The following is a 115,343-nucleotide window of genomic DNA, read 5'->3' as shown; positions in this document are numbered from 1 at the left end:
GCAATAATTACTCTTGTAGAACTCTGAATCAGAATATCTCGAAGACAACTTACTGATAAGAAACGAGGATCTTTTACAGCAATACCTAATATTAATACTACTAAAACTATGTAAATTGCATTCTGTTTAATAAAACCAAATACCTTTTTTCTATCTAAATCAGCCATTTATAGAAACCTCCCCATTTTACACCATATACTTACTTGCAAGGGTCATTATTTTTTCTTCTGTAGCAGTTTTTCCATCGATTATCCCTGCAAGTTTTCCTTCGCACATAACCATTATTCTATCAGACATACCTAAAAGTTCAGGCATTTCCGAAGATATCATCACAATACTTTTACCTTGCTTTGCTAACTCTACTATTATTGTATATATTTCATATTTTGCACCTACATCAATACCACGAGTAGGTTCATCAAGAATCAATATATCTGGTTCTGTAAGAAGCCATCTAGCAAGAAGTACTTTTTGCTGATTTCCCCCTGATAAGTCTTTAATTAATGTTTTAAAAGAAGGAGTTTTAGTCCTAAACTTTTTTATCCCCTCCTCTGTATCTTCTCTTCTTTTTTTGTCATTAAGTAATCCAATCTTATTTCTATAGTTATCTACATTTGCTACTACTGTATTTTCAAGAACGGACAACACAGGAAATATACCTGTTGCTCTACGTTCTTCAGTAAGTAATGCGATTTTATATTTTTTTGCATCAATGGGAGACTTTATATTAACTTCCTTACCATTTATAAAAATCTTCCCAGATTCTATGCTTCTAAGTCCAAAAACTGCCTCCCAAAACTCTGTACGTTGAGCTCCAACAAGCCCCCCTACCCCCAATATCTCTCCTTTTTTAAGCTCAACAGATACATTTTTAAAGGATTTGGGGAATATGGATGTAACTCCTTCTATTTTTAATACTACTTCACCAGGTTTATTATCCTTCTCCGGAAATCTATTTGTAAGGTCTCTGCCAACCATTTTAGATATTATAATATCTGTGGTAAGTTCTGATGCGTTCCAAGACCCAACCTTTTTTCCATCTCTCATTATGGTTACTTCATCTGATATTTTAAGTATCTCTTCAATTTTGTGAGATATATAAATTATCGCAACACCCTTTTTCTTTAAATCATTTATAATTTTAAAAAGGTGCTCTACCTCATTCTCCGTTAATGATGAGGTTGGCTCGTCCATAATTATAACTTTTGCCTTATAAGAAACAGCCTTTGCTATTTCCATTTGTTGTACCACAGATACTGATAAGTTGCCAACTACGGTGTTAGGATTAATATCCATATCTAAGCTTTTAAAAAGCTCTTCAGTATCCTTATACATTTGTTTTTCATCTACCAATTTAAATAATCCATAGTTTTTCATAGGAAATCTTCCAAGCCACATATTCTCCATTACATTTCTAAATTTAACAGGGTGAAGTTCTTGGTGAATCATTGCAATTCCTAAGTCCAGTGCATCCTTTGAACTATTTGTCAATACCTTTTCACCATTTAACAATATATCACCGGAATCCTGTTTATATATTCCGAAAAGACATTTCATAAGTGTAGACTTTCCAGCACCATTTTCTCCCATCAATGCATGTACAGAGCCTGCACGAACCTTAAGGGTTACATTATCTAATGCCTTTACACCAGGAAACTCCTTTGAGATGTTATTCATTTCCAGTAGATATTTATCTTCATTCACTCTACCGCCTCCTGTAGTTCTTTAATTTGCCAAAGAAAAGAAGTGATAACTTTTTCACCTACTAAAACATAAACTTTTCTATATAGACCAGAATAAATCTACTTGCTTATAATCAGAAAACAAGGTAGTAGCAGAAAATCACACTACACCTTGTTTTTATCTTCACAATATTTTAGCTTGTAATATTAATCCTTATTTAGCGTCATTCATATTGTCTTTAGTTATTGGTTTATAGTTTATCCAAATATATTTTCCATCAGTTATATCATAACCTATATTTTCCTTGCTTGGAGTTTGTCCTTTTGCAAGTACTTCTGAAACTTTAAATGTAGCAATACCTTGATTTTTAGCATCATTAAGTACTGTTCCTAGCATAGTTCCGTCTCCAATTGCTTGTAATCCTGGTGCAGTAGCATCAACTCCAACTACTGGAACATATTTATCTCCTTTAAAATATCCACCAGCTTTTAAAGCTTCTATTGCTCCAAGAGCCATATCGTCATTATTAGCAAATACTGCTTCTATTTTGTCTCCATTTGAAGCTAAGAATGCAGCCATTTTTTCCTGTCCTTTTACACGATCCCACATAGCTGTATCTTCAGCAAGCTTTTGTGTCTTTAATCCTGCATCTTCTACTGCTTTTATTGAATATTTTGTACGTAATTCAGCATCTTGATGTCCTGGTTCACCCTTTAACATTACATATTGGATAACTCCATCCTTGTTTTTATCTGCTTCTGGATGAGCCTTCCAGTACTTAGCTATAAGTTCTCCTTGCATTGTTCCAGATTGCTCTGCCTTTGCACCTACATAGTAAACCTTATCCCATTTTTTCATGTCTTCTGGTAAAGGCTCACGGTTAAAAAATACTACTGGTATATTAGCTTTCTGTGCTTTATCAATAATTACACCTGCAGCAGTACGATCAACAGGGTTTATTTCTAAGCTTTTAACCTTCTTTGTTATAAAGAGGTCAACCTTATCATTTTGTGTAGTCTGTGAATTTTGGCTATCTACTATTTCTACATTAGCCTTGTCCTTTGCAGCCTCAGAAATGGCATTACGAACTCCAGTCATAAAAGTGTCATCGAATTTATAGATAGCGCATCCTATGGATGGCTTCTCACTTTTATTTTCTGTGGAACTGCTTGTTTGTTGAGATGAACTACATCCTGTAAATCCGGTAGCTAATGCTGCTGCCAATACTACCATTGAAATTACTTTTTTCATAAAAAGTACCCCCTAAGTATTTAAAATTTTAATATATTAATATTACAAGCCAAGCTAGTATCATAAAATATTTTTACGAAATTAACCTAGCTGGTAATATTTAACCTTAAAGCATTAATATTTATTAACAATAATTATGTAAACCTAATTAACTAGGGTCTTTTCCATATACTTTAATTTATTTTAGTTCTTAAAAATTTATTACATATATTGAAATATTTTATTATTTTGCGCTATTTACACTTTTCTGAAAAGAGACTAAATATATTATTCTATAAAATTCCTTAAATTCCTTCATGTTACATGATAATAATCCCAATAAACAGAAATTTTTATAACAAGTTCTGTTAACTCTAAGCCGTAACATAATAAAAACTATTGTAAAGTCTAGGATTTTACTACCTAAACTTTACAATAGTTTACCTAATTAAAAGATCTCCAAAAGTCACCGTTAGTGTCGATAATATTCATGATATCCTTAAAATCTATTTTAAAGGTTGGCGTGCCTGCAACATATGGTGCGATTTCATAAACATTAAAATAAATATAAAGAGCATCGTCCTTTATATAAAAAGGTTGGTCCTCCTTAATTCCCTTGTAACTGTCTAACCAAACGTATTCATACTGTTTATCATTTTTTATTTTATATTCTATAATATCACTTAACACTTTCACATAGTTACTATTCTTTTTGAACAAATCTTTAAGCTGATAAAATACTCCTGTTACTAAATCAACATTAGCATAAACTCTAGTTGGCATTCCATGAGCTGCACCAAAGTAATATTGGTATCCCACAAGCTCTAAAACTAATAAATTCTTTCTGAAAAATTCAACGGAAAAGTCCCCAGTGTAACTATATTCAAGTTGTATGTCACCATCAATAGGTTTAACCTGCGATAACTCTTTTAACTTGATATTCACCTTTTTTTGTCTTTGTTTATTTTTCATACCTTCAACTTGTGGATAGTACACCAGGTAATCCTTATTTGGTTTATATTTTTCTTCCTTTACAGCATACTGATTATTCAATGGAATTACAGTATTTTGCTTAAATATAACTTTTCCCATTTTGCTATAGTAGGATAACCTCTGGTCAACCTCTGCTCTAATCAAGTCTCCTTCAAAGGATAGTACTCCACTTCCCTCTACTTTAGGAAGGCCTTTAGCTGCCATTCCTGTTCTATCAATAAAAAATGTATATTTACTATCATAGGCGGAGGCAAATCCACTGCTATAATTTGATACACCGTAGTAAATAAAATCAGTAAGAAGTTTACCATCAGCATTTGCAATAGCATATTTTGAACCTATACGTGGATTTTCTTTACTAATAGCTATTCCCAGAGAGATCATACTTTCTCCTAGCAAATTCACATCGTTATACCTAGGCATAATTATAAAATTGCCTCTTCTGTCAATGACACCATAACTGTTACCATAATCTTCAGCAACATTAACCACTGCTCTACCTTCATTAAAAGGCTGTACACTGGTGTATCTAGTTGGTATGACCACATTTCCACTTTCATCTATATAACCATACTTACCTTCTTCATTTTCCTTGAATGCTAAAAGGCCTTCATTTAATTGTCCTACAAAGGCATATTTATAAGTATTTAGCTTTTGTCCTTTAGTATTTATAAGTGCATATTCTCCTTCATCTATTTTAACAACAGCCTTACCATTTTTAAAATCACCTGCATCTTTATAATTTAAGGATATTGCTTCATTACCTTCTTTATCTAGGTATCCATATAGCCATTGTCCCTCTGTATTAGTTCTTACTGCTATTATCATTCCTTCGCTGTAGCTTCCTATAAATGAGTAGGATTTTTTAGTTAACTCAATTCCTTTTTCATCAATTACCTTAAAGCCGCTACTGTCTACCACTGATGCCCTACCTTCTGAAAATTGATTTATAGTATCATACTTAGGCTGGATAACATACTTTCCTGTCTCATCAATAACCCCATAAAGGTTGTTTTCTTGAACAATTGCAAGATTATTATCCTGGAAACTATATGCATTAGTATAAATAGGCTTAATTATAAAATCACCATTATTGCTTATAAATCCCCATTTTACACCACCTATAGTTTTTACAGATGCTGGGTATAACTTTATACTTCTATTTTGTAACTTTTCTAATATTTTTCTTTCTAGTTTAATTAGATCATCCTCAGAAGGGTATTCATATTTAAATTTCATAACTAACTTCATAGCCATATGGACAGATCTTAAAGCTTTTTCCGGCATTTCAGCCTTTAACTGAGCATCTGCAAGATAGTACCAGTAAAAGGCAGCCTCCGGTAATTCCTTTACCCTATTTTCATAGTATGAGACCACTTTTTTAAAATAATAAGGATATACATCTAAAGCTTGAACTAATTTTTTACCATCCCATCTAAGAACTTCAACTTTATATGCCTTTCCCGTATCCTTCTTCCACAATGCTATTTCTGCTTTTCCATCTTTGACATTGTCTCCCACCATGTCTTTAACCTGGATTTTACTATAAGGTATATCTTCATTGAGTATGTTTTTAAGCCCCTTTTCTGTCCATTGAAAAATGTCAAGCTCAGCCCAGATGGCCCCCACTTGCCATCCTATTATTAGATTATTAGTTTGTTTATCTTCAACCTTGTTAGCATTTAGATAGTTTATATCGTAGCCCTTACCTTTAATGCTAGCAGCTACACACCATACATCTTTGTAGTTTTTTATTATAACAACATAACATTCACCCTTTAACTTATAGGCTGCAATTATTTCTGACTTTTTATCTCCATCTAAGTCTGCTGTGATTATTGCCAATCTTTTATAGGGTTTTTTAAACCATAAAAGCTCTGCCATAGGTGGCAAAAAATTTTTGACAAAATTACTTAAACAAGTTTCGCAGTACATTATTATGATTCTCCTATTTATTACTCTTAGGGATATTATATGAATGCTGTCTATATATGTGTGACAAATTGATAAATAAATTAATTGTTTTTCAATTTTTGCTCTTAAACAATTTTCCCTAGAAACTCCGAAGTTTATCTCTTAGTGATGAGTAAACATTCGGTTTCTGTCGTTTTTTCATTAATGAAAAATATAGAAAAAAAGTATATAGTATACTATAATATTAGAATAGGTGACAAATATTGTATTATTAACAAAATAATATAATAAACTGTATAATTTAGGTTTATTGTGTTGCAGGAGGAATGCTATATGGAGCAACAAATTGTCTCTAAATTCAACAAGTGTAATTTATTAAATACAAAGTCAAATATAGTTACATACTTATTCGGAATTATTTTATGTATTACAGCTTCCCTCTTTATAGCACCAAAGAACTACTCATTATTTCATAGTACAATGATGTTTACTGGTATAATAGTACGATTTTCAGTGCTTTTATTTGCACTTAATACCTACGATATTTTGAAAAATGATTTTCTACTGGTACTAGGTATAGGCTACGGTTTCGTAGGCAGCCTTGATATCCTCTATACCATTGCTTACTGCCAAGCTAAAGCCTTAGGCTTCTCTCATACAAACCTAACTTCTCAGTTATGGGCCTCTGCTAGATTTTTAGGATCTGTTGCAACTTTAATAGCTAGCATAATTTTATATAAAGATTTTAAGAAGTTAAAAATAAATCTATTCTTTTATGGATACTTTATTGTAACCTTTTTCATATTAATATCTATATACTATTTGAGAATATTTCCTAATGTATACATTACGAATAAGGGCTTCACCGCTTTTAATACCTATACAAGGAACATAACCTGCTTCATTTTTCTATGCAGTATGGTACTATTTTTTAAAGCAAGACACAAATCAAATAGAGAAATGATTGTATTTATGGAACTTTCAGTTGGCCTTAGAATTTTAAGCGAACTTATGTTTTCTATTTTCACTAATCCTTATGGTATTGTTCATATAACTGCCTTTGTTCTAAGGGCACTTTCCTTCTACTTACTTTATAAAGCGGTTATACAAATAGGCTTAAAGAAACCATATAGAAAATTATACAGTGATTTCATAGAAACTCGCGAAAAATTGTTTAACGAAAACAATCAAAAAAGGCTATTGGAAGAGGCATTTTTAAAGAATGACGAATGCTACCAGCTTCTAATTGAACATTCTCATGATGCTATCATGATATATGCAGAAAATAGAATTATTTTTGCAAACGACACTGCCTCCAGACTTGTAGGCTTTGAAAATAGTAATGATCTTATTGGACTGGCTGTTACAAATTTCTTACATGAAGATGAAAAGATGAATTTTAAAAATTCCATTAATAAAATAATCTCAGAAAAAAATATCTCTTATTCTTATGAATCTAAAATTTTAACTAAAGAAGGGACTTCTATTGACATTGAAGGCCGCGCAACTTACATTATCTATGGTGGCAAAACTGCCATATTGGACATTATGAGAGATATTAGCTCTGATAAACAAGTTGAAATACTAAAAAAGGATATAGTGGAAAATCAACGTATACTAAAGGAAACTCTAGAATTTAATAAAGTACTTACTGAACACTTCGCTAACATATCTCATGAACTTAGAACACCCTTAAATGTAATACTAGGTGCTGTACAAATACTTCCTATATATACCAAGGATGTATCTTCTGCTAACTTAGTTAAGGTGAGAAATTATTTGAAGACTATGAAGCAGAACTGCTATAGGCTTTTAAGACTAGTAAATAATTTTATAGACTTATCTAGAATAGATTCTGGTTTTTTTACCTTGAATTTAAAAAATCATAATATAATTAGTGTAATTGAAGATATTACTATATCCGTAGCAGAATATGTAGAAAGTAAAGGTATAACCCTTATATTTGACACAGATATAGAAGAAAAATTTATGAGCTTTGATGCTGACAAAATAGAGCGGATAATGTTAAATCTATTATCCAATGCTATAAAATTTACAACCTCTGGAGATGAAATAAACGTAATAATATCCGATAATGGTGAGAGTATAAGTATATCTGTGAAAGATACCGGTCCTGGTATCCCCGAGGATAAGCTAGAAATCATCTTTGAAAGGTTTAGACAGGTTGATAAATCTCTTTCTAGACGAAGTGAGGGCAGTGGGATTGGTCTTTCTCTTGTAAAAGCACTTGTTGAGCTTCACGGAGGAGAGGTATCCGTAAGGAGTTCTATAGGAGTGGGTACTGAGTTTATAGTAGAGCTTCCTGTAAAAATAGTAGAAGGTCAAGCTAAAAACATAAAGGAGATACATACCAAATCCAAAATCGAGAGAATTGACATTGAATTCTCCGATATATATTCTTTAAATAGCTAATTAAAAGCAAATTATATTTTAGGAGGTCTCAGAGTATGTTGAAATTATTAAAGAAGAGAAGAAGCATTAGAAAGTATGAAGATAAGAGAATTGAAAAGGAAAAGATTGTTCAAATAGTCCAAGGCGCTCTTTTATCTCCTTCTTCTAGAGGTTTAAATCCTTGGGAATTTGTTATAGTAGAGGATAGGACTCTACTAGAAAGACTTTCCCATTCAAAACCAGGGTCATCCTTTTTAAAAAATGCACAACTTGGCATAGTTGTACTTGGAAATTCTTCCCGAAGCGATGTTTGGATTGAAGACACATCTATTGCTTCAGCCATAATTCAGCTTACTGTAGAATCTATGGGGCTAGGCTCCTGTTGGATACAAATAAGAAAACGAAATCATACAGAAGGAAAAACTGCTGAGAATTATGTTAGGGAGACTTTAAATATCCCAGATAGCATAAATGTTTTATCTATAATTTCAATAGGATATCCAGATGAAATAAAAGAGGCCCATAAAGAAGAAGATTTGGATTACGAAAAGGTACATAGTAATAGTTATGGAAAAAAATATGATATTAAATAACTTGTAACTTACCTTTTTTATAATGTAAAAACTTATAGGAGATGGGTGATTTAGTATTAATATCACTCATCTCCTATCATCTACAATTAGCCTAAATCTATGGTAAATGATTTAAACCATTATTTTATTTCCATTCCTCTAAAGTGAAGGATACATTCTTTTCTTTGCCACTAGTATCCTTTACTCTGAGTTTTATATTTTTTCCTGGCCCTACTGCATATAACTCTTCTTTTAATTGGCATGCAGTATTTATTGCTTTTCCGTTAACAGCTAAAATAGTATCTCCCTTTTTAATTCCAGCTTTTTGAGCACATCCGCCATCCTTACAATCATATACATGCACTCCTTCGGTAGCCTTAAACCCATATGCTTTAGAAAGCTCTTTATCTAATCCTTGAATTCCCATAGTAGGAGTTGCAAATTTACCATCCCTGACTATTTTGCTTATTACAGGCTTAGCAATATTAATTGGAACAGCAAAACCCATAGCCTCTGCCGTAAGCACTTTTACAGTGTTAACGCCTACTACTTGACCATTTGCATTAATTAGTGGTCCTCCGCTATTTCCTGGATTTATAGATGCGTCTGTTTGAATTAACCCCTCCATGAAATTTCCTCCTTGAACTTCTATAGTCCTGTTTACCGCACTAATAATTCCTGCAGTCACTGTTCTTTGGAATGTTAGTCCTAATGGGTTTCCAATGGCAATAGCCTGTTCTCCCACTCTTATTCCCTGTGAATCACCTAGTTCCGCTGCCGTTAACCTATCTGTGTCAATTTTAACAACTGCAAGATCCTGAACAGGATCAGCCCAAAGATTTGTTCCACCTACTTCTCTGCCGTCATATAAATATACAACTATATTTTCTACATTCCTTCCTGCTACATGGTTGTTAGTTAAAATATATCCCCTTTCATCCACTATAATCCCCGACCCGACTCCCTGTACCTTTTTCCCACCTTCTCCAATAACCGTTGCTGTAATTCCAACTACTGATGGAGATACCTTTGAGGCCACTTCTGAGGCACTTGTACTGTTACCTATAGTTGTTTTTCCCTGCTGGATATTAACTCCCTGAGGTGCTGCTGGCTGCAGTGAATTTGAAGATAAATTAGTGCATCCACTATTTGTAATTAAAATGCTTATTAATACTCCAATAGATGTTATGTATTTACCAAACGGACATGAAGAAAAACCTTTTTTATATCCAAAATACATAATTACTCCTCCATTTCCTTTCTAAATGTTTTCTTATTCATCAAAAAAGATATCTGCTTGTTATTTTAGGCAGATATCTTTTGGTTTATTTTGTAAAATATATTTAACTAAACTGTGTCTTTAGATTTATCATAAGCCTCAGCTAACTGCTGTACAGGTGAATTATAAGGTTTTTCCCAATCACGATTTACAGTTAATTCTACAAGAGCTGAGTGACCAGCAATTATTTGATTTAAACTTGATGCATACATAGCTCTTAGCTCTGGAGTTGCACTAAGCATAGTAGCATTAAGATAGGCATCTGCAGCAGCTTTTGCAGACCCCATCATGCTGTTAGCTATAACTGCATCATCCATATCTGTTCCGTTTTTAACCATATTGCTTATGAAATTTGCCATACTATTGCACCTCCCCAGTTATTTCATTTTCATTTATAAATTGCTGTATACCTTTTATCCTGCCTTCCATAGCTAATACGCTAGCCTCTGCCTGTTTTTTTAATTCGTCATCTGTTATTAGATTTTGCATGGCCTTTGCTAATATTAAGCCATCCTTTTCCATTGTTAATAATCCTGTTAAAGATAATAATTCACCTTCTGAAAGTTTTCTCACTATAACACCTCCAAATTTAGTTTATAACTTTTTATATTCAATGTGGTTAGCTCCTGGATCGCTAACTACTACATCATCAACGACACCATCTTCAACTTCCTTTTTAAACAACGCTCCATCTTCTGGATGTCTGCTAAGTGGCAAATCCTCTTTAACTATATCCCTATACTCAAAGGACTGCCCGCTATCTATTCTATTGAGCTTTTCTAAATCCACATTACTTTTTATATCCATTTTTCTCCTCCAAATAGTTAATAGTGAAAGCCTGATATTATATTAACCATATTTAAGTTATATAAACTGGAAATTTACATCTATAAATTTAATAAAAACCTTATTATGAATTAATTACTAAAGCTGTATTTATATTATCATTGTGCTTATAAAGGAACTATGTTAACTTCGAAATATGAACTATTGGAATAAAAGGAGACTATTATGTTTAAAAAAAGATTTAGAATCCTTCTAGGAATTTGTATGCTTTTACTATTTGCTTTTTTTAGTATGGTTTACTATGATAAGACAGAGGAGGTGTGGTACAAGCTTTCTGGAAGCAAAATCAATAGTGGAGATTTAAAGGTAGTCACTAATTATGATCAATACTATGCTGCTGTAAAGGATGCAATGCTTAATTATGATAGCACCTTAACTTTAAGAACATTAAATTATAGTGAAAAGACTTATAATTTAGATGTAGTTGGTAAAATATTACAGGAAACTCCTCAATTATTAGGTATTATTGAAGGTACAACTATAACAGTGGTAAATTCTATTCCAGCAAAGTTAACACTTAACTTTAAGTATTATGATAGTAAAGAAAATCTGATAAACAAAGAAAAATTTGTGCAACAAAAGGTTGATGAGATAGTAAATAAAGTTATAAAACCAGAAATGAAGGATTATGAAAAGGAAGCTGCTCTTCATGATTATATAGTAAATAATGCTCAGTACGATGAAAGACTATTTACTAAAAATATGCCAAAGGAATCCTATACTGCTTATGGTTTACTAGCAAATAAGACAGGAGTTTGTCAAGGATATGCAGAGCTTATGGACAGGCTGCTAAAAGCTGTTGGCATTGAGTCAAAAATAATAATTGGTGAAGCTAAAGACGAAACTGGCTGGATTAGTCATGCTTGGAATATAGTTAAAATAGGTGGTGAATATTATCACCTAGATCCAACTTGGAATGATCCAGTTACGGAAAATAACTCTAATGAACCTAGATATTCTTACTTTAATATTACCGATGAACAAATAGTAAAAAATCATAGATGGAATAAAAACAATTATCCAAAATGCACTAGTACAACCTACAGTTTTAATAATTTAAACTTAGTAGAGAAGGACAGAAGAGGCAACGCTATTAAAGTAGTGAAAAACTATAACGAGTTTTATAGTTCTATAAAAGAAACTGTTAGACAAAATAACTCAGAGTTAACCTTTAGGATTTCAAATTACAGTGAAAATATTTATGATGTAGAAAAGGCAGTAACTAAAATATACAATGAGCTTTGGAAAGACGGAGCTTACAGTTGGAGCCATTATACAGATGAAATTACAAATTCAGAATATCTAACTGTGACTTTTGAGTAGAAATGATAACACTTAAAATATGATGGGACACAAAAGTTTTGGTGCACTGAACACCGGTGTGACCGATAGAGGTATACTGCTTGAAAGCCCTCATTTCAGGAAGAAGGTCTAATGCTGGCTCAACTTCGAAAATGAACTCAAACTCAATGCTTTCTGCGAAAGCTGAGTTTTCGTTAACATTTTGGAAATCGCTAGCATAAGACCTTCTAACCCTTATTCGAAGCTTTCTACTCAGTATACCTCTACCTACACACCTGTTTTTAGTGCAGCCAAAAGTTTTATTATATCCGTCATCACATATAAAATCTATGCGGTAGCATAGCTAATAAACCAAAGTGCTAGTAGTATTATTGGTCAGATTAATTGTTAAAACTTATAAATAAAAATGCGGAGCGTAGATATAACTACTCTATGTACTTAAAGTTTGTAATTCTGGTAAATGAAAGGTTCTTAATCAAGCTATGACACTTATTCTTTTATGCTTAAATACTTTGTAGAGTCCCTCCGGACAGATAAAATAACTGTTTATTTAGTAAAAACTCTTCTGCAATTCTATTAAAAATCTTATAACACAAGGGCTTGTCGCCCTATAATCTAAGGGTAATTTTATTTAGACAAAAGGAAACTTGTAATAAGAATTAAAACTTTGTAGCCTGTGTGTGGGTAGATATATAGTGCGGCAGTTAGCTTCGAACAAGACTACAGCCTCTTATGTTGGTGAGTTCAAAAAGGATTCAGATTTTTCAGCTCTCGAAGAGATGCATTGAAAAATTTGACCTTTTTGAAAATCGAGCCAACATTAGAGGCTGTTGTCGATGAGAGGGCTAACAGAGCACTATATATCTGCCCATATGCACAGGCTGCCAAGTCTAATTGCTAAGCCACCTTTGTGTCTCAATAATCTGCTAGGCTACTTCCTCATTCTTTAATCCACTTGGAAGTGTAAAAGATAACAGTAAACTAATTGCAGTAATACATATTAATACTATGAACACTAAGTGAAGTCCTGAGTTTAAGGAAGCTTTTATCTGTTCAAGAGATACCCCTGTGCTAGCACTTGATGCAGAGTAAAGATTACTCGGATCTATGCCCATGATACCTAACTTGCTAAAGTATTTAATAATACTTAAATTAAACATACTTCCAAAAACACTTACACCTATAGTCTGTCCCAATGTACGTACAAGAGAGTTAGAAGCCGTTGCCGCCCCTCTTTTACTATAATCTACAGATGATTGTACTACTATTGTTAAGGTTGTAAAACATCCTCCAAAACCAAATCCCATTATAGAAACATAGATTATAACTAACAATAGAGATGAGTTAACATCTAAGGTTGGTAGGAATATACAGCTTATTAATATAATAAGAGAAGATACTCCAATTACTATTTTTTCTCCATACTTAGGTATAGCTTTACCAAGAACCACTGAAGATAAAAGCCAGGTTACAGACATAGGTGCCATTGATAACCCAGAAATAGTTGCTCCAAACCCTAAAACATTTTGCATGTATAAAGGCATATAAACATCTGCTGCAATCAATACCGCTGAAGCTAAAAAGCTAATAATATTTACAATTATATTAGTCTTTGTGAAAATTTCAAAGGGAATGATAGGTTCCTCTGCTCTTTTTTCTATAAAGTAGAAGGCTGCTAGGGCTAAAGCCGTTGCCATTAAAGATATCATTATAGAAAAAGAACCTTTCCCTCCTGCCATTGTACCATATAAAAGGAATATAATAGCACTGGATAAAGCTACAGTACCTGCATAATCAATCTTGCATTTTTTCTTTGTAAAATTTTCATTTAGATTTCTTTGAAGCAGCCATATAGACAGTATTCCAAAAGGTATATTTATAAAGAAAATCCAATGCCATGAAAGATAATCTATTAAAAAACCACCTAAAAACGGTCCTGCAAGACTAGCTATTCCCCAGGTGCTGCTTATCCAGCCTTGTACCTTTGCTCTCTCTGAAAGATCGAAAACATCACCTACTATAGTATAAGTTACAGTAAAAATCGCCCCTGCACCTAGTCCCTGTAGTGCACGAAAGGCTATCAGCTGATGCATGCTTCTTGATAAGCCACATAGTGAACTACCTATTAGAAAAATTATTATTCCTATGGAAAGAACATTCTTTCTTCCATATAAGTCAGCTAGCTTTCCATATATAGGTGTAGAAATAGCTGATGTTAGCAAGTATAAAGAGAAAACCCAGCTTATTAACTCAAAACCATTTAATTCTCTTACTATTGTTGGCACAGCAGTAGTAACAACGGTTCCTTCTACAGCACCAAGAAACATTGCTACCATTATAGCTATAACTATGCTTCTTTTTTTCGAATCCATGTGGACATCACTTCCTTTATGTTATAATTCTGTTTTCAAAACAACAAATAACATTCTATCATTAATATAAAAAATTGCCAACCTTATTTATATGTAAATTTAACTACTCTAATGTTAACCTACATCAAAAACCACATCAAGAGTTTTTCCTAATGTGGCTAAATATATTATATCTGAACTAATTCATATTCCATACTTCCTAGTCCTATTTTTTCTGCATACTCAAGAGTGTTTCTTCCTCTTTTAAATACTGTCTTACCTGATGCCTTATCTAGAGCATCTAAGCAAGCTTTATCTATAGCCACTGGGTCTGTTGAAGCAAATACTCCTATATCCTTTGCTATTGGCTTCATACTATGTCCTTCACAATCACAGCCTCTCGTGATATTAAAAGCAAAAGTTATATATACATTCCTTTTATCCTTTGCAGCGGCATAAGCATATTCTGCTAACCTTTCATTGAAGGATTTTGACAGAGATTGAACCCAGCTATTTGAAATAGCACCGTAAGGACATCTAGCCTGACAGGCTGCACAGCCTACACATTTGTTTTTATCTATTTTTGCCTTTGTTCCTATAATTATTGCATTTTCTGGACAGTTAGCGGCACAGATTTTACATGCTTTACACTTAAAATAATTAACTTTAGGTTTTGAATTAGCATGTTGGTCAAGCTTTCCTCCTCTAGAGGCACAGCCCATAGCAAGCTGCTTTATAGCACCACCAAACCCTGCAAGACCGTGTCCTTTAAAATGACTGAGAACAATAAGCTGCCTCTGTATTGCAATCTCCCTGCCTATCTTACATTTTTCAAAATGTTTTTTATTTATCTCTACAGCTTCATAGGCTTCTCCATTTTCACCATCTGCTATTATTACAGGCAGCTGAGTGAATCCATGTTCCTCTGCTAGTTTCATATGCTTTGCTTTAGTTGTCCTTTCTCCCATATATAATACATTGGTCTCGATAAAGGCACTTTCTATTTCTTTTTCTTTTAAGTACTCTATTATTCCGTTAAAGTTTTCTGATTTTATGAAGGTCTTGTTTCCCTTTTCACCAAAATGAACCTTTAAAGGTATAAACTTCTCTAAACTTATCCCTTCCCTTTCAACAAGTTCCCTTATAAGCTCTGCAGCTGCCTTGCTTATTTCAGCAGTTTTCGAGTAAGACTCTATCTCTTTAAAATATACCTTTGCCATAAAATGTACCCCCTAATTAGACAATATAAAAGCCCTTACAGTTAGGTTATAAGGACTTTTATATTAATTCTATAATTCTTTAACAAAATCCTCTCCGAATTTCTTACATCTATCCTCTTCTTCCTCACCAGGATACCATAATTCCTTTATACCATCGTTAACTACCTCAAAGCCTGCCTTTTTCAAATCTTCAGTAATCATCTTTATATTCTCTCCACTCCAACCATAGCTTCCAAAGGCTGCTGCTTTTTTATTTTTAAAACCTAAACCTCGTATCATTTCTAATATTCCTGAAGTTGATGAAAGAATGCCTTTATTTATTGTAGATGATCCAACAAGTATAGCCTTTGATTTGAAAATCTCTGTTATCACATCATTTTTATCAGTCTTTGCTGAATTAAATATCTTCAAATTTATAGTACTATCAGATTTCTTTATTCCTTCTCCAATTAGTTCTGCCATTCTCCTTGTGGCATTCCACATACTATCATATATAATAGTAATCTGATTTTCTTGATAATTTTTTGCCCATTCTAAATATTTGTTTACTATTTTTAATGGATTATCTCTCCATATGACACCATGGCTGGTGCATATCATATCTACTGGTAAATTCAACGCCAGTACCTCATTAATTTTCTTTTCCACAAAAACACTAAAAGGAGTTAATATATTTGCATAGTATTTTATTGCCTGCTGGTACAGTTCGCAGGTATCTGCTAGGTCATTATACATATACTCCGATGCATAGTGCTGTCCAAAGGCATCGTTACTAAACAGTATATTTTCTTCTGACATATATGTGAACATTGTATCTGGCCAGTGAAGCATTTTTGCCTCAACAAAGGTTAACTTGCTGTCTCCAATGTCTAAGGTATCCCCTGTCTTCACCTCAACAAAATTCCAATCCTGATGGTAATGTCCTTTTAGCAATTTAGCACCATTTTTAGTACAGTATATAGGAACATCTGGTATCTCCTTCATAAGCTCTGGAAGAGCTCCACTATGATCTGGCTCTGAATGGTTCATAATTATGTAGTCTATTTCTTTTAGGTTTATTTCCTTTTTCAGATTGATAATGAACTCTTTAGCAAAGGGGAGCCATACTGTATCCATTAATACTGTTTTTTTGTCTCTTATTAAATATGAATTATAAGAGGAACCCTTGTGAGTAGAATACTCCTCTCCATGAAACTTTCTAAGTTCCCAATCTATTTTACCTACCCATGTTACTTTATCATTAATTTTAAAACTCACGAGCAACACACTCCCTTTATAATATTGATGTTTCCTTTATTTTGCCACAAATTCCATCTTTTATTTATTACAAAGAAGTATTTTTCTTCCTTACTTATTTCATCATAAAAAAAAGCCGCTGACAACGGCTTTTCATAGAAATTATTTACTTTAACACATAATCAGCAAGCACACTCTGTACTTCATAAATATTTAAACTCTTGTTAAACTGCTTTTGTATAGGAAGCTGACTTCCTGATACCCATATCTTAAGCTCTGCATCTAAATCAAAGTTACCTGCAGTTTCAATACTAAAATGAATAATACTTTTATAAGGAATTGAATGGTATTCAACCTTTTTTCCAGTAACACCTTGTTTATCAACTAAAATCAATCTTTTGTTAGTAAAAATAAACATATCACGAATCAATCTATATGCTTTTTCTACATTCTCTGAAGGTGCTAACACATTTTCAAACTCTCTTTGTACTTCTTCAATTTTTACCTCTGAAGCATTTCCCATTAAACCATCAAATAAACCCATGAATAATTCCTCCTATATTAAACAATGCTACTTGTTTAGTATATTCGACAAATTAAAGATAAACCCTTTATTATTTATAAAAGTTAAGTTTTCACTTTATTTCACTTATTTGACTATCAATTTGTCTTAAAGCATAGTCTCTTATAAAACAAAAACTTTTTTAAAAAATAACCTTGTTCTTTAAATCGAACAAGGTCATCAAATATAGGGATAACATGTATTTGAATATTCATTGACTAAATTATAGTCAATGATAGAGTTTGGCTAATAAAATAATATTTATCTAAGCAGCCTTTTCAAAGGTTTCTAAGTACTTCTGACCCTTTATCTTATTATACTGACCTTCCCACTTAGATATAACAACTACAGCTAGGGAATTACCAACTACGTTAACAGCAGTTCTTGCCATATCTAAAATACGGTCTATTCCAGCAATAAATGCCAGCCCCTCTAAAGGAATTCCAACAGAACCTAAGGTAGCCAGTAATACTACGAAGGATACCCCTGGTACTCCTGCTATTCCCTTTGAAGTTACCATAAGTACTAGCACTAATTTAATTTGCTCTGAAATGGGCAAGTGAATTCCATACATTTGGGCTATAAATATAGCGGCAATTGCTTGATATAATGTAGATCCATCTAGATTAAAGGAATATCCAGTTGGCACAACAAAGGTTGCAATAGATTTTGGACATCCGAATTTCTCCATCTTCTCCATGATTTTAGGAAGAACTGTTTCTGAACTTGAAGTACTATAAGCAAGAATAAGCTCTTCTTTTAGTATTTTTATAATGCTTATTATACTTGTTCCAATAATCTTTCCTACTAATCCAAGGACAACAAGTACAAAGAAAATCATTGCTCCATAGGTAGTTATGGCGAGTTTTCCTAATGGAATTAAAGACTTTAATCCAAATTTAGAAACGGTAACTCCTATTAATGAAAATACACCGATTGGAGCAGTTTTCATAATTAAGTTTGTTACCCAGAACATTGCATCTGCAGTTCCCTGACAGAATTGGAGAACAGGTTTTCCTTTTTCTCCAATTGCTGCAACTCCTAATCCAAAGATAACTGAAAAGAATATTACAGCAAGCATGTCCCCTTTAGTTAATGCTTGAAAAATATTTGTTGGAACAATGTTTATAAAGGTATCCGCAAAGCTATGATGTCCTACTTGTTCAGCTGTATCTACATAAGTAGATATATTGGTTTTTGTAAGAGAACTCATATCTATTCCTGTTCCTGGATGGAATAGATTACCTATTAATAAACCTACTACGATAGCCACGGTAGTTACTATTTCAAAGTATAAAATAGTCTTCCCACCTAATTTACCAACCTGCTTAATATCTCCTGCTCCTGCAATACCTACAACTAATGATGAAAATACGATTGGTACAACTATCATCTTTATTAAGCGAAGAAAAATATCTCCAAAAGGTTTTAAATAAGTTTCTACCGCTGGATTACCATAAAAAACAGCACCGACTGTAATACCTAATATAAGTCCTACAACAATTTGTGCTGCTAAACCAAACTTAAACTTTTTCATATAGTACCACCTTTCCTTTTACTTTCTATATACAATTAAATTTATGATCTGTTATCATGAATAAATTTTATAACCCAAACTATGAAATCCAACAAAAAACTACAAATAATCTTATAAAAATTTTTCAAAAAATGAATAATTCATTGTGGAAACTAGCATTTAATAGACTATTGACTTAAATCTCATTTTTTATTTTAAATACTTAAAGAATAAAACCAACTTTTCACTTAATCTTAAAATTATTCAGAAATAAATAAAATATCTAATTCTCTTATTTAGCCTTGGTAGATATACCCGGCACTCAACTTATAGATTAGTATTTAATTATATTTAGCACTAGTATATTGTTGAATTTTCTGTTATTCTGATTTATGGATATTTCCCAATTACTTTTTACATAATACATGCAAAGGAGTGCTGACCTATTGAAAGAAGACTTAATCATTCTTGCTTTAATGATAATTACTGTACCTTTAACTGGTGAATTAAAGTTCTACCCTTTTAATGATACCTTCAGAGTTAGTTTTGGCACTACAGCCTTTTTCTTTTTTTTGCTGTGGATTCGAAAGAGATATTGGCTAGTTTTATCTGGATTCATTGTTGGAATCTCTGTTATCTCTTTCCGTATAGCTTTAGATTGGATAGTAAACAAAGGATTTCAATTTGAATATGATTTCATTATTCACTTTTCTTCAGCTTTTTATTATGCTACATACTCTAGTCTCTTTTACCTTGTAAGAGTGAATAACTTTCATAGTAAACCTTTAATTATTGGTTTTATGTCTATATTTATTGAAATAACCTCTGCTATAGTTGAGTTATCTGTTAGACACTTTGTTTTAGGAAATTTGATCACTATACCTATGCTTAGTAAGATTATTATTATAGCAATTATACGAAGCTTTTTTGCTCTAAGCTTTTTTACTGTATTAAAACTACATGAAGCAAAGTTAGAATCTAAACAGCACCAAGAACGTAACATTCATATGCTGTCTCTTATTTCTAACTTATATGAAGAATCTATTCAATTGAAGAAAACCCTCAGAGATTCAGAGGATATAACAAGAAAATGTTATAATTTATATAGAAAGCTAGAAAAGAGCAGCTCACCTTTAGTTGTAGAAGAGATATCTAAAGAAATATTACAATTGGCTGGTGAAATTCATGAAATCAAAAAAGACAACCAAAGAATTTATGCAGGTCTTAATAAATTAATTTCTGCAGAAAGTTCTAGTGATTATATGGATATATTAAAAATATACAATATTATCCTTAAAACAAATAAAAATTATGCTATGTTACTTAATAAAAACATTACATTTATTTCTAATATTCAAGGGCAGCTGCCTCCGTTACATATTTACACTGTTTTATCTATTATCAATAATTTAGTCTCTAATGCAGTAGAATCTATTGTGGATTCAGGTTTAATTAAAATTTCCATTGACACAACTGACCACTTAGTTCAATTTACAGTATGGGACAATGGTGTAGGTATACCCCAAAAGAAAAAGGAATTAATTTTCAAACCAGGATACACTACCAAGTATGACGTATCTGGAAATCCATCAACAGGCATGGGACTGCCTTATGTGAAAGAATTAGTTGCAAATCTTAATGGCACATTAACAGTTGAATCTATCACTGAAAAAAATGAAACAATTTTTACTATAAAGATACCAATTAATAGTTTAATTAAGAAAGGATGATACCATGCGTTTTTTTATTGCCGATGATGACGAGGCTATTCGCTCTATGTTAGCTGAAATTATTGAAGATTATGATTTAGGTGAAGTTGTAGGAGAAGCAGATAACGGTTCAGTAATAGATCATCATTTACTAGAATTAAAGAATGTAGATATCCTAATTATTGACTTACTAATGCCCATTAGAGATGGTATCGAAACTGTCCGTAATTTAAATTACTCTTTTAATGGAAAAATCATTATGCTTTCTCAGGTAGAAGATAAAGGAATTATTGGAGAAGCCTACTCTCTTGGAGTGGAATACTATATTACAAAACCAATTAATCGTCTAGAAGTAGTAGGTGTTATCCGAAAATTATTAGAACATATACATTTAGAAAAATCTATATTAGATATTCAAAAAGCACTAAGTATTCTTGAAGTTGGAAAATCTAAAGAAAAGAAATTCCCTATTCTTAATAATGAAAGCATAGTCAGTTCAGGTCAGTTTCTTCTAATGGAACTAGGAATGATAGGTGAAAGTGGCAGTAAAGATTTGTTAGATATGCTAAAATATCTAGTAAACTACGAAAAAGATAAAGCTTCTGAACATGACTTTCCTCCTTTAAAAGACATTTTTACTACAATAGCCTTGAATAAGCTTGGAACCTCAGCAGATTCCTCAGATTTAAAAAAAGAAATTAAAGCATCTGAACAACGGATAAGAAGATCAATATTTCAAGCTCTAAACCATCTAGCTTCACTAGGTTTAACAGATTATTCAAATCCTAAGTTTGAAGAATACGCCTCTAAATTTTTTGATTTTACAGAGGTTAGAAAAATAATGATGGAATTAAAAAACGGAACTAAGCCTTCTATATCTAATACTCGAATTAACATAAAAAAATTTGTAAAAGTTTTATACCTAGAGTGTAAAAAAAGGCTTTAAACAACCTAATATTTATATGCATAAATTAAGGACAGCTTACTGCTTGTAGATAAGTTAATAAGCTGTCCTTTTGGATTTAAGTTTTTCTGAACAATGCATTCTTCTTCCCTATTATCTTACCATACAGTTAACCTTTCCTGCTTAAGATAATTCAGCTCTCTTTAGTACATCGTTTTTAAATTTTTCTACTCCTATTCTATCTATAAAGAATCCTAATTTTTCCCCTGCTTCTGCATTTTCTTTATAGTAATCAAAAATACTATCTACTAACTTTATTGCCTGTTCCTCCGTTAGTTCTGCTGCTATAATATCTGCTAGTCTTGGATTATACCCTGCCGATCCGCCTGCAATTACCATCATTCCTGGAATATCTGCTATTACCCCTATATCCTTACTGTACACACTACCGCAGGCATTTCTACATCCTGCAACACCTATCTTTGTCCTACAAGGCATATCCATCCACTGATATTTTTTAGCTAGTTTCATTCCTATACCAATGGTATTATGTTTTGATCTTTTGCAAAAACCTGCAGGACACATTTCTACATTCTTAACTGAATTTTGTGTCTTTACCGCTGGTTCCATACCTAACTCTTCCCAAATAGCTGGCAGATCACTTTCCTCTAAATTTGTTATCAATATTCTCTGTCCTGATGTAATTTTTAGTACTCCATTATACTTTTTTGTAACTCTTGCTATCTTTTCAAGAGTTTCTGGAAGAATAAACCCACCTGGAATATATGGTGTTATTGCAAATTTTCTTTTCCCATCTATTATTTTTTGTAAGTTACCAAAATTGTTACCCATAATCTCTCTCCTGTTCATTAAACTTCTTGTTTACTGTTGAATTTTTTAAATGTTACCTATAACTTATAGTACGAATATGATTATAACATTAAAGATTTTTACTGTCTGTAATATTTGTTACAAATATAATGAATATATCCATAATTTATCTAAATTTCAGAAAAAAATTAACTGCTTTTAGATATACTAATATATCTAAAAACAGTTAACTAATAACTTTATTTCTTCTCTAGTAACTTAGTAATGTAGTTATAAGATACCTTAAAAGGATTTAGGAATTGAAGTCTGTCCACCAATCAATATAATAACAGTATTCGATTTAACTTTATCTTTCATATAATTTAATGTTTCCTTAGAAACTGAATTATTTGTTAAAATCATCGGTGCATCACCCTCTGCTGCTAAAGCCGCGCCAGAAAGAGCATCTGCAAATTCATCTCCCTTAGGTCCGTCTCCAAGTGCTAAGTACAGTTTATCAAAACTCATGTCCTTTTCAAAATACTTTAATATACTTATGTTAGTTTCATACCTATCTCTGCCGCCTAATCTTAAAGTAGTTTTAGAAACTACCTTATTTACCTCTGCTTCAACATTTTTATCTACAGATCCTTCTAAACCAACTATATAAGAATCTGTTAGTTTCTTTTCTGATAAATATGCACTTACCTTTTCAGGAAGTTTATTTTTATCTGTTAAAAGTATAGGAATTCCCTTCGCTGCAGCTATTGATGATATTGACAAGGAATCTGCATATTCGTATCCATTTGCTATGACAGCACTAGTAGAATTTTCAATAGCTTTAGCAACATTTACAGAAGTTTCGAATCTATCTGAACCTCCTATTCGCATTACTTTAGGCATTATCTTTAATACCCCTACATTTTCTAAAGCTACTTTATTAAGCTCTGTCTCTATCTCCTTAGATACTACGCCTTCTCCGCCTACTATAATAATAAATCTTGATTTCAATCTTCTTAATTCAGCCTTTGTAGTTTCTGGCAGCTTATTTGACTGAGTTAAAAGTATTGGCGCATTATTTTGTTTAGCTAGTGGTGCTGCTGTAAGTGCATCAGCGAAAGTCCCTCCATTTACTATTATTGCAGTATTAGATTCCTTCTCCCATCCAGCCTGTGAAATCTTAGCGGCAGTTTCATATCTGTCTTCTCCCTTTATTGTAACTGTCTGACCTACAGTTGATTCTGCAGCAACAGCAAGTCTATTATTCATAGTAGTAACTATTCCCTTGTTAGCCCTTACATCTTCTATTAACACATCTCTTACAAGTATATGTGGGTTATTAAAAGTGGCCTTAACCTCCGATTCAGTAAATGCCGGAAATCCGTCTCCACCAGAAGCTAGAAAATCATTAGTTGCTACTTTTAATACTTCACTTTCAGAAATAGCTTTTCCATCTTCTCTAGTTAAGCTTATCACCCTATTTCCCTCTGCCTTACTAGTATCATAGGTAACCTTTAGTCCAGATACCTGAATTCCCTTTCCTTTATCCGCTACAGCTTGTTCAAACACTTTAGTCAGCTGGATCTTATTCATATTAACAGTAACCACTTCATTATCAAAAGGTATTAGGCTAAATATTGTACCTACAGTAATATCTCCTGCAGTCACATCTACTCTTATACCTCCATTGTTTTGAAAAGCTACGTCTGCCTTTCCCGCTTTTCTAATAATATCCGTTGTCCAATTTCCAAGATAGGATTCTCCAAAAGGAGTACTACTTTGCTTTCTAGTTAAATCCATATTTGTATGTCCTATTACTTCATTAAAGGTAGGTCCAACAGCTTTCTTAGCTTCTTCTACAATAGCCGCTACTCCTGATTCTATAACTGGCTTTGCTGCTTTATATCCATTTAAATTATTATTATCAATAGCTATGTAGCTTTGCTCTACATTATTAAAGGATATTTTTCCTGTTTCATCTATAGTCATCTTTAAATCTATAAATCCTTTTCCCTGTGCTTTTCCTATTACAACAGGTATTCCATTTTTGCTTTTAGCTTGTACAACAGTATGTGAATGTCCGCCTAACACTGCGTCTACATTAGATAACTTATCTGCTATATCAAATACTGGGCCTGTCTTGCTATCTGCATTACTTCCTTCATGTAGTAAAGCTAAGACTACATCTGCTTTTTTACTATTTTTAATTTCCTTTGCTACAGCATTTAGTTCTGTTGTTGGGTCAGTAAATTTATAATTTTGCACATTTGCAGGTAAAACTATTCCTGGAGTTTCTGTAGATATAGCTCCAATAACAGCTATTTTAACCCCATCTTTTGTTATTATTTTATAAGGCTCAAAGACCCTTTTTCCTTTATTCTTATCATAAAGGTTTGCACAAATTATTGAATATTTAGCATCCTTCATTGTAGTATTTATAATCTTGTCCAGTCCCCAGTCAAATTCATGATTACCAAGTGTGGTTACTTCCATTCCTATGCTGCTCATTAACTTTTGAACTGGAACTCCAAATAATACATTGGACATAGGTGTTCCTTGATAAAGATCTCCCCCACCCATAATCAAAGTTCTATCTGGATTTGAGTTTTTTATATCTTTAATGTTATTTGCAAGAACTGCTCCTGCTGGAAGTGCTGGTGTGCTTGAATCTTCCAATGCCCCATGAAAGTCTGTAATTTCTATTAAGTCAAATACCTTAACTAGCTCCTCGGCTTTAACTTCTGTAAAAGCGCCAGGTGTTAAAAGGGAAAAGAGCATAAACACTGTGATCAACGCAGCTGTCCACTTTTTGTTTTTAAAACACTTAAACAAAATTTTCACCCCTTAAAAATATTTTAATATAAGTTGTACCCATATACTTCCATTGTACAATATGCCTAACTCTGTGTAAACTTTAAGTCCTTATTATATTTTAACAATTATATATTTACTGATAATTCCGGGAATAATAATCATATATTTTAATTTAAGAGGTAAAATAATGGAAGAAAAAGTTTGTGAAATCTATAATTTAATTATAGATGCAAATAGTAAAATGGCTTATCTTTGGAAGGCAGAAATGCTATTTAAATGGCGGTGGTGGTTACTAGTAATTTTAACTATTACTCCATGGCTTTTATGGATAAAATTCAAAAGAAAGGAAAGCACTTATAGATTATTACTAGTAGGAGTTATAATTATGCTTATCACCTCTTATCTAGACTTTATTGGAGTTATACTTGGAGCATGGCACTATAATTGGAAGGTAGTTCCTATCATTCCTGGATATATTCCTTGGGATTTTTCTCTTTTTCCTGTTTTTATAATGTTTTTACTGCAATATAAGGCCAAAATAAGTCCATTTATAAAAGCACTTATTTTCTCTAGCCTTTCTACTTTTGTTTTTGAACCTTTTTTTCGGTACTTAAAAATATATTGTGCAGATAATTGGAAATCCATTTATTCATTTCCTATTTATATAATAATATATCTATTTGCAGATTTTCTTGTTAAAAGAGATGAATTTGAAAAAATATAACTAGTATATTTAATACTAGTTATATTTTTTTATCTTATTATATTATTCTCCCACTAAGCCACTCTCTTTAAATTTCTCTATAAATTTTGTAATTATTCCACTTAATAACTCTTTCCAAGCTATTCCTATAATAATAAAAATAAAAAAGTAAACTCCTAGAATAGCTGCATTATAACCTAACAAATCCCAAAGAACTCCACCAACAGCTTCTCTCATTCCACCTACTGCATATGTGAAGGGAATAAAGGGATTTAAATGTTGAAAGAATGCTGGTGTAACCTCTATAGGAAACGTTCCACCAGAGGAAGATATTTGAAGTACTAATAATATCATTGCTAAAGCCTTCCCTACATTGCCAAATACAGATACCAAAGTGTAAACAATCATGCTAAATACTATACTTATATATACAGCATATATTATAAAAATTGTCGGATTTGCAACATAGGTTTTAAGCAAGTATATATCTCCTATAGTTACAACTAGCGCTTGGAAGATAGCTATGGTTAAAAAAGTCAAATATCTTCCCAAATATATTTCCTGTGGTTTTAATCTTTTGCCTTCCTCTAGATCAGGTACTTCAACAGAAAGTATGGAAACTAGTATGAGACACCCAACCCATAGTGATAAGGAAGTGAAAAATGGTGACATAGCAGAACCGTAATTAGGAATAGGAAACATCCTGTCCTGTATTAAATTTATAGGACTAGCAATAAATTCACTTTCCTTTCGAGCATCCAATCTCAATATTCTTATAATCTCATTTAATTTATCATCATCATTTAAGGCTCTTAACCTTTCTGCTGTGGTATGTATAGCATCCATAGTAGCTGGAAGTCTTCCTTTCAATTCAGTGATATCCTGTAATCCCAATTCTGTCCCTGTATTGACTTTTTTCAACAATTCACTTACAACAGGCAAATCATTTTTAGCATCTGCCAGTAACTTCAAAGTATTATCTGCTACTGTAATAGAGTTCTCCATTGCACTATTTACTGCCGGTGCTGTTACAGTATCAAAATTGCTAACTTCACTATCTAAAAACTTGGTTATTGCTGCAGAATCCTTTTTAAGGGTACTTAAAATATCTGCTGTCACCTGCTCTCCTCTATCAATAGAACTAATTAAAAAATTTATATTATTTACATGACCTTGTATTCTATCTCTCAAGTTTGTTAATGAATTTATAGAACCTTTTATAACTTTATTGTCTGAAGCATTTCCAAGGGACTTAAGAAAATCCAAAAGAACATTAGTATCCTTTATTATTCTATTATATCTATCTCTCACCACTGATAACAGCTCTTTTGCTCTGCTTGGATTTGAAGCTGCTAAATCTGCTGCATCATTTATCTCATCCTCTGCTATATGTGAAGCATTATCTAGGGTAACTAAATTTTCTTTGATTAATGGGGCTGCATTCTTTAGACTATCTCTAACTTTAACCAAAAAGCTTTCACCTGTATTCACTACATTAGATGCCTTATCTATCGTATCTTCAACTATTGGCAAATCTGATTGAACTCTTCTTACAAATCCCTGTAAAGTTACTACTCCATTATATAGATCATCTACAGCTTTATTTATCTGGGGTATTCTATTATCAATTTCGAAAATTATATTTATAAAACTTTGCAGTACAGGTTTGCCCTCCTCTAGTTCGATACCTAATCTATTAAAAATATCAAATATTATGCCATTTACTGTTTTAACAAAAGTACTATTTAGTTGTTCTTGAAGACTTGTTGCACCTTTTTGAGTAATCTTTGGAGCTACTGCATTTCTTTTTTCATTTACTTTATAGATTAAATCTGCCTTTTGTGGTTCACTTTCTACAACTGTTAACAGCCTCTTTGAAAAGTTTTCAGGTATTGTAATACTAGCATAGTATTTTCCATATTTAACACCTTCCTCTGCAGTTTTCTCGTCTACAAATCTCCAACCTATACTAGTATTGGTTTTTAGCTTTTCTAGTACCTGTTTTCCTACATCTAGCTTTTGACCACTAAACTGTGCTCCCTTATCTTTATTGACTACAGCAACTAAAATACCAGCAGTATTTCCATAAGGGTCCCAGGCAGACTTTATATTAAACCAAGCATAGAGTGCCGGTAATATCATTAAAGCAATTACAACTACTAGGGCAACCCAGTTTGTTATTATATTTTTAAAGTCTCTTCTATATATTTTAAGTATATTTTTCATGAATTGTCACAACCTCCCCTCTATATGTCATTAGTTTACTAAAAATCAAAAAAACCATACATTTTTTAAAACAATAATGTAGCTAAAAATAAAAAAAGTCTCTAGTTTCAACTTATTAAAACTAGAGACTTTCTTATTATTAAATATATAACATGTATTTAAACATAAGCCAGTAATGACAAAAGCTTCCTAATAATACGAAGATGTGAAAAATTTCGTGGAATCCAAAATGCTTAAAATTAATTCTAGGTCTTTTAGTAGCATAAATCACTCCGCCAATAGTATAAGAAATTCCTCCAGCGAAAAGCCAAGCCATTCCAGCCCCTGGAAGCACCTTTCCTAAAGGATATATAGCAATAATAACAAGCCATCCCATACCAATATAAAAAGCTGTTGAAATCCATCTAGGAGCATTAAACCAAAAATTTTTTACTAGTATTCCCACAATAGTTAATCCCCATATTGTTCCAAAAATACTCCATCCCCAAGCACCTCTAAGTGCAATCAGACAAATAGGAGTATAGCTTCCTGCAATTAAAACGTATATCATAGAATGATCTATCCTTCTAAGTATTGCAATTGCCTTTTCGGATATGGAAACTAAATGATATACTGAACTAGCAGTATAAAGCAATATTAAACTTATTCCAAAAACCGAAAAGGTAACAATATGCCAAGTACTTTGCTGTATAACCGAATAAACCACTAGAACAATTAGACCTATAACAGATGCAAAAGCACCAAATAAATGAGTTAGACCACTAACAGGTTCTCTGAAATTGTGAAACATAGAATCATTACCTCCAATATCTTATATTGTTACGATACCATGTAGTTTTGAAAGCTACATGTCATTATATACTTATACTAAACTTATACTAATAATATTTCAAAGGCTTAATTTAGCTAATTTAGTACATTATATCTAAATTTCACAGTATATCACCTAATATCTTTTTATTTCTTATATTTTATAATAATTTTATAGATTTTTATTTACCTATATCAACTATACTTTCTTGAACTTATCTACATCAATGACAAATACAGTTGCTCCACCAACCTTGACCTCTTTCTTATCAGAGTAAGAATCATATGTCTTTATTGACTTGGCCAAAGAATCCTCTGTCTCTACAGACTTAGTTTCGCCTTTGCATTTTTCTTTTATCCTAGAGATAACGTTATCAACCTCCTGCTGTTCTACTCCTACTAGAAGAGTAGTGTTTCCGGACTTAAGGAATCCTCCCGTGGATGCTATCTTTGTTACCTTGAATCCACCTTCTGTCAAGGAGTCTATCAAAGGATTTGCATCCTTTCGCTGGACAATAGCTATAATTAGTTTCACTTAAATCATCCCCTTTTATTAGTTTATACCCAAATTAAGGCTAATGTATTTTAAGTTTTAAATACAACCTAAATAATAATGATCAGCAAATATTACTGATCATCTTTTCTAGCTAAAGTATAGAACTACTTTTTTACATCTAACTCTTCTATTATAAATTTATCAAAGTCTATCTCCTCAATAAAATTATGCTCAGTAAAACTAGTTTTACTTCTATTATTATATTCTTCTAAATTGATAGGGAGCCAGTAAGGTTTTGAAATGTCAAGTTTATAACACATTTCAGTAATGCAAGCCTTTAGATTATCTTGGTAGCTTCCTTCAAGATTAGACGTAACTACTTCATCTTTAATTATTTTATCATTTTTAACTATTCTTCCCCAGATTTTTAGCATAGTTTCCTCCTTAGTAAAATATCAGTTTATTTTTTAATATTTTTCAACCATCTATAAAAATATAAACTAATACGGAAATTTAATAGCTTATTAATAATTATATACAATTGTTAATAAAAAAACTACAGTAAATCCAAACTATCTCAACTATGCACCTAAAGATTACTAAATTAATTTTTAAAAGCTGAAGGAGCTTCTGCCTTCAGCTTTTAAGATACTATTATTCATTACTCTATTATACTTCTTATTTTATCATTATTATACATAGTATCAGAATATTGTTCCACTATAATAGAAGCATACTTCTTAGCTTCTTTTATATTGTTGCTCTTGTAATCAATGATTGCTAAATCATAAAGGGATTCTTGTATATAACAGCCTTTTGGATACTTATTTATGTATTCCCTATAGTATTCTGATCCTCCCTTTCCACTGGCTTTGGCTGATTTAGCCAAATAAAAAATAATATGTTCATCTAAATAGCTGCCCTTCTTGTTTTCATAAGCAATAGACATATACTCAAAGGCTTTTTTATAATTTTCACTTCTATAAAGTTCTAGTCCATTGTTATAAAAATATGATTCTGCCTTATCTTTAAATGTGTTTTTCAACTGATTATATAAGCTTCTGCTATTTTCATCTAACTTAGATGAATCCAGTTCTTTATCCTTCGCCCAAAAATCATATAGATTTTCTTTCATCATATCATTACTTAGATTAGCCAGTATTTTATAATCTGTTTCTGCATTTGTTTTCTTTACGCTGACAGTTGGTTTAGAAATAGCTTCCTTTTCAGTATTATTGGATTTTTTATTAAATCCCGATATGGCAATAGATGAAAAAATAATTGCTACTGCAGCAACGGAAGCAGCGTATAGCTTAAACTTTGAATATTTTTTCTTATCTATATAATCCTTCATTTCATAGTAAAAAACTTCTTCTTTGTTTATTAGGTGCATTTCTTCCAGTATTTCTTTACACTTCACATAATCCCTTTTTATAGCATATATAGAACATGTCAAAATGTCATCGTTTAGAGTTCTAAAGCCCAATGTTCTTAAAGAAAGCAGGTGAAATAAAGCCTCTTCATATTTATCCTGCTTAATTAAGCTTACTGCTAAATTGTGTTTCTCTATACAATTATTAATTTGCTCAATACTTGATAAATATCTTTCACTAATTCCGTCTCTATAGTTTTTATTATTAAGAGCAAAAATCTTATATGCTTCTTCGAAGTTCCCTTTATATATAAGCATTAATGCGATAGCATTATTAAGTTTCTCCTCTTCTATCCCCGCAGAAGCTACTAAAGTTAGATAACTAAAAGCTTTATCTAAGCTTCCTTCAACAAAGTACTTCATTCCTTGTTTATAATACTGTATTAATTCCCCCATAACAAACCACCCATTAACTTATTCTGCTAGTTCAGTACTGTTATTACTCTAGCAGTTCTTATAAACCTTATGTTTCTATCATTATAATAAAATCCCTTCTTTAAAACTTGAGTTATAGTATCATTAGATAAAGTTATATTTCTTTCTGTCCCTGCAATTTCATGCTTGCTTTTATCAAATTTATCTATATCAACATTTGGAGCATATACCGTAAGACCTACCTCTAAGTACTCTTTTTCTAAAAATCTAAGTAATGAATTAACTGTATTGATTAAAGTCATATCGTTATTAAAACTTGACTTTTGAATAGCTTGTCTTATGCCATCTATAAAGTCATAAATGTTTACATAAGCATTAATTATACTTTTTATCCTTTCTATACATCTCTTTTTCTCCTCATGGTCTTTATCTAAAACATTCTTCAGCAAGTTTTTGTTATTTACAACATCATTATTAATAACTTCCATGGATTGCAGTAAACTATATATACTGTTTAAACTACTTTCAAATTCCGCAGAATCCTCAAGTTTAGATAAGTGTCCACTACTTAACCTATTTCCAGTATTACTGCCATTCTTCTCATAATCTTTTTTTAAACTTTGAATATCTTTAAATATATCTACTAACATATTCTTTCAATTACTCCTCCTTTACCTTTTGAAGTTCATTTTTAAATTTTTCAACTATAGAATCTAGTACTTCCTTTAGCTCCTGGCTATCTGACTCCAAAGTTCTTGCCTTTAAATCATTACAATGGTTCAATATGTTTTTAGATACCTGCTTCATACTTTCTATTTTTATTTTTAGAAGTAAGTTATCCTGCATCAGCTGCTTGTTAACATTATTTATGATGGGAACGGTGCTTTTTATACTTTCCTCAGAGTTACTCAAAATATTTTTAATCTTAAGTTCAATTTCATTCTTCATTTCCTGCAATTTTTTTCTTTTTCCCTCATCATTGTCACCACTGAGCTTAGAGTAGTTAATTTCCGGTTCGCTAGACAGCTTGTCTTTGTCTATCCCATTAAAAAAAATTCCCTTAGATTTAAGTGTTTCTATATTTAAACTATTCAATACGCTCTCCCTCACTCTCTATATCCTTCGTAAGTATTAATATTACTAAATAGATATATTTGTGCTATTATCTTATATATATTATAGTACATATTTATAACTTTTTCAAAATTTTGTAATTTACCTTATTTGTTACCAAATCATGTTATTTTTCCCTAAATCTCATTATATTTTTAATTTCCTTATTATATAAAAAAACATCATAATTAGTAACTTAACTAATTATGATGTTATAAATCTACTAAAAAATTAACTTTATGATAGATTTATTTTTCTAGATAAAATCTCTTCAATTTTTAAATTTATTCTCTCCTGTCTGGTAGTTAGTTTCTTTACATTATATTTATATATTAAACTTTTATTATTGGCCATCTCTTCTAAAGCTTTTTTTAGTACTTTTATTTCCTTGCTGCTTGTCAATGATGCCGTTATTCCTCCATCCCAATGTAAGTCATACCTTAACTCTTTTGCATAGTCAGTAAACTGAAAAAACATTTTACAGCTATCTCCACTAATATTTTCATCACTTATTACTACCCTGCTTTTGTCCACTGTAAAATACAGTATAAGATTTTCTGAAGCATAGCTATCTCCAAAGTATAAGTTAAAACCCTCCACAAAACTAGCATTGTAAATATCACTGCCAGCTATATAATTTAGTAACTCCTTAACATTATTCTTGTAGCTTATATTAGTTTTTAGCTTGTCTATCTTTACTGCTAGAGTTTTTGGAACCTTTTCACTGCCGTTAAACATACCACAACTCCCCTTTGTAGTAATATTCATACTCTATATCTATTCTATTTACTTAAAATAATTACAAAAATAGAGTTCCTTAATGACAGTGTTATTAGTTTAAGTTAATGGGTAAAGAGTTAATATTCTCTCTATACAAATAAAAAAATCCCCAGAGGATACCCTCTTAAGGATTTTTCTTTTAGATAAACAATCTATGTTAGAAAGCACTTCTACCTATTTCACTTGGATTATTAGTTCTTTTTAATCTTAATATAATCTGTTTAGGCATCCATTTAAGAGAAAGAAGAGCAGCAGCTACAGCTATACTCTTATCTAAAATATCTGTAAAAATTTGAACTGTGAAAACACTTTTAAAAAGATTTACTCCGCTACTTCTAAGTATTGCAACTACGTAGGAAGATCCAGAGGAAGTGATTCCTCCAAATGCAAAAGCTGCTATTATTGAAGCAACTAATGACCCTGAAACAGTAATTGCTAATATCCCTACAGGAATCCAGATTCCTTTCAATATATTTTTGCTATATAGTACTCCTGATACTATTGCTATAACTATTTGAACTGGGGTGAAAAAAAATGAAACGGGGTCAAAAGCAATAGTTGCCACTAAGCTACTTATGATTCCTACCATAACTCCATAAGTTGTTCCCATTAAAAAAGAGGCTAAAATAGTTCCTATGGTATCAAGATAAACAGGAAGTTTTAAGTTAAGTGCAATAAAGGAACCTGCTATATTTATATTTGCACATAGTGCAATGATTACAATGTGAAAAGGTGATATTTTTTTCATATTCTCTCCTCCTTAATAACTATATTTGTTATCCTTCAATACTAAAGCTATATCCTCTGTAAATTCAGGAAATAATCTGTTCAGAAAAATCTCCATAAATTTATGGCTTTGGACTTTGTCTAATACAAAACAATTAGATTTATGTTTATAAAAGTTGCCACAATCTACCACTGTCTGACCTATAGCAATTCCTTCTGTAACTACATCCACATAGGAATCAAATCCACTACATAATGTTCTATCCATAAAGTAAGCTACAGCTAAAGGATCATTTATGACACATCCAAGTGTTCTCTCCTGTTTCCAGTGAAAGTCCACGTAAAATCTAGTAATATCTACAATAAACCTTGAAAGTTCAGTATTCATCTGTCTTAAAAGTTCTATATAGTTTGGAGTTAACACTATCTCTCTTGTAACATCTAAGCCTACCATAGCCATAGGTATAGTTAAGTGGTCAAAGACATATTTTACTGCATGTGGATCAACCCAGTAATTAAATTCAGCCACTGGGGAACAGTTGCCATGACTCTTGAAAGTTCCGCCCATAGAAACTATTTCCTGAGCCTTACTAAAAGTCTGTAAATCTTTCTCCATAGCTCTGGCAATATTGGTAAGAGGGCCTAAAGCTATTATACTTATAGATTCTTCCTTTTCTATGGTACTTAAAATAAAATCTACAGCTCCATTTTTTATGATAGCTTCTGAAACCTCTGACATAAAGGTTGCTCCTAGTCCATCATCACCGTGAGTATCTTCTGCAGTAACTAGTTCTCTTACAAGAGGAACTTCTTCTCCTACATAAACTGGTACATCCAGTCTATTTAATAACTTCAGAACCTTTAAAGCATTCTTAGCTCCCTGAAGTGCTGGAACATTCCCTGACACAGTAGTAATTCCTAAAACCTCTAGTTCTGGACTTTTTAAAGCAAGTATTAGGGCCAGTGAATCATCAATACCAGGATCACAATCAATAATTACCTTTTTCCTCATTTTATCTGTCTCCTTTAATATTTTTTGCGAAAGTACGGCAAAACAAAAAAAGCCGTACCTAAGGATACAGCATTCCAATCCTTAGTTTTTTATAGAGGGAGTTCGCGAACCTCTCTCACCGTAAGGTGAAATTTTATTTACAACCTAATAAAGTTTATCATATAAATAAAGTTAAGTAAATATGTATAGGGTTGTAATTACAGAATTTAAATTAAAGGTAGCCATTGCTACCTCTAATTTATACTTTAACATAATATTTATCCAAGATTATTATATATATATATATTCTTACACCACTTTTGGTTCAGCATTTCCTAAACGCTTAAGTTCTTTAAACAAAAATACTCCTGTTAAAATAGAAGAAAGAGCATCAGCTGCTGGACCAGAAATCCATACTCCGTTTAACTTTAAAAAGTTAGGCAAAATAAGCAGCAGTGGCAGCAGCATTATAACTTGCCTGGACAAACTTAAAAATACAGAAACTTTTGCTTTTCCTACTGCTTGAAAATAATTTGAACTTACAATTTGAAATCCTATAATTGGAAGCATCGCTAGAAATATTCTAATTCCTGTTGAACCTATATTTATTAGTTCTACATCTGTGCTGCTAAAAATGCTTATGATTGCTCTCGGAAACAACTCTACAATAATAAAACCTATAGAAGATACTGCCGTAGCCGCCAGTACTGCTAGCTTTAATGCCTTCTTTACCCTTGTGAAATTTCTAGCACCATAATTATAGCCTATAATAGGCTGTGATCCTTGATTTATACCGAAAATAGGCATCAATATTAACATAGTAACACTGTTTATAATACCCATAGCAGCAATAGCAATATCTCCTCCATAGGTCTGCAGACTTTTATTAAAGGTTATATTAATTACTCCAGCAGCCAGTTGCATTAAAAAAGGAGATAACCCTATGGCAAATATTTGTTTTACAATATTAATATTTAGCTTTAAATTTTCAGTCTTAAGTTTCAGTGAACTTTTTTTACCCATAAAATATGAAAGTACCCATATAGAACAAACCGCCTGTGACACTATAGTGGCCAAAGCTGATCCTCTTATGCCTAGATTAAAAACAAAAATAAATAGAGGATTGAAGATAGTATTTAGTATAGCTCCAATTAGCATAGTAATCATTGCCATTCTAGGATTTCCCTCTGAACGTATAATATTATTAAGTCCAAAACCTATATTTTGTAGTACAGCTCCTAGTAAAATTACTGTAATAAACTCTTTTGCTAGAGGTAAAACCTCTTCACTTGCTCCAAACATTATTAACAGAGGTTCCTCAAAAATGAGCCCCAAAACAGTTACAAATATGGACACTAAAATAAGCAACGTAAAGGAATTGCCTAATATTTGTTCTGCCTCTTCTTTCTTTTTTTGACCAAGCTTTAAGGATACAGTAGCAGCAGCACCAATTCCTACCAGCATTCCAAAGGCCATAATAACAATTGCTATAGGAAAGGCTACTGTTGTGGCAGAAATACCTAAAAGCCCTACGCCTCTTCCTACGAATATTCTGTCTATAATATTATAAAGTGCATTTACTACCATACCAACAATAGCAGGAATAGAAAACTTAAGTAATAAACTTCCAACACTTCCTTCACCTAGTTGTTTAGATCTATCCATTTATTCTCCTCCTTTAATCCGCTAATATTATTATACCTTGAATCCTAATTGTTAATCTTAACATATACTCATATTAATTTAAAGTTATAATAATTGTTTTGCGAGTAAACATTATTTATAGTAAACTGAAATTATTTACTAAATATAAAGTAGGATATGAAAGGAAGGATTGTTATATATGATTATAACCTCTGAAAGAGATTTAGAAGCTTTAAAAAAAATAGGAAGAATAGTGGCATTAGCCCGTGAAGAAATGATTAAAAATATTAAACCAGGTATCACCACCGCTGAACTTGATCGCATTGGTGAAGAGGTCCTCTCTAAATATGGTGCAAGATCCGCTCCAAGATATGAGTATAATTTTCCTGGTGCCACCTGTATAAGCATAAATGAAGTGGCAGCCCACGGAATACCAGATGAAAGAATTGTTAAGAAAGGAGATTTAGTTAATATTGATATATCTGCAGAGTTAGATGGTTATTTCGCTGACACTGGTGTTACTATAACCGTTGAACCTTCATCCTCATTAGCCAAAAAACTTTGTGAATGTTCAAAATCAGCATTTTACAAGGCTATGGAAAAGGTACGTCCTGGTGTTAAGCTTAATCAAATAGGAAGAGCAATCCACAATGAAGCTAGGAATAATGGTTTTACTGTAATTAAGGATTTAACAGGTCATGGTATTGGAAAAAGGCTTCACGAAGAACCGGAGTATGTTCCAAACTTTTTTGATAAATCACAAGATTATCTGCTAAAAGAAGGACTTGTACTAGCAATAGAACCATTTATCTCCGCTGGCTCTGAATTTACTGTAGAAGAAAAGGATGGCTGGACATTAAGAACTGAAGATAAAAGCTTAGTTGCCCAATATGAGCATACAATAGTAGTTACCAAAGGAGAACCTATTATTATAACTGAACTATAAAAGTATAATACGACACAAAGGGAACTTAGCAATTAGACTTGGCAGCCTGTGTATGTAGGCAGTTATGTAGTGCTCTGTTAGCCCTCACATCGACAACAGCCTCTAATGCTGGCTCGATTTTTAAAAAGGTCAAATTTTTCAATGCGTCTCTTCGAGAGCTGAAAAACTTGAATCCTTTTTAAACTCGCCAACGTAAGAGGCTGTAGTCTTGTTCGAAGCTAACTGTCGCACTACATATCTACCAACACACAGGCTACAAAGTTTTAATTCTTATTCTAAGTTTTCTTATTTTGTTGCAATAATATAAAAATAAACTTATAATATAGGGCGACAAGCCCTTACGGTATAACACTTACAAAGAGTTCTGATGATATTTTTAACTAATATAAACAGTCAAATTATAATGTCTGTAAGGACTCTTTAAAGTGTGATAGAGTATTTAGTTTAGAAAATTTCATAATTACATAAATATCATTTACTCATGCTCTGCATTCTTATCTAGAATTTTTAATAATTAATGTACAACATACCTTATATATATTTCGCTCTGCTAATTACGCTGCCGCATATTTTTATTGGCTGTATTATTCACATAACAAAAATTTTGATGGTACTAAAAACAGGTGTGTAAGTAGAGGTGTACTGCGTAGAAGGCTTTGAATGAGGGTTAGAAGGTCTTATGCTGGCGATTTTGAAAATGTTAACGGAAACTCAGCTTTCGAAGAAAGCATTGAGTTGTAGTTCATTTTCAAAGTTGAGCCAGCATTAGACCTTCTTGCCGAAATGAGGGCCTTCAAGTAGTATACCTCTGCCTGCACACCGGTATTCAGTGCTCCAAACTTTTGTTACGTATAAAACTGCTACTTAGTAATCTCCCCATGCTGTACTAAATTACAGTTATCTCCTATACAAAACACCCTATTTCTTCCCATTTCCTTTGCTTTGTAAAGTGCCTGGTCAGCTTTACTGATTAACCTATTGGCATCTGTAACAGTATCTGGATATGTAGCAACTCCGATTGATACAGTACAGCTTACTTCTAACCCATTCTGCAATAAAAATTTATGTCTTTTTATTGCCATTCTAATCCGTTCCGCTACCCATGAGGCCTTCATATAGTTGCTATCTGGCAAGAGGATAGCAAACTCTTCTCCACCAATACGTGATATAACATCATCAGGACTGCATACATTGCTTAAAACTACTGCTAATTGTTTAAGAACAGCATCTCCTGCAGGGTGACCATAACTGTCATTAATCCTTTTAAAATAATCTATATCAATTATTAGTATTGAAAATCTATCAATATCTTTGCCCACCCTATCAGTTAAGTTATCAAACAATAAATTAAATTCTCTCGAATTACTTAAACCTGTTAAAAAGTCTTTTGTTGACTGTTCCTTAAACTTGGTGAAGATAACATAGGTCTCTTCAGCATATTTTATCACATGATATATAGCTAAAGATGCTAGGATAGAGGTAATCCAAAACTCTAAAACTGTATTGTATAATTGATCAGATCCCTTTAAAGTAATCCCTAGCTTAATTGTAAATAACATAACGCTGAATAAGCACATGGCTGACCATTTTTCCCAAAGCCTTGCAGTTAACTTTGATATAGCTCCATTCCCAACAGCGCTTAGCATAATAGCTGTTACAGCTAGTATTGTTGAGAAATTCACCTTAAATAAAAGTATCCTAAACAAAGCTATTATAACTGCAGTAACTATAGCTGGGAAGGTTCCTGCATAAATGGCCACTATGATTACTGGAATAAACCTCAAGTCTACTAAAGAATTTACACTAGGCTGAATGTTTAATGTCATTAGAATCACTCCTAAGACTCCTCCTATTATTCCTGCTGTATATCTTATTTTCACCGAAGACTTATGATTTACTGGAGTATCCTTAAAAAATATAAAGCCTAAAAATATAAAAGAAATTAATATACTTATGTTAACAAATAAATCTCGCAGCATTTTCCCACCTTCTCAATTATCATGTTATAATTTATTCTTCGTCATTATTTCAAATTAATTAAGGTGTTTTTATTATATTGATCTATTTTGTCCCTATAATAAATATTCCAACAGCTAATGCTACCAAGATTAATACTAGGATAACAATAATTATGCTGCTAAATTTTTTTCCTTTTTTCCATGATATCCTTGCAAATCTAAGAGTAAACCACGCAATAATTATATAAATTAAAAGAAATATCCAAGTCATATTTATAAACCATCCTATAGTTACTGTTTTGTATCCTGTTTCTCAGGTGGGTTAAGTTGTTTACCAAAGCTTTTCAAGTTTACTTTATAATGAATTGTAATCTCAGCTTTAGGAAACTTTTTCATCCAATCGTAGCCTTTATAATCGTCATAGGTTAAAAATTTTTTCCTAGCTGCAAGCTCCCATAGGAAGGGATCTCCATTTAAGTCACGCTGTGACTTTTGTACTACCTTCATGGACTCCTTTTCTAAATAACTTTCTATTGAGTTTTTTAATATAGCTTGCTTATTCATATCTTCAGGATAACTCTCAAAGCTAGGGATAGACAGTATATCAATTGAGATTGGTACAGTTACATCTATAACTGGAGCCCCTTCGGTAATATCAACATGAATCTTAGTTTTCTGTTGTTTTATAACCCTCCCTACAGTACGATACTTTTCATTTAATGGATCAGGAAAAGTAAACACCATACTCCTTACCTCTGGTTTAGGTCTTAAAATTGCAACTAATCTGGTTTCATCTCCAGTTAAACTCCCAATCATCCTTCCCTCTTTGAACACAGCAGAGCCTATTATTTCAGTAGGATTCCCTCCCTTCTTATTTACCTGACCTGGTAGAAAATCCGCCTCATTTTTTCCATCTTTATCAGAAAAATTTTTTGCAGTACCATAGGTAGTTAAAAAAAGACTTCCTCCTTCTTCAGTACGCTGCATAAATCTGTTTAAGTTTGAGTTAGGTGGAACCAATCCTGTATCCCTCCATCTTCTTGCCATAAACTGAAAGAACTTTTCAGGTCTATCCTCTAGGATAGGCTTATTTTGTCTAATAAAATCTTCAGCCTTTTCTCTAGATATCATTAAACTCATAGCACGTCTAATTTCCTTGTCCCGCAGCGATGACTCCAGGGCACGAAAAAACTCCTTAGTTTTTGCTAAATCTTCACCTACAACTAAAATCTTTGCATGGGAAAGGGATATTCTTCTTGTTACAGATACACTTACTAACTCCCTGGCAGTAAGAAGTCCTGGTGCTTCTACTGTTATAATATCTGATGGCTGACTGTTGCCACCACCACCCTGAGGTGTATTTCCACTACCTCCCCCAGCTTTAGGATTTGTAATTTGAAAGGTTATTCTCATCATTTTTTCACTACCCTTATCTATTCCAATGGCAGCAACATAACCCTGTTCCTCTATTTCAACCTTATCCCAACAGCCGCTAAATAGAGTTACCACCAATATTAAGATCATAAAAAAACTAACCTTTCTAAACTTCATTTTTACAATCTCCTTTCAATTTAGAAATGATTAAAAGGATAAAAGGTAGTGAATAAATAAAGACTAAAGCTATTTTTAACAAAAAGGTTTTTGCAACCTCAATTATATGGAAAAAGTTTTCTGGTATCATTCCAATAGCCATAGTCAACGCAGCACAAAGTGGAATTAGCGGTTCAAACTCTTCTAACCTTAATGTTTTCCCTAAAAAGGCTGCATCCATATAAATGTATACAGAAAAACGAATAATTGATCCTATGACCCAAAAGGCTAAAAAAAATGCCTCTAAATTCCCAAGAAATCTTCCCACATATATAAGTCTGGCAAGAGTCTGGTAAGGAAAATTTATAATTACTGCTGGGGGATAATCGAAAGCCATCATATATATTGCACAAAATGAAGAAATTACAATGGTTACAAAACCTAATCCTATAATGTTTGCAGTCTTATAGGAATTATAATTTCTCACATAGGGAAAGAAGATAGTAAAAAAAATCACTTCACCAAAGAGAGTACTATTAGTTATCCCACCCTTTATAATATTTTTAATACCACAACCGAAAATAGGAAATAAAAAACCAAAATTAAGATTCTTAATAACTAGTATTACATATATTGTCAACGCCAGTGAAACATAAGGAAAACTAATCCATGCAAATCTTCCTATAGCTTCTAGGCCATGGTAGGCAATTAAAGAACTGCCTACCATCAATATAAAATATAATACTATTACCGGTGTATTTAAGAAGAACACATTTGATAATATATCAATATAGCTTCTAGTATTAATTGCAGAAAATAGTATTATTAAAATAGTTAATGTACTACTTAGTACGAAACCTATATATTTTCCTGTTAGCTGATATATAATTTCTACTAAGCCTTTATTCTCATATTTTTTTAATATCTTTAGAAGAATAAGAAGGCAAACGAAAGGGATAACTGATGATATTAACACCATCATCCAGGCAGCACTTTTAGCTTCCTTAAAAAGCAATGTTGGCGTTGTGTCTGCAGCCTGCATACCTATAGTAAAAGCAATCATTGCAAAAAACTCTCTAGTTCCAGTTTTATTATTAGGTTGCTTAAACAGAATAATCACTCTCCCTTCGGCTTCTTACTTCTGACCTTATCTATAGGCCTAAGGAATGAAGGCCTTAGTAATTGCTTCCATGCTGGCGGTCTAGTAATTGTATCTTTAGAAGATTTATAATAGGGAGCTATAGGTGAATTGAAGGGAACTCCAAAGGACTTTATGGTACTTAAATAGGTTATTAATACAGCAAAGCATACTGCCATTCCATAAAACCCCATTGCTGCTCCAGCAAACAAAAAAATAAATCTTCCTATTCTAATCATAAAATTTAAACTTGTTTCTGGAATCGCAAAGGATGACAAACCTGTTAATGATACAACGATTACTAGTATGGGACTTACTATATTTGCTTGAACTGCTGCCTGACCTAAAATAAGAGCTCCAACTATTCCAATAGTAGGTCCTATAGGAGTTGGCACCCTTACTCCTGCCTCCCTAATTAAATCAAAGGCTAGTTCCATCAATAGCACTTCAATTATAGCTGGAAAGGGAAGTTTCTCTCTGCTTGCTGCTATAGCAAGAACTAAATCTGTAGGTATCATATCAATATGGTAGCTGCTTACAGCTATATATAAGCCTGGTGTAAGCAGTGCAATATAACAGGCTATCATTCTTAATAATCTTGTAAAATTACCATAGGCCCATCTTTGATATTGATCTTCAGAAGTATGAAAAAATGACCAAATGGTTACAGGCACTATTAAACTGTAAGGGGCTCCTTCCATAAGCATTGCCACATATCCTTCTTCGAGAAAGGCTACTACCCTGTCTGGCCTTTCTGTAAGTAGAACTGTAGGCACTAGAGAGTAGGTCTTATCTTCTATATATTGTTCCAATATTGAAAGATTTTTTACATTCTCCATACTAATTTTTGAAAGTCTTGTTCTTACTTCTTCTAGTAATTGAGGATTTGCAATATCCTTTATGTACATAATAAAAATCTCATTAAAAACTGTGGTATCGAGAATAATACTTTCCGAAATAAGCTTAGAATCCTTCAAGTGTTTTCTAATTAGGGATCGATTAACTGAACAGGATTCTGTGAAGGATTCCTTTGGACCCTTTAGTGCATTCTCTGTAGTAGGCTTTTCTACAGATCTATGTTGATACTCTGTAGTGGATACAGAAATAGCCTCATTGTGTCCCTTAATAAGCAGTATTGTATTTCCATTTATGATTTCATTTGAAATCTCTTTAAAGCTACTGACCTTTTTAACATTTTTTCCAGTTATAATATTTTTCATTAAAAAAGTACAAATATTTTCATTACCTTCATTAGGTTCAGATTTTTCTAGAAGAGGCATAATAATGTGTTTTTGTATTACGTCTTCATTTACGATGCCATTCAGATATAATATCTTTCCATCTGTATTTATAGCTTTTATATGAATATCTCTGATAATAAAATCCTTATTTTCTGGATAAACAAAAATGACTTTTAATTTATTAAGATTATCTTCTAAGTCACTTCCTATAGGATCATTTTTCGCTCTCTCACTAACAACATTATTAGCAGATTCCACTACAAATCACCACCTTTTATAAAGCCTAGTTACATTCTAGTATTTACAAATAACTTAAATTAAATTATTAAATTGCGTCTAGTTTTTAACAAGTTATTAATTATTATCTATGAAATATTAACCAAGTTGTAACGGAATTGTGACAATTAAAGGATATTATATACTCATAACAAATAATAAGTTATAAAAATAAAAGCACTTAAAGGAGAGATAAAATGAAGAGTAAAAAATTAATGAGTAAAGTTATAACTGCAGTAGTAGCTGGAAGTGTTCTTCTATCAACAGGAAGCTTTGTTTTCGCAAAGAGTAGTGCAGATGGAACAACTGGAGATAATACAAAAAGACAAGAAACTAGAATTAATAAGAAAGTCTCAGCAGAAAATATGAAAACTGAGCTTGATAAGTTAGTTACTGCCGGAACTATTACAGCTGATCAAGAAACTAAAGTTTTAGATTATTTTAAGCAAAAAGACACTGAAAGACAAGCAGAGATGGATAAAATTAAAAATATGACAGAAGCTGAACGCAAAACTTATTTTGAAAATAATAAGCCAGCAGAAAAAACTAATTTTTTAAGTGAATTAGTTACATCTGGAACTCTAACACAGGAACAAGCAGATGCTATAGCCAAAGTAACCCATAGAGGTCCTGGGGGCGGAAAAGGACATGGAATGGGTACAGAAGGATTTAAAAACCAGCTTGATAAACTAGTTACTGCTGGAACTATTACACAGGATGAAGAAAATAAAATTTTGGATTTTATGAACCAAAAGCAAACCGAGAAAAAAGCTGAAATGGATAAAGTTAAGAATATGACAGAAGCTGAACGTAAAACTTATTTTGAAAACAATAAAAAAGAGAAAACTGATCTAACTGCTGAGCTTGTAACTGCTGGTATTATATCACAGGAAAAAGCTGACGCTATTAAAGCAGCTATGCCAGCAGCAAAGGACCATGGCCCTATGCAACAAAAACAAAGCAAGTAAAATAGGGACTTCTACAAAATTCATAAAAGTCCTATACAAAAACAAAAACCATGCATAAATAGGAAAACAAATTTCCTTATATGCATGGTTTTTATTCATGAAAATTTATCCGATGACTACCTGCTTTCAGCAGTCCCTAGTTTATTCTAGATTTTAAACTTTTCTATACTTTCAGCTAATCTTTTAGACATATCAGTTAAGCTATTTACCGTTCTATTTAACTCCTCTGCTGATGCCGTTTCCTCTTCTATAGCTGCTGTTACCGATTCAGTGGCTGCAGATATTTCCTGTGCATCGTTAGCAAAGCCCTGAATGTTGGATATTATTCCATCCTTAGATTCTACAGTACTGTTTAAAGTTTCATTAACAGATTTTACCTGAGGAACTATTTTCTCTGTTTCTAGCAGTATTTCTTTTAATGCATCTATAGTATTTTCTACTATTTCACCTTGTCCTACAATAAAATTAGAGGCAACTTCTGAAGTTTTAGAAAGCTCCTTTGTATTACTAGTAATAGTGCTAACTATTGTATTAATACTCTTTGAAGAGTCTAAAACCTGTTCAGCCAGTTTTCTTATTTCATCAGCTACTACTGAAAATCCTCTTCCGGATTCTCCTGCTCTGGCAGCTTCAATTGATGCATTTAATGCTAATAGATTTGTTTGTTCTGCAACACTGGTTATAACCTCTGTAACAGTGTTAATTTTATTAACATTATCGTTTAAAACTTTAACCTTATCAGTAACATATAAAAATGTTTTCTGCAGCTGTTCCACTGCCTTATTAAGTTCTTCAATCTTTACTGTACCATTATCCGCCGAAAGCTTTATTCTATTACTGCTATTTGTAACTATATGAAGCTCATCAACTACCTTAACTAGATTTTCGGAAAACTCTTCTAAAAGTTGCAGCGTCTCAACAGTCTTATCTGATTGTCTTGTTGTACTCTCCGTAACCTCTGTCATTGAAGCAGCTATTTCTTCACTAGAAGATGCTACTCCATTACTAGAAAGGGCCAGGTTTCCAGAAACTCCCTCAAGCTCTGAGGCTGCTTCTTTAATTTTTTCAATCATAGTTCTTATAACCTTTATTGTATAATTCATACTATCAGACACAAGAGAAGTTTCATCTTTTCCTGTAGATTTAAACTGAACTGTTAAGTCTCCTTCACTTACCTTTTTCAAATCTGCTACCATAGCCATTATAGGTTTCGCAAACCTTCTTGAAACTATATAGGATACAAGTACTGCAAGCGCTATTATAATTATTATAAATAAACTTACCTTCTTTAGTATGGTAATAGGCAGTTCTTCAACTTCTTTTAAAGAAGTTTGAATTATTAGGGCGCCTTTATCTCCAGACTTATCTTTAAATGGAACTATAGTTTCATGAACAAGTTCCTTGGTTTCACCGCCTTTTTCATCATGATGAACGGCTTGTCCACTCTTAATAACTGATAAAGCCTTTTCTGTTGCAGTATTCCCAATGTCGTTTTTGCTTGTACTTACTATAATTTTATTTTCTTGGTTAACTATTGCCATATAGGATACATTTTTGGCATCTTCCTTGCTATGCTCTATATATTCTTGTATGTCTTGTAAGTTGTCTGTTTCATAGCTTTCTATACCATTCTCTATAGATAAAGCTAGGTTTAACGCATCATTTGCCACCTGTGTGGTAAATAATTTTCCAAACTGTACACTCATTAAAGTTACTGTATAAGCAATGCATACTAATGAAAGTGTAATAAATCCAATACTCATTTTTCGTCTAAAGGAACTAAACATTGATTCCCCTCCTGTCTTAGCTATTTATAAATTCAACTGTTAAAACCTATAAGCTTTAATATAGTTAATATAGTTAATATAGTTAACTATATTAACTATATTAATTATAATCTTACCTAAAATAGAAAGCAATAGATTTAATAGTTAATTATTAAAAATGAGGGAAAATTCCAGCATTATTAGCTACAACTTCCCCCCTCTATAAATAACTTACAATTTAATAATTCTCAACAAATACTTCAAAATATCCCTGTGGATGTATGCAAGCAGGACATACTTCTGGAGCGCTCTCTCCCTCATATATATATCCGCAGTTATTACATTTCCATAGAACTGAACTGTCCTTTTTAAACATAGTATCATTTTCTATATTGCTAAGTAACTTTCTATATCTAGCTTCATGGTGTTTTTCAACTTCAGCTATTTTTCTAAAGGATACCGCTACTGATGTAAATCCTTCTTCTTCAGCTACTTTTGCAAACTCTGGATAAAGTTCTGCCCATTCTTCATTTTCACCATTTGCTGCAGCTAGTAGATTTGATTTAGTATCTCCTAGTGCTACTGGATATGATGCAGTTATCTCCACCATTTCTCCATCTAAACTTCCTTTTAGATGTTTAAAAAATACCTTTGCATGCTCTTTTTCATTTTCAGCAGTTTCCATAAATAGATTATAAATCTGTACATAACCTTCCTTTTTAGCTGCAGATGCATAATATGTATACCTAGTTCTTGCCTGTGATTCTCCAGCAAAGGCCTTCATCAAGTTTTCAGCAGTTTTTGTTCCTTTTAATGACTTCATCCTATCTCCTCCATTTTAAATAATCTAGTATTTGTTTATATTCAACAATGTACTTGAAAATCCTTCTTATTTAATAATACTTATATGTGAATATAATGTTAACTTTATTATTTGTTAATGGAATAACTGTTAATATCCTTTTAGTTTTCTATCTAAAGAACTACTTTCTCGATAAACAATGATAAGTTTTCCATCAAATTATATATAACAGGCTTTCCATTTTCCATAACTCCTATCATTGGTCTTGTTGGGAAGTTTTTGTTTTGTAGTACAACCACTCCTTCTACACCGTTATTTAGCTTTACAAATAATCCGTTTGGATAACAATACACAGAATTAATAAACTCTTTAAATATTTCATCATTAAATTTTTTACCAGCTTGACTAGTAATATATTCTATTGCCATACTAGGTAATGTAAAACTTCCAGATTGCAATAAATTGTTATATTCATTACATATAGCAACTATTTTTGCAAATTCATGAATCTTATCTCCTTTAATCTTCTCCGGATAACCTGTCCCATCTTCACATTCATGGTGATGTAAAATGCACATGTAAGAAGTTACTGGTATGTGAGTTTGGCTTTTTATAAATTCATATCCTAATAGGCAATGCTTTTCCCCTTCATCAAATAATTTTCCCACATCGTGAAGCATAGCACCTACAGCTAATTTCTCAAGCTTGTCTCTGCTATAGTTTTTATTCATTGCTATTAATAGGGAAAGTATAGCTACATTAATAGAATGAATTACTAATTTTAATTCTTCATCTCTCTGTCCTATGTTACTAAGCAAAAATGAGTTTTCCGATACATCTAGGTTGTCAATAATCTTATTGGCAATGCTCATAATCTTTTTTTCATCAATAGTTTTATCCTTTTTTATATTATCGTATATAATCTTTAACTCTCTAATTACCTCAAGTCTAACAGGAGTATTTAATATTTCCTTTAAATTTATATCATCATTTTCATCTTTAATATAAACCGTATCTATTCCTACTTTTTGTAATATTTTTATATTGCTTTCAGTTATTTTTATACCTTCACTTGCATAAATCATACCGCTAGATAGGTATACTGACACTGCTAATTCTTTTCCTACTATACTCTCATTTAATAAAGTAAGCCTCATAGTAATTTTACATCTCCTTACATAAACAGAATTCTTGGCTTCAAATAAGGTATTGCCCCCACTGAAGGTTAGAAGTGATTATCCACCGTCGCATCCGCTCTTTATTCCTGCCTTAAAGGGTATGATGGTATTAGGGCAGATAGTGATTGTATAAACACTTTAATAACTTTATTATAATAACTTTTGTGACAATTTTCTACAGCTATTTATTTATATTAATGCTTTACATAAAAAACATCTTATTTCTCTTCTATTTTTAAACTAGTTAAATTTATTGCACAATCAACTTGGATTAGGTTGATAAATTGGATTATTTTTATAATAACTATTAGATTTTTTGACATAAAGTGATATAATAATATTTAACTATATTGTATAAATATAATAACGGTGGATATAAAAACACCTAGGTTCTTAACCTTGTTTTATATATATTTGACTAAATTGATATTGCAGAAAAGAGGGATACAAATGAAAAGTTTAAAGGTTAAACTTCCTATTGTGGTAAGTGCATTATGTCTAATTTGCCTTCTACTTTCACTTACTATTAGCTATTATATTTCTTATAACACAGTTATCAAACAAGCTCAGCAGCATTCTATTATAACTGCTGAAAAGTATTCTGAACAGCTTAATGGCTGGCTTACACAGCAGGGTGAGATAGTTGAGGAAATGGCAAATGATCTTCAGTACTATGATTCTTACGACAGTGATAGGTTATTAAACTACTTTATAGCAAAGCAAAAATCAAATCCAAATGTATTGTGTTTCTACATAGCCTTTAAAGATAAAAGTATGATATCCGGTGATGGTTGGATACCTCCTGCTGACTATAATCCAGCTGAAAAAGACTGGTATAAACTAGCTTTAAATAGTGATAAGATAACTTATACCAAACCTTATTTAGATTCAACTACTAAGAAAATGGTTATCTCTATTTCAAAATCTATTAAAAAGGATGGCTCTGTAATAGCAGTAGCTGCTGCAGATATTTATGTAGATTATTTAACTACAGTAGTTGAACAAGTTAAAGATGTAGAAAATAGTTATGGTTTTTTACTTGACGCTAGTTATGATTTTATAGTTCACCCAAATAAAGACTTTCAATGGACAGAGGGTAACTCCAAGAATATGTCACAGGTTGTAAATGGATTATATAAAACAATGGTTAGCAACATCCGTAGTGGATCAACTAAAGTGTTTTTACAGGAGGACTATGATGGAAAGGAAAAATGCTTTGTTTATGAACCTTTAAAGTCCACTGGTTGGATTATTGGAATTTCAACGCCTGTAGAAGAATATAAGAAACCACTGAATTCATTGATTAAAGGGTTTATTGCAGCATTGATTATATCGCTTTTAATATCTATTGCTGTTACTATATTTGCTACAAATAGATTCTTAAAAGGAATTTTAATATTAAATAAAAATACGAAAAAGCTTGCAAAGGGAAATTTGACAGAAGAAACTACTTTTTATAGCAAGGATGAAATAGGAGACCTTAGCAGAAGCTTTAATTCTATGATATTAGATTTAAAAAAGATCATAGAAAACATTATTTCTACCTACACTTCAGTAAATACTGCATCTGTAGAACTTAAAGACCAAGCCAAATTTGTAGCCAATATGTCTACAGAAATTTCTGGAGCTGTAAACGGAATTGCTGCAGAATCAACTAATCTTTCCGTAAATGTCAATAGCGGAAAGGAGTTTTTAGACAATTTTGCTAATAAGTTAAACGTAATAAATAATAACATTACAGAAATAAAGGAAAAATCTGATCATACAAATGAAGTTGTACACGGTGGTCTATATAACTTAAACTATTTAAAGGAACTAGAAAACAAAAATATTGAACAGTCTGAAAAGATCTATGAAATAATAGGCGTATTTAATGAAAATGTAAAGGAAATCGAAAGTATGACTGCGTCTATTTCTGGCATTGCCACTCAGACAAATTTACTTGCTCTTAATGCTTCTATAGAAGCTGCAAGGGCTGGCGAGCATGGAAAGGGCTTTGCTGTAGTTGCGGAACAGATAAGGAAACTAGCTGAAGAATCTTCCAGGGCAGTTAAGAATATAGATGAGTTGCTAAATAAAGTAAAATCTGAATCTAAACTATCTGAAGAGATTAAAAATCAATCTATAGAGCTAGATAAGAATAGACAAGCTATTAATGATAGTATATTTAAGGACTATAATAATATAGAACTCAATATAAACTCAACAATTAATAGTATTGAGCACGCATATTCGCAGATTAACAGCATAGATAACGACAGTAATCAATTAAAACTTCTTATGCAAAATATCCTAGACACTTCCTCAGAATTTAATGCTGCAACAGAAGAAGTTTCTGCTTCTACAGAAGAACAAGTAAGTGTTATACAGTCAATAGTTGATAAGCTAGAAAATTTGGTTATATCTATAGAGTATCTAAATGAATCTGTAAAAAAATTCAAGATCAAAAAATAGAGTTAGGTTTTTACCTGACTCTATTTTTCTTATAACTTAATTACTGTTAAAACCCACAACCTTATCTCCTTCATCTCCCCCTGTAATCATTAAGAATCCTCTCTCAGTGCCATAATTTGATTATTGATAACTTTTACTATCCTAATTTATAATAACATCATAGATTTATATTAAGGATTAAAAGGAGGTCTTCAATGAAAAAAATCAGTTCTCTAATAATTGGTATTCTATTTGGAATAACTACAGTAGTTGCTCCTATTAAATCTGTCAGTGCCAATACAGTGCAAAATCCAATAACAAGAAGTGAAGCTGAGGAAAGAGCTTTAAAGATAATAAACTTAACATGGACATATGATAAGAATAAAAATGGAAACTTAAACCCAAAGTACACCTCTTATGTGACTGCTCCAAGCCAATTTGATAATGTAACAACTGCTCAATTTACTGGTATACCTTATAACTGGGGTGGACAAGACTCCCTAGACTCAAAATCCATCAATGCTCCTTGGACAAACTTTTTAGACGGGGTTAATAAAGGTGCTTATACAGGAAATGTGAATACAGAAGCTGGAATGGGATATATATCAGGAACTGCCGGTATTGACTGTTCTGGATTTGTACAAGCAGTCTTTAATATACAGGATTATAAAATATCAACTTCAACTATGTTTGACAAATATTTTAAAAAAATAAGTTTAAATGAGCTTAAGCATATGGATATATTAAATAGAGCTGGAGATCATGTTTTAATTTTTGATAAATGGGGTACGTTAAACGGAATTTCTGGTGCTTATACCTATGAATCTACCTGGGAACAAATTTTTGGTGGAATTCAAGGAACAAAAAAATATTTTGTTACTATGGATGATATAAACAACGGCTATGTACCTGGCAGATATATAAATATTGTAGATGATAGTAACAGTTCAAATTCTTCACAGCAATCTTCTCAAAGTCCTGTTAAAGCTGGTCAGTTTGCTCAGGTGACAAAGGTCACTTATTCAGCATATTTTAAAGCGGCACCTTCTGATGATGCTGCCTTACTAGGTACTGTTCCAAAGGGAACTATACTTTATCTAATTGACCAGGCCAATGGATGGTACCTGGTGAATTACAACGGAAAAACTGGATGGGTATGGGGTGAGCTTTTTACCTCTATACCAAGTGGTAAATATGTGACAATTAATAATGTGTACCAACTAAATATAAGAAGTAATCCATCAAGTACTGCTTCCATACTTGGAGTATTAGGTAAAAATCAATATGCAGAAGTACTAGACTACTCAAAGGATGGTAACTGGGTAAAGATTAAGATAAATGGAATAGAAGGTTTTTCATCTAGAAAGTATTTAAATTATATATACTAAATTGCTAAATAACCTTATTGCAAATTATAAATTTAATGGAAAAGAGCCAAGTACTAGTTATACTTGACTCTTTTCTATTAATCGTATACTATTTTAAGCCTTGTTCGTAAGCTTCAACCATCTTTTTAACCATGTTTCCACCTACAGATCCAGCTTCTCTAGCTGTTAAATCTCCATTATAACCTTCTTTTAAATCTACTCCTACCTCTCTAGCTGATTCCATTTTAAATTGATTTAATCCTGCCTTTGCCTCTGGTACTAATACTCTATTACTATTTCTATTTGCCATAATATGTTCCTCCTTATAATTTTGTTATTTTATGATGTTTCCTTGTTGTAATATAAGTTTGTGCAAATTTAGGCTTATTAAACTATTAAATTATTTGTAAAAATAGCAATAACTCCAATGAATAAATTTTATAAGTCTGGTTATACTTAATACTGTTGCTATAATAAAATTCCTTTAATTATATCCATAATTTAATCTAAAAAACAACTCAGTTCACGCTGAGTTGTTTTTTAGATTATCCTCCCTAGTTAAATATATAAAATGGCAATCTCTAAGGGCCACTAAGTTATTAAATAATTTTATAAGCATCCACTATGGTTTCATATAATAACACTAATATACTATCAATTAATTCATCCTTTTTATCCTCAATACTTTTTTCCGAGTAGCAAATCTCTTCAACCTTTTTTAATAGTTTGTTTCTTTTTGACTGATGAATTTTAAAAAACTTTTCAACACATTCCTTACAAATCTTTTCGCTTTCAAATTCCTGCTCCATTTCTCTAAACCCTAGTTCTATTAAAGATAATACTTTGTAATATAACCTTTCCTTATTAGAATCATTTCCACTAATATCCTTGTCTATCTGTTCAGATATAAGTTTCCATGTCCTAAATTTTATATCTAGTAACATCCTAATATTCTTTTCCTTGAAATTTGGCAATTGATATTTTATAATATCATCAATTTCTATAATATCTTTTTCATTACTTCTTCTTGCCTCTAACACTTTATCGAAGCCTGCAATCTTTAAATTACTAACGATGATTGAAATGAAGTTTGATGGAATAGGCACTCCTAATATAGTCAGGTTCTCCAGTATACTTATGGTTTCTGATACAATAAGGAAGGCTAACATTAATTGGGATAACAGTGTAGTAGTAATAAAGGCAAGCATTCCAACCTCTAGCAATCTTACGCTTATTATAGCTGTTGTATATAGTACTACCTTTTTAACAAACTTCAAAAAACCTCTGCTACCTACACGATTGTACTTTATTGCTACCTTTAATCCTAACATTGTATCTACAATAATTAAAATAAGTAATATTAAACTAGAAACCTGAAATGTACTTAAATCCTTTAATTTATCTAAAACTAGCAAAGAATTGAAGGTTTCTTGAAAAACTAAGCTCATTATAAACACCTGACTTCCCTACCTACAAATTTTAGTTTGTCCAACTATTTCAATTTATTATATGTTAGACATGAACATTTGACATACAATAAATAAAATAACTCCCCTAAATTTTAGGGGAGCTTCAACGTTATCTTTCTTTTATTCCTTCCTTTAGAGTATGCCATGGCAACACAGCACATTTTACTCTGGCAGGCATAGTTGAAATATTTCTTAAAGCTATAGCGTCTTCCAATTTTTCTAGTTGTTCCTCTTCTGTAATTTCCTTTTTAATCATACCTATGAAGGTGTTTACATATTCTAGAGCCTCTTTCTTAGATTTACCTTTAATAATATCTATCATTATAGAAGTAGATGCCTGAGAAATTGCACAACCACTTCCCTGAAAAGCTGCATCTTTAATAATATCACCTTCAAATTTAAGAGAAAGGGTTATATCATCTCCACAGCTGGGATTATGCCCTCTTTCCCTGCAGTCAGCATGCTCTAAATGCCTTTTATTATGATTACTTTGGTTGTGCTCCATAATTATTTCAGAATATATAGAACTAAGATTCTCCATACCCTAACCACTTCCTTACATTCTCTATACTTTCAATAAACATATCTACTTCTTCAATAGTATTATAAAAGTAGAAGCTTGCTCTGGAGGAAGACCCAATACCTAAGTACTTCATAAGAGGTTGTGCACAATGGTGACCAGCTCTTACCGCTACCCCATAGCTATCTACAATACTAGACACATCATGAGGGTGGACTCCTTCTATATTAAAGGATATAAGACCACCTCTATTATTTATATTCTTAGGTCCATACACAGTTATATAAGGTATTTCTTTTATCTTACTTAGTGCATATTCTGTAAGCTCTTTTTCATATTCTGCAATGTTATCCATGCCCACTGATTCTAAATAATCTATAGCTGCAGATAGTGCCACTGCACCCTCAACATTTTGTGTTCCTGCTTCAAATTTAAAAGGTAACTCAGCAAAGGTTGAATTCTGCTCTGTAACATATTCTATCATATCTCCACCTCTTAAAAATGGCGGCATACTTAATAATAACTCTTCTTTTCCGTATAGAACTCCAATCCCCATAGGCGCCAATGCCTTGTGTCCTGAGAAAACAAAGAAATCAGCATCAATATCTCTTACATTAACTTTCATATGAGGTACACTCTGTGCTCCATCAACTACTACAATAGCTCCCTTTTTATGGGCATATTTAGTAATTTCCCTTATAGGATAAATTGTTCCAAGGACATTAGACATTTGTGCTACTGCTACCAACTTTGTTTTATCGGTAATCTTGCTTTTATATTCTTCTTCTAAAAGTCTTCCTTCCTTATCAGTATACATATATTTTAGTGTAGCATTTTTGGCCTTAGCCACCATCTGCCAAGGCAGAATATTACTGTGATGTTCGGATATAGTAACTACAATTTCATCTCCTGGTTCTATAAAAGTCATCCCATAGGTATAAGCAATTAGATTTAAGGATTCAGTAGTATTTTTAGTAAATATTATTTCTTTAGTTTTTTCCGCTCCTATAAAATTTTTAACCTTCTCCCTAGCTTCTTCATAAGCCTCCGTTGCTGCTACACTTAGATAATGAGCTCCTCTGTGGGGATTTCCGTTAAGCCTTTCGTTATAATTGGTTATTGCCTTAATAACAGATTTAGGTTTATGAGTGGTAGCCCCATTATCTAGATAAACTAAATTTTTATTATTTACCTGTAGTGAAAGGATAGGAAAATCTGCCCTTATCTTATTTACATCAATTTTGCTCATATTATTCCTCCAATTATAATTAGTTAACAAGTAACATCATCTATAAGCCTCTTTTTTAACTCTTCTTCTAAAAACTCTCTTAGTTCTAACACTGGTACTTTCTCAAAAATCGGACTAAATCTGGCTTCTATCACTAGCTTCTCAGCTTCCTTTTCACTAAAACCCCTGCTCATTAGATAGAACAATTTAGCCTCGTCTATTTGTCCAACTGTTGCTGCATGTGCCCCTTCCACATCATCCTCTTCACATAATAGCATTGGAATTGAGTCTGTTTTTACTTTAGGACTTAGTAAAAGTACATCTTCTTCCTGTGATCCTTTAGATCTTGAAGATCCTTTTTTAAAATCTATATTACCTCTGAATACTTTTCTTCCCTCGTCCTTTACTACACCTTTAATCTCCATATTACTTTCACTTCTCATTCCTCTATGATTTGCTGTGTAGTAAATATCTTGCTTTCCAGTTCCATCCACAAGATATGCAGAGTATAACTGTGAGACGCTGTTGTTACCTTCAAGATTTGATATGTAGTTAGTTACGTTAATTTTACTTCCTAATTCAATTATTACCCAATTAACCTTAGCGTCCCTTTCCACAAAGGCAACATTGGAATCAAAATGCATTGATTTATCATTCATTCTCTGAACTTTGACTATTGTAACTTCTGAATTTTCCTTTGCAAACACCTTTGTAACTCCATTGTGAAACCCGTCATAGTAATCTTTTGTACTATAATCTATAACAACAGTTACCTTACTGCCCCTTTCTGCCACCACTATGTTATGATCTACAGTTGTAGGATTTTTTTCATCCATTTCAAAGCTCAGTCTAATAGGAGATTCTACTCTTTCATTCTCATAACTTCTAACATACACACCGGTGTTAAAGTTATATTCACCTAAGGCTATAAACTTATCTGATATTCCAAAGCTATCTTTTAAATTTATTAGCTCTTCTATGTCCTCTACTACCCATAATGCGTTTTTAGTTTCTAAAACTACTGCTTTGTCTAAGGTGTCATTTTCTAAGTTTATATAGTCTTTATTAAAAGGTTCTATCTTAGGAAGGTGGAAACTTTCTAAATTAAAGTTATTCACCTTTAAATGTTTCCAAGCAGGAACCGCTGTCTGATTTAATTTTTGGTTCTTTTCTCCATTTATTGAATTTAGAATTTCCGAAATATCATCATACTTATTATTTAAAGCTTCTCTCATACTAAGATTCATTTATCTCACCCCTTACCCTATAGTTCCTTCTAATTCTAACTTGATTAGATTGTTCATCTCCACCGCATATTCAAGAGGAAGTTCCTTGGCTATAGGTTCTACAAAGCCCCTAACTATCATTGCCTTTGCTTCTTCTTCACTTAGTCCTCTGCTCATTAAGTAAAATATAGCCTCATCACTTATCCTGCCTATTTTAGCTTCATGACCAATATCTATACTATCATTAGCAACACTTATAACCGGTACAGTATCTGATCTTGATTGGTTATCAAGCATTAAAGATTCACAAGATACTGTGGCTTTAGCATGGTGAGCATTTGGAGTGGCACTTAGAAGTCCTCTGTATAAGGCAACTCCACCATTTTTAGATATAGACTTTGAATTTATGGTAGAAGTTGTATGTGGTGCTGCATGGACTACCTTAGATCCAGTATCTAAGTGTTGACCTGATCCTGCAAAGGTGACTCCTGTAAATTCTGATTTAGCACCTTCTCCTCTTAAAATACTCATAGGGTAAAGCATTGACACCTTGGATCCAAAGGAACCGGATATCCACTCAATAGTTCCCTTTTTATCCACCACTGCTCTCTTTGTATTTAAGTTGTACATGTTCCTAGACCAGTTTTCTATAGTGCTGTATCTAAGGGTTGCTTCTTCCTTTACAAATAACTCTACACAACCAGCATGCAGATTGTTAACATAGTATTTTGGAGCAGAGCATCCTTCTATATAATGAATTCTTGCTCCCTTTTCAACTATAATTAGGGTATGTTCAAATTGTCCTGCTCCTGGAGCATTTAACCTAAAGTAAGACTGAATCGGTATATCCACTTGAACGCCACCAGGTACATATACGAAGGAACCTCCTGACCATACCGCGCCGTGAAGGGCTGCAAACTTATGATCACTTGGTGGTACAAGCTTCATAAAATATGGTTTTACTAATTGCTCATATTCCTTTACTGCTGTTTCCATATCCATATAAAGCACACCTTGGCTGGTTAACTCTCTGCTTACATTATGATAAACAACTTCTGAATCGTACTGTGCGCCTACTCCTGCCAGTGACTGCTGCTCAGCCTTTGGGATTCCTAATAAATCAAAAGTTTTCTTTATATCTTGAGGAACCTCCTCCCAATCATGTTTCATATTAGTGTTAGGTCTAATATAGGTTATTATATTATCTACATCTAACTCTGTTAGATCCGGTCCCCAAGATGGCATAGGCATACTATTATATATTTCTAAAGACTTAATTCTAAAATCTCTCATCCACTGAGGTTCATTCTTCTCATCAGATATCTGTTCTATTATTTCTCTTGTTAGCCCTTTTTCTGTCTTATAACTGTATTGAAACTCATTTTTCATATCATAAATGCTGCGTTCTATATCCTCAATGTAAGTTTTTCTCTTTTCCAACTTCTACACCTCTTTTTTAAAAGTTTCTATAACTGTCCTCTTATTGAATCATATCCCTTTTCTTCAATCTCTCTTGCTAAAGAAATATCTCCAGTTTTTACAATTCTTCCGTCCATTAAAATATGAACATAGTCTGGTTTTAGATACTCTAACAAACGGTTGAGATGAGTTATTATAAGAATTGAATTTTCTTCGTTCTTTAATTCTTTAACACCTTCTGCTACAACTCTAACAGCATCTACATCTAATCCTGAATCTGTTTCATCTAAAATTGCAAGCTTTGGCTCAAGTAATGCCATTTGAAGTATTTCGTTCTTCTTTTTTTCTCCACCAGAAAACCCCAAATTTAAATATCTTTGAGCATAGTTTTCATCAATTTTTAAAAGTCTCATCTTTTCCTTTAGTACTTTCCTAAACTGTATGACATTTTGAACCTTTCCTGACACTGCCCCCTTTGCTGTGCGCAGAAAATTTTCTACTGTTATTCCTGGTACTTCTTCCGGATATTGAAAGGATAAAAACATCCCCTTTTTTGCCCTTTCATTTACCTTTAATTCATTAATCACTTCTCCTTGAAAAATTATTTCACCCTCTGTAATTGAATACTTTGGATGTCCCATTAATATATTTGCAAGGGTTGATTTTCCAGCACCATTAGGCCCCATGATTACATGTATCTCACCTTTTCCTATTTCTAGGTTCAATCCTTTTAGTATTTCCTTATTTTCAACACAGGCTCTTAAGTTGTTTATTTTTAACATCTTAGTTATCTCTCCTTTATAACCGAGTATTTTACTCTGAATTCAGATTAAAAATACTTATGTATTTTCTCTTCAGTGGATAAGTAGAAAAAGTATATCCTTATTTTTATATAAAAGATTGGCGGCTATATCTCTACTTATATCCGACTATTTTAGTATGATTTATTTATATTTTACTACTAACTGTAAAAATAATCAATAATAATTGTTATTATTTGATACTTAGTTTTGTTTTATACTATAAATGTAGAATTTAAATGTTAATTTTTGAATTTGTTACATGAAATTAATATTTATATTTCTAGACTACATAATTATATAATTTATGCTGTTATTGTACTTTATTCATTATTACTTTATAATTATATTGGAAGGTGTTGGTTTTTTAGGATTGTTTTGTAAACGGGTGCAAATGATATATTGCCTTTAAACTAACATATTATTTTCACTTTAAAACAATAAAACTTTACAGGGGTGATACAATGTCAAGGAAGGTTAAAAATCTAAAAATAGCAACTATGGTTTTTTTCTTAAACTTCTTATTAATAGCTTTTATGCTAGTTATTGGTATTCAAGGGTTTTGGAATATGAAAACAATAAATAACAATATGACTTCCATGTACGATGACAATTTAATACCCATATCAAGACTTGGCGGAATTAGAGGAAATTTTTTAAATATAAGGATTCAATTTACTAAGGCTTTTTTTCAATATGATACAACCGTTGATGCCAAGATAAAAGAATACGATGCAAATGTGCAAAAAAGAATAAAAGAGTATGAGTCTACTAATATCAAACCTGAGGAAGCTGAACAGTTAAAGCTGTTCAAAGATAACTATTCTGAGTACATGAAAGCTTGGGAGCAGGCAAAGATTAAGCTAAGTAAGGATGAAAAGTTATCCCATGAAGATTATAAAGTATTCTCCGATATAGGCACTAAAGGAGAGGATATTCTTGTAAAGCTAAGAAATTATAATGAAAATGCCGCTGATAAAACCAATAAAAGAAGTAACAGCATTTACTCTAACATTGTAAAACTTATGTTAGCCACATTCCTGACATCAATTGTCATATCTTTAATAGTAAGCTATCTTATATTGCAGATTATTAGAAAATCCTCTGAAGAGATGATAACAAATTTAGAAACAGTTTCTTCCGGTAATTTCACAATAAATATAGATGTAGAAAGCACAAATGAATTTGGAATTATGAGAAAATCTCTTTCGAAAACCGTTTCCAATATTTCCACCATAATTAAAGCTATTGAAGAGAAATCAAAAATCATTGACACTCAATCTGAAAACTTATCTACTATATCTGAGCAAATGTCGTCATCCTCTGAAAACATAGCTTCTGCAATAGAAGATGCTGCTAGAGGTACAAGCTCTCAAACTGAAGAATTAGTAAATATAACTGCTATACTAAATGAATTTAGCAAAAAATTAGACTCAATTGTGAAAGCAATTAAAAATGTAGATGTAAATTCTAAAGGAATTAGTTCAATGGCCAATGAAAGCAATGATAACATGAATATCCTAATTGAGTCTGTAAGTGAAGTAAGCGTAACCTTTAAAGAATTTATTGCTAAAATTTCAAGCCTTGGACAAGATATAAACAAGATTAATGAGATTACAACCTTTATAAATAGTATTTCCGATCAAACAAATCTACTTGCATTAAATGCTGCTATTGAAGCAGCAAGAGCTGGAGAGGCGGGAAAAGGATTTTCCGTAGTAGCTGAGGAAATTAGAAAGCTTGCAGAACAAAGCAAGGCATCACTGGAAAACATAAATAAATTAGTAAAAGGTATTTCTGATAACTCTAATATAATATTAAATTCAACGGATAAGATGAATAAAGAGTTAAATAATCAAATGAATATCATAGATATAACTACCAACTCCTTTAAAACAATCATAGAAGCCATCAATGCAATAATACCTCAAATAACTCACATTAATACCTCCACCATAGCTCTTAGTGCAGACAAAAATGTAATTTTAGAAAAAATAGAATCCTCTTCCTCTATATCAGAAGAAATATCTGCTTCCACAGAACAAGTTTCTGCTTCTGCTGAGGAGATGAGCTGTTCTTCAGAGGAAGTTGCCTCTTTTGCACAAAAACTTAGTAAAATGACAAAAGAAATGATGGAACAAGTTAATAAATTCAAACTGTAATGTTCAAAATCATGCTAAAATTAATTCTTAAAAATAATGTACTGTAAAATTAAGACAAGCCTACTTTGAATAGCAGACTTGTCTTAACTCTTTATTAATCTCATATATTCTTCAGTATTTTTTAAAGGATTTAATTCTTCATCTTCTTTTATATACTTCACAAAGCCAGGATATAGTTTTACAGCTTCATATAAATCCTCTATTGCTTCCTGTAATTTATCTATATGTACATAAAAACAGGCTCTATTATAATAAAGAAAACCTTCTTCTGGATTATTATAAATTCCAGCAGTAATAATCCTTATTGCACTTTCGTATTCTTTTCTTTCTTTGTAGATTATAGATAAATTTAAGTAGCTATAGGCGTACTTAGGATTTTCTGATATAGAAAGCTTGTAGAAACTTATAGCTTCATCATATCTATTTAACCTTCCTAACACCACTGCCATGTTAAATAGAGCAAGATAATGATTGGGATCAATTTCTAAGCTGTGCTCTAGCATTTGTAGCGCTAATTGATACTGGCCTTGTTCTTCATATATAGCACTTAAATTAGTATAAGCCCAAAAATCTTTGCTATCCATATCTATAACTTTTCTGTAACAGTCAATGGCCTTTTCCTTCTGACCTATTTCATCGTAGGCTCCTGCAAGAAAAAAATAGGCTCTATTATATTTAGGATTTATTTCAATAGCTTTAAGATAATAATCTACAGCCTCTTTATATTGTTTTTTATTGTCATATATTATTGCTAGTCCGTAATAAGCCCTTTCATCCCTGGAATTAATTCTTAATACCTCTCTATACTTTTCCTTTGCAAAACCATATTGTCCTAACTCATCATAAAGCAGAGCCATGTCAATTAAAAGTTCTGTATCTTTGTTTCCATCCTTACAATTGTACGCTTTTTCATAAAAACTAAGAGCCTTATCTATTGACCTCTCACTATAAAACTTTTTAGCAATAACTTTATAATTATCTATTTTATATTTTTCACTATTCATACTGCTACCCCTTATTGAATTAAGTTAACATAATTATACTTCATATTCTATTATAATAACATAAGTAAATATATAAATTATCAAAGTTTTAGGAGGGATTTAAAATTGTTTGATATGGTACCTTTTAGAAAGAATAATTTAACTAGAAGAGATGATTTCTTTTCACCATTTTAAAAAAACTTCTTTGATGACGACTTCTTCTCAGCAATGAGTACTATACAAGGAAGTTTTAAAGTTGACCTAAAAGAAACAGATGCAAATTATTTAGTTGAGGCAGAATTTCCTGGAATTAAAAAAGAAGCTATTGATATAGACTAGTAGTGGTTTATTTTTCCTGGACAGCCTAACGGTTTTAATTTATAAAAGCTATTGCTTTTTGTAAAATATCACTGTATAATAAACACATGTTAAATCTGATTAGTTTAATATGAATTAAATGCAGTGATCAGGAAAAGTAAACTATATGAATCATTCAGAGAGAAGCTCACTTGGTGTAAGAGCTTTATGTAGGATTATTGTTGAAGTGCCCCTGTGAGCATTAGGCCGAATCATAGTAGGCTGCTACGGGTTCTCCCGTTATAGAGATATGGTATTACTGTACCAAATTAAAGATGGGCATAAACATGCCTAATCAGAGTGGAACCGTGGAAGTATAATCTTCTGCCTCTGTAAATTATTACAGAGGTAGAAGATTTTTTATTTTGCAATAATACTCTTTTGCATTGTTTCTATGGCTTCTACAATTAATTTATAGCTAAGCTACTTTCGCTTCATTGCATTACAACTATATATCAATAAAGCGAAATTTATACATAAGCTTAATAAAATTCAGGTAAATATTAAATTACCCTGAATTAAATCTTACAATATAACACAAGCGCGCAGTGATATATTGTAATCTAAATAAAAATATATTAATAGGAGTGAAATTTATGAATCCAAATTACTTAAGTTTGTTAGTGGCAGTATTGATGTTATTATTTTTGTATTTCTTAAAAAAGAAAAATGTAAGCTTTGGAAACAGAGTGTTGATTGGTATGGTTCTTGGTGTAGTAATTGGACTAGTATTTAAGAAGAATATTCAGTCCGTACAACCAATTGGTCAAATATATGTAAGTTTAATTAAGATGTTAGTAATACCTCTAGTTGTTCCTACAATAATCTCCAGTATTACTTCTTTAGATAGTACTGAAAAATTAAAAAAGGTTGGAACTAAAACCCTTGTTTGGCTTTTATCTACTACAGCTGTAGCAGCTATTATTGGAGTTGTAGTAGCTCTTGCAATGGATCCTGGTGCTGGTATTAAATTTGCGAAGGATGCAAGTTTTAAAGCTAGAGAAATCCCTACTTTCGCAAAAGTTTTATTAGACATGGTTCCATCTAACCCTGTTTCTGACATGGCTAATGCTAAGATTATTCCTGTAATAGTATTTTCAATAATAATAGCTGTTGCAATGACAATTGAAGGAGCTATAAATCCTGAAGTTGTTAAACCAGTTAAGAGTTTCTTTAACTCATTTTCTCGTATAATGTTTAGAGTTACAGATATGATATTAGAAATAACTCCTTATGGCGTTCTTGGACTAATGGCTTCTGTTACTGGACAATATGGAATAGCTACCCTTCTTCCATTAGGAAAGATGATTTTAGCGGTTTATATAGCTTGCATACTGCAGGTTGCCCTTGTACACGGAAGTTTATTAGCTTTTGTAGTTAAAGTTAATCCTATTACTTTCTTCAAAAAAATCTATGAAGCTCAAGTAGTTGCCTTTACTACAAGAAGCAGTTACGGAACTTTACCTGTTACTATAAAATGCTTAACTCACAAAGTAAAGATATCTGATAGAGTGGCAAGCTTTGTAGCTCCAATGGGAGCTACAATGGGAATGAATGGTTGCGGTGGTTTATATCCTGCAATTGCCGCTATCTTTGTAGCAAGAGTATTTGATGTTCCTATGACAATAACTGGCTACATACTTCTAGTAGTAGTAACTACAATAGCTTCAATTGGAACTGCTGGAGTACCTGGAACTGCTTCTATCATGGCTACAGTAGTAATGGCAGGAATGGGCCTACCTATTGAAGGTATTGCAATGCTTATGGGAGTTGACACAATAATAGACATGGCTAGAACTGCAACAAATGTAACCGGTGCATCAGTAGTATCTCTATTAGTGGCAAACTCTGAAGGTGAATTTGATAGAGAAGGCTTTAATAAAGAAGAAACAAAGGAATTCAAAGTAAGCGCATAGTAAATCTCAAAAGATAACTAGTTTTAAAAGCTAGTTATCTTTTTTTATACTTAAAATCAAGATTATTTTCCTTTGATTTCCATGGTTATTTACACCCCTTTAGCTAAAAATAATCTAGTAAGGAGGTGTTATCTATGGCTGATAACAATAGTTGTAACAATAATAATCAACAGAATAATAATGAACAGAACAACAATCAAAAAAATAACAACCAGCAAAACAAATCTAATGGATTAGCTCCTCATGAAATGCTAGAACTTCACGAATTAATGAATGCTGGAATCATAGGTGCAAAAAAGACCCAAGCAAGTCTGTCAATGGTTCAAGATGAAGAACTAAAAAGCTTCATGCAGGATTCTTTAAATTCTAAAAAAAGCTCACTTGAGCAAATGCAGCAATTCATAAGCAATCAAGCTAATTTACAACAATAGGAGGAGATAACTATGTCTTGGATAGACAACTTACTTGGAACTGATTCAGATGACCAAAATAACAGTGGCAGCCTTAATGATAAAGATATAGCATTAGATATGTTAATATCCTCTAAAATGGATATTTCTTCTCTTGCTAAAACTATAACTGAGACAACAAATCCTCAACTAAGACAGCTGTTAAGTGCTCAGTTAACAAATTGTATAAATCAACATTTTAGGCTATCTGATATGGCTATAAATAAACAATGGTACAATGCTTATGCAAATCCACAGCAACAGGTTCAACAAGATGTTAAAGAATTACAAAACCTATCTCAACAAAATCAACAGGATCAACAATCAAATCAATCTCAACAATAAGCAATAGCTTCCATGTCCTATCAATTATCCAAAACAGCAATGGCCTTAATACCTTGCTGTTTTTCTAATATCTATTTTACCCTAAAAAACTGCCTTTCATTTTACTTCCTTTATTTTTAATTTCATTATAAAAGCAGCAAGCAATTAATTTTGTGAAACTTTTACTATATAGTGAAATTATACACTAGCATTTATTAAAGCATAATTTTTTTTCAACAGGTTAATCTATATATGAAACCTCGTCCTATAAAATAAATAATAAATTTGTTATCTAGTACTTATAGGTAAAGTTTCTTTGAAGTAAAATTTAATAAACTAGGAGGTAACACTATGAAAAAAGTAGCAAGTTTAGTTGCGGCAGCGTTAGTGACATGTTCTTTAAGTGCATGTGGAAATAGGAATACAGCATACAGAAATAATAATGTAAATCAGCCCGTAAGAAATGCAGCTCAAGATATAAGAAATGCAGGTCAAAATGTAGGTCAAAATGTTCGTAACGATGTTACTAATCGTAACACTGCTAATGCTCCTAATGTAAGCACAGCAGGTTATAAAGATGGTGTTTATCTAGGTGAGGGAAATAAAGACTCAAGAGGAACAGAGGCTGCTATAGTTACTGTAAGTGGCGGCAGAATTACTGATGTAGTTCTTAAAACTCTTGATCCACAAGGAAGAGATGTTGCACACTATAATTTAACACCAGGAACAACCGTTGGTACTACTACAGGAAATAATGCAAATGGCACTGTAGGCAACAATAATGCTGCTGGACCTACACCTGGCGTTAATAATAGAGCTACTGGAAATACTGGTAGTGCTATGGGCGGTACTGGAACTACTGGTGGAACTATGGGCAATAATGCTAATGGAGTTACTGGCGGCGCTATAGGAGGCCCTACTGGTGGAGTTATGGGTGGTACAAATACAAGTATTTCAGGACGTAACGCTGATGTAGCTCCAAATGGTAACGCTTATAAAGGTGGCCATACAGGAACTGCTACAGGCCCTGATGCTACTGCAACTAGTTTAACTACTCTTGATAGAGCTAAAATAGACTTAGCAGCAGCTATAGTTAGAAATCAAACTGCTAATGTTAATATAAGCAGTAGCCATCCTGCAACTGTTGACAATTGGAAACTAGCTGTTTCAAGAGCCTTAGAAAGTGCTAAAAGATAATACTAAAAATATTCTAAGTAAAAATTGGAATTTTGTATAAAAACCACCATAAGTGATACACTCAGTAAATTTTATTAAATTAAATTTATTGGGTGTGTTATTTTTTATATTATTTAATTGAATATGTACTAACAACAAAGCATAATATTTATAGATATATAAGATGTAATAAGGTAGCTATAATGTTAGAAAAATCAATTCTTCAATTTATTTTTATTATTTTTATAATATCTACCCCTCCCACCCTTGTGATACTGGCAATCTATGACTTTAAAGAAATAATGGAAAAAATCAGGAAACTAAAATAATGCACTTGAGATAATAAAAGCAAAGTAGAAACCTCTATAGCCTTCTACTTTGCTTTATATTTACAAACCTACTTGATTTAAAAATCTAATTGTTCTTTCATTTTTTGCATTACTAAATATTTCATCTGGGGTTCCTTCTTCCACAATCTTCCCGCCATCCATAAAGATAACTCTATCCGCTGCGTCTCTTGCAAATCTCATCTCATGAGTTACGATAATCATAGTAGTATGCTCTTTAGCTAAATTTCTTATAACATCTAAAACTTCTCCTACTAGTTCAGGGTCTAAGGCTGATGTAGGCTCATCAAAGAGCATTATTTCAGGATTTACTGCCATTGCCCTTCCTATTCCAACCCTCTGCTGCTGTCCTCCAGATAACTTCGATGGATAATAATCTTTTTTATCTTCTAGTCCGACCTGATTTAATATATTCATTCCAACTTTTTCTGCTTGTTTTTTATCCATCTTCTTTACTACAATAAGTGGTTCTATAATATTTTCTAAGGCTGTTTTATTTTTATAAAGATTATAGCTTTGAAATACCATTGAAGTGCTCATTCTTAGTTGATGTATTTGTGCCTTTGTAGACTGCTCTGCATGGACCTCCAGATTTCCTATCTTTATAATTCCTCTATCAGGTCTTTCAAGAAAATTCATACACCTAAGCAGAGTAGATTTTCCTGTACCTGATGGACCAATAACAACAACTACTTCACCTTTTTTTATATCTAAATCAATTCCCCTCAATACCTCTAGCCCATTAAAGCTTTTATATAGGTTTCTAACCTTAATCATAACATCACATCCTAATAAGCTGCATTCATTTTCTTTTCAAGTACTTTTTGAAGGTAGCTAAAAGCAGAAATTACAACCCAATACAATATAATTACTGCTGCAAAAGCCTCTAAAAATCTATAACTTGACGCTCCTTCGCTTTGGGCAATAGCCATGATTTCTGTAACTCCTAAAGTAAAGGCTAATGCAGAACCTTTTACAATATCTACAAAACTATTAGATAAAGCCGGTATTGCAACTTTTGCTGCCTGTGGAAGAACAATCCTTCTCATAGCCTGCATATATGTCATTCCCACAGATAAACAAGCTTCCATTTGCCCTTTATCTACAGATGAAATAGCTCCTCTTAAAGTTTCAGACATATAAGCAGAGGCATTTAAGCTTATTCCTATTACTGCAGCTGTAAAAGCATTCATTCCCTTAAGACTAGGTATTAACTGAACAACACCAAAATATAGAAAGAATAGCTGTGCTATTAATGGGGTCCCTCTAAAAAAAGATACCCAAACCTTAGTTATAGGATAAAGCACTTTCACTTTTGTCTGAACTATCAATGCTATTGCTACAGATATAATTAAGCCTAACATCATAGAGAATATAGATATTTCAAAGGTTACCTTCAAAGATTTTATCATCAGTGGAAACAAGTTTATAAAAAAGTGAAAGTCAAACTTTGACATCTCCATCACACCTTATTGTTTTTTAGTTGTATCTAACCCAAACCATTTTTGTGACAACTTGGATAATGTTCCATCCTCATGCATTGCTTTTATTGCTTTGTTTACTGCTTCTATTACTTCTTTATTTTCATCTTTTTTGAATGGATATTGATTTATTTCATATACAAACTGACTATCAATTAATCTTAAATTCATATTGCCTTTTTCAATGGCACTTTTAGCTTTTACTGTACCTAAAAAACTAGCATCTACTCTACCTATTTCAGCATCTTTTTCCACAGCTACTGTATCATAAGTAATTATGTCAAGGTTAAGTCCCTTCTGCTGATTCATATCTTTTATGGATTTTTCACCATTTCCACCTAATGAAACTCCTATCTTTTTCCCCTTCAAATCTTCTACCTTATTATAGCTGCTGTCCTTCTTTACTGCAAAGCTATAGCCACTATAAGCATAAGTTTCTGTAAAATCATATTTTTCCTTTCTTTGAGGAGTCGTTGATATTTGGTGCGCAATAGTGTCTATCTGCCCTGCATCTAGCATACCAAATAATCCACTAAATTTTGAAACTTTAAACTCAACCTTATAGCCTGTTCTCTTACCTATCTCATTCCAAACATCAATTTCAAAACCTTTTAGTTCTCCACCTTCTTTAAATGTCCATGGTAAATATTCTCCTGAAGTTCCTACTCTTATAACTTTATCCTTCTTAGTACTATCATTGTTAGCAGTTGTAGTCGCCGCCTTATTTCCACATCCTGTGAAAACCATTGCTCCCATAACTAATGATAATAATAATTTTGATATTTTAGTTCCTTTAAACATGTTCTATCTCCTCCTAATAATTTATTTTATAGATTATAAACTATTTACAGCTTTTTCTATTTTCTCTAAAGCTTCTTTTAATATTGTTCTTGGACAAGCAATGTTTATTCTCTCGAAGCCTTCCCCACCTTGTCCAAAAATAAACCCTTCATCAAAAGCTACCTTAGCTTTAGTTAACATAAAGAGCTTAAGCTGTTCCTCAGTCATTCCTAATTTTCTGCAATCTATCCAAACTAAATAAGTTCCTTCTGTATTTACTACCTTAAGCTTAGGTATTCTCTCTTTAATGAAATCATTAAGAAATCTCTTATTATCTTCCAGATATTCTATAAGTTCTTCTAGCCACTGTTCACCATAATTATAGGCTGCCTCACAAGCTATAATTCCAAAGAGGTTTAAGCGTTTTATTCCATGATTCAATAGAGTTTCTTTAAATTTTTCTCTAAGCTGTCTATTTGAAATAATAACATTTGAAACCTGTAGCCCAGCTATATTAAAAGTTTTGCTTGGTGCTGTACAGGTTATTGAATTCTCTCTAAAAGTTTCAGAGATTGATGCAAAAGAAGTATGCTTATAATCTTTAAATACTAAATCAGAGTGAATTTCATCAGATATAACGATTACATTGTTTTCTATGCAAATCTTCCCCAACTTTGTTAACTCTTCCTTAGACCATACTCTTCCTACTGGGTTATGTGGATTACAAATTATTAGAAGTCTAACCTTTTCTTCCTTTATCTTTTTCTCTAAGTCCTGAAAATCCATAGTATACTTTCCTTCTTCAAACTTCAAAGGATTGTTTACTATTTCGCAATGGTTATGTAGTATAGAATCATAAAATGGATAGTATACTGGAGACTGAATAATTATTCTATCTCCTGGATTAGTGCATGCTTTAAGTATAAAGTGTAATGCTGGAACTATTCCGGGACATGTACAAATCCATTCCTTTTCAACTTCAAAACCATGCCTTCTTTTCATCCACTTAATTACAGAATTAAAATATGAATCCATACCATCTGAATATCCATATATGCCATGTTCTGCTCTTTTTTTAATAGCTTCTGTAACCTCTGGGACTGTTTTAAAATCCATATCTGCAATCCACATAGGGATTACATCTTCATAACCTAAAAGTTCTTTATTAAAATTCCATTTTATAGAGTTGGTATTTGTCCTATCAATAATTTCATCAAAGTTATATTTCATCACGTTCCCCCCCTGTATTTACTAAAATTATATACTTATTGTAAACTTGTAATTAAACCTATAAGTTTCTTTGAAGTTATATATTAATTGTGTTTAATTTTTAGTTACTACACACCTTCCTAAATTCCCCACTATTATAACATCTATCCATTTTTTAGTTAAATAATTATTTACTATAGATAATACCCAAGTATATTTACAATTTTTATAATAATATACAGTAAACTATATAAAACTCCAGCAAATGTATACTGGCCTCTTATTAGCTATCAAGAATTTAACCACACTCATCCTAATAAAAATGCCAACTGAACAATAGCTCAGTTGGCATTTTTTCATACTTATATACTTTCAAATTCTTCACTTTCTAACCTAAATCCATTAATCTGTACATCCTCTGTAAGTTCAATCAAAAGACACTTCTTTCCACTTTTATCTATAACTTGTCTAATGGAACTTAATTCCCTTGGTGTAATAGTTATATTAGTGGTTTCATTTTCAATTTTAATAGATCTGCTATTAAAATCCGGAACTATATTTTTAATCTTAAATTCATAGTCTCCACCACAAATTTCTTCAAAAGCACTTTTTACCACTTCTGTTTCTTCGATACCAGTTTCCTCTAAAACCTTTGTTATTTCTTTCATATCTATAGTCGGCTCTTCATCATCTTCTTCCTCTGCAAGTTCAAGCTTTTCATTTATTCTCTCATATATTTCCTGCATGGTATCAGTCTTTATTTTGTCTCCTACTACAGTATTTAATATAGCATGAAAGCTTTCTTTTTCTTCTATTGCAGTGGGCTTAATGCCACAGTCTAAAACATTCTCAACAAAACCTACATTTATTTGCTTTGCTTTAGATGAATAATATATTATTTTATTCACATCAATATACTCACTACTGATGCTTGGAAACATGAATCCATCTAAAGGAGACTTTAGATTAACCTCTACATCCAAGGCCGAATTTGGCTTAAAGGTCATTTCGGAATAATCAAACTTAAGTACTTTTTTAGGAACATCTATCTTATTTATACTACATACAATAAACTCTATAGCTTGTACATAATCATCTATTGATTCTTCTGCTTCTTTACTCCTCTTTTTATTACCTTTAAAGTATTCAGCCTTTATAAAGTTTATAACTATGTCTGTCTCATAGGTGTAATTCCTAGCTATTTTTTCTACGATTTTATCAGCATATTCTACTATACTTTCACCGGAACTTAGTGCATTATAGAGAATAGTTTGAGTGCCTTCTAGTTCCCCATATGGTTGTTCTCCTGCCATTCCAGCATTTAACTCTCTAACTACATCCCTAGTACTTTGATCTAAGTCAATGCCTGCTGCAGCAACTTCTTCTGAATCTTGTCCTAAATTCATTTTAAAATCAAGTTCAAAGATTTTTGTATCTATAGGTCCTGTTAAAACCTTTTTAAAATTTTCTAAATAAAGCTCTCTTTTCTCTATATCCATCATTTCAAAATAATTTAATTCTTTTGTTATAATTTCACCGTTATCTTTTTTTAGATAAACACTATATATTTCTTTTATAGGCATCATATAACTACTTAATTTAAATTCTTTTCTCAAATCTGCTAAATCTTTTTTATTCATGCAAATACCTCTCTTCTAAAAGATTCCTAGTAAATTTATATAATCCTCTTAATACTATCTATTATCTAGTTAGTATTATAACATCAGTTTTAATTTAGATAAAGTCTTGAGGATTTTTTAGTTTTTATCTTAATATAGTAAATTTAAAAGTACACAGCCTGTGTTTAGATATGTCTGTGGTGTTGAACTTTAAAAACACCTCAAAACTTTCTTCTACACAGGCTAAACCATTCTTATCATTATAGTAGCTTTTGTTGTAATCTTCTTATTAATTGTATATATTCTAAAACTTTGGTACAGTATTTCTGTCTATCTTTCCTGCCTAAAGAATTATTAAGCTCTAAAACTAAGTTATTGATTGTCTTCACTGGTTTTATAAATATATTATATTTACCGCAAGCAAGATTACTGTTACTATAGCTTAACACTAAGTCTTCAAATTTTTTACTTGCATAATGGAAATTAGATTTTCTTGCCTCTAGCTCTAGATTATTTATATTTTCTTTACTTAATATATCCACTATATCCTCCAGAATAATTACAACTAATTCTATAAAGTAATCACACTGAATTTTTTCCCACACAAAAACCCTCCTAAAAAGTACTGTTATTTTAATAATCGTATTTTTAAAGAAAATTATTATGTTTTATTCTAATATTTAATAAAATTTTAACCTTTACTAAGGTTCCGTGACCTTATTCCAATCTATATACTTACTTAACACTTCCACGCACTTTTCCAAATACTGTTAATATAATTCTATAAATCTTCTCATGTAGTCTAATTTATACTATTTACAGCAAAAGTTACATTTGAATTTACACAATATCTTATACATAATGGTTATAGCCGACCTTAGTATAAGCTTAATAACAGGAAACTTTTTCATTAAACATAAATCAAATCAGTGTATATCTTATACGCTAAATATGTAAAGGAGATAAACTTTATGCTTAATAAAAAAAGATTATTACTGGCTCTTTTAGCAATCAGCTTTATCGCTTTTATATCTATAGCCTTTTTTCAATTTAGCAAAAAAAATATTATAGTTACAACCTCATCAGATAAGGCTGTGGCAAAAAAGACTGTAATGGCATTTACAACCTTCTACCATCCTGAGGATACCTCTTCCTATAATAAAATGGTGGATAATACTAGCTCAATAAATAGTATAGCTACGGCAACCTATAATGTAAATGGCAAAGGTACTTTGTCAGGTACAGTGCCGAAGGAACAGATTTCCTATGCTAATAGTAAAAAAATTAACCCTTTTGCCATGGTAACCAATAATTTCAAAAGCGATATAGCTAAAGAATTACTAGAGAATCCAAATAACAGACAATTATTAATTAAAAATATTGTAAATGAATTAAAAGAAAATAACTATAAAGGTGTAAATATTGATCTTGAAAATCTTCATTATTCTAACAGAGAACATTATACAACTTTTTTAAAGGAGCTCTACCCGGCACTAAGATCCCAAGGTTTTACTGTTACAGTTTCAGTACCAGCAAAGACCGCTGATAACGTGAAAGATAGCTGGAGTGGTGCCTATGATTATAAGTCAATAGGAAAGTATACAGACCAAGTTGTTATAATGACCTACGATGAGCACTCTCCTAGTGGTTCTGCTGGTGCTGTTGCCTCTATTAATTGGGTGAAAAATGTTGTTAACTATGCTGCATCTGTTATCCCTTCTTCTAAAATAGTTTTAGGAGTAGCAAGTTACGGATATGATTGGTCTTTAAATGGAGCAAAGGCCTATGGCATTGATTCAATATACAAACTAGCAGAAACTTATAATGCTGAAATTCACTGGGACGATAAATCCCAAAGTCCATACTTTGAATATAAAGATAAATCCGGAGCCGCACACACTGTTTGGTTTGAAAATAGTACAAGCCTCTCCTATAAATTAGATGTGGTAAATTCCAATAGTTTAGCAGGTATAGCTATTTGGAGACTTGGACTAGAAAATGCAGACTATTGGTCTACTATTAATGCCAAACTAGATAACCTCCAGAAATAGCATAGTTAACTATTGTAACCAATTTGTAACTTATTTTTTCTTTTTTTGTAACCCTTTCTTCTAAATAATACTATAGTATATAAGTATAGACAGTATTATACAAAATATGGGGGGACAAAATATGAGAAAAAAGCGTTTGCATAAAGTAAAAATTAAGTCGAGAAAAAGATTTATCTTTTGTACGACAGTTATTATAATTTTATTCTCTGCAATGTTATTTAATCAAAAGTCATCACTGCTAAATAAAAATGGCAGTTCATCTATACTTTTATCCAATACAAGTGATGGTAGTAGTAGTGAAAAATTAAAACCAACAGCTAATAGTAACCAAGATAACACATTGCAAGCTGGAGGTAACAAAGAAAAAGCAGAGGAAATTCTCTCTGTGAAAGCAGAAGAAGTGTACAACTTCGGAAGAAGTAATGGAAAAAAATATGCTTTTTTAACTTTTGATGATGGTCCAAATACTAGTATAACTCCGAAAATTCTTGATATATTAAAAAAATATAAGATTCATGCAACATTCTTTGTAGTAGGAAACGCTGTTGATAAAAATCCTCAGATTTTAAAACAGATTTCAGATGATGGACATGCTATAGGAAATCATACTTATAGTCATAATTATAAAGTTCTATATCCTCACAGAAACGTTGATGTACAAGTATTCAAATCGCAGATTCAGCAAACCAATAACGCTATTGGCAATGCCCTTGGCAAAACAGTTTCTACGAGAATAATAAGGTTTCCTGCAGGCTCCTTTGAATCCTGGAAGAAACCAATGAGAGAGGACCTTATAAAAAATGGAATGTACTTTGTAGATTGGAACGCTGAAAACAGAGATGGAGTTAAAAATAACGTATCTGTTGCTGAGCAGTTATCAACTATTAAAGGTCAAATCACTACTGCAGAAAGTTCAAAAAATAATGTTGTAATTTTAATGCATGATACAGTGACTAAGCAGACTACCGTTGATGCTCTCCCTTCTATAATAGAGCTTTTAAAGTCTGAAGGGTATGAGTTCGGGATTATAAAATAGGGATAAATTCACTTAAAGTGGTAAGTTGCTTTAAAAGTAACTTACCACTTTAAATTTAATATTTTTAGACTACTAATATTAAACTTGAAAAGAAAGAGAAGAGTTATTCAAACTCTTCACCTAAAGGAGTAAATTTTTGACCTACGAATCTTTCCCACTTTTCTGCATATTCTCCTATAGCCCATTCTGCCATAACAATAGAATCCCCTTCATCTAAATAAACTTTTTTTAATGGCTGTTCAGATAGCTTTCCATCTTTTATAGAATATACATATATGCTTCCTTTTCCTTCTATTAATGCAATATCTTTATTAGGCGATACAAATGCATCTAAAGCTTCTGGAATTCTTGACTTTATTTCACTCCATGGAATATATAGTTCATCGTAGCTTATAAGCTTTAAAGGTATCATTATATTTATATCAAAATCCTCATAACTATTCTCCTGTGCATAGTGCTTATAGTCTAATCTACCTTTCATAATCCAATGCCCATTTCTCCTTTGAAGTGTGAAGTTATCTCTTCTAGGGTTCTTCATAATAAGCTTGGATTTATCTTTGTCAAGGGATGAAATGAAAGCTTCACTGGATCTTAACATAGCAGTATATCCGTTTTCATTTGCTATATCGGAAATATCAATTCCTTTACCAATGCCTATGTTATCTATAGGTATAACCTGAAATCTTGAATCATACTCTGTGCCTATATAGTCATTTCCAATGAACGTAATCCTTCTTTCTACCTTTTCAGTTAATACATTTTTCATTTTAGCCTTAGATTTTTCTGAAGTTGGACTAGTCAAGGAATTTGCATATATACTTGAAGTGGTACCCTTGTTAGTTACTTCTTTATATGCCCCTACTTCCCAAAAGCCTTTCATTCTAGGCACAAAAAGTTGTTCTGTATACATAATAGGCTTAAGTTCTTTATTCCTTGTTGCTACCCATATGGTTTTATAAGTATTTTCTGATGAACGTATGCCCAGCAAAACTGCTGATCTTAGCAAAGAATCTTCCTCCGTAACACTTTTTATTTTTCTTTTACTAGAGTTTCTTAAACTGTTTTCCTTTACAGTCTTATCTATCTTATCTGATACTTTATGTAGGTAAAGAAAATTATCACCTGTACACACTAGCAAATTATTATAATCTATTATAATAAAATCATAGAATACTTGATTTTTTGATGTTACCGTAACTACATCTATCTTTTCTTTTTCAAGTCCAAATTTCTCTGCACTTGTCTTATATTTGGATAGTAAATAATCATTAGACCCTACATTCCGTATCTTATACTCAGGATTGATACAGATATCCCCTCCTAAGACACTGATTTTATTATCGAATAAGGCATACTTTCCAAGATACTTACTAGCTTTACTAGCATCTTCTTCCTTTCCTTCTAATGATAGGCACTTCTCTATAATCCAAGTTCCCTGTAGTGCATTAACGGCATCTTCAGGAGGTACTATTTTTTCTTCAATATTAAAGTCAACCTTTATACATCCAGTAAGGAAAAAAATGTATATCAATGTTATAAATAAATTACTATATCTTAGTTTCATGACTTTTTTCACCTTTGTTTTCTATTTTGAGAGGGATGCTAATAATTGCAGATGTGCCTTTGTTCAATTCACTTTCAATACTAAGACTTCCATTATGCATTTGTATTATCTCATCGCATATTGATAACCCTAGCCCTGTTTGAGACTTACTATTTTTCCCTTTATAAAATTTTTCTTTTATATGAGGTAAATCCTCTCTACCTATTCCGCAACCAGTATCCTCTACTTTCAAAATTATTAAATTTTCTTCCCTTAATGCACTCAAAACCACATTTCCACCTGGGGAGGTAAACTTAAAAGCATTATCTAAAAGATTTATTAGTACCTGCTTTATCCTATCTTTATCAACTTCTATGAAAGGTAATTCTTCATAGACTACCTTAAAGTTAATTCTTTCTCTTTTTGCTCTTAAGCCCATATATTTTTCTATGTATTCAAGGATCTTTATAATATCTGTTTTTTCCCTCTTTAATGTAACCTTTCCTGACACAAGTCTTGAAAAGTCCAGCAATTCTTCTACCATAGCTGTTAACCTGTCGCTCTCCTTTTCAATAATGTTTAATCCTTCGTATAATATATCTCTGTCATTCGTTTCATCAGTTTTAAGGGTAATTGCCCAACCTTTAATAGATGTTAATGGTGTTCTTAGTTCGTGAGATACTAAGGATATAAATTCATTTTTTATCTTATCTCTTTTTTCAATTTCTTCAGCCATAAAGTTTAATGTATCTGCAAGCCTACCTATCTCATCATTTTTTTCTTTATTTATTCTTATTTTTAAGTTTCCTGATGCCATTAGTTCTGCAGCACTAGTAACTTCTTTAAGCGGATGTACAATACTGTGTGCAATAATTATACTTATTGCCCCAGCAATTAAAATAACTATTACTCCAATACTTATGAGTATTAAGGATATATTTAATATAACCTTATCTATTTCCTTAAGAGAAGATATAAATCGTAATACTCCCACTATTCTTCCATCGGATTTTAATGGGTAGGAAATTGCTATAACTTTTTCTTTGTTATAGTCTTCATTCCCTATAAATATCCCCTTTTCATCCTTTAATGCATCTTTAAAATCGGAACTATCCAAAGGTTCTTTATTTAATACCCCTACTGAATCCATCAAAATTCTTCCCGTTGGTTCAATAATCTGTACCTGAGCAGTAGTTTGTCTCCAAAATACATCAACATTATCAAGAACATTGTTTTTTAAATCAACATTTGAAAAATACTTTTCATAAAAGTCTGAAGCTATTTTTATCTGATTTGTTAGTACGCCTTCCACATTCTTATAAAAATAATATTTTGTAAAATAAATAAGTAACCCTTCAAAAGCAATAACGCTAATTAAAATAATAAGCATAAAGTTACCGACAAGCCTTACTTTTATTCCCTTTGAAGAAACCTTATCTTTTTCTTTTATAATCATTTATTTATTCCTTTCTCCATCTATAACCAGTGCCCCAAACAGTTTCTATGTATAATGTATCTGAAGATCTATCCTCAATCTTCGCTCTCAGTCTTCTTATGTTAACATCTACTATTTTTGTATCTCCTACAAAATTATACCCCCAGACTGTGTCTAGTAGTTCATTTCTTGTAAAAGCTCTTCCAGGACTCTCCAGGAAAAGTTTCATGAGAATAAATTCCTTTGGAGTAAGTGATAGTTCTTTATTATTCTTAAACACCTTTTGTGAGTATATATCTAAAACAAAGGGTCCACTATTTAAGGTTTCGCATTGCAATTTTTCTTCTTTCTCAACCATTCTTCTCATCAAAGATTTTGCCCTAAGTATTACCTCCAATGGATTAAAGGGCTTTACAACATAGTCATCTGCACCAAACTCCAGTCCTTTTATTCTGTCTTCATCCTGTCCTCTGGCTGTAAGCATAATTATTCCAATATTAGAAAAATCCTTTCTTAGCTTTTCACATACCTGAAAACCATCAATTCCCGGAAGCATAACATCCAGAAGAACAACATCTGGATTTTCTAACCTTGCCTTCTCCAGACCTTCTTCCCCAGAGCTGGATTCTACAACTAAAAAATTATGCCTTTGAAAATTAATTTTTAAAAATCCTCTAATACTCTCTTCATCTTCTATTATCAATACCTTGCTCACCGTACAACCTCCTGTTAGTAATATTATTCTGTATTTCAACAAAAGGAAAGCTTGTCTTTATATTATTATATAATTTTTGTTAATACAATAAGTTACAATAGCATTACAGAGTTTATAATTTACCTATTTTCTACTATATCCGCTTAATGCCAATAACACCTGTGATGGTAGATAGAATATCCAAACTAGAAATCCTGAAACAGCTGAAATCTCAATGCTATCTATAAATAAATTCTGTGCTATGCTTGATAGAGCAACATTTATATCACAAAGTAGAAATAAAGTTATGCCAATAGAAATTAAATATTTACTATAAACTGGATAGAAATTTCCCTTAACAGTTTTCCAGCCAGTGTAAACACTATAAGATAGTATAATAGCATAAATACTTCCCAAAGTTAAAGTAACTTCACTTAAGCTGGTGTTGTTTGTTCCTTCATTAAAGCTACCTGTAAGTATCCTAGAAATTATAATAACTAATATTATTGCTAATGTTAACCAAGTTAACTTATCTTTCTTTCTTATTGCTCTCCTATGTCGTTTTATGTAGGTTATTTGTACTAAACAAAATACAAGTATACCTAAGGTATTAAAATCTAAAATCACCATAAACAAGTCAGCTACAGCAGTTAAAAAAAATGCCAATTTTAGTAATCTAGTATCTTTTTTATCATGTCCTTTACTTCCTATTAAAACAGTAAGCAGTAAACATAGTAATATTCCCACATACTTTAATACAGCTGAATACATACATCTAAAATTTGTATTGTAATCAATATAAATAAATGAACAATATATCAATATCTCTGTAATAATTATAATTCTTACTATTACAGGCTTATAAATATATATTTTTATAATAATCACTTCCTGAATATAATATTTTCTATATATTATATTCATGTGAATTATAAATTAAACTATTATGAACTACAACTCATCTTTTTAAGAAAGCATTGAGCTGTAGTTCATTTTCAGAATTAAGCTATAATATTAATATGATCCAACTTTTATTCCTTCCATATCTGGTTCCAACAATATGACCTTCCACTGATCTTCAAAACTGCTTAAAAAGCTTTTAACTTCCTTTTCAAACCTTTCTTCATCTTTAGGCTCTACCACAGCCATAAGTGTAGAACCAGAACCGCTGATAAATTCTCCTATAGCCCCTATTTCTCTAGCTTTATCTAATATTAGTTCTGCGTTTTTAATTAGAGTTTTTCTATAAGGCTGATGAATTCTATCACCAAAGCAAGTTCTAAGTTTGTCAAACTCCCCATTGTACAGAGCACTTATCAGCATAGCAGACCTTGATATATTAAAAACACAGTCTTCCTTTAAATAGCTCTTTGGAAGTACCCCTCTTGACATAGCTGTACTTACTTGAAAATTTGGTATCATTGCTGCAAATTTTAACTTATGAGGCAACTGTACCTTTGAATAGCTCACCTTTTCTCCTTCTTGCAGTGAAACAACCATTCCTCCTACTGCTGCAGGAACTATATTGTCAGGATGACCTTCTATTTCTGTAGCCACCTCTATTATTTTATCCATAGACATAACCTCACCCATAAGGGCATTAGCCGCAGCAACTCCTCCAACTATACAAGCAGCGCTACTTCCAAGTCCTCTACATATAGGTATATCGCATCTGGAAACATTTATATAAAACCCATCATAATTATAGTCAAACCTACTTAATGTTTTTATCATGCTAGTATATATCAAATTTTCCCTATAATCATCTTGACTTCTCTGTCCGTTATTATAAATTTCAGTTTCTCCACATTTCTCTTCAACTTCAATTTCATTATATAGCTTCAAAGCCATTCCTAAGGTATCAAAACCTGGCCCCATATTAGCAGTTGTAGCAGGTATTCTAACTTTTATCATAAATTTTTCCTCCTTCCTAATTCACAAGGTTTTTGTATACATTGAATTTTCTAGTTTAATTAAGATACATCAAATTTATTTATGAATTATTTCTTCTTCTATTACTTTAAAATCACAAGGTAATGTTACTATATCTCCTCCTGAATTCACTGCAGTATCTGGATCTTTAAGCCCGTTTCCTGTAAGTATACATACAACCTTGCTATCTCCCTTAATTCTTCCTTCCTTATAGAGCTTATATAATCCTGCTATTGATATACAAGAAGCTGGCTCAGCAAATATTCCCTCTAAGCTTGCTAACATCTTATAAGCCTTTAATATTTCCTCATCACTTATTTTGTCTATAACTCCCTTCGACTCTACTAAGGCTGATACTGCCTTTTTCCAGCTTGCAGGGTTTCCGATTCTTATTGCTGTTGCTATAGTCTCAGGATTTTCTACCACTTTATTGTTAACTATAGGAGCAGCTCCTTCTGCTTGAAAGCCTATCATTTTAGGTAAATTATCTATTTTACCTATTTCCTTATATTCCATAAAACCCTTCCAATAAGCAGTTATATTCCCCGCATTTCCCACAGGTATTGATACATAATCTGGACTTTCACCAAGCTGTTCACATAATTCAAAGGCAGCAGTTTTTTGTCCTTCTATTCTATAAGGGTTTATTGAATTTACTAGTGTTATAGGATGCTTTTCTGATATTTCCTTAACCATATTTAAGGCATCATCAAAATTTCCATCAATAGCTATTACCTTTGCCCCGTAGGCTAATGCCTGTGCTAGTTTTCCCATTGCTATTTTCTTATTTGGTATTATGACTATAGATTTTATACCAGCTTTTGCGGCATAGGCAGCGGCTGCTGCAGAAGTATTTCCTGTAGAAGCACATATTATAGCCTTTGAACCTTCTTCTACAGCTTTAGTTACTGCCATAGTCATCCCTCTGTCCTTAAAAGACCCTGTTGGATTTAATCCTTCATATTTTAAATATATTTCAAGTCCAGGCATAAGTTTTTCAATATTCTCTGCTCTAATTAATGGTGTGTTACCTTCACATAAACTAATTATTCTTGTACCTTCATTAACAGGCAAAAACTCTCTGTAATTTTCTATAAGACCCATCCATTTCATTTTTTAATCCCCCAATTTTAATTAATCTTCTAACATCATCATTTTTTTAATATTATTACAATCTATCTTTTCTCTTAAAGTTTCTATATTTCTATCTAATACGGCTTCATTTTCTGACTTTACAAAGGCTGCAACCTCATCTTCTAAACCATACATGCCTTTAGTAATAATCTTACAATAAGGAAACAGTTCAGATAAACCTGCCATAGCATCTACTCTATTCCTTGTATTTACTCTTAGAAGCCATTTATTTTCTTTTCTCCAAAGGGTATCTACCGATGCTTCGTTATAATCAAATAAAATTCCCTTCTCTTTCTTATTTTGAATAATATCCACTATATCAGAGAACACAGCACTAGCAGTAGGAAACATTCCTGCTCCCTTACCTGTGAATACTACATCCCCAACTGCATCTCCATCTATTAAAATAGCATTATACTCATTTTCAATTCTACCTAGGGTAGAATTCTTTCTTACCATGACCGGAGAAACAGAAGCATATATACTATTATCCTGATATTCCCCAATTGCCAGTAATTTAATTTCAAAACCTTCACCTTGGGCATATTGAAAATCCACAGTATCAATATCAGTTATCCCATTGATTTTAATGTTTTTCCAGTTAACCTTCTCTTCAAAGGCCATAGTGGAAAGTATTGATAACTTTCTGGCTGCATCATAGCCCATTACATCACTTTCTGGATTCGCCTCAGCAAAACCCATATCTTGTGCAAGTTTTAGTGCCTCTTCATAGCTCATATTTTCCTTGCTCATTTTTGATAATATAAAATTTGTTGTTCCATTAAGAATAGCCTTAATACCTTTTATGTTATTTCCTACAAGACACTCGCTTAAGGATTTTAGAATAGGTATTCCTCCTCCTACGCTGGCTTCAAATCTTAGTACAACTCCATTTTTGTTTGCTATATCTAAAAGTTCTCCTCCATGCTCTGCTATTAAATCCTTATTTGCTGTAACCACATGTTTCTTTAACTGCAATGCTCTTTTAACATATTCATAAGCTGGGTTTACTCCCCCCATAGCCTCAACTACTATATCTACATTTCCTCTAAATATATCCTCAATATCCTTTGTTAGGATATTTATATTGTCGCTTTCTTTGTGTTTCTCTAAATTCCTAACTAATACGTTAGATAGGATTAATTCATCCTTAATATTTTTTCTCAATCTATTTTTATTTTTTAATATAAGTTCAGCTACCCCACTACCTACAGTGCCATAGCCAAGCATAGCTATACAAGTCATCTCTATCCCTCCTATTTTTAAATAATTTCATTAAAATACTACTGGTGGTTATGGTTTTCATGATTATTCCTCCCTTAATTTTTAATTTTTTCAATATATTGTATATTTGTAAAAAAATAAAACCCATCCCAAAAATGGGACGAGTTATGATCGCGGTTCCACCCAAATTATAGCTATAAAATTAAAATTAAGTTTTTAATCACCTAATTTTAATTAACGACAAAAGTTAAGCTATCACTTTAAACTGTTAACGCCAGAAAGCGAAGGATGCCTACTAAAATTCAGCATTTAGCTCAGAGGTGGTTTTCAATAGTTCTTAAACAAGAAATCTTTCAGCCAATGGATTTCCATCTCTGTGATTAGAATACTATTTACTCTTCCTCATCATTGCATTTATTTGTATTATATTTTTAAAAAAACAAAAAACTCCCCTCAATTTTGAGGCGAGCATACATCGCGGTTCCACTCAAATTAATAGTATAAATAAATCTCTGATTTAAACATCGGTATTTAAAACTATCATCTCTAAACCATTAACGCTGGCTACGGACATACCTACTAATTTCAGTACTCAACTCTAAGGTGGTTTTCAATAATTCTTGAACAAGAAACCTTTCAGCGAATCAGTTTCTCTCTCTTTGAACAGTAATATATTTACTCGTCCTTGTCATTGCTTTTTTAATATTATTTTATATCATTGTATTCTGAAAATTCAACAATGTCAATAGGTAAATATGAAATAGTTATCTATATTTACATTTTCTTAACAAATTAATAATTTTATATTATAGAATTATTATGCTAATCCTATTTAGAAACTATTCATTGATTTTATATTTGTTTGGCTTATTTAAAAGAAATTTTATTAATTTATAGTTTGCCTAAAAACTTAAGATTAATATAATCAAAGATTTCTTGTTTCTTTTTAACTAAAGCAGCAGATTTTTTGTCATTAATGTTTACTTTAAGTAATATATACTGAGCCAGAAAAGATTCAAAAGGAAGCCACCCTACATGAGTAGTAGGAACTATATACCTATTCGCGCCCTTCATTTCCTTAAAAAGCATAGTCCTACTTTTTAAAGGCAGTGTTTCATCAAACAAAGCATCTATAAAGGTAACCTTGGACTTATCCAGTAAATGGGCATAGGAAATAGGATCTATTCTAAATAAAGGATGTATGAATTTATTTCCTATTATTTCTGATAGATTCATCTCTTTAACTATAGGAAATTGTTCCTTATATATGTTATACAACCTTGCTTTATCCTGCAAATAATACTCACTATTTAATCCCTTCTCAAAAAGTCTCCTAGCAAAAGCAGTTACATGGGATTCGTGTAATATTTTTGGGATATATCCTCCTGTAGTCATGAATATTGTCTGCTCTATTCTTTTGTCAATGGATGCTAATATTGATGAAATCATACCTCCCAAACAATAGCCTACTACACAATTATTTTCATTCCAAATTTTCTGCTGTTGTAATAAATCTATAGTAGTCCTAACATCAACTACTGCATGCTCCCAAAATTGATACATAAGCTTAATATCCGGCCATATATAGCTCCGCCCACTTACTGACTTATCCTCTACACGAGTGTAGTTACCAGGTAGAATAATAATAGTTGAGTTAACTCCAACGGAAGCAAGATGAGTTCCAAGCCAAAGCATAAATTTAATATTTCTGCTCCCAAGACCATGAAGAATAAGCACCGAAGCTCTAGTTCCCCCTCTTGGAGTAAAATTATACAATTCAACATTTTCAGTTCCAGGAGCTGGATTTCTGTATAAAGTTTTATATCTTATATAGCTGCATTTATAAAAAGTTCCTTTCAAAATATGTCCTTGAATAAAATCTATAGTTTTCTTATTATAAGAAAAGTCAATTATCACTTTTACCATATCCCTCCAATTGCTTCCTTATTATTTATATGTTACTAAATAAGTTCTATATAACCACTTTATACCTGTAATACCCTAATCCTTTATATGTTAACTTAAATTTGTTATTATATATAAATAAAGGATTAAATACCGTTGCCTATAGGAATATTTAAACTATTAAAAAATAAAATATTAGAAGGTGATAAAAGTATGGAAAGGTGTTCTTGGTGCGGAACTGACCCTATTTATATAAAATATCATGATGAAGAGTGGGGTGTTCCTGTTCATGATGAAAGAAAACATTTTGAATTTTTAGTATTAGAGTCTGCCCAGGCCGGCCTTAGCTGGATAACAATTTTAAGAAAAAGGGAAAACTATAGAAAAGCTTATGATAACTTTGCCCCTGAAAAAGTTGCCTTATATTCAGAAGAAAAGATAAATGAACTACTTGAAAATCAAGGGATTATAAGAAATAGACGAAAGATTGAAGCTTCAGTTAACAATGCTCAAATGTTTCTTAAAATACAAGAAGAGTTTGGAAGCTTTGATAATTACATATGGAAGTTTGTAGATTACAATCCCATTGTTAACCATTGGGAAAGCCTATCTGAAGTCCCTGCAAGCTCTGAGTTGTCAGATAGAGTCAGCAAGGACTTAAAAAGAAGAGGTTTTAAGTTTTTAGGCTCTATTATAGTTTATTCTCACCTGCAAGCAACAGGGATTATAAATGATCACATAACAGGTTGCTTTAGACATAAACAGCTAATAGATGAAAAATAATACTTTCTTAATTAACTATTTAAAAAGCTTTCCTCCACCAAAAGAGAAGTTCCATTTAAAATTTAAGGTAATTAATGAATTGTTAGTCTTAAGTTTTAATGTTTTAGATTTAGATGGAGGAAAGTTACAAGAGTTCTCATACACCACAGTATTTTCCCCATTTTCTTCACTTATTGAAGTATAATCGTCATCCTCTACTTCTGCTTGCTTATTTACAAAACATCTTATTAGTGCATCATTTCTTATTTTTCTTGAAAAAACATATGCTGCCACCATAACTATAGTGGACCCTAAAACTAAAGTTTTTCTCATAGAATTCTCCTTTCGATTAATTCGATTAATTAGTAAGTCTTTCATAATATTTTTCCCAGATATTTATTTTTAACACACAAATAATTTATAACCTCTTCATATTTTTCAGGACAAAAGAGAAGAGGTTTATCTTCTGTACTTTATCCCAAATTATATATATCAGAAAACTCAATATTCACCTTTTCCATTATGTCCCCTCCTACAAATAAGTTCTTGCCACACTCTTCTCCTTTTGTAATATTCAATGGAATATCAATAACAAACTCGCTCCCTTCTCCCTCTTCACTTATTAAAGTTATAGTTCCTTTGTGCATTTCTACTAAAGATTTTACTATAGAGAGACCAATTCCGCTTCCTTCACATTTTCTTGTCAGTAAATTGTTAGCCTGTACAAATCTTTCAAAGATATTGCTCTGCTTATTCAACGGTATACCTATTCCGTTATCTTTTATAGATATAGTGATACCTTCATCACTATTATATATATTAATAGTAATAGCACCTCCATATTCTCTTCTATATTTTATTGAATTTGAAATTAAATTAAGCATCACCCTTTCAATCATATCTGGATCACAGGCGGTTATCTTTTCTTCTATATCCGTATCAAAAGTAATCTCCATTCCATTACCTTGTATGTAGGGTAACACTGATTCTACAGTATTTTCAACTAAACTTACTATGTCACAATTTTTTAAGTTAAATTTATAAAATCCAGCATCAATCTTAGTAATGTCTATTAAATTGTTAACCAGTCTAAGTAATCTATAGCAGTTTTGTCTTACTGTTGATATATATTTAGTTATATTATAGATATTTTCGTTTTTAATATATATATCCATAACTTGAAGTGCACTATAAATAACATTTATAGGCGTTCTAAACTCATGGGATAGATTTGCAAAAAATTCTGTTCTTAGCTTTTCAAGTTCCATTGTTTCTTTAAGCTTTCTTTCAACTTCTTTCCTCTTCTGTTTTTCAGCAATATCTTTAAACACAAAATAGCTGTAATTTAAACCACCATATCTTATATTTAATTTGGATACATCTACATACAAATAACTTCCATCCAAAGCAAGAAGCTTTAGTCCATGGTAATTCCGTTCCCCTTCTTCCTTCTGGCTTGCAATGCAAGTTTTAACAAGATCTCTATGCTCTTCTGGTACAACCTTCAATAGACATTCACCTATAAGCTCTTCTTGTGATTTTGCTTTAAAGAGACTTAAGGCACTTTTGTTAGCAAAGGTGATCTTTTCTCCCTTTTTTACTATTATGGGAACCTGTATATTTTCTACTAAGTTTTTGTATCTCTGTCTATCATCCTCTGCAATTTTCCGTGCATATTCAAGTTCCCTGTTACGTTCATTTAATCTTATATTTTTTATACTGAGTTCTGAGAATAAAAACTTAAAGGGTGCTCTTAAGGTGCTCTGTACTGCTGCTTTATATAAGAAAAAGTAAGATAAAATTAATAATAAGTGTCCAACAATATTTTGTGTACTATATTCATTTATATATAAGCTAAAAAGAACATTAGAGGCTAAAATTAATACTAAAGAATAAAATAAGTAACTATAAACCTGCTGATTAAAGTAAAATTTTGCTTTTCTCAACTTTATAATGCTGATAATGTACATTATACATATCATAAATTCACTTACCTTCTTGAATGTAGTAAGTCCGTAACCTTCTATATAGCATACTGGGAATACTCTAAAATAAAAAATGGATAAAAGTAGTATGAATGATATAGATAAAAACATGTAAAATATCACATTAATCTTTAATCTTGTTCTTATATACCTAAATGCTAATACAGCAGTTATACAACTATAATAGCTTTTAATTAAGTTAAGCTGCACAGTAAGATTATAATTACTTTGACCTATAATACTTATGCCTTGGTAAGCAGCCATCTGCATAAACTCAAATAGGAATATGAAAGCAAAAGCTACAGCCAAAAATGCAAAAAACTCATTTTTGCATATCTTATAAGTGTTTAGCGCTATAATACATACGCTCATTCCCACAATATTAGTTAGATATTCAATAAAAATATGGGTAAAAAGCCAATTTTTTATTAAAAGGTTTAAAAATATGACTAAAATAACAATAATAATAATTTTCTTATGTATAAATTTATCCAGTGTCTCACAACTATTTGTAGTATTTTTCATATGCATCCCCCCTGATGCATATAAGTTCTATACAAGTATCCGTATTCCTTTCGTAATATTTTAAATTTTGAAAATACATTATTCTTATAGAATATTTATTTGATAACAGAGCTTTTCTAATTAGATATTGATAATAAAAATCTGCCCATTTATTTAGATTATACTATTTTTTACAATATAGTATTAACCTTTTGTTATTTAAAAACATAATATGTAATGTAAGCTTTTAAAGGAGAGTATAAGAATGTATTTTTACTATAGCAATTGCCCTTATGAACCGCTTTGTCGCCAAACTTTTCAACCTGAACAGTTTAGTTTATCTCCTGGTTTAACAGGAACTCCACCTTCTATAGCTCCTCCTGGTCCTCCACCTAACTTTATACCATCTAAAATACAAGCTGTGTACGAAACTACTGGTTCAGGCACTGGATTTTTTTATGCTGTTGATACCAGTGTAATAGGTACATGTATGTTTAGATATGTCTATATATGGCTGAATATTAATACTGGATTTTGGTCATGGATTAATTATGTAGATGATACCTCTTTCGCTGGCTATAGATGGACTGGTTCTAACTGGGTACCTTTTAGGTTGAATTCAGATTTAGTTGCTGGATTTGGATGCTTCTAACGATCCTCTAGGATGTGATTTAAATTGGTTATGTCAAATAATTTTAACAGTTCTTCATTTAGATGAGGTACTCAATGCTTTCCACCTGTAGGTGGAACAATAGGTTCACTAATTTCTAAACCACCTGTTTCACCTCCACCAAACTTTACCTCTTCAAAATCATCGCCTGTTAACTACTTACAAATGACTGGTCTAGGTGTAGATTCTGCTCCTCTTAAAGCTGCTATATTTAAATACACATACCTATGGTTTAGAGATGGCGTAGAATTCTGGGCTTATATTTCTTTTATAGGCGGAGGACATACTGCTGGTTGGAGATGGGATGGTTATAACTGGCATCCCTTTGAAGTTGATATTAGAAAGATTGATAAATTTATATATTATCAATAGGCAAAGTATAAAATTTAGTTATTTTTAAAAATTTAAATTTTACACTTGCGTTTTAATAAACATTAATATATAATAATAAATATCAAAGGAAAATATTTATTAATTGATCCCCCTTAATTAATGACATATTAATTGATTAAAATAAGGATAAACTTATAAATGGATGTTTTTCTTTGTTTTCGTTGACACTCCTCCCCCTATATATACATTATAAGACCAATTTTGGAGCAGATATAGATTGACCCTATATCTGCTCCTTTTTTTACGCTTTGTATAAACATATTGAACATATTAATAAATATTAGTAATATATAATTAATCTATTACATATTTGGTGGAGGAAATTATATGAAAAATAACAAAATACGAAGAAATTTAATTATGCTCATATCCATATGCATAATAATTACAGTAAGTTTAGGCACATTCTCTTGGACTTCACTAAGCCAGATTAAAGAACAATCCAATGCTAGGTTATCATTGATTGAAAACTATCTTGAATTAGTTGATAGTTCCCGTAGTACCCAACTTCACTTTAAAAAACAGGTACAAGCTTGGAAAAACACCCTTCTTAGAGGTACAAATAAAGAATCCTTGGAAAGCAATTACAAAGAGTTTTTAAATGAAAGTGAAAAGGTTAAATCAGATCTTCAAGCACTAAAAGAACATATGAAAGAACTTAATATTGATACTAAGATAGTAGATGACTTTTCTAATAGTCACAATAAGTTAAATGAAGCTTACAATAATGCATTAAAAAGCTTTGATCCTAATACAGCTATCTAGCATATCTGTAGATACTCTAGTAAAAGGACAGGACAGAGTCCCTACAGATATGCTAGATAGCTTAGTAGAGCAAATAAAGGCTATTTCTCATAATTCCATCAAAGAAATCAATAAAAAGGCCGAGCTTCAAAATTTGCAGTTTAAAAGAATATTAATCTCTATTATAGTATTTGGAATTTTGCTTATAGTGCTACTTAGTGTTACTACAATGAAAACCTATAGGAATATTGCAATATTTATCTCTCAAATGTCTTCTTTAATTACCAAGGTAGAAGAAGGTGACCTGACAGTTCAGGGAAAAATTCACTCTAAAGACGAGTTAGGATACCTTATGAAATCTTTTAATAATTTAGTATTAAATATTAGAGATTTATTATCTAAGTCAAAAGAACTTAGTAAAGCTGTAACGTCATCTTCAGAGGATATGATGAAGTTTACAAATGAAGTTTCTAAGGCTTCTGAACAGGTTACAAATAGTATAACAAATGTTTCTAAAGGGGCTTTTAATCAAGCTGCCGCTGCTAAAGAAGGAAGCAATTCTATAAGCTTTATTACTGAAAAGCTTATAAATATAAACGAAAATATATCATACTCTGAGGAATTATCCCAAAAGGGTGAGGAAGTGGCAACATCCGGTGTTCAGATTATTAAACATCAAAGTGATACAATGTCAGAAAACCTACAAGCCTTTAGTAAAGTACTTATGTCAATGGATTCTCTTTCGCAAAAATCCCAAGAAATCGGACAAATTATCAGTACCATTGAAAGCATTACAGCTCAAACAAATTTACTGGCTTTAAACGCATCAATAGAGGCAGCTCGTGCCGGTGAACATGGAAGAGGTTTTGCAGTAGTTGCTGAAGAAATACGTAAACTGTCAGAGCAATCTAATGATGCTACGAAAAACATATATAACTTGATTAATGAAACTCAAGCTTATACACGACAGTCCTCAGAGGAAGTTCACAATATGAATAGTCTAATGGAAGAACAGAAAAAGGCTGTCTTAAGCACAATTGAAATGTTTGATAATATTAAGAAAGTGTCTACAACTATAAAGGAACATATACATGAAATTGCTACGGAAATAGAAAATATTGAGAAAGACGCTTCATTTGTAGATACCTCTATAAAAAATATAGCAGTTATATCAGATGAAAACGCCAATGAAACAGAAGAAGTTGCTGCTTCCGCAGAGGAACAGCTTTCATCTATCCAAAGCATTGAAACAGAAGCAGAAAATTTAGTAACTATCTGTGAATCTCTTGAGGAAGCCATAAATAAGTTTAAAGTGTAATTAACAATTAAGATGTCCTGTAAAACAGCATTTGTTACGGAAACGTACTTATTAACAGTAACCTAACCTCACTTATAAGAATATGATGAATTAGTAAAGACTATTTACAATACAGATTAAAAAGTGAGGTGTTTTAAATGTCTGTAAGACATTATGTATTGTTTTCAACAGATGGATTTATAAATTCACCTTCAAGTTCTAGCCTTTCTGATAACTCAACAGATAGGAAAAACCTATATGTTTTTGGCTTTGTAGGAGGGTTATTTAGGGTAGACAGTACCATAATCAATTCTAATTTAAATTGGCAAAATCCTCATAACTGGAGTGATTACCAAAACTTAAAAGGTACTGCCTCTATCCCCTCTCCATTAATATGGGGTGAAGTAGATGATGATATATTAATAACCTTAATAAACCTAGGTATGAAATACAGACCAGATCTTAGAAATTATCACACAATCCATATTCACGGAGCCCATGTATCCACTCAAATAGATGGATTCCCTGAAACCTCCTTTGGTGTGCCTGTATGGGAAAAGTTAAAGGAATGCCCTCCTGCAATCACTTACTATTACAAACCAATGGGTAGCGGCACTTGTATGTATCATTGCCAGGTTGAAGCCTCCGAACATATTCAAATGGGTATGTATGGAGCACTAATTGTGTACCCTTCCATGAAAAGCTTAAATGAAGCCGGTATAAAGAAGAATAAGTCTGGTAGATGGTGTTTTAATGGCACTGAACAAAGTCATATTCCTTTTACTGCTACTAATAGAAATTTTGCATACGAAAATGTTTCTACTTATTTCGACAAAGAATACACCATGCTTTTGTCAGATATAGACTCTACATGGCATGAAAGTGTTTTTAACAATTCATCCTTCAACGCCATAAATTACAAATCAGACTATTGGTTAATTAATGGAAGATCTTTTCCTGATACACTTTATCCCCATCCTTTAACATCAAAGGCAGGGGAAGCTAACTATGAGTCTTATGTTCATGTGAAAACAGGAGAAAAGTTTCTTCTAAGAATGATAAATATGGGGTATCAGGTAGTGCCTTGGTATGTTCATGGATGGCCTTTTCTAGTGGCTGGAAAAGATGCAGTTCTGAATAGCATTTTAAAATTGAAGTCACATTTAAATATTAAAAATACTGCAAATGAAATTGGTGAAATGGGATGCACTGTTTCTATAGCCTCAGGTCAAACCTATGATTTAATTATATCTTCAGATGACAAGAGAGAGGAATACAAAAACTATATAACAAAAGGTTTTTCTGGAGTGCCTTATTTATATAGTCAGCTTAAATCTCTATCTCAAGAAGATTCCTCAGCAATCTTTAATATTCCAACAGAGCCTTTAAAATGCCAAAAACCTACTCTTACGAATTATCTACAAATTTATTCTCAGGGCAGTAATGATGTCAATGATAAATTATTCCCTCAATTTTACCCTATGCATAATCATGATGGTTATAAAGTAACTAACAATGGTATATATCCTGGGGGACAACTTGCTTTTATTCAGGTAGATGCACCGGATAAACTTGAGGAAGTCATAAAAAATAAAAGAAAAAAAAGAGATGATTATGAATTTTTTTAACTAAATTGATAATGGACAATGAAGAAAAACTTCTTCACTGTCCATTATTTATTATCTAAAAACTTCAGTGCCCTTAACTGCATTTTCTACAAGCAGTTCAATGTCAAGAGCCTCTTCAGCCTTTCTTATACTATCAAGTCTTGGCTTTGTCTTAGGATGCTTAGGTACAAAAATAGTACAGCAATCTTCATAAGGTAAAATTGAAGTTTCGTAAGTTCCTATATCTCTAGATATATCCATTATATCTATCTTATCCATAGCAATTAAAGGTCTAAATACTGGTCTATCTGCTACATCATTACTTACTACCAGACCTTCCATAGTTTGACTTGCAACCTGCCCTACACTCTCACCAGTAGTTACAGAATTAACTTCATGAATTTCTGCTAACTTACAAGCTAATCTCATCATAAATCTTCTCATTATTATTGTTAGTTCATCTTCTCTACACTTTTCAATAATCTGCATCTGAATTTCTGTAAAAGGAACCACATATAAATTTATTCTTCCTGTATATTCCTTTAAAATATATGCTAAATCCTTAACCTTTTCTTTAGCTCTTTCACTAGTGTAAGGGTGGCTATGGAAGTATACACAATTTAGCTCTACTCCACGTCTAGCCATCATGTAACCTGCTACTGGAGAATCTATTCCTCCTGAAAGCATAAGCATCGTGCTGCCATTTGTACCATAAGGCATACCACCTACAGCCTTTATTCTCTTAGAATAAACATAGGCTCTCTCTCTTATTTCCACATTTACTATGCATTCTGGCTTGCTTACACTTACCTTTAAGTCTTCGCTGTTTCTTAAAATATAAGCTCCTACTTCTCTACTTACTTCCATAGAGTTCCCTGGAAAACTCTTATTAGCTCTATTAGTTTCTACCTTAAAAGTAGCTGGCTTAATTTCTTCTATTTCCTTAAGGGCCTGTTTTTGAATTTCCTCCATATTGGCTGCAACTTCAGTTACTATACATATTTCAGAAACTCCAAATACTCTCTTTACCCTCTTTATTCCCTCTTCAATATCCTCACATTCTAAAAACCATCTTCCTTGGTCTGAAACAAAACTATAATTTGTACCCTCTAATACTCTCTTTATGTTATCATTTAATCTTCTTTCGAACTTTCCTCTATTTAATCCTTTTAAAAATATTTCTGGTGCATATTTTATCAATAATAATTTCTTCATTTTCCAACTCTCCTTAAAAATTTCAAGGCATTTTTTAAAGCCTCTATTGTATAATCTACTTCTTCTCTAGTATTATGCTCACTAAAACTAAATCTTATTGTACCCTTAGTTTCCTCAGTTTTCAATCCTATAGCACCCAGTACATGGCTATCTTTATTACCCTTGGCAGAGCAGGCTGAACCAGTAGAAACATAAATTCCCTTTTCCTCAAGGAAGTGAAGTAAAACCTCTCCTCTTACACCAGCAAAAGAAATACTTAATACATGAGGAATGTAGCTATCACCTTCGCTATTTATCTTTACATTAGATATATCTCTAACCTTTTGTATAAAATACTTTTTTAGTTCTAGTACTCTTTCAAAATTATTTTCACGATTTTTATATATTTTTTCTGCAGCTTTAGCAAATCCTACTACTGCCGCCAAATTTTCAGTACCAGATCTAAAACTTTTTTCCTGACCGCCTCCGTATATTAAAGGTTTTGGCATTAATCCTTTTCTAACATAAGCTACCCCAACTCCCCTTGGACCATGTATCTTATGTCCACTAGCAGATAGCAAGTCTATTTTTGATTTCTGCACATCTATTTTGTATTTGCCATAGCTTTGTACTGCATCTACATGAAATTTAATTCTACTACTTTTTTCTTTTATAAGTTTACCTATGGCATCAATATCCTGTACTATGCCAGTTTCGTTATTTACATGCATGATACTTACAAGTTGTGTATCTTTATTGATACTTTTCTCTAGCTCTTGTAAGTCTATTTTTCCAGTACAATCTACTTTCAGAAAAGTAACCTGTACCCCCTCTTTTTCTAATTCTTTACATGTATTTAAAACACTAGGATGTTCAATATTGGTAGTAATTATATGAGAACCTTCTTTTATGAAGCCTCTAATTAAAAAGTTATTACTTTCACTACCTCCTGATGTAAATATTACTTCATCTCTACTACAGTTTAAAGTTTTTGATACTATATCTCTACTTTCATTCATTTTTTGTTCTGCCTTCAAGCCTAATGAATGGGCTGAAGAAGGGTTTCCATAGTAGTTTTTCATTATATCAACCATTGCTTCAATAACCTCGTCATAAGGCTTTGTAGTAGCACTGTTATCGAAATAAACCTCCATTTTTATCACTCCCTGTATTGATTTCGCATTGTAAGCTATTAATATTATTGACTTACTGTAGCATATTTATCTTAATCAGAACTTAATACTTTAAAAATATTAATAGATTTCATCATATACTTAATGGAATAAGCAGTTCTAACTGTAAAAATTCTGTAAGTTTTGTCTGAATTAATATTTATTTATACTATTATATCTCTAAAATATTATGATACCAAATTATGTGGTTTTTGTGAAGGAAAAGCTTTAATTTTATAATTAAACTTTAATTCCTCATAAATCCAACAATACTAATATAAACTGCCATTATTTAACTTGTACTTTTATCGTTTTAATTATGTTAAAACCGTAGAAAGTGTAAATACTAAAATAAGCATTTATACTAATATAAACTATCACCAGGGAGGTTTTTCCTTTGCATTATAACTTATACCACAAGAAAAAATTTACTATATATCTTTTCATAACTTTGCTTATTAGTATGTCACTTTCAAACTTTAACAGTAATACTGTTGTTTATGCTTCACAAAATTGCCTTATTACTAAGGAAAGCTATGATGAAAATGAATTAAAGACTGTGGTAGAGGATATATATAATAAGCGTTCCTCAGCCTTTGTAACTGGAGATTTGTTATCTTTGAAAGGTCTCTTTGATACTTCTGAAAAATATGGTCAATGGGCTTTAGAGCATGAGGTCAAACGTGTTAAGTATTTACACACCTGGTGTAAGGAAAGAGGTATAAAGCTTGCAAAAGTTCAATCTGACGTGAGAATCAACAAAATTCCTTCTAAAGATAGAAGATTGACAATCTCCTTAGAGGAAAGCTATAAATTTGATTATATTTATCCCGCAGATGAAACTCCAATAACTAACTCCTTTGGAGTAGGTATAAAACATACTCTCAGTCTTACGAAAAAAAATAATAAATGGCTTGTTTATAATGACTGTTATACAGACTGTTTTGAAGATGCTCTACAAGCCTATTCCGGAGATATAGCAGAAAATCTAATTCCTTCTGATGGTTTACATGCTACTTATAAACCAACCCTCGTTAGTATGCTTTTAAACTGTAGGAATGCTCAAAGTAACAAAAGGTTTTTCTATAACAGACGGCAAGCTGTTCAATATGCAGATAAGTACTGTGGCGCAGCTTGGGGAAGTGGTAATGATTTTAAATATAACAAAAAATACAAGGACTTTAACGGTATAGGGGGAGATTGCACAAACTATGCCTCTCAGGTTTTAGGTGATAAAGAAGCTGGTGCCCTTCCTATGGATTCAGCTTGGCACTGTGAATACTCTAAAGCTGGCAATAATCAAGGCACTGTTGCTTGGGTAAATGCAGATGGATTAAAAGACTACTTACGGTATAGCGGTACTGGAAGTGTGATTGGAAAAGGGACTTTTAGTGAGCTAACAGCATCTACTTTACAGTTTGCTAATGGTATAGTTCAAAGACTTCAACTGGCGGACTTAGTATGCTACGAAAAGAAGGGAACTACTGATCACTTTGCAGTAATTACTGGTTGGGACTCCCATGGATATCCTTTAGTTAACTCTCACACTACGGATAGGTATCATGTACCTTGGGATTTAGGTTGGGGAGATAACAGAATTAGATTTTTTCTCATACACATAAATGGATAAACCTATTTGCATATAAGGAGGCATGATTATGTCAAACAAAAAAAGGATTGTATCAATCATTACAGTATTACTTGCTAGTCTTATATTAATGGGCTCTTTAAACATAGCTAAGGCAGACCCAGCTTCTACAGCTAATAGTACTGAAAAAGTTGTATATTTAACTTTAGATGATGGCCCAAGTACTGTAGTAACAAATAAAATCTTAGATATTCTAAAAGAAGAAAATGTGAAAGCTACCTTTTTTGTTGTAGGTTATAAAATTGAAGGTAGAGAGGAAATAATAAAAAGAATGTTCAATGAAGGTCATAGTATTGGTCTTCATACTTACACTCACCAGTATAAGAAAATATATTCTAGTGACAATGCCTTTATTGACGAAATGGATAAAACTGCAGCAGAAATTAAACGAGTTATAGGCACTGAACCTAAGCCAATCAGGTTTCCTTCAGGAAGTAAAAATCATTTAAGTAGAAGTCTTTTAGAGAAGCTACATGCTAAAGACTATAAAATATATGACTGGAACCTAAGTGTATCCGACGGCCTAGATTATAATACCCCTGCAGATAAACTATACAGAGAGGCCACTAGTAAATGTATTAATCCGACTAAAGTATTTTTGCTGGCCCACTGCGATCAACCTAATAAAAATACATGCTTAGCTCTCCCTAAAATAATAAAACATTATAAGGATCTAGGGTATAAATTTAAGCCAATAACTGCCAGTACCCCTGAATATCATTTTAGAATATCTAAATAATTTATACCATATCAACAACTAGAGGTGTTTAAATGAAAAATCATAGATTTTTACCTATAACTATATTATTAACATTAGTGTTAATTTTTTTCACAAACATTAATGTAGGGGCTTTGAATCCTGAAGTAAGCTCCAATATTGAAAATAATACTAACCATAATATTTTAGTTGACTTAAATGATTTGAAAATGTTCCTAATAGATAAAGATACTAATGAGGTAATAAAAAGTTATCCCATAGCTGGAGGTAAACCATCTACTCCATCTCCTATTGGAACCTGGACTATTATTGGCAAAGAAGCTGACTGGGGAAAAGGCTTCGGAAGTAGATGGATGGCACTAAATGTACCTTGGGGAAAATATGGTATACATGGAACTAATAAGCCTTTAACCATTGGTGGTGCTGAGTCCTTAGGTTGCATTAGAATGTTTAATAAAGATGTAGAAGATCTGTATAAACGAGTAAGAGTAGGTACTACCGTTGTCATATATGGTGGTCCTTATGGACTTTATTCTAATCACTTTAGAAATCTGATTCCCGGTGATAGAGGTGCTGATGTATGGGAAGTTCAAAGGAGACTTAGAGATAAAGGATACTATCTTGGAAAACTTGATGGTGTTTATGGCGATGGAATGAAAGCCCAAGTAATTAGGTTTAGAAAGGATAATAAACTTACCCTTACTCATAATATCGATAAGGAACTTTATGAAAAACTTGAAATGAATGCTTTTGAATAACAAAAAGGTACCAGATGACTTCTAGGGGGCCATTTGATACCTTTAATAATTTGTATAAATACTTTTGTTATATCTAGTTGAATTTTATTTTACCGCTACCTAATTTAATGGTATTAGTTGATCTTCAGCCAGATCCCATTCATAAGCTTTTCCATAACCCTTCTCTATGTAATACCAACCAAGGGTAGCAACATGATCTCCCATGTCTTCAAAAGCATGTATTACGTAGTAATTAACTCCATTCCTTGAATCTTCATGATCAAAGCTGAATTTAGTATTTGTCCCTTTATTAGTCACATATTTAGCTGCAATTTTAACCGCTTGATCTGCTGTTACTCCTGCACTATAACCTTTGTCTTTATCTTCTGAACCTTGTTGTTTTTTACTGGAAGCTGTTGAATAATCCTCTTTCAGCTTTTTTGCCTCTTTGTTTGCGCTATCTATTTTCAATATTTCATCTAAATACTTATTGGCCTCTTCATATTTGCTGTTTTTTGCAGCTTCAGAAGCATTTTTTAAGTTTAAGGCTATAAAAGCTTTTGTACACTCATCTATTTTTTTTCGTGCATCTTCATATCTCTTTGTATCTTCTTTTACTACCTTTTTAAAGCTATCAATTGCTTTCTCATAATCTTGCTTCTTCATCTCTTTAACACCCTCTTCGTAGTATTTTTGAGATGCTAACAAACTTTTTGCTAATATTACACTGTTCTTTACATTTGAATCTTCCTTATATTCCAACGCTTCATTAAACACATCTATTGCCTTTTCATAGTTTCCTTCCTCCATGTATTTATTAGCACTGCTTATAAGTTTGTTATAAGCTTGTACCTTATAAAATTTATAACTACCAAAGGAAACCGCTACAAAGACTATTATTCCTATTAATGAGTAAATGCTTACCTGTTTAATATTTTTCTTATCCAATAATAACTCATCTCCTTTTCTTTAGTGATTAACGGATTTGCATGGGTTAACAGTTAACTATCCTTTTAAGAAAGTTAGCTAAATTCTTAAACTATTAAACTTGTATATCCTTACTTAAACATTATATCATAATATCTCTGTATCTTAGTATCTAATTCTGATATACTTATAAATCTTGATTCTCTAATGTATTCTTCTCCATGGATAAATAATATTATTGTAGGAATTGTAAAAACAGAAAACTTTCCTGATATTGCAGGAGTCTGATCCATATCCACCTTTATACTCTTTATCTTATCATATTTTTTTAGTAATTCCTCAACCTTTGGCATCAGCACTTTACAGACACTACACTCTTCTAAAGATATGTATATCAATGCTAAATTATTTTCCTTTATAAAATCATCTATGCTATCTATAGAATTTACTTCTTTCACGTCATTTCCTCCTTTTTCTATACTTTACAGAATACATACGTTATATTTTTTAACAGTACAAAAGGTGTCGAATATGTACTATACATATTCGACACCACATTAGAAAACTTTAAGCACTTGATATCTTTTTTATTTCCTTTGATAAAATTTGAAAGGATTCCTTGTCCTTATAATCTAAGGCACAATCAGCAAATACATAAAGTGCATCTAAATAAAGCTTATCTCTTTCCTTTTTACTTAAGGGATTATTTAGATAACCCATCTGATAAATTAGTAAACTTGTTATTTCTTTTCCTAGATAAACATCATCCAATGCCTTGATGTATTGCAGCATTTCTGTTTTTAGTAAAGTAAAAAACACTTTACCTTTTGAATCCTTTTCCGCTTTTTCAGAGGATATTTTTATAATATCTTTATTAAGGGAGGATATTATTATTTTGCCCTGACCCTCAATATTAAATTCAGTTTTTTTATTTTTTTCATGCTCTTTGATTTTATTGCAATACCCCATTAGAAAAGTAATGTATTCTTTAAAACTTTCCTCTGGCAAAATAAATTTATTGTTAATCAATTTACCTTCTTGTCTCTTATTAAAGCACAGATTAAATAAATTTTTTCCACTAATATTTTTTTCTGCAGAGATAACCATGCTGTCTGTTAGCCTATCCAAGGTTCTATTTGGTATTAACTTTACTCCATACTCAAATTGTTCACCTCTATCATATTTTGATAAAAGAAAGCTATTAATTTTCATAGATATCTCCCCATTTCATTAATAGCTTGTGCGATTTTAGTCGAAAAAACCCTGTTTTATATTATACAAAATTGATTATACATCCATGGAGATAACTTCAAAGGAATAGTTTAGCAGCTATCTGATTCCTCTATTATGTTAAAATTAACCTTTTCATTATTACAAAAATAATTAAATTCACAAAACTTACATTGCTTAGAGTAGAGTTCCTTATTAAAATCTTCTTCAAAATTATAATCCTTGATATTCCTAATGAGCTTTTCTATATATTCTTCGTTTTTCATATGAATATCTCTTGAATAACAAACCGTTAGTTCCTGATGTTCATAATGTGGCTGCCAAAATGTCATTTTTATATCTTCAGCCTTTACATCTATTCCAAAAATGTCCTTAGCTCTTTCCATAATAACATACATATAAACAATGGTTTGAACTCTTTTCTCCATTTCCATTTGTGTAAGTTTTCTGTTTTCTGTTTTCCAGTCCCATATTTCTATGCCGCCATCAGGCTTAATAATAACCAAGTCATATTTAGCCTGAAGCCTTATATGGTCTTTTACCATCTTTATTTCATATTCTGGAAAATACAAATAATTTTTATTAATAAGCATTTTTCTTTTAAGAGCTTCTGTCCACTTTATAACTTCTTCACTGCAGCACTCTATTCCTATTGGAATATTAGAAAAATATCTTTCACAGATTAAGTGGAAATCCAATCCAGTCTTAATGCTGTTATAAAACTCTAAATCTAGAGGAGAGTCATTTCTCCAAGCTATATCTTCCATATATTTTAGTTTAAATTTCAGTGGACATTTACTAAAAGTATTTAAGGAATTTTGACTATAGTAAAAATACTTAAGCTTCCTAATATCTAACATATCTATCCCTTCCTTGTTCTTTCACCTTCTATAAATTTCTGAAGCACCTCAAAATACTTTGAAGGTTTATCAGGGTTAAACCTTTGATTTCCGTTATGGGCTACCAAGTATAAATACTCTCTTGCTCTGGTTATAGCTACATATAAAAGTCTTATTTTTTCATTTAAGACATCTATCTTTGCCTCTAGGAAAGGATTATCATAGCCTCTTTCCCCTAAAAGCTTTTGTATTTCAGACTTTCCTAGTGCTACTGGATTTGTATACTCCTTTTTAAAGTAATAATAGTCAGACCTAAACCTAGCATTTAATAATGCTGGAAAATTATATTCTGTTAAACATAAAAGAAATACGCAATCCCACTCTAACCCTTTTGACTTATGACAGGTAGCCACCGTTACTCTTCCTGGTACAGGCTCATAACCTTGTAAGTCGTATATTATATCTGACATATGCTTAAACACAGATTTTTTGTTATCTAAGAGCTGCTCTGAAATCTCTTCTAGGGTTAAGCTTGGATTTTCTTTTATCTCGTACTTAACAAAGGAAGCCACTGCCTGAGCCATTGCCTTATCCTCTGTACTTAAATTCAATGAGGTACTTATATGTAAAATCAAGTTATCTATAGAACTTTGAGAAACACTTAACACCTTATTTATTTCTTTTATTTTTTCTGATAAATGCCTTGAAACCTTAGTATTTTCTAGATTTATATCACTTCTCACTAAACTATCTACCTTATTTTTAGATATAAATTCTAATATCTCTTCTTTCTCTTCACTATTGTCATCAATAAGTACATCTATTAATGACATAAACTTATGTATGTTATCAGGCTCTCCTAGGAAGCGCAGCATATTACCTAAAACCTTAGTAACTCTAATTCGCTTTTCTGCAGTATTGGAAAGCTCGTCACATTCTATATTAAGTCTTCTAAGATCCCCTGCTATTTCAGTTACATGATTATTATAAGGGACAAGTACCCCTATGGTTTTCTCTGGACACCTACTCTTAAAATCAATTATCTTTTTTATGGTATCCTTCTTTACCTCATCCCATGAATCTAGGTAATAGGCTTGAATTCCATATTCCTCTAGCTGAGGATTTTTAAAATCTTCAAGTCCTGTTACAAGTCTTAGCTTTTGTTCTGCTAATGCTTCCCTGCATCTTTGAACTGGATGATTAGATCTAGCATACTCCACTAAAAAATTTGCTAAGTCGATAATCTCCTTGGAACTTCTCCCTGCCATATTCATAACATGTTTTTCCTCTGCATCCTTGCAAAAATCCGCAAAAAATCTAGGATCTGAGGAAGTAAAAGTGCCCATTATACTCTGGTTAAGATCCCCTACTCTAACAAGATTTCCGCTGTTTTCTGAAATCAAGGCTAGAATCTTGCACTGAACCAAGTTAGAATCCTGGCATTCATCTTCAAATATAAATGTATATCTGCTTTGAAATTTATCTCTTAGCTTTTCATCCCTTAGAAGGGCTTTGTATGCCAACACTAATAAATCATTATAATCAAGATATCCTTCAGTTTTAAGTCTTTTAGTGTAAAGTCTATAAATTTCATAAATATGTCTTATAATACTATTATGGGAAAGGAACTCCAAATATTTTCTAAGCTTTTCCGGAGATATATCATTAAGTTTTAGTTCACTAATTAAGCAGTCTGCGATACTAAAAAAATCCTTCCACCAGTCCTGACCCTTATCTCTATAGTTTGTCGCAGCTTTGTCCGTTAAAAGAGACTTAAATATCCTCTCCCCATTATTTTTTCTCCACTCCTCAATAGCTTCATTTAGATAAAAGACCTTTCTCACATCATCTAATATTCCGAACTCCTCGTTAACCCCTACTACATCTGGTCTGTCTCTTAATATCTTCATAGCTAAACTATGAATTGTCATAACTTCATAATCATTAGTTGTAGTAATTCCTTTGTCCTTTAGCACAGAGCTTATCCTGCTTTTAAAATTGTTTACCGCACTATTCATATATGTTACAACTAAGACCTTTCCTGGCTTATGTCTTCTTTCTTCTATTATTCTAGCCGCTAGGTTAGCTACAATGAAGGTCTTGCCTGCACCTGGCACTGCTGGTACTGCCATAGTACCTCCGGTATATTCCATTATAGGTATTTGGTCATCTCTAAATGCCACTTATGTCACCTCTTTTTTAAATATTATGCATATCATCATTTTCGTTCATCATATCCATCACTAAATCTGAAAAAAGGCTTTGCTGCTCATAACCACTTACAGAATATTCACTTCCATAGAAGTACAACTCTTCACTGCATTTTCTCATAATGCATTTTATTATAGAGACTAAATTATTCTGTCTGTTTCGTTCTTCTAGTTCATTAGTGTATACCTCATTAATACTCCATGTTTTTCTAAGTACATAGCTATTAGTAAGCTCTTTAATGTTTCTTGGAGACCACATATTGCTATTTATGTCTGCCAGAATCTGAACTTTACTCTTTATATTTGAAGTTAAAAAATTATAAGGGTTAGTTATTATTACGCTATTAGCTTTTTCTGCTATTTCTTCTAATTCTCTAAGAGAATAAAAATCAGTAGCATCACTTCTAATGAAGTCTATAAACTTCTGTTCTGGGTTATCCATTTTATTAAATTGAAGTAGTATCCCTATAAACTTTTCTGCAGTTTCACTTAAATTTTTGCATACTAATATGTTATTTCTACTTCCAGGAACAGTAATCAAAAGTTCTAGATAGGCTCTTCTAAAAAGCTCATCTAGAGGAATTCCCTCCATACCAGTATATAGCCTATGCTTGTCAATCCAGTTCTTTAGGTAGTTATATCTTTTAGCATTCTCTACTCCAATTCTCTGAATAACTTTTTCTTCTAAAGGTTGAAGCATATTATTCTTTACTGCATACTTAGAAAGTATAGATGATTTTATCAAATCTAAATTTAATATGGTATTAAAAAATCTTCGGTAATCATCTATAGTAAAATTACTTTCTATCCTCTCACTACAAAGATAAGCTATTACTACTAAAGCATGAATGAAGGGATTATCTATTAGCCTGCTTTTCTTAGATGTGTTTATTACACCTATACCTATACCCCTTAATTTACTTTCTATCTCATAACTTAATATAAAATCATTGTATGGAGACATCAGTACTATTTCCTCTGGTTTTTTCCCCTTACAAATAAGCTCAACTATTTTGTCTCCTATTTTCTCTATCATCTCGCTTCTAAGCTGAGAAGATATATCAAAGGAAACCGGTATTTTGCTATCCCATCGGGACATTATATTCAAAGTTCTTTCATTAATTTTATCTGCAAAGGTTATAAATTCATCCTTGCAGCAAAAATGTTCCTCTAAATTTAAGCTGTTATCGATAAATGTCAAACCTTCTTCCACATATTTAAGATCTGCTCCATAATAACTGCAAAAACCACCATCAGGATTAGTAAAAAGATAAGCTTTATCTATACTTTCAGTTAAAGTATAGATAAACTCTATTTCTGCTGGTGAAGCTTCATCCAAGTCATCAACAATTAAGTATCTTATTTTTTTCAAAGATTGTAAGTAAATAGTATCTTTTAACAAATAATTATTATATAAGTATACACTTAAACCATAATCTACAACTCCTTGACTTAAAAACCTATTTATATATAGTTCTATAATTTCGTCCATATGGTTATAGGTTTCTTTGTCAATTCCATCTTTCACTTCTATTGAATTATATATTCTACTGCCTATTTCTTTTATATCTAACAAAGATAAAGCCGCTTTGTTTATATTTGAGACTAAATCTGATGCTATTCTACTGGAGGTGGAAGTTATGCTTGAAAGGTATCCCTTACTTCGAAAAAAATCCACTAAAATTTCCATCATGTAATTTGCTGTGTCTGCTGATACAAATTCCGGCCCAACTCTACTTTTCTTTATTTTAGAGCAACTTTTCTCTACTATTGGCCAATACTTTATTAGCTCTTTTCTTATAAAACCCTGATATGTGAATATCTTTGTTTCCGAGGAAGTTCTCAAGGATAACTCTCTCTTCCAGGTTAATCCTTGATATCTATTCATTATAAATACTAGTATCTGATCAGTGTTTACATTTTCCTTTTCTACTAGATACTTATACTTTTTTATAGCCAATGTTGTCTTACCACTAGCTGACTTTCCATTAATTAATATGCATTTTTCTGTATTTTTATCGTTTATTATTTTATTCTCTACTTCTAAGTACCTTATTCTAATCACCTCAATTACAAAGTGTTCTATAGTTTTATTTTAACACATAACCTATTTCCTCTGTTAATGGTGTTTTTCACCACTTAAAAACTATCTTATTATATAATAATACTTTATCAACCTAATTCTAAGTTATATACAATAATACGTAAAAACTTTTGAAAATGCTAACTCCAACTCAGCCTTCAAAGAAAGCATTGAGTTGGAGTTAGTTTTAAAAGCCGAGCCAAAACTAGGTTTTCCTTTCTTAGGAAAGTTTTTAAGTAACATACTTTCATTAAGTATGTCAGTATTTAATGCTCTAAAGCTTTACTATATACTATTTTACTCTTACCTTTAATGACTTGTTATCCCTTGCCCTCTGCACTGCCAATATCCCATCAAGATGATCATACTCATGCTGTATAAGCTCTGACATTCCGCCTTCAAACTCTCTTACTTCTAACTCCCAGTTTAAATTTCTAGATTCAACTCTACATCTTTTATATCTCATCACATCTACTAATATCTCTGGAAAGGACATACAATCGTCTAATACTTCCATCTTCTCATCATCTTCAAAAATCAATACAGGGTTAATATACACGGTAGGTTTTCCATCTATATAAGTATATATAAGCCTTTTCTTTACTCCTATTTGAGGAGCAGCTATCGCCCTTCCCCATCCATGAGTTTTTTGAAAGCCTATGATAGTATCCTGTAAATCCTGAATTACTGATTTAATATAATCCAGCTCCTCAAACTTACATTCTTCTGAAATATGATACAACTCCTTGTTGCCTAATAAAAGAATTTCTTTTATCGCCATAGTTTCATCCTCCTTAATATATTTACATTTTAAATTTGTTTACCTTGTCCATCATATCCTTAGTCATGTCTAAAAGCTCTCCTGCTGTATCTGCCACCTCGTTAGAAGAACTACTCATTTCTCTTGATGCTGCAGCAATTTCTCTTGAGGAAGCTGCTGTTTCCTCGGAAATTGCTGAAGATGCTTCTATTTTTTCTAAAATAGTATTTTTCTCCCCGCTTATATTTAAAGCGGACATGTTAACTGCTTCTATTCTAGGAGTAATTCCATCTACAGCTTGAATTATTGTTTTAAAAGAATCTATATTCTTCTTAATAATGAGAATCTCATTATTTAACTCTTCGCTCATACCTTTTGTATTATAAAGAATTTTTTCTGTTTCATTTGATATTCCATCTATAAGTTTATTTATATCCTCTGATGACACCTTGCTCTGATCTGCTAAGTTTCTTATTTCCTGGGCAACTACGGCAAACCCTCTCCCTGCTTCTCCAGCTCTGGCAGCCTCTATGGCAGCATTTAAAGCTAAAAGGTTTGTCTGATCTGCAATATCATTTATTACCTTTGTTATTTCATCAATTTTATCTATATCTTTTACAAGTATATTTATTTTTACAGAAAACTCTTTAAAAGAAGCACTAATCTCTGTTATAGATTGTATTAAAGTTTCCAATTTATTATTGCTTTTATTAGCCATGTAATTAACATCTTTGGCGGTAACATCTATTTCTTTAATAGCTTGTACCATTTCATCTAGATTCTCTCCAAATTTATTTAGTACTGTTGTAATTGATGTTAAATCTTCCGCCTGCTCTTCAGTAAAATCTGCTACTGTAGAAACTTCTTTAGACACATTTTCAGAAATAACAGACATTTCTTCGGAAATAGAATTTAAATCTTTGGATTTATTATTTATGTTCTCAGAAAGGTTTTTAACATCAATTATCATTTGCATAAAGGATTGATGCATTCTCTGTGCAGCCCGAGACAAATCTCCTATTTCATCATTTCTTTTTACATATTCCTTAGACACTTCTACAGATAAATCTCCCTTAGATATAATTCCAAAGTAACTCACTGCGCTATGAAGAGGGTCTGTTATACTTTTTGTAACTTTAACAACAAATAAAAAGGCAAAGAAAACTACTGTTAAAGTAATTAGTCCAATCATACTCATTAATTTTACAACCTGTTCATTAATCTTACTTTTCTCTACCCCTAAAAAAAACATTCCTATGTTTTTTCCTTCCCTATCCTTTATAGGAACATATTTTACTTCATAAGGTGTGTTTAAAATATTTGCAGTACCTACATATTCCTCCCCTTTATTTAATACTTTGTCCACAACCTCCGCTGAAGCCTTGGTTCCAGTAGCTCTTTTTCCTGAATTAATGATAGTTGTAGAGATTCTTGTATCATTTAAAAATATAGTAATTTCGTCACCAGTATCTTCTTTTATTTTATCTACAAACTCATGGTTGTCATTTACTAAATACTGGCCTTTGTAAAGTTTATCTCCATCTATTGTCCAATATCCACTATTAACTTTATCCATCAAAGTTAAGGCTAATTTACTATTTGAATTTAACTGTTTATCAAGATTGTTTTTAGTAAGAATATTCACTTGATAAAATGTAACTGTTAAAATAGATATACTTAGAATTGCTAATACAAAGGTTATCATTAAAAACAACTTTCCTCTAATTTTAAGTCTTCTCACTTAAATTCCTCCTTATATTTACGTATAAAAACTATCATTTTTAAGGCAAATACTTTTAAATTATTAGTATTTTAACGATACATATAAACTAATACATACTTTACAAATATTTCAAATAGGACTTATTACTAATTCTAATATATAATTGCATTTTTTTCAACTTAGTATGGATAACCATACTATATCTATAAATCTTAAAGATATTGTGGATAATAAAAATAAACTCCTGCTTTTATAATTATCAAACAGTTATAAAAGACAAGAGTTGTTTATCTCAATTTATAAAAAAATTCTAATATATCTTCATCTAAGTGCAGTTTTTCCTTTTTAAGAACTAAATTATAATATTCAATAAGGGGAATTGTTGTTGACTCATAAAGAATATGATGCATTTTTAGCCTACCGTCTTCATCCGTATTGTACATTTCTTTTATTATAACATCTTTAAGACTTGATTTTTTTATTCTCCATGAAGAGTTATTATTAGTCTTGCTCTTGGGATTCTTATACCTATGTTTAATAAAATTATCATAATCCTTTATGTACTTAATACCTTCCTTCGTGAATATGACCAGTCTAGTACCAGTATACTCTCCAGTGTCAAAATTATATTGTCTTATAATATGAATATGCTCCCTTCTCCTATTAGAATAAGTCCTTTTTATATTCATATTTAGCTCTCCCTATTAATATATATCTTTAATTCTTCTATTCTTTTTTCACTTATCTTCTCAATCTTAAACACCAAGTTCTCATATTCTACAGTGTGTTCTTCGTCATCCCTTGGAATACTTCCTAAAAGATCAACTACGAATCCACCAATAGTATCTGAGTTATCTGACTCCAATTCCAAGTGTAATAACTCATTTACTTCATCTATTGAAAGTAGCCCATTTACTATGTAGGTATCTGCATCTATCTTTTTAACTAGCTGCTCATACTCATCATATTCATCGAATATGTTTCCCATAACCTCCTCCACTAAATCTTCTATGGTCACAATACCTGAAAACCCGCCATATTCATCTATGAGAATTGCCATAGGATTTTTTGTATTCTGTAACTCTTTAAATAAGATATCTATATTTTTGTTCTCCGGTACAAAGTACGGTGGTCTTAGCAACGCTCTTATATCTACCTTATCATTACAATCTTTTAGTATAGTACTAAACAAGTCTTTTATATATAGTATTCCGATTATATTATCTATGTCTTCTTCATATACAGGTACCCTAGAATATTTCTCTTCTAATACCTTTTCAATAACTATATTACTAGGAGTATCTATATCTATAGTAAATACATCTGGTCTGGCTTTCATTACTTCTTTAGCTAAGGTATCATCAAATTCAAATATACCATTAATCATTTCCTTTTCTGTTTCATTGAAAAGACCATTTTCCTGGCCAACTTCTATCATTGATCTTATCTCTTCTTCAGATACTTTTTCTTCTAGATTTTCCAGGTTCATGCCACTAAGTCTAATTAAAATATTAGTAGAGTTTGAAAGCAGCCTTACGAAGGGTTTAGCTATCTTTGAAATATATAAAATAGGTCTTACAGAAGCCATAGCAATTGTCTCAGATTTTTGTAAAGCCACTCTTTTAGGAAATAACTCACCAAAAACTAATGTAATATAGGCTAATATTATGGTAACTATAATTACAGAGATTCTTTCAGTATAAGGTATGTTGAACCTCATAAGAAACTGTGAAAAACTTTTTGACACAGATGTAGCCGCAGAAGCACTAGCGAAAAAACCAGCAAGAGTAATCCCAACCTGTATTGTTGAAAGAAACTTACTTGGCTCTTTTAATAATTTTAATATTAGCTGTGCCTTTTCATTTCCTTCCTCCGAGAGATGATTTATTCTATTTTTATTTAGTGAAACTATAGCCATTTCAGCAGCTGAAAAAAATGCATTTATAAGAGTTAAAATTAATATCAAAAGTAATTCCGGAATTATACTTGTAGTTGAGTTATCCACCATAGCTGCCTCCTTCGAAATAAAATACAACCTTCCTTTAGAAAATACCTAAACGAGAGAATAGGAATTCCTTATTATATTTTTACAATTAAGCATTATTAATATTCTATTAAAGTAATAAAACATGAATTGGCATTTAACACTGAGGAAAGGACTACTTACCAATAATTTTTACATTGTTTTTCAATACATGTAAAAAAAAATCGATGACATATATCATCGATTTTTCACTGTAATTTAAATGAGATAGTTAGGCTAAACACATATTTTAATACAGTTTTATTTTACCAGTAACATACTTCATCCCTAATACATCTATCTATTCAGCATCAAAATCAATAAAGTAATTTCTCTCTGATGTATGTATCGTGAGGGTTGCTAAATTAATATTGTCCTCTAAAATATCCACTCTGTATTCGAACATGATATCATCATTTTGCTTCTTCATGAATAAGTAACTTCCTTCTTCTTGATCCTCGGCCTCATCACTTATTTCAGCGTAGATTTCTTCGCCACTGACTTCCCCAGGATATCCTGACTTTCTTATCTTTTCCTCTATTGCTTTAAAAAACTTTTCCATTTTTTCACTCTCTTTCTTTTTTTAAATACCTATTTCTTTTCAAATCAAGTATATACTATGTTTCTAAATAACAGCAGCCCTAATCATTATTAATTAATGATCAGAGGAAAACTTCACTTATCAAACTCACATGGTTCTTAGTAACCTCTAGGCTAATAATTACTTCATATTTTAATTATTCAATTAGATTATTATACCTTCAAAATGATCCATTTCATGTTGAATTATTTGTGCTATAAATCCAGTAAACACTTGCTTTTGTTTCTTAAAATTTCTATCAAGATACTCCACTTCTATCTTTTCATATCTCTTTGTTTTTCTAAAGCCAATTAAAGATAAACAACTCTCTTCAGTTTCATAAATCTTTTCTTTATTTAATATAACTGGATTTATCATAGGCACAATAAGGTTGCCTACAGCAAATACTAATATACGCTTCTTTACTCCAATCATATTACCAGCTAATCCAACACAATTCTCAAGGTTTGCTCTTAATGTATCTATTAAATCATCAATTACTACTATATCATTTTTAGTTGCATCTTCTGATTTTTGTCCTAAAAACAATATATCTTTTATAATTGGTTTTATCATAATTTATACCTCTTTTTCAGTTATATTTTTTACAAATTGTTTATGATGATACATTGCACTGTACTAAATTTATGTTTAACTCAATGATAAATTACTATTTATAGTTAACTCATAGTTTTTTATGAATATGATACTTATTTAATCCATCATGGCTACTACTTAATTATACCATTAAATTCAAAGTGAAAATATTTATTCTTTTTCATAAATGTACACTTTGAATTACATTTCAATCCTTTTTATATTCTTTTGGTGAGTTATATCCTAAGGTTGAATGTAACCTCTTTGCATTATAGAATATCTCTATATATTCAACAATAACCATTCTAGCTTCAGCTCTAGTTTTAAATTTGTGTCCATATAGCCTGTCCTTTTTTAACGATGTAAAAAACGTCTCGGCGCAGGCATTATCATAGCAGCAGCCTTTGGCACTCATACTTTGTAGAAATCCTTTTTTCCTTAATAAATCTTGGTAGTCATACGAAGCATACTGTACTCCTCTATCTGAGTGAAAGATTAGTCCACCCTTCGGATTTTCTTTATCCACAGCAGCGTAAAGCGCATCTATAACAAGTTTCCTAGTCATAGTGGAACCCATTGACCATACAACAACTTCCCTATTAAACAAATCCACGACAGTGGCTAGATAAAGCCAACCCTCATCTGTACTTATATAAGTTATGTCTCCTACATAGACTTTATTTGGAACTTCAACTTTAAAGTTTTGTTCTAATAAATTTGGAGCCACATTAAAATTATGATCCGAATAGGTCGTTGCTTTATATTTTCTTTTTAAATTACTAGATATATTATTTTCTTTCATCAGTTTTGAAACTCTATTTTTTCCACAGGTTACCCCGTCTTTCCTAAGCTGCGCTGTAATCCTTCTAGCACCATAAGTTTCGCCCGATTGCCTGTGTACTCTTTTTATCTCAATAGCAAGCAAAGCATTATCTTTTTTTCTTTTAGCCATAGGTCTTTTTAACTAAGCGTAGTAAGAGCTCCTCTTAATATCTAGCACCTCACACATCTTCTCCACGTGAAATTCGGAGCTATTGTCGTAGATGAATTTATATTTTATTTCTCGGGCTTTGTGAAGATGCGTATAGCTTTTTTTAATATGGCATTCTCCTCCTCTAAATCGGCCATTTTCTTTCTAAGTAATCTTAATTCCTCATCCTCTGGTCGTAGCTTTCCCTTACCAGGAAATGCGTCATTCCCATGTGCTCCATATTCCTTTACCCATCTTCTAACCGCTGCTTCGCTAACACCGATTTCCCTTGCTACATGAGTTACCTTTCTACCTTGCTCTGTAATTAATTTTATTATTTCTTTTTTATATTCTAAAGAAAACTCTCTTCTTTTACCCATTTGTTAGCCGCATCCTTCCCTATGTGCTTATTATACAGTCTTTTCTATGTGTCTATCAAATTGGGGATACTCCAGTATAGCTTGGAATGAGATTAAAAATTTCACTCATGGATACATGCTTATCGATGAATACATAAAATTTTATAACGAAGAAAGAATACATGGAAGTTTGAATTATATGAGTGCAAATGAATTTATAAAAAAATCTATGAATTAGTTATCATTTGTTAGAAAATGTCCAGAATATGGGGGCCGATCTGAAAATTTTCTTTTATCGAGTCTTAACGAAACTTATAAAATCAATCTCACTATCGTGAAATACTATTCATCAAGTATCAAAAAGAAGGTACTATAATTTATTTATGTTACTGATGATACGCATATTTCAATTAATGTAGAAAAACTATTACAACCTACTTTCCAAATTATAAAATAAATGAATAAAATTGCTTATATCATTATTTGTAGCCACTTGTTGATATAGGGATAACAGTTATAAAAGGTTACAGTGTAGAAACTTACCTATCTATTTGTAATTCTAAATTCGTAGTTCTTTATTTATATAGTACTTTTGAAGATATGCAATTTCTCACTAAAAGTATTGACATGTCTTTAGGTTTTACAGAAAACTTAGTTATATGCTGCTTCTATGCATATACTAAAGTTAATAACAGCAAAAATATGAGGAATTTTAAGCTTCCATCAAGCTTGTCCAATATATTACTAACTGGCTTTATAATTAATATCCAAAAAATATCATTCTCTTCTTTATACTCTGGTCTTTTAGTCCAATCCTTATAAATAAATACTCCAGTATCTATGATAATATACGTTAACAATGCTTCTTTAATGGGTTTTCCTAAAAATTGCAAAGCTATAATATCATTGTTGTCTAAAATGCTTTTTGTTGTTATTAATTTGTTTTTTAATTCATTATTTAATCCAAACTCTGATGAAACATTGAAAATTATATAAGTTATAGCTGAAAAAATGTAAGATAGTATTCTACTGTGTTCTATGGAAAAAAACTCCTTTTGCCTATTAATGTCATGTTCATATTTAATTCTAAGAATATACTTTTCAATAAGACTTATAAATTTAAAATACTTTGTGTTAATTCTATCTATATTATAAAAAATTAACGTTACGAAAATTATTGACCATAAATAACATGCCGATTGATAACTAATATATATATTCAATACCTCGCCAAAATTTCTTACTATATAAAATAAGCAAAGTGAAATACTAGAAGTTATTTTCGTACCATTAAATATGAATCTACCTTCATAAATTCTATAACTAATTATAGGTATAAATACTATACAAATGTATACGACCATTATTGTATATACTTCACCCATTAATGTAATTATAATACAAAAATTACCTTTTATTTTATTCTTCAATGCCAAAATCCACGTTATTCCGAGAAGAACTATACATATAATTAATATAACTCTAAAAATAAAAATTTTTACATAAATAAATGCGAAAATTAATATGCTAGCAGGTACAAAACATACTAGGTTAATAAGGCTTTTACTTTTATTTTGTTCTGTTGCAATATCTTTAACCTTTGTACTACACGTATCTTCTTTTTGCATAACATCATGTCTAATTTTATCGGAATTGTTTTCTTCAGAATTATTAGTATTTTTTCCATTTGGCACATTAGGGCTTTCTTCGTATTCTTTGTTATTTGTGCTTATTACTGATTGATTATACATAATAGCTTTTCTAGCTTCTTTAGATCTTCTATTTTCTTTTTCTCCTCTAGTCTCGTTTTTAGTCTTTTTACCTTGTTTTTTCATTTACTCTCCTTGTTCCATCTAATCAGTTTAACTACAGTAAAATTAATATTTTTATAAATCCACTTAAATTTTATTAATGCTACTTTTCAAAATAATTCTACTACAAACTAATATAGATTTAATTAATAATGTTGGGTTTTTCCACATCATTTTAATTTTAATAATAGGCCTGAATTCTTATTTATAAACTCGTGCAGCTGTATGAACATAGGAATACAGTTTTTAGCATTCATATCCCTAGTACCAATCTGTAAAAAACCTGATTGACTTTTTACTGTTTCCTCTAAAAATTCAACAGCAAACTTATCTATTTCCCTGGATTTAACTATATTTTCATCAATTTTATAGTTTCTGACTTTTTCGGCATCTTTATTATGTAATTCAATATTTCTTATATTTTCTCCCCCATCAAATTTTGTGTTCAAGAACTGAACGCAAAATCTGTAATCATCCTCATCAATAATTCCATTTTCTCTTAGCTCAGTTAATAACTCGCCACCATATTTTTTCTCATATTTTTCAAGTAGGCTGTGATAGTTATCTATGCCTTTAGACATTTGTTTAGCTATATTCATTTGAATTAATAATTCTTCCACAAATACGGATATTACTTTCATGATAAAGTTATCCAGCCCAAGTTCTATCATTATACTAATTTCATTGAATTTTTCAATAATAAAAAATGGAACTCTTTGATCTAGTTTATAATCCATTATTAATTTTCTGGACTCTATGATTCCTTTTCTATTCTTAACTACTTCCTCAACGAATTTTTCGTAGTGTTTACTCATATTATCACCTCAATAAAATTAATAAAAACTTGATATATTCAAAATACTTTTCAGTAGATTTCTAATTCACAATATAAATTTGTATTTCCATCAACTTTACTGTCCTGGTCAAATGTGTATGCCTTTAAAATTCAATTACCATCTTTAAATTAAATCTGATTTTAATACTAATTCCGGTACCCCTAGGAATTGACATGGTCAAGCAAAATTGTAACACTTAGTTCGATTAATTTTACAAATACCTCTTTTCAAAGGGCGTAAGCCCACCTAATGAGCTATGTGGTCTTTTATGATGATAATATCTAAATACATAA

The 115,343-nt window shown here is 31.6% G+C and carries 100 protein-coding genes, 2 pseudogenes, 1 riboswitch and 3 other annotated features (1 of these 106 running past the window's edge); of the genes and pseudogenes, 28 read left to right on the top strand and 74 right to left on the bottom strand.

Annotation, left to right across the window (positions count from 1 at the left end; genetic code table 11):
* The 4 genes from mglC to N4T77_RS14630 all read right to left on the bottom strand — a co-directional run.
* Nucleotides 1-167 carry the start of a galactose/methyl galactoside ABC transporter permease MglC gene (gene mglC / locus N4T77_RS14645; protein WP_261672574.1) on the bottom strand. The gene continues 838 nt to the left of window position 1, outside the view, so 167 of the gene's 1,005 nt are visible here — the first part of the coding sequence; the start codon lies at nt 165-167; the stop codon falls past the left edge of the window.
* A gap of 19 nt (nt 168-186) precedes the next feature.
* Nucleotides 187-1,677: a sugar ABC transporter ATP-binding protein gene (locus N4T77_RS14640; protein ID WP_261672583.1), complete on the bottom strand. Its 1,491-nt coding sequence runs from the start codon at nt 1,675-1,677 to the stop codon at nt 187-189.
* A 219-nt stretch (nt 1,678-1,896) separates the two neighbouring features.
* Complete coding sequence (locus N4T77_RS14635) at nt 1,897-2,934, bottom strand: galactose ABC transporter substrate-binding protein (protein ID WP_261672573.1); 1,038 nt, start codon at nt 2,932-2,934, stop codon at nt 1,897-1,899.
* Nucleotides 2,935-3,357: 423 nt separating this feature from the next.
* Nucleotides 3,358-5,841 carry a WG repeat-containing protein gene (locus N4T77_RS14630; RefSeq protein ID WP_261672571.1) on the bottom strand — a complete coding sequence of 828 codons (2,484 nt, stop codon included), beginning with the start codon at nt 5,839-5,841 and terminating at the stop codon, nt 3,358-3,360.
* 312 nt (nt 5,842-6,153) lie between these two features.
* Here N4T77_RS14630 and N4T77_RS14625 point away from each other — a divergent pair, with 312 nt between their 5' ends.
* Both N4T77_RS14625 and N4T77_RS14620 read left to right on the top strand, forming a co-directional pair.
* Nucleotides 6,154-8,253, top strand: a complete 2,100-nt coding sequence (locus tag N4T77_RS14625) for an MASE3 domain-containing protein (RefSeq protein WP_261672570.1) — start codon at nt 6,154-6,156, stop codon at nt 8,251-8,253.
* Between the two features lie 35 nt (nt 8,254-8,288).
* A complete protein-coding gene (locus N4T77_RS14620) occupies nt 8,289-8,825 on the top strand; it encodes a nitroreductase family protein (protein ID WP_261672569.1) in 537 nt (178 codons plus the stop codon).
* A gap of 124 nt (nt 8,826-8,949) precedes the next feature.
* Here the strand turns inward: N4T77_RS14620 and N4T77_RS14615 are convergent, their stop codons facing one another.
* The 4 genes from N4T77_RS14615 to N4T77_RS14600 form a co-directional block, all read right to left on the bottom strand.
* Complete coding sequence (locus N4T77_RS14615) at nt 8,950-10,044, bottom strand: S1C family serine protease (protein WP_261672568.1); 1,095 nt, start codon at nt 10,042-10,044, stop codon at nt 8,950-8,952.
* A 107-nt stretch (nt 10,045-10,151) separates the two neighbouring features.
* Nucleotides 10,152-10,442: a spore coat protein gene (locus tag N4T77_RS14610; RefSeq protein WP_261672567.1), complete on the bottom strand. Its 291-nt coding sequence runs from the start codon at nt 10,440-10,442 to the stop codon at nt 10,152-10,154.
* Between the two features lies 1 nt (nt 10,443).
* Nucleotides 10,444-10,656 (bottom strand): hypothetical protein, encoded by a 213-nt coding sequence (locus N4T77_RS14605; RefSeq protein WP_261672566.1) that lies wholly within the window; start codon nt 10,654-10,656, stop codon nt 10,444-10,446.
* A gap of 21 nt (nt 10,657-10,677) precedes the next feature.
* On the bottom strand, nt 10,678-10,890 hold the full coding sequence (locus N4T77_RS14600; protein WP_261672565.1) for a hypothetical protein: 213 nt from the start codon (nt 10,888-10,890) through the stop codon (nt 10,678-10,680).
* A 204-nt stretch (nt 10,891-11,094) separates the two neighbouring features.
* Between N4T77_RS14600 and N4T77_RS14595 the strand changes: the two genes are divergently transcribed.
* On the top strand, nt 11,095-12,252 hold the full coding sequence (locus N4T77_RS14595; RefSeq protein ID WP_261672564.1) for a transglutaminase domain-containing protein: 1,158 nt from the start codon (nt 11,095-11,097) through the stop codon (nt 12,250-12,252).
* Nucleotides 12,253-13,157: 905 nt separating this feature from the next.
* On the opposite strand, the gene N4T77_RS14590 is transcribed toward N4T77_RS14595, so the two are convergent.
* The 5 genes from N4T77_RS14590 to N4T77_RS14570 all read right to left on the bottom strand — a co-directional run bounded on the left by N4T77_RS14590 (nt 13,158) and on the right by N4T77_RS14570 (nt 19,137).
* Nucleotides 13,158-14,603 carry an MDR family MFS transporter gene (locus N4T77_RS14590; RefSeq protein WP_261672563.1) on the bottom strand — a complete coding sequence of 482 codons (1,446 nt, stop codon included), beginning with the start codon at nt 14,601-14,603 and terminating at the stop codon, nt 13,158-13,160.
* Nucleotides 14,604-14,770: 167 nt separating this feature from the next.
* Nucleotides 14,771-15,802: a DUF362 domain-containing protein gene (locus N4T77_RS14585; RefSeq protein ID WP_261672562.1), complete on the bottom strand. Its 1,032-nt coding sequence runs from the start codon at nt 15,800-15,802 to the stop codon at nt 14,771-14,773.
* A gap of 69 nt (nt 15,803-15,871) precedes the next feature.
* The gene (locus tag N4T77_RS14580) at nt 15,872-17,059 is read right to left on the bottom strand and encodes an anaerobic nitric oxide reductase flavorubredoxin (RefSeq protein WP_261672560.1); all 1,188 of its coding nucleotides are present in this window, start codon (nt 17,057-17,059) and stop codon (nt 15,872-15,874) included.
* A 145-nt stretch (nt 17,060-17,204) separates the two neighbouring features.
* The gene (locus N4T77_RS14575) at nt 17,205-17,582 is read right to left on the bottom strand and encodes a PH domain-containing protein (RefSeq protein WP_261672559.1); all 378 of its coding nucleotides are present in this window, start codon (nt 17,580-17,582) and stop codon (nt 17,205-17,207) included.
* A gap of 283 nt (nt 17,583-17,865) precedes the next feature.
* The gene (locus N4T77_RS14570) at nt 17,866-19,137 is read right to left on the bottom strand and encodes a cation:dicarboxylate symporter family transporter (RefSeq protein WP_261672558.1); all 1,272 of its coding nucleotides are present in this window, start codon (nt 19,135-19,137) and stop codon (nt 17,866-17,868) included.
* Nucleotides 19,138-19,562: 425 nt separating this feature from the next.
* Between N4T77_RS14570 and N4T77_RS14565 the strand changes: the two genes are divergently transcribed.
* Together N4T77_RS14565 and N4T77_RS14560 are read left to right on the top strand one after the other, a co-directional pair.
* A complete protein-coding gene (locus N4T77_RS14565) occupies nt 19,563-20,846 on the top strand; it encodes a sensor histidine kinase (protein ID WP_261672557.1) in 1,284 nt (427 codons plus the stop codon).
* Nucleotides 20,847-20,850: 4 nt separating this feature from the next.
* Nucleotides 20,851-21,771, top strand: a complete 921-nt coding sequence (locus tag N4T77_RS14560; RefSeq protein ID WP_261672556.1) for a response regulator — start codon at nt 20,851-20,853, stop codon at nt 21,769-21,771.
* Between the two features lie 141 nt (nt 21,772-21,912).
* Here the strand turns inward: N4T77_RS14560 and N4T77_RS14555 are convergent, their stop codons facing one another.
* Nucleotides 21,913-22,581: an NAD(P)/FAD-dependent oxidoreductase gene (locus tag N4T77_RS14555; protein ID WP_261672555.1), complete on the bottom strand. Its 669-nt coding sequence runs from the start codon at nt 22,579-22,581 to the stop codon at nt 21,913-21,915.
* A 261-nt stretch (nt 22,582-22,842) separates the two neighbouring features.
* Nucleotides 22,843-25,371, bottom strand: a complete 2,529-nt coding sequence (locus N4T77_RS14550) for a cell wall-binding repeat-containing protein (RefSeq protein ID WP_261672554.1) — start codon at nt 25,369-25,371, stop codon at nt 22,843-22,845.
* A 169-nt stretch (nt 25,372-25,540) separates the two neighbouring features.
* On the opposite strand from N4T77_RS14550, the gene N4T77_RS14545 reads away from it, so the two are divergent.
* Nucleotides 25,541-26,077 (top strand): CBO0543 family protein, encoded by a 537-nt coding sequence (locus N4T77_RS14545; RefSeq protein ID WP_261672553.1) that lies wholly within the window; start codon nt 25,541-25,543, stop codon nt 26,075-26,077.
* Nucleotides 26,078-26,119: 42 nt separating this feature from the next.
* Here the strand turns inward: N4T77_RS14545 and N4T77_RS14540 are convergent, their stop codons facing one another.
* The 11 genes from N4T77_RS14540 to N4T77_RS14490 all read right to left on the bottom strand — a co-directional run bounded on the left by N4T77_RS14540 (nt 26,120) and on the right by N4T77_RS14490 (nt 36,670).
* Nucleotides 26,120-28,282 (bottom strand): YhgE/Pip domain-containing protein, encoded by a 2,163-nt coding sequence (locus N4T77_RS14540; RefSeq protein WP_261672552.1) that lies wholly within the window; start codon nt 28,280-28,282, stop codon nt 26,120-26,122.
* 139 nt (nt 28,283-28,421) lie between these two features.
* On the bottom strand, nt 28,422-29,072 hold the full coding sequence (locus N4T77_RS14535) for a hemolysin III family protein (protein WP_261672550.1): 651 nt from the start codon (nt 29,070-29,072) through the stop codon (nt 28,422-28,424).
* Between the two features lie 219 nt (nt 29,073-29,291).
* Nucleotides 29,292-29,627: a cyclic-di-AMP receptor gene (locus N4T77_RS14530; RefSeq protein ID WP_261672549.1), complete on the bottom strand. Its 336-nt coding sequence runs from the start codon at nt 29,625-29,627 to the stop codon at nt 29,292-29,294.
* 125 nt (nt 29,628-29,752) lie between these two features.
* The gene (locus N4T77_RS14525) at nt 29,753-30,022 is read right to left on the bottom strand and encodes a hypothetical protein (RefSeq protein WP_261672548.1); all 270 of its coding nucleotides are present in this window, start codon (nt 30,020-30,022) and stop codon (nt 29,753-29,755) included.
* Between the two features lie 227 nt (nt 30,023-30,249).
* A complete protein-coding gene (locus N4T77_RS14520) occupies nt 30,250-31,416 on the bottom strand; it encodes a tol-pal system YbgF family protein (protein WP_261672547.1) in 1,167 nt (388 codons plus the stop codon).
* Between the two features lie 26 nt (nt 31,417-31,442).
* On the bottom strand, nt 31,443-32,045 hold the full coding sequence (gene grpE, locus N4T77_RS14515) for a nucleotide exchange factor GrpE (RefSeq protein ID WP_261672546.1): 603 nt from the start codon (nt 32,043-32,045) through the stop codon (nt 31,443-31,445).
* Nucleotides 32,046-32,055: 10 nt separating this feature from the next.
* A complete protein-coding gene (locus tag N4T77_RS14510; RefSeq protein ID WP_261672545.1) occupies nt 32,056-32,490 on the bottom strand; it encodes a hypothetical protein in 435 nt (144 codons plus the stop codon).
* Nucleotides 32,491-32,745: 255 nt separating this feature from the next.
* Nucleotides 32,746-33,246: a hypothetical protein gene (locus tag N4T77_RS14505; protein WP_261672544.1), complete on the bottom strand. Its 501-nt coding sequence runs from the start codon at nt 33,244-33,246 to the stop codon at nt 32,746-32,748.
* A 199-nt stretch (nt 33,247-33,445) separates the two neighbouring features.
* A complete protein-coding gene (locus N4T77_RS14500; protein ID WP_261672542.1) occupies nt 33,446-34,036 on the bottom strand; it encodes an ECF transporter S component in 591 nt (196 codons plus the stop codon).
* A gap of 12 nt (nt 34,037-34,048) precedes the next feature.
* Nucleotides 34,049-35,026 carry a nucleoside hydrolase gene (locus tag N4T77_RS14495; protein ID WP_261672541.1) on the bottom strand — a complete coding sequence of 326 codons (978 nt, stop codon included), beginning with the start codon at nt 35,024-35,026 and terminating at the stop codon, nt 34,049-34,051.
* Nucleotides 35,027-35,101: 75 nt separating this feature from the next.
* Nucleotides 35,102-35,145, bottom strand: a riboswitch (PreQ1 riboswitch).
* Between the two features lie 169 nt (nt 35,146-35,314).
* On the bottom strand, nt 35,315-36,670 hold the full coding sequence (locus N4T77_RS14490; protein WP_261672539.1) for an MATE family efflux transporter: 1,356 nt from the start codon (nt 36,668-36,670) through the stop codon (nt 35,315-35,317).
* A gap of 178 nt (nt 36,671-36,848) precedes the next feature.
* On the opposite strand from N4T77_RS14490, the gene map reads away from it, so the two are divergent.
* Nucleotides 36,849-37,595, top strand: a complete 747-nt coding sequence (map, locus tag N4T77_RS14485) for a type I methionyl aminopeptidase (protein ID WP_261672538.1) — start codon at nt 36,849-36,851, stop codon at nt 37,593-37,595.
* An 860-nt stretch (nt 37,596-38,455) separates the two neighbouring features.
* On the opposite strand, the gene N4T77_RS14480 is transcribed toward map, so the two are convergent.
* From N4T77_RS14480 to N4T77_RS14465, 4 genes are all read right to left on the bottom strand, one after another.
* Nucleotides 38,456-39,574 carry a diguanylate cyclase gene (locus N4T77_RS14480; protein WP_261672536.1) on the bottom strand — a complete coding sequence of 373 codons (1,119 nt, stop codon included), beginning with the start codon at nt 39,572-39,574 and terminating at the stop codon, nt 38,456-38,458.
* 270 nt (nt 39,575-39,844) lie between these two features.
* Nucleotides 39,845-41,104: a Ger(x)C family spore germination protein gene (locus N4T77_RS14475; protein WP_261672534.1), complete on the bottom strand. Its 1,260-nt coding sequence runs from the start codon at nt 41,102-41,104 to the stop codon at nt 39,845-39,847.
* On the bottom strand, nt 41,094-42,203 hold the full coding sequence (locus N4T77_RS14470) for a spore germination protein (protein WP_261672532.1): 1,110 nt from the start codon (nt 42,201-42,203) through the stop codon (nt 41,094-41,096). Before N4T77_RS14470 ends, N4T77_RS14475 begins: the two co-directional genes overlap by 11 nt.
* Entirely contained in the window at nt 42,200-43,720 is a 1,521-nt protein-coding gene (locus N4T77_RS14465) for a spore germination protein (RefSeq protein ID WP_261672531.1), read from the bottom strand. The genes N4T77_RS14470 and N4T77_RS14465 overlap by 4 nt, the downstream gene beginning before the upstream one ends.
* Before the next feature lie 215 nt (nt 43,721-43,935).
* Here N4T77_RS14465 and N4T77_RS14460 point away from each other — a divergent pair, with 215 nt between their 5' ends.
* Entirely contained in the window at nt 43,936-44,706 is a 771-nt protein-coding gene (locus N4T77_RS14460) for a hypothetical protein (RefSeq protein ID WP_261672530.1), read from the top strand.
* 146 nt (nt 44,707-44,852) lie between these two features.
* Here the strand turns inward: N4T77_RS14460 and N4T77_RS14455 are convergent, their stop codons facing one another.
* From N4T77_RS14455 to N4T77_RS14445, 3 genes are all read right to left on the bottom strand, one after another.
* Nucleotides 44,853-46,493: a methyl-accepting chemotaxis protein gene (locus N4T77_RS14455; RefSeq protein WP_261672527.1), complete on the bottom strand. Its 1,641-nt coding sequence runs from the start codon at nt 46,491-46,493 to the stop codon at nt 44,853-44,855.
* 217 nt (nt 46,494-46,710) lie between these two features.
* Nucleotides 46,711-47,295 carry a rubrerythrin gene (gene rbr / locus N4T77_RS14450; RefSeq protein WP_261672526.1) on the bottom strand — a complete coding sequence of 195 codons (585 nt, stop codon included), beginning with the start codon at nt 47,293-47,295 and terminating at the stop codon, nt 46,711-46,713.
* 152 nt (nt 47,296-47,447) lie between these two features.
* The gene (locus N4T77_RS14445) at nt 47,448-48,431 is read right to left on the bottom strand and encodes an HD-GYP domain-containing protein (RefSeq protein WP_261672524.1); all 984 of its coding nucleotides are present in this window, start codon (nt 48,429-48,431) and stop codon (nt 47,448-47,450) included.
* A 471-nt stretch (nt 48,432-48,902) separates the two neighbouring features.
* Here N4T77_RS14445 and N4T77_RS14440 point away from each other — a divergent pair, with 471 nt between their 5' ends.
* Nucleotides 48,903-50,906: a methyl-accepting chemotaxis protein gene (locus N4T77_RS14440; protein WP_261672522.1), complete on the top strand. Its 2,004-nt coding sequence runs from the start codon at nt 48,903-48,905 to the stop codon at nt 50,904-50,906.
* 194 nt (nt 50,907-51,100) lie between these two features.
* The gene (locus N4T77_RS14435; protein WP_261672520.1) at nt 51,101-52,273 is read left to right on the top strand and encodes an SH3 domain-containing protein; all 1,173 of its coding nucleotides are present in this window, start codon (nt 51,101-51,103) and stop codon (nt 52,271-52,273) included.
* Between the two features lie 88 nt (nt 52,274-52,361).
* Here N4T77_RS14435 and N4T77_RS14430 read toward each other — a convergent pair whose 3' ends face one another.
* The 7 genes from N4T77_RS14430 to sufC all read right to left on the bottom strand — a co-directional run bounded on the left by N4T77_RS14430 (nt 52,362) and on the right by sufC (nt 58,896).
* Nucleotides 52,362-52,562 (bottom strand): alpha/beta-type small acid-soluble spore protein, encoded by a 201-nt coding sequence (locus N4T77_RS14430; RefSeq protein ID WP_261672518.1) that lies wholly within the window; start codon nt 52,560-52,562, stop codon nt 52,362-52,364.
* Nucleotides 52,563-52,851: 289 nt separating this feature from the next.
* Complete coding sequence (locus N4T77_RS14425; protein WP_261672517.1) at nt 52,852-53,700, bottom strand: phage holin family protein; 849 nt, start codon at nt 53,698-53,700, stop codon at nt 52,852-52,854.
* A 130-nt stretch (nt 53,701-53,830) separates the two neighbouring features.
* A complete protein-coding gene (gene sufU / locus N4T77_RS14420) occupies nt 53,831-54,262 on the bottom strand; it encodes a Fe-S cluster assembly sulfur transfer protein SufU (protein ID WP_261672516.1) in 432 nt (143 codons plus the stop codon).
* A complete protein-coding gene (locus N4T77_RS14415) occupies nt 54,249-55,490 on the bottom strand; it encodes a cysteine desulfurase (protein WP_315903171.1) in 1,242 nt (413 codons plus the stop codon). The genes sufU and N4T77_RS14415 overlap by 14 nt, the downstream gene beginning before the upstream one ends.
* A 23-nt stretch (nt 55,491-55,513) precedes the next feature.
* Nucleotides 55,514-56,716 (bottom strand): Fe-S cluster assembly protein SufD, encoded by a 1,203-nt coding sequence (gene sufD, locus N4T77_RS14410; RefSeq protein ID WP_261672515.1) that lies wholly within the window; start codon nt 56,714-56,716, stop codon nt 55,514-55,516.
* A 12-nt stretch (nt 56,717-56,728) separates the two neighbouring features.
* Nucleotides 56,729-58,135 (bottom strand): Fe-S cluster assembly protein SufB, encoded by a 1,407-nt coding sequence (gene sufB, locus N4T77_RS14405; protein WP_315903170.1) that lies wholly within the window; start codon nt 58,133-58,135, stop codon nt 56,729-56,731.
* A gap of 26 nt (nt 58,136-58,161) precedes the next feature.
* Complete coding sequence (gene sufC / locus N4T77_RS14400) at nt 58,162-58,896, bottom strand: Fe-S cluster assembly ATPase SufC (protein ID WP_261672514.1); 735 nt, start codon at nt 58,894-58,896, stop codon at nt 58,162-58,164.
* 482 nt (nt 58,897-59,378) lie between these two features.
* On the opposite strand from sufC, the gene N4T77_RS14395 reads away from it, so the two are divergent.
* On the top strand, nt 59,379-61,076 hold the full coding sequence (locus N4T77_RS14395; RefSeq protein ID WP_261672513.1) for a methyl-accepting chemotaxis protein: 1,698 nt from the start codon (nt 59,379-59,381) through the stop codon (nt 61,074-61,076).
* A gap of 83 nt (nt 61,077-61,159) precedes the next feature.
* Here N4T77_RS14395 and N4T77_RS14390 read toward each other — a convergent pair whose 3' ends face one another.
* Nucleotides 61,160-62,080 carry a lipopolysaccharide assembly protein LapB gene (locus N4T77_RS14390; RefSeq protein ID WP_261672511.1) on the bottom strand — a complete coding sequence of 307 codons (921 nt, stop codon included), beginning with the start codon at nt 62,078-62,080 and terminating at the stop codon, nt 61,160-61,162.
* A gap of 105 nt (nt 62,081-62,185) precedes the next feature.
* On the opposite strand from N4T77_RS14390, the pseudogene N4T77_RS20220 reads away from it, so the two are divergent.
* The 5 genes and pseudogenes from N4T77_RS20220 to N4T77_RS14370 form a co-directional block, all read left to right on the top strand.
* Nucleotides 62,186-62,395, top strand: a pseudogene (locus N4T77_RS20220) (heat-shock protein); the annotation flags it as partial.
* A 117-nt stretch (nt 62,396-62,512) separates the two neighbouring features.
* Nucleotides 62,513-62,751: a binding site (T-box leader), on the top strand.
* A gap of 261 nt (nt 62,752-63,012) precedes the next feature.
* The gene (locus N4T77_RS14385) at nt 63,013-64,332 is read left to right on the top strand and encodes a dicarboxylate/amino acid:cation symporter (protein WP_261672510.1); all 1,320 of its coding nucleotides are present in this window, start codon (nt 63,013-63,015) and stop codon (nt 64,330-64,332) included.
* 134 nt (nt 64,333-64,466) lie between these two features.
* On the top strand, nt 64,467-64,763 hold the full coding sequence (locus tag N4T77_RS14380; RefSeq protein ID WP_261672509.1) for a hypothetical protein: 297 nt from the start codon (nt 64,467-64,469) through the stop codon (nt 64,761-64,763).
* Nucleotides 64,764-64,775: 12 nt separating this feature from the next.
* Nucleotides 64,776-65,126 carry a spore coat protein gene (locus N4T77_RS14375; protein WP_261672508.1) on the top strand — a complete coding sequence of 117 codons (351 nt, stop codon included), beginning with the start codon at nt 64,776-64,778 and terminating at the stop codon, nt 65,124-65,126.
* Nucleotides 65,127-65,456: 330 nt separating this feature from the next.
* Nucleotides 65,457-66,302 carry a hypothetical protein gene (locus N4T77_RS14370; protein ID WP_261672507.1) on the top strand — a complete coding sequence of 282 codons (846 nt, stop codon included), beginning with the start codon at nt 65,457-65,459 and terminating at the stop codon, nt 66,300-66,302.
* 368 nt (nt 66,303-66,670) lie between these two features.
* Here N4T77_RS14370 and N4T77_RS14365 read toward each other — a convergent pair whose 3' ends face one another.
* The 6 genes from N4T77_RS14365 to N4T77_RS14340 all read right to left on the bottom strand — a co-directional run bounded on the left by N4T77_RS14365 (nt 66,671) and on the right by N4T77_RS14340 (nt 72,322).
* Nucleotides 66,671-67,405, bottom strand: a complete 735-nt coding sequence (locus tag N4T77_RS14365) for an amino acid ABC transporter ATP-binding protein (protein ID WP_261672506.1) — start codon at nt 67,403-67,405, stop codon at nt 66,671-66,673.
* Nucleotides 67,406-67,416: 11 nt separating this feature from the next.
* Complete coding sequence (locus tag N4T77_RS14360) at nt 67,417-68,085, bottom strand: amino acid ABC transporter permease (protein ID WP_261672505.1); 669 nt, start codon at nt 68,083-68,085, stop codon at nt 67,417-67,419.
* Nucleotides 68,086-68,097: 12 nt separating this feature from the next.
* On the bottom strand, nt 68,098-68,910 hold the full coding sequence (locus tag N4T77_RS14355; RefSeq protein ID WP_261672503.1) for a transporter substrate-binding domain-containing protein: 813 nt from the start codon (nt 68,908-68,910) through the stop codon (nt 68,098-68,100).
* A 33-nt stretch (nt 68,911-68,943) separates the two neighbouring features.
* Entirely contained in the window at nt 68,944-70,119 is a 1,176-nt protein-coding gene (locus N4T77_RS14350) for a MalY/PatB family protein (protein ID WP_261672502.1), read from the bottom strand.
* A gap of 341 nt (nt 70,120-70,460) precedes the next feature.
* The gene (locus N4T77_RS14345) at nt 70,461-71,738 is read right to left on the bottom strand and encodes a DUF4317 domain-containing protein (protein ID WP_261672501.1); all 1,278 of its coding nucleotides are present in this window, start codon (nt 71,736-71,738) and stop codon (nt 70,461-70,463) included.
* 239 nt (nt 71,739-71,977) lie between these two features.
* The gene (locus N4T77_RS14340) at nt 71,978-72,322 is read right to left on the bottom strand and encodes a hypothetical protein (protein ID WP_261672500.1); all 345 of its coding nucleotides are present in this window, start codon (nt 72,320-72,322) and stop codon (nt 71,978-71,980) included.
* A 366-nt stretch (nt 72,323-72,688) separates the two neighbouring features.
* Here N4T77_RS14340 and N4T77_RS14335 point away from each other — a divergent pair, with 366 nt between their 5' ends.
* Nucleotides 72,689-73,768, top strand: coding sequence for a glycosyl hydrolase family 18 protein (locus N4T77_RS14335; protein WP_261672499.1), 1,080 nt, complete (start codon nt 72,689-72,691; stop codon nt 73,766-73,768).
* A 121-nt stretch (nt 73,769-73,889) separates the two neighbouring features.
* Entirely contained in the window at nt 73,890-74,804 is a 915-nt protein-coding gene (locus N4T77_RS14330) for a polysaccharide deacetylase family protein (RefSeq protein WP_261672498.1), read from the top strand.
* 103 nt (nt 74,805-74,907) lie between these two features.
* Here the strand turns inward: N4T77_RS14330 and N4T77_RS14325 are convergent, their stop codons facing one another.
* The 8 genes from N4T77_RS14325 to N4T77_RS14290 form a co-directional block, all read right to left on the bottom strand.
* Nucleotides 74,908-76,368 (bottom strand): hypothetical protein, encoded by a 1,461-nt coding sequence (locus tag N4T77_RS14325; protein ID WP_261672497.1) that lies wholly within the window; start codon nt 76,366-76,368, stop codon nt 74,908-74,910.
* Nucleotides 76,352-77,803, bottom strand: a complete 1,452-nt coding sequence (locus N4T77_RS14320; RefSeq protein ID WP_261672496.1) for a cell wall metabolism sensor histidine kinase WalK — start codon at nt 77,801-77,803, stop codon at nt 76,352-76,354. The genes N4T77_RS14325 and N4T77_RS14320 overlap by 17 nt, the downstream gene beginning before the upstream one ends.
* A 4-nt stretch (nt 77,804-77,807) precedes the next feature.
* Nucleotides 77,808-78,497, bottom strand: a complete 690-nt coding sequence (locus N4T77_RS14315; protein ID WP_261672495.1) for a response regulator transcription factor — start codon at nt 78,495-78,497, stop codon at nt 77,808-77,810.
* 123 nt (nt 78,498-78,620) lie between these two features.
* Nucleotides 78,621-79,223, bottom strand: coding sequence for a lysoplasmalogenase family protein (locus N4T77_RS14310; protein ID WP_261672494.1), 603 nt, complete (start codon nt 79,221-79,223; stop codon nt 78,621-78,623).
* 267 nt (nt 79,224-79,490) lie between these two features.
* Nucleotides 79,491-80,390: a homoserine kinase gene (gene thrB / locus N4T77_RS14305; protein ID WP_261672493.1), complete on the bottom strand. Its 900-nt coding sequence runs from the start codon at nt 80,388-80,390 to the stop codon at nt 79,491-79,493.
* Nucleotides 80,391-80,465: 75 nt separating this feature from the next.
* On the bottom strand, nt 80,466-81,521 hold the full coding sequence (gene thrC / locus N4T77_RS14300; RefSeq protein ID WP_261672492.1) for a threonine synthase: 1,056 nt from the start codon (nt 81,519-81,521) through the stop codon (nt 80,466-80,468).
* 21 nt (nt 81,522-81,542) lie between these two features.
* Nucleotides 81,543-82,787 carry a homoserine dehydrogenase gene (locus N4T77_RS14295; RefSeq protein ID WP_261672491.1) on the bottom strand — a complete coding sequence of 415 codons (1,245 nt, stop codon included), beginning with the start codon at nt 82,785-82,787 and terminating at the stop codon, nt 81,543-81,545.
* Nucleotides 82,788-82,919: 132 nt separating this feature from the next.
* Nucleotides 82,920-83,184 (bottom strand) — a binding site (T-box leader).
* Between the two features lie 39 nt (nt 83,185-83,223).
* Nucleotides 83,224-83,467 (bottom strand) — a binding site (T-box leader).
* 190 nt (nt 83,468-83,657) lie between these two features.
* Nucleotides 83,658-84,692: an alpha/beta hydrolase gene (locus N4T77_RS14290; RefSeq protein WP_261672490.1), complete on the bottom strand. Its 1,035-nt coding sequence runs from the start codon at nt 84,690-84,692 to the stop codon at nt 83,658-83,660.
* 192 nt (nt 84,693-84,884) lie between these two features.
* On the opposite strand from N4T77_RS14290, the gene N4T77_RS14285 reads away from it, so the two are divergent.
* Nucleotides 84,885-85,454: a DNA-3-methyladenine glycosylase I gene (locus N4T77_RS14285; RefSeq protein WP_261672489.1), complete on the top strand. Its 570-nt coding sequence runs from the start codon at nt 84,885-84,887 to the stop codon at nt 85,452-85,454.
* Between the two features lie 15 nt (nt 85,455-85,469).
* On the opposite strand, the gene N4T77_RS14280 is transcribed toward N4T77_RS14285, so the two are convergent.
* Nucleotides 85,470-85,766 carry a hypothetical protein gene (locus N4T77_RS14280; RefSeq protein ID WP_261672488.1) on the bottom strand — a complete coding sequence of 99 codons (297 nt, stop codon included), beginning with the start codon at nt 85,764-85,766 and terminating at the stop codon, nt 85,470-85,472.
* A 140-nt stretch (nt 85,767-85,906) separates the two neighbouring features.
* On the bottom strand, nt 85,907-87,943 hold the full coding sequence (locus N4T77_RS14275) for an MASE3 domain-containing protein (RefSeq protein WP_261672487.1): 2,037 nt from the start codon (nt 87,941-87,943) through the stop codon (nt 85,907-85,909).
* A 244-nt stretch (nt 87,944-88,187) separates the two neighbouring features.
* On the opposite strand from N4T77_RS14275, the gene N4T77_RS14270 reads away from it, so the two are divergent.
* The 5 genes from N4T77_RS14270 to N4T77_RS14250 all read left to right on the top strand — a co-directional run bounded on the left by N4T77_RS14270 (nt 88,188) and on the right by N4T77_RS14250 (nt 92,654).
* Nucleotides 88,188-88,574, top strand: a complete 387-nt coding sequence (locus N4T77_RS14270; protein ID WP_261672486.1) for a hypothetical protein — start codon at nt 88,188-88,190, stop codon at nt 88,572-88,574.
* A 183-nt stretch (nt 88,575-88,757) separates the two neighbouring features.
* Entirely contained in the window at nt 88,758-88,964 is a 207-nt protein-coding gene (locus N4T77_RS14265; protein WP_261672485.1) for a hypothetical protein, read from the top strand.
* A gap of 348 nt (nt 88,965-89,312) precedes the next feature.
* Nucleotides 89,313-89,750: a hypothetical protein gene (locus N4T77_RS14260; protein WP_261672484.1), complete on the top strand. Its 438-nt coding sequence runs from the start codon at nt 89,313-89,315 to the stop codon at nt 89,748-89,750.
* Complete coding sequence (locus N4T77_RS14255) at nt 89,728-91,047, top strand: methyl-accepting chemotaxis protein (RefSeq protein ID WP_261672483.1); 1,320 nt, start codon at nt 89,728-89,730, stop codon at nt 91,045-91,047. The genes N4T77_RS14260 and N4T77_RS14255 overlap by 23 nt, the downstream gene beginning before the upstream one ends.
* Before the next feature lie 137 nt (nt 91,048-91,184).
* Entirely contained in the window at nt 91,185-92,654 is a 1,470-nt protein-coding gene (locus N4T77_RS14250) for a multicopper oxidase domain-containing protein (protein WP_261672482.1), read from the top strand.
* A 51-nt stretch (nt 92,655-92,705) separates the two neighbouring features.
* Here the strand turns inward: N4T77_RS14250 and thiI are convergent, their stop codons facing one another.
* Nucleotides 92,706-93,848 (bottom strand): tRNA uracil 4-sulfurtransferase ThiI, encoded by a 1,143-nt coding sequence (gene thiI / locus N4T77_RS14245; RefSeq protein ID WP_261672481.1) that lies wholly within the window; start codon nt 93,846-93,848, stop codon nt 92,706-92,708.
* A complete protein-coding gene (locus N4T77_RS14240) occupies nt 93,845-94,981 on the bottom strand; it encodes a cysteine desulfurase family protein (RefSeq protein ID WP_261672480.1) in 1,137 nt (378 codons plus the stop codon). The genes thiI and N4T77_RS14240 overlap by 4 nt, the downstream gene beginning before the upstream one ends.
* 481 nt (nt 94,982-95,462) lie before the next feature.
* Here N4T77_RS14240 and N4T77_RS14235 point away from each other — a divergent pair, with 481 nt between their 5' ends.
* The 3 genes from N4T77_RS14235 to N4T77_RS14225 are packed head-to-tail and all read left to right on the top strand — an operon-like array spanning nt 95,463 to nt 98,123.
* The gene (locus tag N4T77_RS14235; protein ID WP_315903172.1) at nt 95,463-96,629 is read left to right on the top strand and encodes an amidase domain-containing protein; all 1,167 of its coding nucleotides are present in this window, start codon (nt 95,463-95,465) and stop codon (nt 96,627-96,629) included.
* 22 nt (nt 96,630-96,651) lie between these two features.
* Nucleotides 96,652-97,386 (top strand): polysaccharide deacetylase family protein, encoded by a 735-nt coding sequence (locus N4T77_RS14230; RefSeq protein ID WP_396125134.1) that lies wholly within the window; start codon nt 96,652-96,654, stop codon nt 97,384-97,386.
* Between the two features lie 32 nt (nt 97,387-97,418).
* Nucleotides 97,419-98,123, top strand: a complete 705-nt coding sequence (locus N4T77_RS14225) for a L,D-transpeptidase family protein (RefSeq protein ID WP_261672478.1) — start codon at nt 97,419-97,421, stop codon at nt 98,121-98,123.
* Nucleotides 98,124-98,222: 99 nt separating this feature from the next.
* Here the strand turns inward: N4T77_RS14225 and N4T77_RS14220 are convergent, their stop codons facing one another.
* From N4T77_RS14220 to N4T77_RS14160, 13 genes and pseudogenes are all read right to left on the bottom strand, one after another.
* Nucleotides 98,223-99,050, bottom strand: a complete 828-nt coding sequence (locus N4T77_RS14220; protein WP_261672477.1) for a lipopolysaccharide assembly protein LapB — start codon at nt 99,048-99,050, stop codon at nt 98,223-98,225.
* A gap of 110 nt (nt 99,051-99,160) precedes the next feature.
* The gene (locus N4T77_RS14215; RefSeq protein ID WP_261672476.1) at nt 99,161-99,487 is read right to left on the bottom strand and encodes a co-chaperone YbbN; all 327 of its coding nucleotides are present in this window, start codon (nt 99,485-99,487) and stop codon (nt 99,161-99,163) included.
* Between the two features lie 109 nt (nt 99,488-99,596).
* Nucleotides 99,597-100,241, bottom strand: a complete 645-nt coding sequence (locus N4T77_RS14210) for a hypothetical protein (RefSeq protein ID WP_261672475.1) — start codon at nt 100,239-100,241, stop codon at nt 99,597-99,599.
* A 110-nt stretch (nt 100,242-100,351) separates the two neighbouring features.
* Nucleotides 100,352-101,119 (bottom strand): PD-(D/E)XK nuclease family protein, encoded by a 768-nt coding sequence (locus N4T77_RS14205; protein WP_261672474.1) that lies wholly within the window; start codon nt 101,117-101,119, stop codon nt 100,352-100,354.
* 2 nt (nt 101,120-101,121) lie between these two features.
* The gene (locus tag N4T77_RS14200) at nt 101,122-103,281 is read right to left on the bottom strand and encodes an ATP-dependent helicase (protein WP_261672473.1); all 2,160 of its coding nucleotides are present in this window, start codon (nt 103,279-103,281) and stop codon (nt 101,122-101,124) included.
* Between the two features lie 16 nt (nt 103,282-103,297).
* Nucleotides 103,298-105,373, bottom strand: a complete 2,076-nt coding sequence (locus N4T77_RS14195) for a UvrD-helicase domain-containing protein (protein WP_261672472.1) — start codon at nt 105,371-105,373, stop codon at nt 103,298-103,300.
* 310 nt (nt 105,374-105,683) lie between these two features.
* Nucleotides 105,684-106,172 carry a peptide deformylase gene (locus N4T77_RS14190; protein ID WP_261672471.1) on the bottom strand — a complete coding sequence of 163 codons (489 nt, stop codon included), beginning with the start codon at nt 106,170-106,172 and terminating at the stop codon, nt 105,684-105,686.
* 22 nt (nt 106,173-106,194) lie between these two features.
* Entirely contained in the window at nt 106,195-107,892 is a 1,698-nt protein-coding gene (locus N4T77_RS14185) for a methyl-accepting chemotaxis protein (RefSeq protein ID WP_261672470.1), read from the bottom strand.
* A gap of 269 nt (nt 107,893-108,161) precedes the next feature.
* The gene (locus tag N4T77_RS14180; RefSeq protein ID WP_261672469.1) at nt 108,162-108,563 is read right to left on the bottom strand and encodes a hypothetical protein; all 402 of its coding nucleotides are present in this window, start codon (nt 108,561-108,563) and stop codon (nt 108,162-108,164) included.
* A gap of 2 nt (nt 108,564-108,565) precedes the next feature.
* Nucleotides 108,566-109,882 (bottom strand): hemolysin family protein, encoded by a 1,317-nt coding sequence (locus N4T77_RS14175; RefSeq protein WP_261672468.1) that lies wholly within the window; start codon nt 109,880-109,882, stop codon nt 108,566-108,568.
* Between the two features lie 316 nt (nt 109,883-110,198).
* Entirely contained in the window at nt 110,199-110,459 is a 261-nt protein-coding gene (locus N4T77_RS14170; protein WP_261672467.1) for a hypothetical protein, read from the bottom strand.
* 183 nt (nt 110,460-110,642) lie between these two features.
* Nucleotides 110,643-111,053 (bottom strand): peptide deformylase, encoded by a 411-nt coding sequence (locus tag N4T77_RS14165; protein ID WP_261672466.1) that lies wholly within the window; start codon nt 111,051-111,053, stop codon nt 110,643-110,645.
* A 229-nt stretch (nt 111,054-111,282) separates the two neighbouring features.
* A pseudogene (locus tag N4T77_RS14160) lies at nt 111,283-112,424 on the bottom strand (IS3 family transposase).
* A gap of 46 nt (nt 112,425-112,470) precedes the next feature.
* Between N4T77_RS14160 and N4T77_RS20295 the strand changes: the two are divergent.
* A complete protein-coding gene (locus N4T77_RS20295) occupies nt 112,471-112,641 on the top strand; it encodes an IS3 family transposase (RefSeq protein WP_396125133.1) in 171 nt (56 codons plus the stop codon).
* A gap of 430 nt (nt 112,642-113,071) precedes the next feature.
* Here the strand turns inward: N4T77_RS20295 and N4T77_RS14155 are convergent, their stop codons facing one another.
* Nucleotides 113,072-114,238: a hypothetical protein gene (locus tag N4T77_RS14155; protein WP_261672465.1), complete on the bottom strand. Its 1,167-nt coding sequence runs from the start codon at nt 114,236-114,238 to the stop codon at nt 113,072-113,074.
* Nucleotides 114,239-114,384: 146 nt separating this feature from the next.
* A complete protein-coding gene (locus N4T77_RS14150; RefSeq protein ID WP_261672464.1) occupies nt 114,385-115,029 on the bottom strand; it encodes a hypothetical protein in 645 nt (214 codons plus the stop codon).
* Between the last annotated feature and the right edge of the window lie 314 nt (nt 115,030-115,343).

Source organism: Clostridium sp. CX1 (assembly GCF_025398335.1).
Classification (GTDB): Bacteria; Bacillota; Clostridia; order Clostridiales; family Clostridiaceae; genus Clostridium_AM; species Clostridium_AM tanneri.
This window is presented reverse-complemented; position numbering and strand designations above follow the sequence as displayed.

Bases quoted from the DNA above. Each gene is read 5' to 3' on its own strand.
- N4T77_RS14235 (WP_315903172.1), top strand. From the start codon at position 95,463: ATGTCACTTTCAAACTTTAACAGTAATACTGTTGTTTATGCTTCACAA.
- N4T77_RS14625 (WP_261672570.1), top strand. From the start codon at position 6,154: ATGGAGCAACAAATTGTCTCTAAATTCAACAAGTGTAATTTATTAAAT.
- N4T77_RS14480 (WP_261672536.1), bottom strand. From the start codon at position 39,574: ATGCTGCGAGATTTATTTGTTAACATAAGTATATTAATTTCTTTTATA.
- N4T77_RS14320 (WP_261672496.1), bottom strand. From the start codon at position 77,803: ATGATTATAAAAGAAAAAGATAAGGTTTCTTCAAAGGGAATAAAAGTA.
- N4T77_RS14440 (WP_261672522.1), top strand. From the start codon at position 48,903: ATGAAAAGTTTAAAGGTTAAACTTCCTATTGTGGTAAGTGCATTATGT.
- map (WP_261672538.1), top strand. From the start codon at position 36,849: ATGATTATAACCTCTGAAAGAGATTTAGAAGCTTTAAAAAAAATAGGA.
- N4T77_RS14210 (WP_261672475.1), bottom strand. From the start codon at position 100,241: ATGAAAATTAATAGCTTTCTTTTATCAAAATATGATAGAGGTGAACAA.
- thiI (WP_261672481.1), bottom strand. From the start codon at position 93,848: ATGAAGAAATTATTATTGATAAAATATGCACCAGAAATATTTTTAAAA.
- N4T77_RS14570 (WP_261672558.1), bottom strand. From the start codon at position 19,137: ATGAAAAAGTTTAAGTTTGGTTTAGCAGCACAAATTGTTGTAGGACTT.
- N4T77_RS14155 (WP_261672465.1), bottom strand. From the start codon at position 114,238: ATGAAAAAACAAGGTAAAAAGACTAAAAACGAGACTAGAGGAGAAAAA.
- N4T77_RS14385 (WP_261672510.1), top strand. From the start codon at position 63,013: ATGAATCCAAATTACTTAAGTTTGTTAGTGGCAGTATTGATGTTATTA.
- N4T77_RS14630 (WP_261672571.1), bottom strand. From the start codon at position 5,841: ATGTACTGCGAAACTTGTTTAAGTAATTTTGTCAAAAATTTTTTGCCA.
- N4T77_RS14355 (WP_261672503.1), bottom strand. From the start codon at position 68,910: ATGTTTAAAGGAACTAAAATATCAAAATTATTATTATCATTAGTTATG.
- N4T77_RS14545 (WP_261672553.1), top strand. From the start codon at position 25,541: ATGGAAGAAAAAGTTTGTGAAATCTATAATTTAATTATAGATGCAAAT.
- N4T77_RS14575 (WP_261672559.1), bottom strand. From the start codon at position 17,582: ATGGGTTTATTTGATGGTTTAATGGGAAATGCTTCAGAGGTAAAAATT.
- N4T77_RS14260 (WP_261672484.1), top strand. From the start codon at position 89,313: ATGAAAAATAACAAAATACGAAGAAATTTAATTATGCTCATATCCATA.
- N4T77_RS14380 (WP_261672509.1), top strand. From the start codon at position 64,467: ATGGCTGATAACAATAGTTGTAACAATAATAATCAACAGAATAATAAT.
- N4T77_RS14225 (WP_261672478.1), top strand. From the start codon at position 97,419: ATGAAAAATCATAGATTTTTACCTATAACTATATTATTAACATTAGTG.
- N4T77_RS14610 (WP_261672567.1), bottom strand. From the start codon at position 10,442: ATGGCAAATTTCATAAGCAATATGGTTAAAAACGGAACAGATATGGAT.
- N4T77_RS14330 (WP_261672498.1), top strand. From the start codon at position 73,890: ATGAGAAAAAAGCGTTTGCATAAAGTAAAAATTAAGTCGAGAAAAAGA.
- N4T77_RS14600 (WP_261672565.1), bottom strand. From the start codon at position 10,890: ATGGATATAAAAAGTAATGTGGATTTAGAAAAGCTCAATAGAATAGAT.
- N4T77_RS14150 (WP_261672464.1), bottom strand. From the start codon at position 115,029: ATGAGTAAACACTACGAAAAATTCGTTGAGGAAGTAGTTAAGAATAGA.
- N4T77_RS14285 (WP_261672489.1), top strand. From the start codon at position 84,885: ATGGAAAGGTGTTCTTGGTGCGGAACTGACCCTATTTATATAAAATAT.
- N4T77_RS14230 (WP_396125134.1), top strand. From the start codon at position 96,652: ATGATTATGTCAAACAAAAAAAGGATTGTATCAATCATTACAGTATTA.
- N4T77_RS14250 (WP_261672482.1), top strand. From the start codon at position 91,185: ATGTCTGTAAGACATTATGTATTGTTTTCAACAGATGGATTTATAAAT.
- thrC (WP_261672492.1), bottom strand. From the start codon at position 81,521: ATGAAATGGATGGGTCTTATAGAAAATTACAGAGAGTTTTTGCCTGTT.
- N4T77_RS14240 (WP_261672480.1), bottom strand. From the start codon at position 94,981: ATGGAGGTTTATTTCGATAACAGTGCTACTACAAAGCCTTATGACGAG.
- N4T77_RS14640 (WP_261672583.1), bottom strand. From the start codon at position 1,677: ATGAATAACATCTCAAAGGAGTTTCCTGGTGTAAAGGCATTAGATAAT.
- N4T77_RS14495 (WP_261672541.1), bottom strand. From the start codon at position 35,026: ATGAGGAAAAAGGTAATTATTGATTGTGATCCTGGTATTGATGATTCA.
- N4T77_RS14455 (WP_261672527.1), bottom strand. From the start codon at position 46,493: ATGTTTAGTTCCTTTAGACGAAAAATGAGTATTGGATTTATTACACTT.
- N4T77_RS14585 (WP_261672562.1), bottom strand. From the start codon at position 15,802: ATGGCAAAGGTATATTTTAAAGAGATAGAGTCTTACTCGAAAACTGCT.
- N4T77_RS14165 (WP_261672466.1), bottom strand. From the start codon at position 111,053: ATGATAAAACCAATTATAAAAGATATATTGTTTTTAGGACAAAAATCA.
- N4T77_RS14170 (WP_261672467.1), bottom strand. From the start codon at position 110,459: ATGGAAAAGTTTTTTAAAGCAATAGAGGAAAAGATAAGAAAGTCAGGA.
- N4T77_RS14435 (WP_261672520.1), top strand. From the start codon at position 51,101: ATGAAAAAAATCAGTTCTCTAATAATTGGTATTCTATTTGGAATAACT.
- N4T77_RS14505 (WP_261672544.1), bottom strand. From the start codon at position 33,246: ATGTTTAACGGCAGTGAAAAGGTTCCAAAAACTCTAGCAGTAAAGATA.
- N4T77_RS14275 (WP_261672487.1), bottom strand. From the start codon at position 87,943: ATGAAAAATACTACAAATAGTTGTGAGACACTGGATAAATTTATACAT.
- N4T77_RS14345 (WP_261672501.1), bottom strand. From the start codon at position 71,738: ATGAATAAAAAAGATTTAGCAGATTTGAGAAAAGAATTTAAATTAAGT.
- N4T77_RS14520 (WP_261672547.1), bottom strand. From the start codon at position 31,416: ATGGGGGAATTAATACAGTATTATAAACAAGGAATGAAGTACTTTGTT.
- N4T77_RS14270 (WP_261672486.1), top strand. From the start codon at position 88,188: ATGTATTTTTACTATAGCAATTGCCCTTATGAACCGCTTTGTCGCCAA.
- N4T77_RS14190 (WP_261672471.1), bottom strand. From the start codon at position 106,172: ATGGCGATAAAAGAAATTCTTTTATTAGGCAACAAGGAGTTGTATCAT.
- N4T77_RS14180 (WP_261672469.1), bottom strand. From the start codon at position 108,563: ATGAATATAAAAAGGACTTATTCTAATAGGAGAAGGGAGCATATTCAT.
- N4T77_RS20295 (WP_396125133.1), top strand. From the start codon at position 112,471: ATGTGTCTATCAAATTGGGGATACTCCAGTATAGCTTGGAATGAGATT.
- N4T77_RS14265 (WP_261672485.1), top strand. From the start codon at position 88,758: ATGACTGGTCTAGGTGTAGATTCTGCTCCTCTTAAAGCTGCTATATTT.
- sufD (WP_261672515.1), bottom strand. From the start codon at position 56,716: ATGAATCTTAGTATGAGAGAAGCTTTAAATAATAAGTATGATGATATT.
- N4T77_RS14415 (WP_315903171.1), bottom strand. From the start codon at position 55,490: ATGAGCAAAATTGATGTAAATAAGATAAGGGCAGATTTTCCTATCCTT.
- N4T77_RS14445 (WP_261672524.1), bottom strand. From the start codon at position 48,431: ATGAGGCTTACTTTATTAAATGAGAGTATAGTAGGAAAAGAATTAGCA.
- N4T77_RS14460 (WP_261672530.1), top strand. From the start codon at position 43,936: ATGAAGAGTAAAAAATTAATGAGTAAAGTTATAACTGCAGTAGTAGCT.
- N4T77_RS14525 (WP_261672548.1), bottom strand. From the start codon at position 30,022: ATGCTAAAAATCTGGGGAAGAATAGTTAAAAATGATAAAATAATTAAA.
- N4T77_RS14430 (WP_261672518.1), bottom strand. From the start codon at position 52,562: ATGGCAAATAGAAATAGTAATAGAGTATTAGTACCAGAGGCAAAGGCA.
- sufC (WP_261672514.1), bottom strand. From the start codon at position 58,896: ATGTTAAAAATAAACAACTTAAGAGCCTGTGTTGAAAATAAGGAAATA.
- rbr (WP_261672526.1), bottom strand. From the start codon at position 47,295: ATGAAGTCATTAAAAGGAACAAAAACTGCTGAAAACTTGATGAAGGCC.
- N4T77_RS14540 (WP_261672552.1), bottom strand. From the start codon at position 28,282: ATGAAAAATATACTTAAAATATATAGAAGAGACTTTAAAAATATAATA.
- N4T77_RS14390 (WP_261672511.1), bottom strand. From the start codon at position 62,080: ATGAATAGTGAAAAATATAAAATAGATAATTATAAAGTTATTGCTAAA.
- N4T77_RS14325 (WP_261672497.1), bottom strand. From the start codon at position 76,368: ATGAAACTAAGATATAGTAATTTATTTATAACATTGATATACATTTTT.
- N4T77_RS14615 (WP_261672568.1), bottom strand. From the start codon at position 10,044: ATGTATTTTGGATATAAAAAAGGTTTTTCTTCATGTCCGTTTGGTAAA.
- N4T77_RS14280 (WP_261672488.1), bottom strand. From the start codon at position 85,766: ATGAGAAAAACTTTAGTTTTAGGGTCCACTATAGTTATGGTGGCAGCA.
- N4T77_RS14335 (WP_261672499.1), top strand. From the start codon at position 72,689: ATGCTTAATAAAAAAAGATTATTACTGGCTCTTTTAGCAATCAGCTTT.
- sufU (WP_261672516.1), bottom strand. From the start codon at position 54,262: ATGGAGAATCTTAGTTCTATATATTCTGAAATAATTATGGAGCACAAC.
- N4T77_RS14620 (WP_261672569.1), top strand. From the start codon at position 8,289: ATGTTGAAATTATTAAAGAAGAGAAGAAGCATTAGAAAGTATGAAGAT.
- N4T77_RS14500 (WP_261672542.1), bottom strand. From the start codon at position 34,036: ATGAAAAAAATATCACCTTTTCACATTGTAATCATTGCACTATGTGCA.
- N4T77_RS14375 (WP_261672508.1), top strand. From the start codon at position 64,776: ATGTCTTGGATAGACAACTTACTTGGAACTGATTCAGATGACCAAAAT.
- N4T77_RS14560 (WP_261672556.1), top strand. From the start codon at position 20,851: ATGCGTTTTTTTATTGCCGATGATGACGAGGCTATTCGCTCTATGTTA.
- N4T77_RS14365 (WP_261672506.1), bottom strand. From the start codon at position 67,405: ATGATTAAGGTTAGAAACCTATATAAAAGCTTTAATGGGCTAGAGGTA.
- N4T77_RS14360 (WP_261672505.1), bottom strand. From the start codon at position 68,085: ATGTCAAAGTTTGACTTTCACTTTTTTATAAACTTGTTTCCACTGATG.
- grpE (WP_261672546.1), bottom strand. From the start codon at position 32,045: ATGTTAGTAGATATATTTAAAGATATTCAAAGTTTAAAAAAAGATTAT.
- N4T77_RS14350 (WP_261672502.1), bottom strand. From the start codon at position 70,119: ATGAAATATAACTTTGATGAAATTATTGATAGGACAAATACCAACTCT.
- N4T77_RS14590 (WP_261672563.1), bottom strand. From the start codon at position 14,603: ATGGATTCGAAAAAAAGAAGCATAGTTATAGCTATAATGGTAGCAATG.
- N4T77_RS14635 (WP_261672573.1), bottom strand. From the start codon at position 2,934: ATGAAAAAAGTAATTTCAATGGTAGTATTGGCAGCAGCATTAGCTACC.
- N4T77_RS14535 (WP_261672550.1), bottom strand. From the start codon at position 29,072: ATGTTTCACAATTTCAGAGAACCTGTTAGTGGTCTAACTCATTTATTT.
- N4T77_RS14370 (WP_261672507.1), top strand. From the start codon at position 65,457: ATGAAAAAAGTAGCAAGTTTAGTTGCGGCAGCGTTAGTGACATGTTCT.
- N4T77_RS14555 (WP_261672555.1), bottom strand. From the start codon at position 22,581: ATGGGTAACAATTTTGGTAACTTACAAAAAATAATAGATGGGAAAAGA.
- N4T77_RS14475 (WP_261672534.1), bottom strand. From the start codon at position 41,104: ATGAAGTTTAGAAAGGTTAGTTTTTTTATGATCTTAATATTGGTGGTA.
- thrB (WP_261672493.1), bottom strand. From the start codon at position 80,390: ATGATAAAAGTTAGAATACCTGCTACAACTGCTAATATGGGGCCAGGT.
- N4T77_RS14595 (WP_261672564.1), top strand. From the start codon at position 11,095: ATGTTTAAAAAAAGATTTAGAATCCTTCTAGGAATTTGTATGCTTTTA.
- N4T77_RS14295 (WP_261672491.1), bottom strand. From the start codon at position 82,787: ATGACTTGTATAGCTATGCTTGGCTATGGCACTGTAGGTAGTGGGGTA.
- N4T77_RS14490 (WP_261672539.1), bottom strand. From the start codon at position 36,670: ATGGATAGATCTAAACAACTAGGTGAAGGAAGTGTTGGAAGTTTATTA.
- N4T77_RS14425 (WP_261672517.1), bottom strand. From the start codon at position 53,700: ATGAGCTTAGTTTTTCAAGAAACCTTCAATTCTTTGCTAGTTTTAGAT.
- N4T77_RS14395 (WP_261672513.1), top strand. From the start codon at position 59,379: ATGTCAAGGAAGGTTAAAAATCTAAAAATAGCAACTATGGTTTTTTTC.
- N4T77_RS14175 (WP_261672468.1), bottom strand. From the start codon at position 109,882: ATGGTGGATAACTCAACTACAAGTATAATTCCGGAATTACTTTTGATA.
- N4T77_RS14290 (WP_261672490.1), bottom strand. From the start codon at position 84,692: ATGGTAAAAGTGATAATTGACTTTTCTTATAATAAGAAAACTATAGAT.
- N4T77_RS14205 (WP_261672474.1), bottom strand. From the start codon at position 101,119: ATGTTAGATATTAGGAAGCTTAAGTATTTTTACTATAGTCAAAATTCC.